We start from the raw sequence: 113,779 nt of genomic DNA on the forward strand, positions 1-113,779 counted from the left end.
ACCTAGCCAGTACCCACCGCAACTCCCCCACAATTCGAAGGCCGGCTTCACTGTCCTGCGCGACGGGCCGCGCCCGGCTGTCGTCTCGGGTCCTGTCCGTCGTACTCACCGTGCCAGGAGGTCCACAGACTGGCATAGTGGCCGCCCGCACCAACGAGTTGGTCGTGGGTGCCCAGCTCGACCAGTTCGCCCGCCTCCAGCACCGCCACTCGGTTGGCGTCGTGCGCGGTCTGCAGCCGGTGGGCAATTGCGATGACCGTGCGCCCGCGCAGGACCGCCGCCAGCGACTGCTCCGTCTCCCGGGCGGTCGTCGGGTCGAGCAACGCCGTTGCCTCGTCCAGGATCAGCGTGTGCGGGTCGGCAAGCACGACTCGCGCCAGCGACAACTGCTGGGCACGCGCGCCATCGAGGCTGATGACGGCGCCGACCTCCGTGTTCAGGCCTTGCGGCAAGTCGTTGATCCAGCGCGCGCCCAGAGCCTCCAGCGCGCCGCGCAGTTCCTCGTCGGTGGCGTTCGGTTTCACCACCCGTAGGTTGTCGCGCACCGTGTCGTGAAAGACGTGGTGGTCCTGGGTTATCAGCACTACCTGTTCGCGTAGCCGGTCCGCCGGGAGGTCCGCCACCGGCGTCCCTCCCACGGTCACCGACCCGGTGCGGGGTCGGTCGAGGCCCGCCAGCAGCCGGGCCAGCGTGGACTTCCCCGCCCCTGAGGTGCCAATGATGGCCAGCCGCTCGCCGGGCCGCACCACCAGGTCGATTCCACGCAGTACGTCCCGGCCGCCGTCGTAGGCGTAGCGGACGCCGGACACCTCGATGCGGTCGTCTGTCGGGGACGCAGCAGTCCTGAGCTCCTCGCGCGGTACCTCCGCAAGTCCCTCGATCCGCGCATAGGACGCGATCGCGCCCTGCAACTGCTCCACCCACACCGTCAGCGTGTCCAATGGACCCACCAGCTGCCGCATGTACACCGTCGCGGCCACGACCACGCCGACGCTGACCAGACCGTTCGCGTGCAGCGCCCCACCCACCAGCAGAACACCGACGGCCGGCAGCGCGCACGAGACATCGAACGACGGGAACAGCACCGTCCGCAGCCGCAGTGTCCGCAGCCGGGCGGCCCTTGCGTCGGCGACTGCTCTGTCTGCGGCCTCTGCGCGTCGGCCTTCCAGTGCGAGCGCCTCAATCGTGCGGGCGCCCTTCGCGGTGCTCGTGACGACGTCGGCGAGCCGCGCGCCGGTGGCCGCCTCGGTCAGGTAGGCCGGACGGGCACGCCGCAGGTACCAGCGCAGCGCGGCGCCCACGCCGAGGAAGCACACCAGCCCGCACAGCCCGAGCAGCGGGTTCAGCACAAGCACTGCGGCGATGAGGAACACAGCCTGGACGAGGGCCACGAGGACCTCGGGCACCGCCCGCCGCAGCGTCAACGCCACCACGGAGGCGTCCGTAGTACCGCGGGCGATCAGGTCGCCGGCGGGCACATGCTCCGCGACAGACGGCGGCAGCGCGAGCGTACGCGCCAGGAACCGCTCGCGAACCCGACCCGCCGTGCGCTCGCCGAACCGGTAGCCCACTGCAAGCGCCCACCGCCCTAGCAGCATCTGCACGACGGTGAACACCAGCGCACCGAGCGCCAGGCGATCCACGGTGCCGAGTACGTCGCCGGAGCCCGCCCGGACTGCGTCGACGATCCGGCCGAGCAACCACGGCCCGACCAGGCCCGCCGCAGAGGCCATGCCGTTGAGCAGCAGGAGGCCGGCTACGGCGCCGCGGTCCGCGCGTAGGTCGCCCCACGCCGCGGCCCGAACCAGCTTTGCCCCTGCCACAGGCAGCGTCGCAGTCACGAGCCCACCTGCCCGTCCTGCACGCGGGACACCAGGTCCCGGTAGGCGGCGTTGTCGCGCAGCAGCTCCTCATGCGTGCCGGACGCCGCGGCGCGGTTGTGGACCAGGAAGATGACCTCGTCGGCTTGGTCGAGTACGAGCGGCGACGTCGTAGTGACCACTGTCGTGAGGCCGCGCCTGGCCACGCGTACCCGGTCGACTACGGCGGCCTCGGTGAGCGCGTCGACTGCGGAGGTCGGCTCGACAGCCAGCAACACGTCCGGTGCGGCGTAGAGGGCGCGCGCCAGGCGGAGCCGCTGCCGCTGCCCGCCTGACAATGTGCTGCCGCCCCACGTGACGGGCGCGTCCAGACCGCCGGGCAGCGCCTCCACGACGTCCTCTGCCACGGCGGTCCGCACTGCCGCATCGATCCGCTTGTCGTCGGGCTCGAACCGACCCGCGACGGCGGCGCGTACCGTACCTGCGAACAGGTCGGCGTTGTTGTCGGCGACAACCAACCTGTCCCGCAACTGGTCGGCCGCTACCGCGTCGACCCGCACCCCTGCCCACGTCGCGTCGGTGCAGGTGAACCGGCCCAACCTCTCCACCACGGCGATTGCTTCATCGGGACGCGCGCTCACCAGCGCCGTCAAGAGACCGGGCCGCACCAGGACGCCGGACTCCGGGTCGGCCAGCGGCCCGCAGCCAGCCGGGAGGTCGATCACGTCATGGAGGCTGTCGTGTTCGGGCCGCAGATTGAGCAGGTCGACGATGCGCCGGGCGGCTACCCGCGCGCGGGCGATCTCGCCACCGCTCTCAATGAAGGACGACACCGGTACAACAAGTACGGCGACGTAGCCGTAGACCGCGACGAGGTCTCCGATGGTGATTTCGCCTTGCGCGGTCATTCGCGCCGCCAGCCACACCACTGCCGCCAGAAACAGTGCGGGCAGCCCGCTCGCCAGAGCGGTCACCCAGCTCGCCGGGCTGCCGACGCGGTAGCCACGCTCCACCAGTTCCCGCGACTGGCGCGTGTAGCGCTCGGCCGCAAACTCCTTGCCTCCGAGGCCGTTGAGCACATGCAGCCCGCCCAGGATGTCCACCAGCCGCGTGGTCAGCATGCCCTGGTCTACCCGGTAGTCGCCGCCGGTGCGCTCGATGCGTCGCAGTAGCGGCCCGACGGTGGCAGCCAGCAGCGGTACCCCGGCAAGCACGACCAAGGCCAGGAGCGGCGACATGGTAAACAGCACCACAGCGACCACCGCGTACGCCACGACCGCGCCGAACCCCGGACCCGTCACGGTCATCGCCTGCGCGACGATCTGTACGTCGGAGATACCGATCGTCACCACCTCACCCGTGCCGATCCGCCGGGACAGCGCAGAGCCCAAGCGGGCGGTGTGCCGCACGACCGTGCGCACTGTGCGGAACGATGCGTCCATGCGGATCTTCGTCATGGTTCGGTGCCGGGAGATCGCCAGTACGGCGATGAGCAGGCTCACCACGACCAGCACCACACACCATGTGACCAGGGCTGCAGTGTCTCCAGCGACGAGACCATCATCGACCGCGCGGGACAGCACCCACGGCGACACGGCCAGGCCGACCATCCAGGAACTCCCCAGCGCCGCGCCTGCCGCGACGCGGCGCGCCTGCGACCAGGCGAGCCAGAACAGGAAGCGGAATGGGCCACTCGTGTCGCGGGGCGCGGGAGGGATCCAGTCCTCGGCCAACCGATCCGCCGACCCGCGGCTGTTCGACATCAGCCAACCCTAGCCGTGCCCCATGCGCGGCGAGCGAGACGCATTCCTCACAGTTGCCCTTGAAGACCGCTGGCAGTGGGTGCTGCCAGCAACGACCGTCATGCGTCGCTCCGAGCCCGCGGGAGTCGAGCGGGCAGGATGCAGGCCCAACATCAAGATACTCGGCGAGCGGATCGGCCACGCCGACATCACGGTCACCGGCACGACGTCCAGCACGGATGCCTTGGGTACTGATCTGGGTACAGATCGCGAAATGTCCGCCGAAGACCCGACCGACGAACCGGTGTGAAGCAGCTCACTCCCGCCATCAGGACGAGATCTCCAGTTGGACAACCTGCAGGTCAGACCCCATAGGACAAAACGAAGGCCCGGACCTGTTGGTCCGGGCCTTCTTTCGTAGCGGGGGCAGGATTTGAACCTGCGACCTCTGGGTTATGAGCCCAGCGAGCTACCGAGCTGCTCCACCCCGCGCCGTTGTGGTTTTAGTTTAGTGGATCGGCGCTGAGCAACCAAATCGGCTCCCGGTGTGGCTCGGGGTGAGCGAAAACCCGTGCCACAGGCGGGCGGTGCGGCGTACCGTCCGGGTATGTCCCGACACGTCATTCGCCCGTTCGCGGAGGCGGACCTGCCTGCGGCCGCCGGCCTGCTCGCGGAGCGGCACAGGGAGCACCGGAAGCGACACCCTCTGCTGCCAGCCGAGTACGAGGACGAGCAGGTCGCCGTGGTCGAGGTCACGGCCCTCTGGGAGAGCGAGAGCGCGTCCGGCGCCGTACTGCTGGAGGGAGACGAGCTGACCGGCTACGTGCTGGGTGCGCCCAAGCCGTCGCCTGTCTGGGGTCCCAACGTCTGGATCGAGGCCGCAGGCCAGGCCGTGCGTGAGCCAGAACACATCCGCGACCTCTACGGCGCTGCCGCCGCCAAGTGGGTGGACGACGGCCGGACGGCTCAGTACGTGCTAGTGCCGGACGACGCGGAGCTGGTCGACGCCTGGTTCAGGCTGGGCTTCGGCTCGCAACACGCGCACGCGGTTCGTCCGGCGCCGACCACGCGGCTGGAGGCACCGCCTGGTCTGACCGTACGACGTGGCACGCGCGACGACATCGCCGTACTGGCCGAGCTGGACCTGGTACTGCCACAGCACCAAGGACAGTCGCCGGTGTTCTCGGCCGGGGAGCTACCCACGCTGGAGGAGGCACTGGCCGACTGGGAGGAATCGATCGACGACCTGGACTACGCGACATTTGTTGCCGAGTACGACGGTCGCGTGATCGGCTCGTCCGTCGGGTGCTCGGTGGACAAGTCCAGTGCGCACAGCGGGCTGGCTCGGCCGGACAACGCGGGATTCCTGGGCTATGCCGCCGTACTGCCGGAGGCACGTGGTCGCGGGGCCGGCCGCGCGTTGGGTGAGGCCGTGCTGCAGTGGTCCGCCGACACCGGCTACACAGCCGTGGTCACCGACTGGCGGGTTACCAACCTCCTGTCGTCGCGGACTTGGCCGAAGCTCGGTTTTCAGCAGACGTTCCACCGGCTGCATCGGCTGATCGGGTACTGAGGAGCTTTTCCACAGGTTCGAATTCGCGCGCCGGGAAGGGCGCCGATCGGTGCAACTTCTAGGGCAAGAAGACGCCTTGCAGCAGGCAGGGCGTCGGCGTCCTCAGGAGGCAGCCATGTCGCGTTCTTCCCTTGGTTCCCGAGCCGTTCCGACGACCCGTCGTATCGTGATCGGGAGCGCGGTCGTCCTCGCCTCACTCGGTATCTGGACGACCGCCTCGGCTGCGGCGACCGGTATCGAGCCGCGATCCGGGTACGCCGTGGCTCCCCCATCGACCGAGCAGAGGGCATGCACCTTGGACGGCTTCGTGATCGAGCATCTTCCCGACGGGATCGGTACGCCGACCGACTTCGAGTACGAGTGGGAGGACGTCAGCTTCCACAGCCGGGTCTGGGAGACCGCGCCGGATCCCGAGGGTGCGTACAAAGTCGACCTGACGATGAAGACCATGCGCGGCGAGAAGCTGTCGGATCTCGAGGCGCTCAAGGACTTCCTGGCCGAGTACGAGGAGAAGGATCCGGAGACCTGGGAGCTGCGCCCGGTCAAGGTCGGCGCGTACGACGGCCTGGTCGCGGGCGACGAGGTGTTCTACTTCGTCTCGCCCGGGGTCGCTGCCGAGGTGTCTCTCGATCGCGGACGTTTCTCCGAGCAGGATCTGCTCGACACGGCGACCGGCTTCCATCCGGAGACCACCAGCTGATCGTGTGAAGCCGGCGCTGCCTCTCCGGCGCTCTCGGCAGCCGATGCTGTGGGCAACGAACCGGGGCGGCGACATCGACGGTGGTCGATGTCGCCGCCTCGGGTGAGCAGCCGCTCGGTCAGCCTGTCGGCGAGGGGGTCGGTGGACCCGATGGTGCCGGCGTGGATGGCGTCGTTGTCGGCGTACCACTGGGAGGCGGCGTGCTCGGCGTGACCGCGGCTCCCGCCGTGACGGCTCGGTCGATAGCCGCCTTCATCAGGTTGACCTGTTTCTGGTATTCCGCGAGGTTGCCGGCCCTCAGCGCAGTCTGGGCCGCCTCATAGGCTGTCTGCGCCTGCGCCAGCGCCTGTTTGACCGTCTGGTTGGTCGACGGTGTGTTCGGCGTCGTCGGCTGGTTGGGCGTCGGTTCACCGGTGCTGACGGTGGTGTTGAACACCCTGGTCAGCGCCTCCTGCAGCGTGCTGCCGAAGGCGACCCGCTCGCCGAACGAGACCAGGACGTAGCGCAGCACCGGATAACTACCGGGTCCACTCGTCCGCACCGAGTACACGGGTTGGACGTAGAGCAGGCCACCGCCGAGTGGCAGCGTCAGCAGGTTGCCGAACTGTGCTCTAGCGCCGCTGGTCGGCTGGTTGATCGGGAGCAGCGCGGTTCTGATCCCGTCGTCGGTCTGGAACTTGTTGAAGACTTGTCCGGGACCCGGGATCTGCACGTTGCCGGGCAATCGGAGGATCCGGAACTTGCCGTAGTCCGGCGATGTCGCCTCGGCATCGACGGCCATGAACGCGGTCAGGTTCTCCCGTTCTGCGTTCGGCACGTACACCGAGGTGAGCGAGAACTTCGGCTCGGTCTGATCGGGCATCCGCAGCGAAAGGTAGAAGGGAGGCTGGTTGTTCTGAACCGACGAGTCGGCGCCGGCGGTCACCGCGGTCGGGTCCGCCGGGACGCGCCACAGGTCGCTGTTCTGGTACCAGGTGGTCGAGTCCTGGACGTGGTACTTGGCCAGCAGGTCACGCTGAACCTTGAACATGTCCTCCGGGTACCGCAGGTGGGACATCAGCGCGGGCGAGATGTCCGAGCGCGGCTTGACCGTGTCCGGGAATGCCTTCATCCACGTCTTCAGCACCGGGTCACTCTCGTCCCAGGCGTACAGCTCGACCGAACCGTCGAACGCATTGACGACGGCCTTGACCGAGTTGCGGATGTAGTTGATCTCCTCGCTCGGCTGCTGCGCGATGGTGCCGCGGCCGGTCGTGGTGTCCCGGGTGCTGTCGTCCAGGGCGACCTTCTCGGAGTACGGGTAGTTCGCCGAGGTGGTGTAGCCGTCGACGATCCAGACGACCTGGCCGTCGACGATGGCCGGGTACGGGTCGCCGTCCGGGGTCAGCCACGGCGCGGCCTTCTCGACTCGCTCGCGCGGGCTGCGGTCGTAGAGGATCTTCGAATCGGGGTTCACCCGGCTGGACAGCAGGATGTTCGCGTCGCGGAACTTGGTGGCGTAGAGCAGCCGGTTGAAGAACGTGCCGACCGGGACGCCGCCCTTGCCGGCGTAGGTGTTCAGCGTCGGGTCGCCGCCGTTCGTACCCTCCGGCGTGTCGAGCTCGACCGCCTGACCACCCTCCGGCCCGCCGACGATCGAGTAGTCCGGGGACTGCTCGCCGAAGTAGATCCGCGGTTCGTACTTACCGAGCTGACCGGTCGGCGGCAGGTCCTTCTCCGACCACACCGGCGTTCCGTCGGCGGCCCGCTGGTTGCCGTTCGCGGCGACGACGCCGTAGCCGTGGGTGTAAACGGTGTGGTCGTTGTTCCAGTTGCGCTGGCCGGCCGGCAACCGGTCGACCTGCACCTCGCGGACCGCGATCACCGTGTCGTTGACCTTGTTGCCGACCTTGTACCGGTCGACGTCGAGGTCGGTGGGGAACGAGTAGAAGCCACGCACCTGCTGCAACTGCTCGAACGTCGGCCCGACCACACTCGGGTCGATCAGCCGAATACCCGGCAAGACCTCGGCGTCTCCGGCCAGATCGCTCGGGGTCGCCGTCGCCTTCGCCTGGTAGTTGATGACCTCGGTGCCCTCCAGGCCATACGCCTGGCGCGTCGCCTCGATGTTCTTGCTGATGTACGGCGCCTCACGCACCGGCTCGCTCGGCCGGACGCGCAACTGCTGCAAAGCCGCCGGCCACAATGCGCCGAGCAGGATCGCCGAGAGGATCAGTACGACAGTGCCCACACCCGGCAGCAGCCACGTCCGGCGTACGACATTGGCGAAGAACAACCCGGCACACAGCACCGCGATGACCGCCAGGATTTCCTTGCTGGGCAGGACCGCGTTGTCACCTGTATAGGAGATACCGGTGAACAGCCGACTGTCCGAGGTCGTCAGTCCGTAGCGATCCAGCCAGTAGCTGAACGCCTTCAGCAGGACCAGCAGGCCGAGCAGCACGGAGAACTGCACCTGCGCCGCGCCGGAAGCCTTCTGCCCCTTCGCGGACGGGCGGAAGCCGCCGTACAGATAGTGGGTGATGATCGCCGCGACCAGCGACAGCAGCACGATCGAGTAGCCGAAGCCGAGCAGGACGCGCAGCCACGGGTAGTCGAAGACGAAGAACGCGATGTCCTTGTTGAAGTGCTTGTCGGTGACGCCGAACGGGGTCCGGTTCCGCCAGGCGAGGAAGACCTTCCACTCCCCCGACGCGGCCGAGCCGCCGAACACCAGCATCAGAGTCGCGATCACGCCGACGGCGATCTTCCCGCGCTGCTGCAGCAGGTCGCCGTACCGCTCGAAGCCTGGGCTCGGCGACGGCGCGAGGGCGACCCGCGGCCGGGTCCGGAAGGCGATGACGATGTTCGCGACCACGGCCGCCGCCATCAGCAGGCCGACCACGAAGAACAGCAGTACCCGGGTCCCGAGCACCGTGCTGAACACGGAACCGAGGTCGACCGAGCGGTACCACAGCCGCTGCGTCCAGACGTCGGTGAAGACACTGAACAGGATGAGCAGGACGATCAGCGTGGCGATCGTGGGCAGCAGTGCCCGGGGCCGTCCTCCAGACGTTCGCCGCGTCCTCCGCGGCTCCTCCGGCATGTCGTAGACGCCGTCGCTCATGATCGGTTCTCCTCGTCGTCATTCATGCCGTCGACCCCAGGACCTTCGCCTGGCCGGCTGCCGACCGAAGGTTCGAATGTCAAAGACAGTACTTCGCACAGCGTGGGGACCAAGTCTGCGCCGGTCAGCACGGCGCTGTCCTGGTCGTGCGACCGCAGCCGGACGGCACCGAACCGGTCGCCTTCCCGCAGGACCGCGGCGACCATCCGGACCTCGTGGCGGCGTGGATCGCTGCCGGCCATCCGGGCCAGCTCGGCGTCGGACTCGGCGCTGGACAGGCCCGCTTCGGCCGAGGCCGGCAGGACGACTCGCTCGATCGCGAGTGCACAGCCGCTGACGCCGTCCGGCCACTCGATCCGGCCCAGTGCATCGGCCAGGTGCTCGTCCTCGAGAGCGCCCGGCAGTTCACCCTGGGCGACCGGAGTCAGCGGCTGGGACGCGTCCTCGGCGCCGAGCTCGGCGGCCAGTTGCGGTTCGGCGCGGAGCAGTTCTTCGGTGGGGACCAGCGCGAACAGCTGCGCGGGCTGGTCCCAGCCCGCGCTGCTCACGTGCTTCTCGATCTCGACCACCGCGCGACTGAGCGCGTCGGGAGGCAGAGTGCCTACGGAATCCATGCCGTCAGCTCTCCCCTTCGGCCGGCCGATACGTTCAGGTTGCTCATCGCGTACATGTCGGGACAGCTCCGGTTCCGCTGGCGATCGCGCTGAGAGCGCTGATCGCCTCGCTCAGGGTGGTGATCTTCACCAGTTGGATGTCCTTCACGCCCGCGTGCAGTGCAGCCTCGCAGTTCGGTCCGGGAACCAGGAAGACGGTGGCGCCGTCCTCCTTGGCGCCCGCGATCTTCTGCTGGATCCCGCCGATCGCGCCGACCTGGCCGAGTGCGTCGATCGTCCCGGTGCCGGCAACATGCTTGCCCTCAAGCAACGCGCCCGGTGTCAGCTTGTCGTAGATGGCCAGCGCGAACGCCGTACCGGCACTCGGGCCGCCGATGTCCTGGCCGAGGTTGACCGTCACTTTCACCGGCGACTCGATCCCGATGGTGATACCGACCATCGGGCGGGTGGCCTCGCCCGGCGTGGCCGCGGTCTTCAGCTGCACGGTCTGCTCGGCGCCGTCGCGGCGGATCAGGAAGATCACGTCCTCGCCCACCTTGTGCTTGCGGACGAGGTCGCCGACCTGCGGGACCTGCGACACCGTCACACCGTCGACCGCGAGGACGACGTCACCCGGCTTGAGCTTGCCGTCGGCCGGGGTGTCCTTCCCCACCGTCGAGACCTTCGCGTGGAACGGCACCTTCGCCGCCTGCAGAGCGGCCGCGATCGCGCTGTCCTGCGAGCCGGTCATCTCCGCCGTGTTCTGCTCCTCGACCTCATCAGCGCTCTGCTCCGGCGGATAGATGATGTCGCGCGGGAACAGATCGTGGTGCGGGTCGAGCCAGTTGCGCATCGCCTGCGGCAGGGTGAGTTCACGCTCCGGCGAGGTGACCGACACGGTGGTCAGGTCGAGCCGGCCGGAGGTCTGGAACGTCTCGTGCCCGGAGATCTCGATGACCGGCTTGCCCTTCGTCTCGCCGAGGGTGTCCTTCACCGGCCCCGGGCTGAACGAGACGAACGGCACCGGGAAGGCGGTGACCAGCCCGAGCGAGATGACGAGCACGACGATCGAAGCGACCAGCGTGGCGGTACGACGTGTCACGAACCCTGCCCTGCGATCTTGGTGGAACCGAACGTCTCGGCCGGACCGAGCTTCCTGGTAACGGCGAGCGTCCCCGCTGACTCCAACGCTCCAGCGCCCCAAACCGTCCCGCCGTCACCGAAACCGGCCCTCCCCGCACCACTCACCACACCGGTACGCCCGGCATTTCTCGCCGTACCGGTCCCGGCATCGGTCGCCGTACCAGTGGAACGGGGCTTGGCGGCGGAGTTCGGGTTACGGATGGAGCCCTGGGGGTCGGGTGAGGTGGGGTTCGTGGCCGACTCGGATCTGCCGGCGGACTCGCCGGTGCTGGGATTGTCGGCTGCTGAGTTCTTGGGGGTACGGCGGCGGAGACTACGGCGTCGTTCCGGGGTTGCCCGTGGTCCCGGCGCGGCGAGTGCCTCGTTGAACCGGCGGAAGTCCTCGACCGATGCGAAGGCACCACCGGACCGGCGCGGACCACGGCTCCGCCCGCGCCACGCCGCCCAGCACATCGCCAGCAGCGTCGCGACCAGCGGGAACGCCAGCCACGCCAAAACCTTCATCCGGCCACCTTCATGCGCCCAGAGTACGTGTCAGTGAGCGCCGACCCACTCGCTAGGACCGTCGGTGAAGTGCTGGTGTTTCCAAATCGGAACCTCGGCCTTGAGATCGTCGATCAGCCTCCGGCAGGCGGCGAACGCGACATCGCGGTGCGACGCGGCCACGGCCACGATCACGGCGGCGTCGCCGATCTTGAGGTCCCCGGTGCGGTGTACGGCGGCCAGCGCGGTCACAGCGGGGTCGTCACAGACACGCAGCGCAACCTTCCGCAGGTGCTCCAGCGCATCCGGGTGAGCCTCGTAGCTCAGCCGATCGACCGGCTTCTCGTGGTCGTGGTTGCGCACAGTACCGATGAAGACAGCGGTCCCACCGGCGCTCGCGTCGGCAACAGCGGCCAGCACCTCGTCACTGGACAGCACACCCTCACGGATGTCCAGCAGCCTGATCGCGTCGCTCATCGTCCCTCACTCCCGCCGGGAATCCACCCCACACACCTACCACGAACCAACCCTCACCCCCTCAATTCTCCCTCACCAGCCCTCACCACCCCCTCCCACCCCGTCCTCCCAACGCTCCGCCGTCACAGCTCCTCTGCCCGCAACTGCCAGCGCCGCCCAGCTCTTCACCTGCTGCTCCCGCCACCGCCTCACCCCGCAGAACCCGTCCGTCGCTCCCGGCTCCGGCGTACCCAGCACAATCCCCTGACCTGTTGCTCCCGCACGCCCTACCGCTTCACAACTCCCACCCGCCAGGCCCCGCAGCTCCTCGCCCGCGACTCCAGGGTTGGCGGGCTGTGGTGATGGGGTTGTCGGGGGAAAGTCAGGGGTCTGCCAGGGGCGAAGTGGAGGGGTAATGCGTTCGCCGGGGGAGGAACTGGAGGGTGGAACCAGTACGTTGGAGTTGTACGCCCCACCCGCACAGGAAGGCCCACTCCGATGAGCGACGAACCGGACAACCCGTTCAAGGGAACTCCGTTCGAGGCCATGTTCCAGCAGTTCTCCGGTGCGGCCGGCGCGGGCGGCGCTCCCGACCTGAACGCGATCTTCGCCCAGGTCCAGCAGCTGCTCAGCGGTTCCGGCGACGGTAAGCCGGTGAACTGGGATCTGGCCAAGGACATCGCCCGCAAGACCGTCTCCGCGGGCGGGGACCGGTCCATCACGCCGACCGACTCGGACCGGGTGGCGGACGCGGTCCGGCTGGCCGAGCACTGGTTGGACGAGGCAACCACGCTGCCGGAGGCTTCCACCTCGTCCGCGGCCTGGAGCCGTGCGGAGTGGGTGGAGAACACGCTGCCGGTCTGGCAGACGATCGTAGACCCGGTCGCCGAGCACGTCGCTGGCGCGATGGGCAACGCGCTGCCGGCCGAGGCTCAGCAGTTGGCGGGGCCGATGGCGGGCATGCTGCGGCAGCTGGGTGGTTCCATCTTCGGTGCACAGGTCGGTCAAGGGCTGGGTGAGCTGGCCGGCGAGGTCGTGAGCTCGTCCGACATCGGACTGCCGCTCGGACCGACCGGGCAGGCGGTGCTACTTCCGGACAATGTCGCGAAGTTCGCCGAAGGGCTGGGGCTGGCCGACGAAGACGTGCGGCTGTATCTCGCGCTGCGCGAAGTCGCTCACCAGCGGCTGTACGCCGGGGTCCCATGGCTCCGGCAGCACGTGCTCGCCGCAGTGGCGGACTATGCCGCGGGCATCGAGGTCGACACCGGCAAGATCGAGGAGGCGATGGCGGGCATCGATCCGCAGAACCCGGAGGCCATGCAGGAGGCGCTCGCGGGCGGACTCTTCGAGCCGGAGGACTCCGAGCAGCAGAAGGCGGCTCTGGTCCGGCTGGAGACCGCGCTCGCGTTGGTCGAGGGATGGGTGGACGACGTCGTACGGCAGGCGACGAAGGACCGGATGCCGGCGGCGGTTCAGCTGGCGGAGACGGTACGACGGCGTCGGGCCGCGGGTGGTCCGGCGGAGCAGACGTTCGCCACGCTGGTCGGGCTGCAGCTCCGGCCGCGGCGACTGCGTGACGCTGCCAATCTGTGGGCCGCCGTACGTGACGCACGTGGTGTGGATGGCCGCGACGAACTCTGGTCGCACCCGGATCTCCTGCCGAGCACGTCCGACCTGGACGACCCCATCGGCTTCGCCCAGCACGCCGGCGAACTGGCCGACATCGACATCACCGACTTCCTGCCCGACGAAGGCACCCAGGAAGGCGACCAGGGCAACAACCCGGACACCCCCAAGTAGTCGTCGCCGCACACCCGTACGGCGCTCCAACCTGCGTCTTGCCGCGGAACGCCGTACGGTCCCGGACGCACTCCTGCGCACGAACGTCGTACGGTCCCGGACGCACTCCTGAGCACGGACGTCGGACGGTGCCGGACGCACTCCTGAGCACGGACGTCGTACGGCGCCGGACGGTCTCTTGAGGTGGTGGGAGAGACTGGCGGGATGCTTCTTGGGGATGCGGTAGGCACGTTGGAAGGCTGGACTGCGCCTGATGGGGCGCAGGGGGAGTTGCGGGCGCACTATCTGCGGCATCTGGCTGAGCGGCCGGATGGGATGTGGCGCAGTTGCCGGCCGGAGCATGTGACGTCCAGCGCTCTGGTGGTGGATGCGCCCGGGAACCAGGTGCTGTTGACGCTGCACAAGGTTGTCGGGCAGTGGCTGCAGCTCGGCGGGCACTGCGAGGCCGGTGACACGACGCTGGCCGATGCGGCTCTGCGGGAAGCTACGGAGGAGTCCGGGCTGACTGGGCTGTCGATCGATCCCAGTCCGTTGCAGCTCTCGCGGCATCAACTGTTGGCCGGTGGGTGTGCTGGTGCGTTCCATCTGGATGTTCAGTTCCTGGTCACTGCCACGGAGACGACTGACTTCGTCGTCAGCGAGGAGTCGCACGATCTCGCATGGTTCGCAATCGACGCACTTCCGGAAGGCGTGGACCACACGGTCGAGGATCTGGTGAGCAGGGCCCGCCAGCGCCTTGCGCTCGTCCCGGGTAGAGACACCCGAGGGTGATCGACGGCTAGCAACTGATCGCGGCCATCCGGTCGCCTTTGTGTGCCGAAGGATCTCCGTGAGCTTCGACATCGATCACTACGCCCAGACTTCGACCCGCATCCGCTGGGACGACCTCGACATGTCCTCGTTCGAGACCCGGCCGCTGTCCGACGACGCGCTCCGCTGCCTCAGCTACATGAGCGACGTGGAGACCCACACGGTCTGTTACCTGCGCGACCTGCTTGTCACGCCCTCGCACGCCGATCCTGAGGTCACCGTGTTCCTGACGATGTGGAACCTCGAGGAGTACTGGCACGGTGAGGTGCTGGACGAGGTACTCGAGCGGCACAGCATTCCGACCGGGCCCGAGCACACCCGCGCGGTGCGTTCCCGGCTCGGCTGGCGCGACCGGCTGGCGCCGATCCGGCAGTCGCTGCTGGCGAACATCATCGGCGAGGACTTCATCGCCACGCACATGGCGTGGGGCGCGATCAACGAGTGGTGCGCGCATTCGGCGTACACGCGGCTGATCCAGGCCGAGAGCAATCCAGTACTCACGGAGATCCTGAAGCGGATCGCCAAGCAGGAGACGCGGCACGTCGCGTTCTACAACAGCCAGGCGCGGGACCGGATGCTGCGCAGCAAGAAGGCGCAGAAGATCGCCCGGTTCGCGCTGTCGAAGGCGTGGGGCATCGTCGGCTCGACGATCATGCCGCCGGACGAGGTGAAGCACATGCTCACCTATTTGTACGGCGGCGAGCAGGGCCTGGCCGAAGCCCGCAGAATCGATGCCAAGATCGATGCGCTCCCCGGCCAGCAAGGCCTCCACCTCGTCGAGAAAGAACTCGTCAAGTACGGCGTCATCCCCGCCTGAACGCCGTCACGCGCGCCACGCTCCAGCCGACCGAGACCACTCGACGGAGTGTCTCTGGAGCACCATGCGAGATGGCCTCCGCGGTGAGGAGTTGAGGCAGGTGGCTGCGGGCCGGCCGGCTAGACCGACCCGCACGCCACCAAACGGGCCTCCTTGGAGCCCCTTCTCACTGCAATCCCCGCTAGTTGCCTCGCACTGCAATCCCCCGTGAATCCCCCGCCGTGCTGCTGCGATCCCCCCGTGGTTCCCCGCTGTACTGCGATCCCCCGTGATTCCCCGTGCTGCTGTCCCGCTGCTCCCCTCGCACCGCGATCCGGTGGAACCCTCGTCGCCCTGTGCCCCCCGGAGAGCCCCCGCAGTACTGCAATCCCCGTGATTCCCCGTGCTGCTGTCCCGCTACTTCCCCGTTGTCCTGCAATCCCCGTGCTGCTTCCCCGTTGCACTGCGATCCCGGTGAATCCCCGTTGTGCTGCTCCCCGGTGAATCCCCCCGTTGCACTGCGATCCCCGTTGCACTGCGATCCCCGTTGTACTGCGATTCCGGCGGTTCCCCGTTGTACGACTGTCCTCGTGTACCCGTGCTGTCCCTCGTCGCACTGCCGTCCCCCGTCGACGGCAGCGGGTTGTTGCAATCCCCGTGTGCCCTCCGGCTGTCCCCGTGAATCCCTCACTCACTGCTTATTACTGTCACCGCTGCCCCGTGATCCCCGCGTCCCCGCTGGTGTCGGGTACCGCCCCTGAACGGCATCGACCCCAGTACGGAGACGGCGTGAACCTCCCCCAGAAGTTCCCCGCTGCCTGATTGAACGAGCGACTGGGAAGAAGGTGACGGCTCAGGAGTGACGAAGTATGGATCTGGTCGCGTCCCAGCCTTCGAGCCCGGGATCCAGTCGCGCTATGTCAGCGGCCGATCGCAGACGGTGCCAACCAGGGCCGACGGCAACGGCATGCCGGCGGGGCTTGAGCGATTCGAGCTCGGACAAAAGAGTGTCAAAGGTCGGGCCCGCAGCAACAACCCACTCGGCCGTGGGGATGTTGACGCCGATCGCCGCGAAAGTGCCGTCCTCGGCCGGGGTCACCGCGACGTCCGCGCTGCTGAGTGCACGGAAGAGCTTGCCGATCAGAAGTCCCGGCAGGTCGGGTACGTCGTGGCTGACGGCCACCACCGCTGCCGCCGGCCCAGCCAGAGCCACCGCGTCCAGCACCGGCCTTGCGGCGTCGACGGCGTACACAGGTGTCCCGGGCCAGGTGAGAGCGCCCACCTCGGCCACAGCCGCGTCGTCCCCACCTGCAACGGCCACGGCCACGTCGACTCGGTCCAGCGCGGCCAGTACTTCGTAGGTGTCCTCAGCGAGCGCCAGACGCCAGGCGTCGGATGAGCGACCCGGCGGTGCCCAGGTTCCGGCAGACGGCACGACCAGTACGACGACCCGCCGATCCTCAGCGCTGGAAGAACCCACCTCGGAGCTCACCGGGAGGAATCCGAGTCGTAGTCGTCGCGGGCGGCGGAGACCTCGTCCATGTGGGTCTCGGCCCAGGATTTGATGGACGCGATCAGTGGCATCAGGCTCAATCCGAGCGGGGTCAGTTCGTAGTCCACCCGGACCGGTACCGACGGGGTGACGTGGCGGGTCAGCAGCCCGTCGCGCTCAAGCGTCCGCAGCGTCTGCGTCAGCATCTTCTGGCTCACTCCGTCGATCCGGCGGGCAAGATCCGAGTAGCGCTGCGGACCGTCGGCAAGGGCGGGCAGTACCAGCGTCACCCACTTGTCGCTGATCCGGTCGACCAGCTGCCGGGCCGGACAGGTCGACAGATAGGCGTCGTACGTCGGGGCGGGGTTCTGCCCCAGCTGAGCTGCATCACGGGTCGGCACGCTGTCTCTCCCAGAGCGGGGAACTTCCCCGCAGAGACTAGCTCTCCAGCAGGCGAACCTCAGCTTTTCGGCGCGATGAGACCGCGTTGGAGTGCCGTCATGATCGCTTGAGCCCGGTTCGACACCTCGAGCCGGCGCTTGTGCGCTAGGCCATGACGCTGAGCTCCGGCTTGATCAGGCCCAGTCGCATCGCGGTCATGATCGCGCTGGCCCGGTTGGCGGCGCCCAGCTTCTCGTACACCCGGGAGACGTAGGTCTTGGCCGTCGAGAGGCTGACGAACATGGTGCCCGCGATGGCCGGGACGGACAGTCCGGTGGCCAGCAGGGACAGCACCTCGAACTCGCGCGGGCTGAGCAGCATGCCCCCGGCGGGAAATCCGACCGGCTCCGCAGCGACCTGGGCGCGGCGCGCCAGTGCGTGCGCGAGACCAGTCGCGGTGAAGGAGGCTGCCGCCACCGCGGCATGACGGATCGCGCCGAGTACTTCGGTGTTCGGGGCGGTCTTGTGGACGAAGGCGGAGACGCCGGTCTCGAGAGCCCGGAACAGTACGTCGTCCTCGGCCTGGGCCGTGAGTACGACGATGCCGAGCTCGGCGTGGCGATCGCGGAGCTCCCGGGCCAACTGGAGTCCGTCGGCGTCCGGAAGCGCGACGTCCAGCACCACGACGTCGGGACGGCTGGACGCGACGAGGGCCGGTGCCTCGGACGCCAGCCCGCACTCACCGACGACGGTGATGCCGGTGTCGGCGCTGACCAGCCGGAACAGTCCGTACCTGGTCAGGGTGTGACCGTCGATGACAACGACGGTGATCGGGCTTTGCATGGGTTGGCCCCCGTGAATTCCGTAGTGCGTCTCCCCAGATGCCGCGTGACCGATGTCACCTGCCGTAACTGTGATCGCGACACGCCTACAGTGTGTTACGGAATTCGAATGGGTGCTTTATTTCGACTTACTGGAACGCGTGGTGACGAAATTCCGTCAGGAACTGACGAGGACCGCGAGCAGTGCGCCGCCGAGCATGAAGGGCCCGAAGCTGATGGCGTGCTGGAGCGTGATCCGGCGGGCGATCAACAGCACGAGACTGACCACCGCCATCAGCACGAAGCCCAGGGCCGCACCGGTGAGCAGTGTCGGCCAGCCCAGCCAGCCGAGCGCGATGCCCAGTCCGCCGGCGAGCTTGACGTCGCCGCCGCCGAGCTGCCCACGGCTCGCGATCGCCAGGACCAGGTAACCGCCACCGAGCGCCACTCCGCCCAGCAGGGCGCGGAGGAAGTTCTCCGGGTGACCGTTCACCACCGTGGCGAGCCCGAACAGAGCGATCAGCCCCGGGTACAGCAGCAGTGTCAGTCGATCAGGCAACCGTTGGACGGCGATGTCGATCGCCGCGAGGGCCACGCCCAGCGCACCGACGAAGGCGAACGCCGCCGCGTCCGCGTGGCCGGCGAACCGCCACAGCAGCAGGGCGAGCACCGCCGCGGTGACGAGCTCGAGCAGGAGCGGCACCCCGAACCAGCCACGACAGTGCGTGCACCGGATCCGGAGGTGTGCACGGCCACTGATCGGCGTCACGCACCGCGCGCAGTCGGTCCGCTCGGGCTCGCCGGAGGCCACCGACAGCCGGAACACCGTGCCGCGAAGCGCCATCCCTGCGCCGAAACCGATCGCACCCCCGGCCACTGCCCATGCGATGTCCATGCCGGCCAAGCTAACCGCGCCCTGAGCGGCGGCGGAACCGCACTACCGCAGAACTGACCGACCGGCGGCGGACGCCGACTGTTCGGCCGACGGTGTCGGCCGGTCGACCGGCAGCCACGTCGCCTGGTGTCGGCCGATCGGTGTGCTGTCGGCCGGTCGTCCGCCGCGTTCCGGCCGGTTGACCGATGCCAGGCCGGCGCGCCGATGCCGCACGGTTTCGGTACCGATCGGCAGGTCGCCGTTCGATCCATCCGGCGGGGTTCCACACCTCACCGACACCTTGAGGAGTTCGCAATGCTCAACAACCTGCTTGCCAACGTACAGAGCTTCATCAAGCAGACGCGTCGCGACGAGCGTGGCGCGACCATGGTCGAGTACGGCCTGCTGGTCGCCCTCATCGCCGTCGTCGTGGTTCCCGCCCTGGTGATCCTCGGCCCGGCCATCTTCAACCTGTTCAACGGCGTCGCCGGCAACCTCTGATCGCTGAGAGCGGTCTGCCGATCCACTCAGTTCGATCGCGAGGGTGGTGCGGCCCGGCCGGATCGGCCGGGCCGCCACCGCTCCTGCCGAGGGGGTTCCGATGCTCGAGCTCGTGCGGCTCGTCAAAGCCGTTGCCGCGTCGCTGCGTCACGACGACCGCGGCGCCAACCTGATCGAGTACGGCCTGCTGGCGACGCTGATCGCGATCGTCGTCGCTCCCGCCGTCATCCTCCTCGGCCCCCTGGTCGCCGCCTTGTACACGGGCGTCATCGGTGGCTTCTGACCCTTTCTGAACCGGGAGAACTCATGTATCCGATCCGAGGGAAACGCGGCGGGGAAACTCACCACGGCCAGGCACCTCGCATGCGGCCCGCGGCACGGGTACGCCGCATGTTTCCCTCGTCGGTGCATGGGAGCAGCAGCGCGGACCACGGCGCCGCAGCCGTCGAGTTCGCGCTTCTGCTTCCCCTGCTGCTGCTGATCGTGCTGGGCATCGTCGACTTCGGCCGGATGCTCAACGCGCAGGTGACTCTCACCCAAGCCGCACGCGAAGGTTCCCGGCTCGTCGCCCTGGGGCAGCCGAACGTGCCGAGTCGCACGCAGGCCGCCGCGACCGGGCTGAGCCCAGTCGGAGTGGCGATCCTGTCGGCCTGTCCGACCGGCGCCGGCCCGGCCAGCAACGGCGTTGTCCAAGCCAGCTACACCTTCCAGTTCACGCCCGGGCTCGGGTACGTCGTCAGCCTGTTCGGCGGCGCCGGCCTGAGCGGCCAGATGACGTTGTCCGCCCAGGGAGTCATGCCATGCGAGACCTAGTCCCGCCGTTCGTCCGGCCCATGATGCGGCTGCTCGGCCGCGACGACCGAGGTGCCTTCGGCGTCCTGATCGGCATGCTGCTCGGGAGCGGCGTGCTGCTCGGCATGGCCGCGCTGACCATCGACGTCGGCACGTTGTACCAGGAGCGCGCCGAGTTGCAGAACGGCGCCGATTCCGGCTCGATCGCGGTCGCCAAGTCCTGCGTCATCACCAGCTGCACGCCCGGTACGGCAGCCACCTACGCCAATCTCAACGCCAAGGACGGTGTGTCCGCGGTGACCCTGGTGTGCGGCCACGACCTCAAGGGAGGTCTGCCGGGCTGCCCAGGGTCCTCGGGCGCGATCTACGACTGCCCGAGCGCACCGGCGTCCGGCACGAACTACGTCGACGTACACACCGCCACCCTGACCACGGGCGGCTCCTCGCTGTTGCCCCCGGTGTTCGCCCGCGCGCTGGCCGGCAACGCGGGCTACGCGGGCAGCACCGTGCTCGCCTGCGCCCGGGCGATGTGGGGCCCGGCCCTCCAGACCTCGAACTCGCTCGCGATGACGCTGTCGCTGTGCGCCTGGACCCAGGCCACCGGCGGCACTCCCCCGACGTTCGGTACCGATGTCAGGATCTTCGTCCGGGACGCGCCGAACGCACCGACGTGTGCGGGCCTGAGCCGGCCCGGTGAGTTCGGCTGGCTCAGCGACGTCGGCGGATGTACGGCGCAGGTCGACCTGACGAACAGCGGTTACATCACCGGAAGCGACCCCGGCAAGAATATCTCCGCGGAGTGCCAGGCCGCGTTGACGTCGTACGTCGCGAACCAGACGCCGATCTTCATCCCGATCTTCGACACGACGACGGGATCCGGCAGCGGAGCGTCGTACCACCTGGTCGGACTGGCCGCCTTCATCCTCACCGGCTACGTGAACATGAACCCGCTCAAGGACGAGATCCCCGCCCCGTTCACCAAGGCCGACTGCCCGAACGGGAAGACGACTCCGTCCTGCATCTTCGGACATTTCACCCAGGCCCTGGTGCCGATGACCACCACTGTCGGTGGCGGCACCTATTTCGGTGCCACCGCCATCAAGCTCGCCGGCTAGTACTGCCTGCAGAAGAGAGAGAGCAATGAAACGTCGGGTCTTCACCATCGTGCTGGCGGTGACGCTGGCAGTGCTCGGAACGCTGGCCGTGCTGGTCTACGTCAATCGCGCGGACGCCCGCGCGGTGGCAGGGCAGCAGGCGGTGACCGTTCTCGTGGTCGACAAGGCGATCCCGTCCGGAACCACGGCCGGCGAGGCCAAATCGTCGCTGCGCAAGGAAACGCTGCCGGCCTCCTCGGTGGCCTCCGATGCCATCACGGAGATCACCGCGGACCAGGACGGCCTGATCACCTCAGCCGATCTCAGGCCCGGCCAGCTCCTGCTGCAGTCGATGCTGGTGTCCGCGGAGCAGGCCACCGGCGGGCTGACGATTCCCGAGGGGAAGGTCGCGGTCACCATCACGCTCTGCAGCCCGGAGGCGGTGGCCGGCAACGTGCGGGCCGGGTCCGAGGTCGCGGTGTTCGGCACCCTCGTTGCCGGCGGCAACGCTGATGTCACCGCACAGCCGAACTGCACCGGTCAGCACAAGCAACAGATCGGCAAAGGAATCGGCAACACCCGCGTCGTGATCCCCAAGGTGCGAGTGCTCGCGATCGGCCCGGCCGCGCCGGCCACGCCGCAGGACGATGCCAAGACCACCAACACCTCGTTGTCGCAGGGAGCTGCCTCCGCCCAGAACGACCTGACGTTGGTGACCTTCGCCGTCAACCAGGACGACGCCGAGCGGCTGATCCTGCTGACACACACCGGCTTGCCGTACCTGGCACTGCTCGGCCCGTCCGCCCAGGTCAAGCCCGACGACCACGTCGTTCCCCAGTTCCCACCACCGGCAAAGACGAAGTAAGGACACCGCGATGACCATCCTTTGCCAGCCGGCCCCGTGGCCGGGTGAACTGACCTCGAGCCTCGGCGACGACGTGCGTACCGCCGACGACCTCGGCGCCGCGCTCCGCGCCCTGACCGACGACCCCACCGAGGACCTGGTCGTGGTCGGCCCGGAGGCCGACACCGAGGAGGCGCTCCGATTCACCGAGCAGCTGCGCCTGGAGCGGCCGACCGCCGGCGTCATCCTCGTGCGCGAGTACGTCGACGTCGTAATGCTCACGGATGCGCTGCGAGCCGGCGTACGGGAAGTGGTCACCGCCGGCGACCACGCGGCGTTGGCCGCCGCATGCGAGCGCTCACGTGCGCTGTCCGGACATGTGCGGGCCGATGTCCGTGCCTACGAGGATCCGGAGCCGGCCCATCAGGGCAAGGTGATCACGGTGTTCGCCGCCAAGGGCGGCTGCGGCAAGACCACCATCGCGATCAACCTCGCCGCGGCGTTGGCCGCGGACGGTGCTCACCGGGTGTGCGTCCTGGACCTTGATCTCTCCTTCGGCGACGTGGCGATCTGCGTCCAGCTGGAACCGGTGCGCACCATCAGCGACGCGTTGCCGATGGCCGGTCACCTCGACACGACCGGCGCAGCCTCGCTGCTGACGTCGTACGGGCCTGGACTGGACATGTTGCTGGCGCCGGTCACGCCGGGCGACGCGGAGAAGATTCCGCCCGCGCTCGTCGGCGAGCTGCTCACCGTACTGCGCGGGATGTACGACTTCGTCGTGGTCGACACCCCGGCCCAGTTCAGCGAGCACGTGCTCACCGCGATGGATGCCTCCGACCATCACGTGCTGCTGACCACGCCGGACACGCCGGCGATCAAGAACCTGCGGATCGCTCTCGACATGCTCGACCTCCTGTCCTACGCGCGGGACATCCGCTCGGTGGTGGTCAACCGCTCCGACTCGAAGGTCGGGCTCTCCTCGAACGACGTCGACCGGGTGGTGCGCAGCCCGATCACCGCCCAGGTGCCGTCCAGCCGGAACGTCCCGATCTCCATCAACAAAGGGACTCCGATCGTGATCGCGACGCCGACGCATCCGGTCAGCCAGGCGATCATCCGGTTCGCCCACGAACGGCTGCTGAGCCAGCCCGCTCCGGCGCGGCACAAGGCCTTCGCCGGTCGCCGTGGTGCGGGGAGGCGATGATGAACCTGTCCGAACGGCTGGCCCAGCGGCAGGCACTCGGGGACCAGCAACCCCAGACGGTCCGGCCCGCCGGCGCAGCCGGCCCGCGGCCGGCCGCTGACGTGCCGCGCCGCGCGGCGCGGAACGCCGACCCCTTCGCAGGCGTGAAGCGCAGCGTGCACCAGGGCCTGCTGGAGGCCTTGGGCCCCAAGCTCTACGACGCCCATCTCGACCAGAGCGAACTCGAACAGCGGGTCACCCAGACTCTGCAGTCAGTGCTGCAACGCGACGACACCCCGATGACCGCTGCCGACCGGACGCGGGTCGCCCAGGAGGTCGCGGACGAGATCCTCGGGCACGGCCCGCTCGAGCCCTACCTTCGTGACCCCGGTGTCTCCGAGATCATGGTCAACGGCCACGACCAGATCTACATCGAACGCGACGGGCGGCTGGTCGGGGTCGATGCGGCGTTCACGGACGAGAGTCACCTGCGCCGGACCATCGACAAGATCGTTTCCCGGGTCGGGCGACGGGTCGACGACGCGAGCCCGATGGTGGACGCGCGTCTGCCCGACGGTAGCCGCGTGAACGCCGTCGTCCCGCCGATCGCGCTGGACGGGTCGATGCTGACGATCCGGAAGTTCGCCGCCGACCCGTTCACCACCGCCGACCTGATCTCCTTCGGGACGTTCACCTCGCCGGTGGCCGAACTGCTGCGCGCGTGCGTCCGTGGCCGGCTGAACATCCTGATCGGCGGCGGGACCGGCTCCGGCAAGACGACGACGCTGAACGTGCTGTCCTCGTTCCTGCCCGACGACGAGCGCATCGTCACGATCGAGGACGCCGCCGAGTTGCAGTTGCGGCAGGACCACGTACTGCGCCTGGAGTCCCGGCCGTCCAACGTGGAGGCGCGCGGCGAGATCGCGATCCGCGACCTGGTCCGCAACGCGTTGCGGATGCGTCCCGACCGCATCATCATCGGCGAGGTCCGCGACGGCGCCGCGCTGGACATGTTGCAGGCGATGAACACCGGCCACGACGGCTCCATCACGACGGTGCACTCCAACGCGCCGCGCGACTCACTGTCCCGCCTCGAGACGATGGTGCTGATGGGCGGCGTCGACCTGCCACAGCGGGCGATCCGCGAGCAGATGGCCTCGGCGATCGACCTCATCGTGCACCAGACCAGGCTCAAGGACGGCACCCGCCGGATCACCCACATCACCGAGGTGAGCGGCATGGAGGGCGAGGTCATCACCCTCCAGGACCTGTTCCTCTTCGACTTCCATGCCGGCGTCGACGAGCACGGCCGGTTCCTCGGCACGCTGCGGTCCACCGGCTTGCGGCCAGGCTTCCTCGACCGGCTCGCCGACCGGGGCATCCTCCTGCCGCCGCGGATGTTCGGGATGGAGGAGGTGGCCCGATGACGGTCTCTCGACGCAGCCGACTGCTCGCCGTCCTGGGTGCCGTGTTCGTGGGCTTGGCGGTGATCCTGCCAAACGTCGCCCACGCGGACAGCCCCCCGTCGGCCCGGATCGACTCGGTGCGCGTCAGCCCGGGTCATGCCGGCTTCGTGCTCACCACCTCCAACGTCCCGGGACAGCTGGACTCGAAGACTGTGCGCGTCCACGCCGGCACGACCGCACTCCCCGCGCGCGTCACGCCGGTCGGCAACACGACGACCACGGCGGCCCCGCCGCGCGCGGTGATCATCGTGCTGGACACCAGCGGCTCGATGGCCGGCTCGGGGATCGCGGCCGCTCGTCAGGCCGCGCTGAGCTACCTGGCCAGCCTGCCGAGCGACGTACAGGCAGGCTTGCTCACGTTCTCCGACCAACCTCGACTGGCCGTCAGGCCCACGACGAACCGTGCAGCAGTGCGCACTGCGCTGGCTCGCGTGCAAGCCACCGGGGAGACGGCGTTGTACGACGCTGTCCGCGCAGCCGTTGCGGCGCTCGATGCCGCGCGGCTCGGCGCCTCGGCCCAGCGGAGGTTGGTCGTGCTGTCCGACGGCGTGGACACGTCCAGCCGGGCTGCCCTCACGTCGGTCACCGGCCAACTCGCGGCCGAGCGGATCGCGGCCGATGTGGTCGCCTTCCGGTATGGCAGCGGTGACGCGTCAGCCGCACAGAAGATCGCGTCGGCCGCCGGCGGCCGGGTGCTGGCTGCCGGGAACGCCGGCGAGTTGACGGCGGCCTTCGCTGCGGTGGCGCGCAACTTCACCGCACGCGCGAACATCGAACTCACCGTGCCCGACGCCCTGGCCGGCCGTAACGTCACGCTGCGCGTCACGGTCGGTTCGGTCAGCACCAAGACCGCGGTGACCTTCGCCGCGGTGACGGCGCCTGCCACGGCTTCGCCGGCACCGCCGAACACTGCACAGCAAGCCGGCGCTGACCGGAAATTCTGGTCCTGGCAGCTCCTCGCGCTGCTCGGCGGTGTCTTCCTTGTGGTGTTGCTCGCAGTGGTTCTCCTGCGTTGGCAGGGTGTCCGCGAAGATTCGGCGCGCCGGCTGGTCCAGCAGATCAGTCACTACGGACCTCGTCGGGAGGTTGACCAGACGAGTGAGACCGAGGGCGCTGCCGCACGGACGGCTGTCGGATTCGTCGGCCAAGCCCTGCGCTCCAGCGGCGCCGAACAAGGTCTTGCCCGCCGGCTCGATCTCGCTGCCGTCCACCGGAAGCCCGCCGAATGGGCGTTGCTGACCGCGTGCGGCGGCGCGGCGCTGGTGGCCGCATTGATCCTCCTCGGCCTCAGCCCGCTGCTGAGTCTGCCGATCGGGCTCGTCGGAAGTTGGATCGTCCAGCACGTGTACCTCAGCTTCCGCATCGGGCGGCGTCGCGCGGCCTTCAGTGAGCAACTCCCGGATGTGCTGCAGCTGATCGTCGGATCGCTCCGCTCAGGGTTCTCGCTGGCGCAGTCCATCGACGCCGTCGTCCGCGACGGCACCCAACCCGCCGCCGGTGAGTTCTCTCGTGCGCTGGCGGAAACCAGGATCGGAGTCGACCTCGGGGACGGGCTCAACCGCGTCGCGGACCGGATGGACTGCCAGGACCTGCGCTGGGTGGTGATGGCCACCAGGATCCAGCGGGAGGTCGGCGGCAACCTGGCCGAGGTTCTGAAGAACACGGTCGACACCATGCGCGAACGCGCGCAGACCCGCCGCCACGTCCGTGCCATCAGCGCTGAAGGGCGGTTGTCCGGCGTCATCATCGTCAGTCTGCCGATCGTGCTCGGTGCCTGGCTGACGTTCAGCAAACCGCAGTACATGAGCCCGCTGTTCACCACATCGGTCGGCCTGATGCTGATCGCCGGCGGTGCCGCGCTGATCATCGCCGGCGCTTTCTGGATCCGAGCCCTGGTCAACGTGGAGGCGTGAGATGACCCCAACCGTGCTCTTGATCGGCGGACTCGCCGCCCTCGGTCTCGCCGTGGTGCTCGCAGTGCTCAGCGTTGCCGCGCGGCCTGCCGAGGACGGCGTGGCCAGGGCACTCGCCACGATCGACAGTCACTACACCCGGCATGCACCGATCGATGCCGAGCCGAAGCGTGATGCGTTCGCGGCACTGCCTGGGTGGTTACGAGTCCTGGCGATGCGATTGTCGCCGGCGGGCATCGGTGCGACGCTGCAGCGCCGGCTCGACCTGGCCGGCAACCCCTCGGGGTGGACCCCGGACCGGATCTTGGCCGCGAAGGGTCTCGGTCTGTTCATCCTCGGCGGCCTCGGCGCACTGTACGGGCTGCGCACGATCGGCCTGCTCATCGTCGGCGGCGCGGTGGCCGCGACCGCCGGGTTCTTCCTCCCCGACCTCCTGCTCTACAACGCCGGTCTCAAGCGCCAGGACAAGATCCAGAGGGCCTTGCCCGACGCGCTCGACCTGCTCACGGTCTGCGTCGAGGCCGGGCTCGGGTTCGACGCGGCGCTGGCACAGGTCGCCCGCAACACCCGCGGCCCGCTGGCCGCGGAGTTCTCCAGGGTGCTGCAGGAGATCCAGATCGGAAAGTCACGGTCTCAGGCGCTGCGCGCGATGACCGACCGGACGACGGTGCCCGAGTTGCGATCGTTCGTGTCAGCCCTCGTCCAGGCGGGCGAGCTGGGCATCACGATTGCCGACGTACTGCGCGAACAGGCCAAGGAGATGCGGTTGCGGCGCCGGCAGCGCGCCGAGGAGAAGGCCCAGAAGGTGCCGGTCAAGATCCTCTTCCCGCTCGTGTTCTGCCTGTTCCCGTCCATGTTCATCGTCATCCTCGGACCAGCGGCGCTCAGCATCGTCCAGGTCCTGTTCGGAAAGTAGCCCGCCATGACCCTGCTCAAGCCCGACCACCGCCGGCTCGACGCCGGCCGCCTCATCATGGTGCCCGCGGCAACGATGATGCTGGTCGTCGACGCCATCGTCCTGACGCAGTCCAACGGCAACGGACTCGCGGGCACGCTGCGTTGGATCGGCACCGCCCTGGTCGCAGCCTTCTACGCGGTGATCATCTGGGCCTATCTGCGCCGCGGACCCGCCCGAGCTACCAGCCCCTCGCTCACTGCACACGTCGCCGCGATCACCGCGACCCTGATCCCGTTCGCCTTCCCTTTGCTCAACAGCGCAACGGTCACCACCGGGCGAATGCTGGTCGCCAACGTCCTTCTGGTCACCGGCACGTCCTGGGCGGTCTGGTCGCTCCTCAGCCTGGGCAGGAACCTGTCGGTCCTCGCCCAGGCCCGCGAAGTCGTCGAGCACGGCCCTTACCGCTGGGTCCGGCACCCGCTGTACACCGGCGAAATCGTCTCGTCCCTCGGGCTCGCCATCACCGCCGGCACCACGACGGCCTTCGCCGTCTGGATCACCCTCGTCGCCCTCCAGGTCTACCGCGCGCGCAGCGAGGAGCACGTCCTGCTCGGGGCATTGCCGACGTACGCCGCCTATCGCACCAGGACTGCCGCCTTGTTGCCTGGCGTCTTCTGACTGACCCCCTCAGCCGAGGGCGGTGCGGAGGCGGAGTGCTACCTGGAGGTCCAGGGCCTGGTCGGGGTGTTGCCAGCCGTCGCCGAGGAGGGCGGTGATCCGGTCCAGGCGTTGCTGGACGGTGTTGGGGTGGATGTGCAAGGTAGTCGCCGCGCGCGTCGGGCTCTGTCCGGCAGCGAAGTACGCCTGGAGTGTGCCGACCAGATCGGTGCCGCGTTGCTCGTCGTACTCGATGACAGCGCCGAGGACGTGCTGCACATGAGCCCGTACGTCGACCTCTGCTGCACCGACCAGACCGGCGACACCGAGGTCGTCCGGCGTCGCGGACCCACCACTGCGGCCGAGTCGGCGCATGGTGGCGACCAGGTGGACCGCCCGTCGGTGTGACTCGACCAATGGGTCGCCCCACGCTGCCGGGCCGGTGACACCGATGGTGACACCGGTGCGCTTGGCTACTTCGGCCAACTCGCGTGCAGCGGTTGGAGCGTCGGTCCGACTGATCAGGAGCACTAGGTCGCCGCCGTACGGGCCAGACAGGACCAGCTTGTCCTCCAGCGGTGCGGAGAGCCGAGCTCGTACGGCGGAGTGGTCGCCACGGCAGACGGCTACGACCAGGCGGTCGTGGTGACGGTTCGGAGCGAGTAGACGGAGTCGGTCGGCCAGGGTCCTGGCGTCAGCGCTGCCACTCAGTACGTCGGACAGGAGGTCTGCCTGAGCGCGCTGGGACTGCTCGGCGGCCTGACGGCGGAAGAGGAGCACCAGAGCGGTGACCACGGCGGCACGTTCGACGATGCGCTGGTCCGCGTCGGTGAGGTCGTCGACACCGCCGATCATCAGTGCGCCGAGGCGCTCGCCTTTCGCGGTCGCGGCAACGACCCAGCAATCTCCGATCTTCGTCAACCGGCCGGACTCGGACTCCTGCCACGGTACGGCGGCCTCGTCGGGCGATCCGGCGACTGCCAATTCGTTGCCGACTGCATCGACCAGGACGACCCACACGTCCAGGAGCTCGGCCAGTGCAGCGGCGATGGCGTCGACGTCACCACCGGACAGGACGATGTCGGCGAAGCGGTCGTGCGCTGCGGCCGCGTGCTCGGTCCCGGCGTGGGCTTCGGACAGCTGGTCGAGCGCGGCCTCGGTCTCGGCGGCCGCTCGCACCTGGACGATCGTCACGGCCGCGAGAGCAGCGAGTGATCCGAGTAGCGACACCTCTTCGCGGCTGAACGGCCGGCGCGTCCGGTTGGAGGCGAACAGTACGCCGACGAAGGCTCCGTCGACGATGAGCGGCGTACCGCAGATAGCGACCAGGCCTTCCTCGCCGACCGCGTGGTCGATCGGCGAGGTGTGCCGGAAGCGGCTGTCGGACGGGTAGTCGGCGGTCCAGTACGGCTTGTACGTCTCGGCGACCAGTCCACCGAGGCCTGCACCGAGCGGGAGCCGCAACTGCTGGAAGGCCGCCGATACCGAGCCGTCGGTCGCCCGCATGTAGGTGTCACCGCGGGCGGGGTCGTACAAGGTCAGGTAGGAGACATCAGTGCCGATCAGGGTGCGGGCGCGGTGGACGATGGTGTCGAGTACGCCGCCCGGGTCGCGGGCCGACGCGAGTTCCCGGGCGACGTCGACCAGGGCGGACAGCTCGGCCTCACGCTTCTTGCTGGCGTCGATACCGGCCCGGATCCGCAGGGCGAGGTCGCGCGCGACCGCGTCCTCGCCCGCCGCCCGGGCCAGCTCGCTCCCGGGCGCGTCCTCGGCCAGTAGCCGCAGCAGCTCCTCCACGGTGGCGATGATGCCACCTACACGCTGGTCAGGTCCCGACGGTGCGTTTCGGAGTACGACGTCACCGCGATGATGGAGATGACTGCACACACTGCGACGTACACGGCGATCGCATAGCCGGAGTCGTACGCCTTGAGCAGTGCAACTGCGATGAACGGCGCCAGACCGCCCGCGATGATCGACGCGAGCTGGTAGCCCACCGAGACACCGGAGTAGCGGACCCGGGTGCCGAACAGCTCGGTGAAGAACGATGCCTGCGGCCCGTACATCGCACCGTGCAGCACCAGTCCGACAGTCACAGCCAGGGTGGCGAGGAGGAAGTTCTTCGTGTCGACCAGTGCGATGAAGACGAACGCCCACACGCCGACACCGATCGCACCGATCAGGTACACCGGCCGCCGGCCGATCCGGTCGGACAGCGCACCCCACAGCGGGATGGCGCAGAAGTGGATGGCTGCACCGATCAGTACGGCGTTCAGCGCGAACGACTTGCCCAGACCCAGTTGTTCCTTGGCGTACGTCGCGATGACGATGGTGAAGATGTAGTAGCTGACGTTCTCCGCCATCCGCGCGCCCATAGCCGTCAGCACCTCACGCGGGTACTTGGTGATCACCTCGAGCAGCGGGAGCTTGTCCGTCGGCTCCTGCTTGGCCCGGGCCTCCTTGAACACCGGCGACTCCTCGATCCGCAGCCGCACCCACAGCCCGACCAGCACCAGTACGGCGGACAGCAGGAACGGAATCCGCCAGCCCCACGAGTTGAACGCGGCGTCCGACTGGAACGCGGCCAGGCCGGCCAGTACGCCGTTGGCGATCAGCTGACCCGCCGGAGCACCGGCCTGCGGCCAGGACGCCCAGAAGCCACGCCGTGCCGGATCACCATGCTCCGACACGATCAGTACAGCGCCACCCCACTCACCACCGAGTGCGAAGCCCTGAATGAGCCGCAGCACGGTCAGCAGGATCGGAGCGAGCGCACCGACCTGTGCGTACGTCGGCAGCAGGCCGATGGCGAAGGTGGCGACACCCATCATCAGCAGGGACAGCACCAGCAGGTTCTTGCGGCCGAGACGGTCACCGAAGTGGCCGAACACCACTCCCCCGATCGGACGGGCGAAGAACCCGACCGCGAAGGTGGCGAAGCTCAGCAGGGTACCTGTGAGCTCCTCGCCCTTGGGGAAGAACAGCTCGCCGAACACCACCGACGCGGCCACGCCGTACAGGAAGAAGTCGTACCACTCGACGGTCGTGCCGACGAGACTCGCGCCGACCACCCGGACAATCGGCGTACGGGTTTGGACCGGTTGTGTTGCTGTCATTGACGGGCTCTCCTGAGCTAGTGGGCGGTCCAGCCGCCGTCGAGTACGAACGAGCTCCCCGTGATGGAGGCGGAGGCCGGACCGCACAGTAGTGCGACCAGCTCCGCTACTTCATCCGGCTCGATCAGGCGCTTCACCGCGACTGGCTCGAGCATGACCTTCTCCAGCACCTCTGACTCGGTCAGACCGTGGGTGGCCGCTTGATCCGCGAGCTGGGCGGTGACGAGCGGCGTACGGACATAGGCCGGGTTCACGCAGTTGCTGGTCACTCCGTGGGGCGCACCCTCCAGTGCGACCACCTTGCTGAGTCCCTCCAGTCCGTGCTTGGCAGCGACGTACGCCGCCTTGAAGGGACTGGCCCGGAGACCGTGTACCGAGCTGATGTTGATCACTCGGCCCCAGCCTGCGCCGTACATGTGGGGAAGGGTCTGACGGATCAACCGGAACGGCGACTCGAGCATGAGCCGGACGATGTAGCTGAACCGCTCCGGCGGGAACTGCTCGAGTGGTGCGACCTGCTGGACCCCTGCGTTGTTCACCAGGATGTCCACGTCCTTCGGCAGGTCGCTGAGGCTCTCCAGGTCTGCCAGGTCCGCTACCACGGTCTGCACGCCCTCGAGCGCCTCGAGACCGGCAGCGTCGTAGTCGACTGCGACCACCTGTACACCGTCAGCCGCCAGGCGGCGGGCACACGCGGCGCCGATGCCGGACGCAGCTCCGGTGACGAGGGCTCGACGGGTCTCCATGGCCGACGACTGTAGGAATCAAGCGCGCTCCCGCACTATGGGACGCCGTCACACATCCAGGCCTGGTTCAGTGGTCCTGAGCCCTACTTATCCACAGTCGCGTCTATCGAAGCAGCGGGTCACGATAGGTGGACCTATCGTGGAGACATGGTCGATATCGAACAGCCGAAGAAGAAGGCCGCCGGCGTGCCCGCGGTGCTGTCGTCGTTCACGTTCGGTTTCCGCGAGATGGGCCCAGTCCGGACCGGCAAGGTCTTCCAGAAGATGAACCAGGACGGCGGCTTCGACTGCCCGTCCTGCGCCTGGCCGGACCCTGACCACAAGCGCAAGCACGCCGCCGAGTTCTGCGAGAACGGCGCCAAGGCAGTCGCCTGGGAGGCGACCCGCAAGCGGGTGCCGCGCGACTTCTTCGCCAACCACTCGATCGACCAGCTGAACCAGATCTCCGAGTTCGAGCTCGGCAAGCTCGGCCGGATCACCGAGCCGCTGCTGCTCCGGGCCGGCGCCACGCACTACGAGCCGGTCGGCTGGGACGAGGCGTTCCAGGTCGTCGCGCGGCACCTGAAGGCCCTCGTCGACCCGAACGACGCCGTCTTCTACACCTCGGGCCGGACCAGCAACGAGGCTGCGTTCCTCTACCAGCTGTTCGTCCGCGCCTACGGCACCAACAACCTGCCCGACTGCTCGAACATGTGCCACGAGTCCTCCGGTACGGCGCTGTCCCGGGTGATCGGCAGTGGCAAGGGCGCGGTCACCCTGGAGATGCTGGAGGAGTCCGAGCTGATCGTGGTCGTCGGCCAGAACCCAGGCACCAACGCGCCCCGGATGCTCAGCCACCTCGAGATCGCGAAACGCAACGGAGCCGACATCGTCTCGGTGAACCCGCTGCCTGAGCCTGGCCTGATGAACTTCAAGAACCCGCAACGCCCGAGCGGCTGGGTCGGCAAGGGTACAACGCTCGCCGACCAGCATCTGCAGATCCGGATCGGCGGCGACCAGGCGCTGTTCCTTGCCGTCGGCCACCTTCTGCTCAAGGCCGAGGCGGACAATCCGGGCACCGTGCTGGACAAGGCTTTCGTGGACTCGCACACCAGCGGCTTCGAGCTCTACGCGAAACACAACGCCGAGCTCGACTGGGACGCCGTCGAGCTGGCCACCGGACTACGTCGTACCGAGATCGAGGAGTTCACCCAGCGGTTCATCAAGTCCAAGGCGACGGTGATCTGCTGGGCGATGGGGCTGACCCAGCACCGCGAGGCGGTTGCGACGATCAGCGAGATCGTCAACGTCCTCCTCCTGCAGGGAAACATCGGCAAGCCCGGCGCCGGTCCGTGCCCGGTGCGCGGTCACTCGAACGTCCAGGGCGACCGCAGCATGGGGATCTGGGAGCAGATGCCGGACGCGTTCCTGGACCGGCTCGACCACGAGTTCGCGTTCAGGTCACCGCGGGAGCACGGTATCGACGCCGCCGCGACGGTGAGGCGGTTGCGCGACGGGTCCGTCCGGGTGTTCGTCGCGATGGGCGGGAACTTCGCGTCCGCGACGCCGGACACCGAGGTCGTGCATCGCGGGCTGCGGCAGTGCGATCTGACCGTGCACGTGTCGACGAAGCTGAACCGATCGCACACCATCACCGGCCGCGAGGCGCTGATTCTGCCGACGCTCGGGCGGACCGATCACGACCACACCGCGGCGGGTCCACAGTCGGTCACGGTCGAGGACTCGCAGGGTGCCGTCCATCTGTCCACCGGCAATCTGATTCCGCCCGGTCCGGAGATGAAGTCCGAGATCGGGATCATCTGCGGGCTGGCGCAGGCCGTCGTACCGTCGGTGGGAGAGATTCCGTGGGCGGATTTCGCCGATGACTACAGCCTGATCCGGCAGCGGATCGGGCGGGTGGCCGACGGGTATGAGGACTTCGAGGAGCGGCTGCGGGCGAACGAGGGCGGGTTCCTGCTGGCGCATGCGGCGCGGGACCGGCGGGAGTTCAAGACGTCCGACGCGAAGGCGCAGTTCACCGCGAACGACTTGAGTTGGTTGCCGACGGCACCTGGTCGGTTGCTGTTGCAGACGATGCGCAGCCACGACCAGTTCAACACGACGATCTACGGGCTGGAGGATCGCTACCGCGGCGTGCACGGGACGCGCGAGGTGGTCTTCGTGAACCCCGACGACCTGGCCGAGCTGGGGTTGAAGGACGGGGCGTACGTCGACATCGTCAGCGAGTTCGAGGGGGTCGAGCGGCGGGCCTCCGGGTTCCGGTTGGTCTCGTACCCGACTGCACGCGGCTGCGTGGCGGCGTACTACCCGGAGACCAACGTGCTCATGTCGGCCGACGACGTGGCGAAGGGCAGCAATACCCCGGTTGCCAAAGGCCTGACGGTCAGGCTGGAGCCAGTCTCGTCCTGAACCACGGCTGACTTGCCGCCAGCGCGACGGCCACCGCGGCACTGGAGAGCCAGAGTCCTTCGGGTCCGAACGACTCGAGCAACCAGGTCACGGTCAGCGGCGCAATCGCGGTCGCGATACCCCAGCTGAGTCCGAAGACGGCGAGGTAGCGGCCGCGTGCGTGGTCGGGCGCGAGGCCCGAGGCCAGCGTGAGGTAGCGGGTCAGGAGGAACAGTTCGCCGAGGCTCCACAGGACTGTGGCCAGCAGGTAGACGGTCAGAGTCTCCGCGAACGCGCTCACGATGAGGCCGATGGCGAGCAGGGCGTAGCCGATGGTCAACGAGGTGAAGTCATCCAGTCGCTGCACGCGGAGCAGGCGCTGGGCGAGGATCAGGGTGACCGCGGAGACGGCGAGGATGAAACCGGTGCCTGACGTTGGCAGGCCTTGTTCCAGCAGGGAGAGCGGTAGGCCGATCACCAGCTGCATGTACATGGTGGCGAAGACTGTGCCGCCGGCGAGCAGGATGAGCAGTCGGCGGTCTCGCCATACCGTGGTTGTGGTCGTCGGTTCGCTGGTGGGCCGCACGTCGGCTGGGAGCGCACGGGCGACGAGGACGGCACAGGCGAGGCAGGTGAGCGCGTCGGCGATGAATAACCAGCGCAGGCCCCAGTGGCTGAGGGCTGCCGCGAGGAGGCCGGCCAGTACGCCGGCGGCGGCCATCGCGGCACCGAGCAGGCCGTACGCCGCTGGTCGGTCGACTGGCTCGGTGACGTCGGCGATCGTTGCCTGGCTGGGCGGTTCGTAGATCTCGAACACCAGACCGAGCAACAGGGCGGCGAGCACCGCGGACCAGAGCTGGTCGGAGACGGCGATCCAGGTCTGAGCGACGGCACACCCGGCCAGCCCGAGCACGATCGTCCGGCGGCGACCTATCCGGTCTGCCAACTGCCCACCAAGCAACCGAGACGGAATCGTCGCCGCCCCGAACAGAGCCAGGATCAGCCCGGTCTGACTCAGCGATGCCCCGAACTCCACAGTCAGCACGACCCCAAGGAACGGCAACGTAAACGCCCCGATCCGATTAACAGCCCGAGCCACCACCAAAACCCAAACCACCGACGAAACCCCACCCCACGACGCCCCCACCCCCCGCAACCCACCAACCGACGCCACCGAAGACCCGGCGGGCGGTGAGGCTTGGGATGCGGCCGAAGACGTCGGTAGTGCAGCCGAGGATGCGGCCAGCGATGGAGCTGCGGGCGGTGCGGGCGAAGATCTGGGTGGGGATGTGGGGCGGGGTGGGGTGGTCACCGGGGCCTCCTCTGCGTGACTGGCTAAAGGGGTATGGTTAGTCACGCGGATCGACTGTACGGAGTGATGGAGTGACTGGTCAAGTATCGTTTGATAGTCACACGCGAAGCGTGCTGGCTGCTGCTGTGGAGTACGTGAACCGGTTGACGCCCGGGTACTCCGGCGGGTCGCCCGTCACCACGCCGGCCGACGAGGCGCAAGCGGTCGCGGAGGCGTTGGCAGCCATCGGGTACCCGCAGTCCGCCGTACGCCGAGCTGATGCGAAACGGCTCGCGGAGCTCGCGGGCCGGATGCGGATCGTGTTCGAGGCGGCTCACACGGGAGATCTCGACCGGGCCGCGACGGAGGTCAACGCGCTCCTGCTCGACACCAACGCGCGACCGCAGCTGGACCGAGGCAAGGACCGGCCCTGGAGCCTGCACTTCCACGGACCGAACGACGAACTAGCCAACGGCTGGGCCGCCGGTTGCTCGGCCGGTCTCGCCATCGCACTGGGCAGTGACCTCGCCGGACGCCTGGGGGTCTGCGCAGCCCCACAGTGCGACCGCGTCTTCGTCGACGTCTCCCGCAACGCCCAGCGCCGCTTCTGCTCCCCCCAATGCCAAAGCCGGGTCAAGGCAGCCACCCACCGAGCCCGCCAACACCCACCCACCCCCTGACCTCCAGGGCCGGGCGGATCGGGGCGGGTCAGCGGCGACGGATGGTGAGGGTCGGGGTGGTTGGGTTCTGGTTGTTCAGGACGATCTGGGCGCGGAGGTGCGGTTGGATCTGGTCGACGTAGAGGCGTTCGCCGGGGATGTACTTGGTGCGATAGCGATGTTCGGCAGCTTCAGGGGACGTCATCCAGTGCTGGTCGCGGGCGATGCCGCGGCGGAGTACTTCGTCGAAGGTGATGTCGACGTAGACGCGTAGGTCCCAGTAGGCATCTAGCTCTGGCCGTTGGAGGAACGCGCCGTCGGCGAGCAGGACGGCATCCTCGGCCGCCACCGCGGTTGGTGTCTTCAGGGCATTCTGAGCCGATGGGTCCATGAGGCCGGCGGTGTAGCGGCGATCGCCGTCTGGTCCGAGCGGAATCAGCAACCGATCGCGGATGGCCTGGTTGTCCCAGGTGTCGAGGTAGTAGCCCTCGGGTGAGTCCACCGGGTACGCCGTACGTAGCACGACCGCACGCTTGAAGTAGTCGATCCCCACCCGGATCACCTCGCGCTCGGTGCGATCCCGCAGTACCTGCGCCAACTCGTCCGCCAGCGTGGTCTTCCCCGCCGCCGAACACCCGTCGATCGCGACCCGCACCGGATGCGGACGATCAACCGCCAGCACCAACTCCGCCAACTCGGCCAACGTCTCGGCTCGCTGCTCCACACCGCCTCCTCGCCCCAGGGCGAAGGACGCTACCCGTCGTCGTCACCAGCCCACCACCGAAATACAGGCGAGCGCCTCACCCGACGACGGCCGGGTGAGGCGCTCGAATCGCAATAACTGTCAACCGACGGGGGTCAGCTCGCGCTCCTCCTCGCGCGGGGCAGGCGGGGCCGCGTGCTTGGCCTGCTTGCCACGGAGCCACTTCGGCGCCCACCAGTTGGCATCACCCAGCAGGGTCATGATGCTCGGCAGGACGACCGCCCGGATGATCGTCGCGTCGATCAGGATCGCGACCGCCAGGCCGACACCCAACTGCTTCATGTCCAGGGTGCTCAGCGTGGCGAAGACCGCGAAGACACCGATCATGACCGCGGCCGCGCTGGTGACCACACCCGCCGAGCCGGTGATGCCTTCGGCAACGGCCTGCTTGGTCGGTACGCCGCGGAGCACCGCCTCGCGGATCCGGCTGACGACGAACACGTGGTAGTCCATCGACAGACCGAACAGCACCACGAAGAGGAACAGCGGCAACCAGGAGACCACCGCACCGTTCGATCGGAAGTCGAGAATCCCCTCGGCCCAGGTGTTCTGGAAGACCGCCGTGACCACTCCGTACGCCGCTCCCGCGCTCAGCATGTTCAGGAAGATCGCGGTGAGCGCGACCACCACGGACCGGAACGTCACCATCATCACGATCATCGTCAGCAGCAGCACGAACCCGATCACCAGCGGCAGCTTCGCCTTCGTGTGAGCCGCGTAGTCGACGTCCGCGGCCACGAAGCCACCGACGGCGTACTCGGCTCCCGGCACCTTGCCCACGGTCTCCGGCATCAGTTCCGAGCGAAGCTTGGTCAGTGAATCGCGTGCCTCCTGGCTTCCACCCTCGTACGGCGTGGCGACCTCGAGCACCGTCACCGTGCCGTCCTGGGAGATGCGCGGCTCCTCCAGCCCGTCCTGCGCGAACAGCTTGTCGCTCTGCGTCCGCTTGACCAGGTCGGCCAAAGCGGCCTTGACCGCCGGCTGCTCGTTGGCCGGGGCGCGTACGGCGACCTCGTGGCTGGTGCCCGTGCTCGGGAACGCTGCGGTGAGCCGGTCGTACGCCTTCATCACCGCGGTGTCGCGCGGCAGGTCCTCGGTGCCCGGGAACTTCAGCGTCATCCCCAGCGCCGGCGACGCGACCGCGAGCAGCGCGGTGACCGAGACCAGCAGCGTGGCAACCGGGTGCTTCAGCGCCGGCTTCAGCATGGCCGGCCAGAACCGCGGCTTCGCCTTGCTCGCAGTCAGCCGCCAGAGGAACGGGATCCGCGGACGGTCCACCCAGCGACCGAGCTTCGCGAGTACGGCGGGGAGCACGGTCAGCGAGCCGATGACGGCCACCGCGACGACCAGGATCGAGCCGACCGCGAAGGACGAGAACACCGCGTCACGGGCCAGGAACAACCCGGCCATCGAGATGATCACCGCAACACCGGAGACGACGACGGCGTGACCTGAGGTGGCCGCGGCGATCTCGACCGCGTCGACGTGACCGCGGCCCTTGGCGCGTTCCTCCCGTTCGCGGCGGAGGTAGAAGAGCGAGTAGTCGACGCCGACCGCCATACCGATCAGCAGGATCACGCTGTTCACCGCGTCGACCGCGGGAACCAACTGCGAGGCCGCTGCGGAGAGACCGATCGCGGCGGCGACCGCGGACAGCGCGAGCACCAACGGCACCGAGGCCGCGATGAGTGCGCCGAATGCGACTAAGAGGATCGCCAGTGTCACCGGCAGGCTGAACATCTCCGCGCGCTTGAAGTCCTTGCCGAGCGTCTCGTCCAGAGCCTTGCCGATGGACAGGCCGCCGACCTCCTCGATCCGGAGGTCCGGATACTGCTGCTGGACCTGGGCGGTGGTGTCGAGCAGCGGCTGTACGCGATTGTCATCGGTGCCGTCCTTCAGGGTGACCCTGACGATCAGGGCGTCTTTGTTCGGCGAGGGCATCGGCTGAGCGACCTCCGCGACCCCACCGAGGGCGCGCATCCGCTCGATCACCACGCCGGCCGCCTTGGCCGCCTCGGCCTGGTCGAGTGACCCGGACGGTGCGGTGATCAGCACGCTCTCCACATCCGGGTCGGCGAAGTTGCCGGACTTGACGATGTCGTCCGCCCGGGTCACCTCGCCGATGTCGCCTTCTCCGTCGGACTCCTTGGTGCCGGTCGCGGAGCCGAGTGCGAAGCAGGCGATCACGAGGACCACCCACATCGCGATCGCCCGCCACGGATGGGTGGCACTCCAGCGCGCCGCCCGAACCGTGATCTGTCCCCTGGCCATATCGTTCCTGCCCCTCTGCGCCCCTCCGGCGCCCCACCCAGCGCTGCCTGGCACGGCACTGGCTACGGCTCAAAAGCCTCGTCGCTGGAGGGTGGTCGCCACCATGCAGGAAGCCACCGACTTCACCCTGAGGAGAACCCCACCCCTCCCCTGCGGCTTTCCTCACCCGGCTGAGGGTGAGGCCGGGGCTTGCTGCCACAGCGTGAGCGAACGGGTGCGGGTAGCGCCCATACACGGGGCGCGCAGGCGGCGCGGCAGGTGCGGGAGGTGCCGGTGCGGAGGGTGCGGGCGCCGGGGTACGGGCCGGGGTTAGAAGTCCTCGAGGTTGAGGGAGGAGGCGGCGGAGATGCCCTCCAGATAGCCCTCTGCGCGTTCGGCTTTGGGGTAGCGGTGGACCAGGGCCCAGAAGGCGGCGTTGTGGGCCGGCTCGACCAGGTGGGCCAGCTCGTGGATGAGCACATAGTCGACCACCCAGGCGGGCATCGACTGCAAACGAGTCGACAACCGGATCGATCGGTCCGCCGGAGTGCACGATCCCCACCGTCTGTTTTGGTTCGAAACCCACCTGACTGACGCAGGTTCGGGCACTTCGGGGAGGTGGCGACACGCGAGTTCGTGTGCTCTGGCCAACAATTTTTCGTCCGACACGCGGGATCGGCTGCGCTGCTTCTCCAGTCGCGCCAGCATTGTCTCGACCCAGCGCGCCTCCTCCGTGGCAGACAGCCGGTCGGGCATCAGCACGACCACCCGCTCGCCGTCCCGGTAGGCGCTGACGGTCCGCTTGCGCCGCTTGCTGCGACGGATATCCACATACGGAGGGATCGGGCGCGGTGGGGAGTCGGCCATGGGTCAAAAATGTACCCCCCGAATCCGACAACTTTCTTCCGTCCACATCCTGTGCATCGACGTTTCCGCAGGTCAGACGCCAGATCTTGGGTCGCTGGATTCCGGTTGTTCACATCATGTTCCCCCGCCTGTCCACAGTGACCGGCGGCGCGCCCCACAGGTTGCACACAGGGTTATCCACAGGGGTGGACAACGGGCCCTTGCCTGCGCCGCCCGCGCCTCTTAGCGTCGACGTCAGCAGGCTCCCGGATCGCCTCCGGGGCCGTTCGGAGGGGAAGCCGAGCGGTTCCGAAGGCGGATACCCGGGAGCCTGCTCTGTGTGACCAGACAGTGCGGAAAGGGCTTTCCTCGGGGAGACCCAGCGGCGCGCTGGCCGGGCGGTGCGCTTGAGCGTGCGCCTGGCTGCCGTAGGGTGAATCCCGACTGGGCCGAACGGCCTACGGCAGGACGGTCTGCCGTTAGCATCCACGACAACCTGGGGCGAGAACCCGGGCTGGTATTCAGAGCAAGGAGAGGGCCCTCATGGCAGAGACCTGGAGCGGCGAGTTCTACTGCGTCAAGTGCAAGGCCAAGCGCACCGCCGACGGCGAGGTCAAGGTCAACGACAAGGGCACGCGCATGGCCAAGGCCAAGTGCCCCGAGTGCGGTACGAACCTGAACCGGATCCTCGGCAAGGCCTGACGCACCAAGTCGTGGGGCGGTGTTCGGCACACGTGTGCCGGACACCGCCCTTCGTCGTTCCGCACCCTCCGTGAGCCGGCCTGACGGCCGGGCTCGGAGCAACGGACGTGCGGGCGAGTCAGGGGCCGGGAGACGCGAGGGATCCCCCGGCGAGGACGCAAAGGCTGGCCGGCTGCCGTCCACAGCCGGTGGTACGGCGTACGCCGTACACGACATGCCGGTGCCCCGACGGGGCTCCGGCTTGGGCGACCCGACAGAATGGGGGGGTGTCGGACCTTCCCCGTAAAGCGCTGAGCCGGACCGCGAAGCTCGCCAGCCTGCCGCTCGGTGCCGCCGGCCGGGCGACGGTCGGGCTCGGCAAGCGGATCGGCGGTGCGCCGGCCGAGACCGTGATGGCGGAGTTCCAGCGCCGGACCGCCGACCAGTTGTTCGCCGTCCTGGGTGAGCTCAAGGGCGGCGCGATGAAGTTCGGGCAGATGCTCAGCCTGATGGAGTCCGCGATGCCGGAGGAGCTCGCGGCGCCGTACCGGGCGACCCTGACCAAGCTGCAGGACTCCGCCCCGCCGATGCCGGCCTCGACCGTGCACACGATCCTGTCGCGGGAGCTGGGCAGGCGCTGGCGGGACCGGTTCGAGGAGTTCGACGACCTGCCCGCGGCCGCCGCCTCGATCGGCCAGGTGCATCGCGGCACGCTGAAGGACGGCCGCGAGGTCGCGATCAAGCTGCAGTATCCGGGCGCCGCCGAGGCGCTGCGCGCGGACCTGCGCCAGCTCGGCCGGTTCGCCCGGACCTTCGGCACGCTGGTCCCCGGGCTCGACATGAAGCCACTCGTCACCGAGTTGCAGGAGCGGATCGGCGAGGAGCTCGACTACGACCGCGAGGCACAGGCGCAGCAGCAGTACGCCGACGCCTTCAAGGGCCACCCGGAGTTCGTCGTCCCCCGGGTCATCAAGCACTCCCCGAGCGTCATCGTGTCGGAGTGGATCGAGGGCCGGCCGCTGTCGTCGTTCATCACCGACGGCACCAAGCAGGAGCGGGACGAGATCGGGCTGAAGTACGTCCGGTTCATGTTCAGCGGGCCGAGGCTGGCCGGGCTGCTGCACTCCGACCCGCATCCGGGGAACTTCCGGGTGATGCCGGACGGACGCCTCGGCGTGGTCGACTTCGGGCTCTGCGCGCGGCTGCCGGACGGGCTGCCGCCCGCGATCGGGCGGCTGCTGACCATCTCGCTCGAGGGCGACGGGATCGCGGTCCGCGACGGGCTCCGGGACGAAGGGTTCATCAAGCCGCGGATGGAGATCGACCCGGAGCAACTGATGGACTACCTGGCGCCGTTCGCGGAGCCGGCCCGGGCGGAGATGTTCCAGTTCAGCCGCGCCTGGATGCGGGCCCAGGCGAACCGCACCGGTGACTTCCGCTCGCCGCACGCGTCGCTGGCGCTGAAGCTCAATCTGCCACCGTCGTACCTGCTCATCCACCGCGTCTGGATCGGCGGCATCGCCGTACTCTCCCAGCTCGAGGCGGAGGCACCGTTCAGCTCCGTCCTGGACGAGTTCCTACCCGGCTTCACCCGCGTCTGAGCCCGCGTCTGGGCCCGAGCCGAAGCCCGCGCCTGAGTCCAAGGCCGGCTCAGAGCGGAGCGTGCGGGCCAGCAGGATGCTGCTCACCGTCAGAGCGACCACGGTGATCCCTGCAGCCACGTGAAGCCCGTCAGTGAATGCGTCGCGAGCTGCGTCCAGTACGGCGGCCGGCACCGCACCGCTGATGGCCTCCCCCAGTGAACTACCGCCCTGCCCGCCCATCTGGCTGCGGTACGTCGCGGTGACCACACTGCCCAGTACGGCGATGCCCAATGAGTACCCGAACTCGTTACCCGTCTGAGTCAGCGCACCGGCCGCGCCGGCCTTCTCCGGCGGCACAGACCCGATCACCAGGTTGGTGCCCAGCGTGATCAGCGGCGCCGCGCCCAGGCACTGCACAGCGAAGGCGACCACCAGTACGGCGGTAGACGTCGCCTGAGTCATCACAGCCATCCCGACGATCGTGAACGCCATGCCACCCGGGATCAGCACACCAGGACGGATCCGGCGGGCCAGCCGCGGTGCCAGCTGGAAGGCCACGGTCGAGGTGACCATGCCGGGCACCAGCGCGATGCCGGCGGTCAGCGGGGTCATCCCCTGCACGAGCTGGAAGTACTGCGCGACGAACACCATCACACCGCCCGACAGCATCGAGTACGTCATCATGCTGCCCAACATCACGCTGAAGGTCCGCCGGGAGAACAGCCGTACGTCGACCAATGGGTCCGCGAGCCGACGCTGCCGACGTACGAAGACCCACCCGAACACCGCACCCACGGTCAGACCGCCGATGGCCGTCGTACTCACGCCATGCGACGCCAACTGTTTGAGCCCGTGGATCGCCGGCAGGATCGCGACCAGCGACAGCACCACACTCGGTACGTCGAGCCGGCCCGCCTTCTCGTCGCGGTACTCCGGCAGCAGGAACGGCCCGACCGCCAGCAGCACAGCCATCGCCGGTACGCCGATCAGGAACGCCGAGCCCCACCAGAAGTGGTCCAGCAGCACGCCACCGGCGATCGGGCCGACAATCGCACCGACGGTGAAGCAGCCCGCCCACACGCCCAGCGCGGTCGCCCGCTGCCGTGCGTCCGGGAACAGCGTGGAGATCAGGGACAGCGTGCACGGCGCGATCGCCGCACCCGCGAGACCGAGCACAGCCCGGGCGCCGATCAGCATCTCGGGACTGGTCGAGTACGCCGCCACGACCGAAGCCACCCCGAAGACCGCAGCCGCGGCCAGCAGCAGGCGTCGCCGGCCGATCCGGTCACCCAGGTTGCCCATGGTGATCATCAGCCCGGCCACCATGAACCCGTACACGTCCAGGATCCACAGCTGCTGGCTGCCGGTCGCACCGAGGGCCTCGGTCACCGCCGGGACCGCGAGCAGCATCACGAACAGGTCCAGCGACACCAGCAGCGTGGCGAGTGACAACACGGCCAGCCCGATCCACTGCCGCCGGCTGGTGGTCACGGCGGCGCTCTCGGTGACGGTCATTGCTCCGGTCCTTCCGCTGGAGTATCTGCCTTCACTCCTGCGTCGGACGGATCACCGCCGGATCGACATCCGGTTCAGCTGTTTCTCACCAGTAGACGGGGTCCAGCCTCCCCTCGATGGCGCGGACGTTCTCCCGGGTGCAGCGGTCGCAGTACAGCAACTTCCGGCCGTTCTCCACCGAGGTCAGCCAGGTCAGCGGCACCTCTTCGGTCTCCGCCTGCTGACCACACAGCGAACAAGTAGCTCTGATCACGCGCATCAGTGTGCACCTCCCCCCAAGCCGGTACCCCCGCGGCCCCGGCCCTAGGCTCCCACCATGCGCTGGGTGATCCACGGTGAGGAAGAGGCTTGGTCCAGTCCGTGGCTGAGCGTACGACGGCTGGACGTGGAGCAACCGGACGGCGACCGAGTCGACTACCACGCGGTCCGGTTGAGCGACGTGGCCGCGGCCGTGGTGACCGACGCCTCGGCGTGGCCGACGTACCGGGGATGATCGCCCGGCACGAGATCCTCAGCGGCATCACCCTGCTCGGCCTCCAACAGACCCTGCTCACCTGGCCGCCCGCTCCCGGGAGCATATGAAGGGTTCTCCCCTGAAGTAGCCCCTTCTCCCTCGGTATTTCGAGGGGAGAAGGGGCCATTTGAGGGGTTCTCCCCTCAAATGCGCCCGGGGCTGGGGCGCGCGGTTGAAGCCGGGGGCGGGGCGCGCGGTTGAGCGTGCCCGGCGGGGCGGGACCGGGCGTGGACGAGGGGCGGCCTCCTGGTGGGGGCCGCCCCTCGGTGATTCAGCTGGTCAGGCTGTGAGCCCTGCCTGGCCGGTCCTCCTTGTCGGACCGGCCGGGCGGGGCTTGACTACTGGTGGATCAGACCAGGCGGGCAAGCGCGAGGCGCGCGCGTGCGCTGGCCCTCTCCGCTCGCCTGCTGGCCCGCTCGGCCTGCTTCTGCGCACGCTCCATCTGGCGAGCGAGGCGGAAGCGCCGGTTCTGCTCTGCGTCGTTCAGTGTGGAACGACAATGAGCACGAGCAAGATCTTCGTGAAGTAAATGCATCTCAATTCTCCTGTGTGAAGTCTGGTTTCTCATGGTGTGCAGTCTCGTTTCGGATCTGGGTCGTCAGGCGGCAGTTACGGTGTCGCTCTTGCGGGGACGCCCACGGGGCCGCTTGCGCGGAACCACCACTCCTTGGACGAACAGCTCGCCGCCCCACACTCCCCACGGCTCGGAACGCTCGAGCGCTCCGGCCAGGCACTCGGCCTTGAGCGGGCAGGTGGTGCAAAGAGACTTGGCATACTCGACGTCCGCCGGCGATTCGGCGAAGAAGAGTTCTGGCGCGTAGGACCGACAGGGCAGGTCCTGCGACGAGGCCACCTCGGTGAAGACATCGAGGAAGCTCACGCTCATTCCGGTCACCTCCCAGTGACTTTTAGGTGCTGATCTCTTGTCGTCGGTGACGGTCAACGGTTGATGACCGCCAAAATCAGGGACAAACAAAAGGGCCGCGGGACCCTTTTCGGGTTCCGCGGCCTTGGAGGTGCCGGCTCTGACGTCTGTCAGACCGGTGGACTCCATGCTCGAGAACCCGAACCGCCGTACTTCGCATCGCCGACAGCTCCGCCCTTGAACTGGGCAGCGCCGGAAGCCATGAGCACAACGGTCGCGCCGTGCAGGCGCGGCGAGGCACCCTGAATCGGGGCGCACGGCAGCGCGACTACCTTGCTGAACGGCTTCTTGACCGTGTTGATGTTCATCCAGGGCACCTCCTCTCGTTGTGGCGAAGCGGGCGGTTAGCTCGATCGCTATGGTGGTTTGAAGTTTTCGGCCAGGCTTCGACCGCAGAAAGAACAGTACGCCGTCCCCAGCGGAGCCCGCAAACTATTTAACGCCAGTTCGCGAAGTTGGCCGGAAGTTGCCGCGGCGGTGGCCGAAACTGGCTGCCACCACAGACTTCCAGCACGCTCCGGGACGTCATCCGCACGCTCCGGGATCGTTGCCTCTGTCACCTAAATGCCACGTCTGCCGTCAGCAGAATGCGGCACGTCTTCCACCATGCGCCTCCGCACGCCTGCCTGGCAACACATTTCTCACCCGCCGCCGAAGACTGCCCCATAGGGCAGGTCGATCAGCGCGTGCAGAGATTGAGGATGGGCTCCGCGTACTTGGTGATCTTGGTGTGGCCGATGCCGGGGATCCGGCGCAGGGACTGCTCGTCGGTCGGGCGGGTTTCGGCGATCGCGGTCAGGGTGGCGTCGGTGAGGATGACGAAGGCGGGCATGCTTTCGGACGCTGCCTGCTCGGTGCGCCAGGCGACCAAGGCGTCGTACAGCTCCTGGTCGATGGAGGACGGGCAGTCCTCGCAGCGGCCCAGCTTGCGGGCGCCGGGATCGAGCAGGCCGCGGCCGCAGACCCGGCACTTGGGGATCGGCCGGCCGGCCCGAGGCGAACGCTCCGACCGCTCGGCCGTCGGCTCCCATGCGGTCGGCCGCGACGACGTACGCACGTTCAGAGGGTCGAGGAAGCGGGTCGGACCGCGCTGACCGCGCCCGCCCGGGGAGCGTGAGGTCGACCAGCTGACGTGGAGCTGCTGCTTTGCCCGCGTCACGCCGACATAGAACAGCCGCCGCTCCTCCTCCACCTGCGCCGGCGTCTGGGCGTAGCTGATCGGCAGCGTCCCCTCGTGCGCGCCCGCGATGAAGACACAGCCCCACTCGAGCCCCTTGGCCGCGTGCAGCGTCGCCAGCGTGACCCCCTCGGCCAGCGGCGCGTGCTGGATCGACGCCCGCCGATCCAGCTCAGCCATCAGGTCGGCCAACCGAGCCGTCGGGTTGGCCGCAGCGAAGTCCGACGTCATCGTCACCAGCGCGCTCAGCGACTCCCACCGATCCCGCACCGCGCCCGTCCCGGCCGGCGACTCCGGCGTCCACCCGGCCCCACCCAGTACGCCGGTGACCACCTCGACCAGATCGTCGGACACGTCCCCGGCCTTCGCCTGCCCCCGCAGCAGTACAGCGGCCTGCCGGATCTCGGCCCGTTCGAAGAACCGCTCGGCGCCCTTCAGCACGGCCGGGATCTTCCGCTCGGCGAGCGCCTGCTCGTAGTTCTCCGACTGCGCGTTCGTCCGGAACAGTACGGCGATTTCCCGCAGCGGCGTCCCCTCGTCCCGCAGCCGGGCGATCGCCCGCGCCACCGCATCGGCTTCGGCGACCTCATCCGGGTACTCCCGGTAGACCGGCACCGGACCAGCCGGGAGCTGCGACCGCAGCGTCACCCGCCCCGGCAGCCCGGACGGACCGGCCGCGTCGAGGACCTTGTTCGCAACGTCCACGATCTGCGGCGTCGACCGGTAGTCGCGGACCAGCTTGACCACCGTCGCGGACGGATGCCGGGACGCGAAGCGCACCAGGTTCTCCGGCTCGGCGCCGGCCCAGGAGTAGATGGTCTGCGCCGGGTCGCCGACCACACAGACGTCCTCACGGCCGCCGAGCCACAGGTCGAGCAGGCTCTGCTGCAGCGGACTGACGTCCTGGTACTCGTCCACGACGAACGTCCGGTACTGCCGCCGGATCTCCGCCGCCACCCGCTCATCCTCCGCGAGCAGCGCGGCCGCACACAGCAGCACGTCTTCCAGATCGATCCGCCCGCGCTCCAGCTTCACGTCCTCGTACGCCGCGAAGACCCGCGCGATCGTGGCCGGGTCGAAAGCGGCCAGGGTGCGGCCTGAGCGCGGCGCCAGTCGCGCGTAGTCGTCGGGCCGGACGTTGCTCACCTTCGACCACTCGACCTCACCGGCCAGGTCGCGTAGCGCGGGTGTGTCCACCCGGACCCGGCAGCGTGACGCCGCCTCGGTCAGCAGCGGGAACTTGCGATCCACGATCGGCGGCAGCTCCCCGCCGTACACCTTGGGCCAGAACCACTTCGCCTGCCGCAGCGCGGCCGAGTGGAACGTGCGCGCCTGGACGCCCTCGACGCCGAGCTGGGCGAGCCGGCCGCGCATCTCCCCCGCGGCCCGCTGGGTGAACGTCACCGCGAGGACGCGGAGCGGGTCGAACGTCGCGGTGCGGACGCCGTACGCGATCCGGTGGGTGATCGCTCGCGTCTTCCCCGTGCCCGCGCCGGCCATCACCACGACGGGTCCGTTCAGCGAGGTCGCGACCGCCCGCTGCTCCGGATCGAGCGCCTCGAGGAGGTCATCCGCGGATGCGGAGTGTGTGAGATCGCTCACGGACGGGGACATTCGGGAACAGCACCACCTGCGACTGGGTTCGGATACGTCGAGAGCAACCCTAGACGGGCTACCGGACAGAATCCGATCGCCCGGGAGACGGAGTCAGCCGATGGCGGCATTCACGATGTACTCGACACCCTGGTGCGGCTACTGCCACCGGCTGAAAGGTCAGCTGAAGCGCGCCGGGATCGAGTTTGCCGAGGTCGACATCGAGCAGGTGCCGGATGCCGCGAAGCTGGTCGAGAAGATCAACAACGGCAACCAGACGGTGCCGACGGTGGTCTTCCCGGACGGGACCGCGATGACGAACCCGTCGCTGGCCCAGGTCGCCGAGAAGCTGGCCGCCTAGATCCCCCACAGTACGGCGCCGCGCCTCGACAGGGCCGGCGCCGTTTTTGTGCTGCCCACACTCATAGATCGCGAGTTATGGACATTACGGTCATGACCGTTATACCTTCCTCGGAACAACGCCGCAGGGAGCCCGCCCATGATTCCGCGCCGTCCCGTTCGCCATGTATTCAGTCGTCACGTCTTCATCCGCACCGCCTTGGTCCTGGCTCTGATGCTGGGCCTGCTCGCCACCGGCGGCCTCACCGCCGCGGCCGACCCGGATCCGAAGCGGCCTGATCCCTTCCCGTCGGAGACCGGTCCCATCCGGCCGGACGCCACCCGGATGGGCCCCGCAGCCGAGGACCCGATCCGCGATCTCGGTCCGCCGATCAGTTCGCTCACCGTGATGGAGGGCGCCATCGGCCGTACGCCGGACGGCCGCGACGTCGTGTACGCCGTACCTGCCGGTGAGAACGCCCAACTCAACGTCGTCGACCTGCACACCCGCCAGTTGATCCACGCCCTGCCGCTCACCGGGGCCGCGGGTGCGTGGGCGATCGTGGTCGCGCCCGACGGCAGCTTGTACGTCGGCACCTACCCGAACGCGCATCTGTACCGCTACGACCCGGGCACAGGCACTGTCACCGACCTCGGCCAGCCGATCCCCGGCGAGTCCGTCATCTACGGCCTCACCGCGGACCCGAACGGCAACGTGTACGCGGGGACGTACCCGACCGCCCACGCCTTCAAGTACGACCCGTCGAACGGTCAGGTGACCGACTACGGCTCACTCGACCCGGTGCAGCAGTACGCCCGCTCGACCGTGTACGACCCGGACCACAACAAGCTGTTCGTCGGCATCTCCACACCCAACGCGAGGCTGCTGCGCATCGACGTGGAGACGCGTCAGGTCGACGACATCACTCCACCCGGCACAACCGCCAAGGACTTCATCGACCTCGACTACGCCGGCGGTCGCATCTTCGCCAACGCCAGTAGCCGCCTGGTCGTGGTCGACGCCGTCACCGGTGAGCAGATCAAGTTCACCGATGCCGCGACGGGCACCCAGGTCATGGACTACTCGCTCGCAGCCCGCGGTGTGTCCGCAGCCGGTCCAGGTGGCGTGTACTTCACCACCAGCACGCTCGCACTCACCCACTACGACCTCGACACCAACACGGTCGGCCCGGTATCACCGCCGTACACGCTGACCCGTGGTGCCTCGATCGGCTACGGCTGGGTCACCGAGAACGGCCAGCAGGTGCTGTACGGCTTGGCCGGCAACTACTCCGGCGGAACGTTCCGGTACGACCCACAGGCCGGCACGCTCGCGCAGTGGAGCTCACCGTTCCAGTACGTCCCGGTGGCGCTCATGCACGCGCTCGCGGACCCCTCGACCGGGAAGGTCTTCGTCAACGCCTACCTGAACGGCTCCACCTCGGTCTATGACCCTGCGACCGGCAAGTCCACCGTCACCACGCGGCAGGGCCAGGTCGAGGACTGGGCCTGGGACAACACCGGCAAGATGTACGTCGGCATCTACCCGTACGGCCGGTTGTCGCTCTGGGATCCGAATGCTCCCGCGAGCCCGACGAATCCGAAGGAGATATTCAGCCTCGTCGACAGCCACCACCAGAACAGGCCCGTCTCGGTCAAGCCTGCGGGCAACCGCGTTTACGTAGGCACCACACCGGCGTACGGCGAGTACGGCGGAGCACTCACGGTGTACGACGTCCCGACCGGCGCCTTCACCGTGTACCGCAACCTGGTGGCCGACCAGACCATCTCGTCACTGCTGCCAGTCGGCGCTGGGCTGTGGGCAGGCTCCAGCATTGAGGGCGGTCAGGGCACTGAGCCCGTCGCAACCGAGGCCCACCTGATCAAGGTCGACCCGTCGACCGGTGCGGTGCTCACCGACGTCGTACCCGTGCCTGGTGCGGCCAGCATCAACGAGCTGATCATCGGACCCGACGGCAACCTGTGGGGCCTGGCGGACGGCATCGTGTTCGTCGTCAACCCAACGACCGGTGCGCTACTGCGTCAGATCCCGATCTTCAGCGGCAGGGCCGGCGCGAACGACGGAGCGCTCCAGTGGCGCGACGGCTACCTGTACGGCGTCACAGCAGGACGACTGTTCGTCGTGGACAGCCTCGGCGGTACGTCGACCGTGCTGCGCGACCACGGTCTCAACCGGCTCACCCAGACCCCGGACGGCACGTATTACACGTTGCTGCGACCGGACGGCTGGACGAACCCGACCAACCTGGCCTCGTACACCGCACCGGTCGACGGCTGTCCGCAGTCGGATCTCCGGGCGACGGTGTGGACCGGGAACATCGACAGCCACGTGGTCAACCGGCATGTGACCTACGGCTGCACGTTGACCGACGTACTGCCGGATGCCTCAGCGGACTGGCCGAGCCACAGCGCCTATGTCCGTGCGGTCGACAAGAAGGCCAGGGAGCTGGAGAGCGCCGGGACGTTGCAACGCTGGGAGGGCGTCCTCATCCGCATCGCCGCCGCACGCTCCAATGTAGGCCAGTGATCACCAGCTGCCGGTGAGCTTTTCGCCGTACCAGCCTTCGATCAGGCGACGGGAGATGGAGATGTTGCCGGGGAGGGCCATCGTGCCGGCTTCGACCAGCGCACGAAGGTCCTCCCTGGTGAACCACCGGGCCTCGGCGATCTCGTCGGCGTCCACCTCGATGTCGGTGCTCGCCGCCTTGGCGTAGAAGCCGAGCATCAAGCTGGACGGCAGCGGCCATGGCTGGCTGCCGGCGTACTCGACCTCGGGCCCCACGACCACTCCGGTCTCCTCGAGGACCTCACGTCGCACGGCGGCCTCCAGCGACTCACCCGGCTCGACGAAGCCGGCCAGGGTCGAGTAGCGACCCTCAGGCCAGGCCTCGTTGCGACCGAGCAGAGCCCGGTCCTGGTCGTCGGTGACGAGCACGATGATCGCCGGGTCGCTGCGCGGGAAGTGCGACAGACCGCACTCAGGACACTGCCGCACGTGCCCTTCCTCGATCACCACCGTGTGCTCGCCGCAGTTCGCGCAGTGCGTGTGGACGCCGTGCCAGTTGGACAGCCCGACCACGTGGACCGCCATACCGGCCTCACGGTCGTTCAGTACGGCGCCCAGCTCGCGGAGTCCGGCGTACGACTCGTCCGCCTCGGTGGCGACCAGTACGGCGAACACAGCGCGACCGTCTGCCGTCTGACCCGCACCGGCCTCGCGGTCGATGCCCAGGAAGACTCGTACGCCGTCCGGCGCTTCGGACGGAGGCACCAGCTTCAGCGCGGTGCGCTCGGGGTTCACCTGCAGCTTGTCACCGGCCACTACCGCCACCTGGGTGTCAGGGTCGCCCCACGCCTTCTCCAGCCACTCCTCGTCACGCCTGCGATCGGCAGCGCGATCCAGTACGGCGCGGGACAGGGCTAAGGAACCAGGAGCGATGGAGTAGGCCACGTGCCTCAACATATCCCGGCAGCGTGAGAGCATCCCCGCATGAGTATTCACATCGCCGCCGAGAAGGGGCAGATCGCGCCGCGCGTGCTGTTCCCCGGTGACCCACTGCGGGCCAAGTGGATCGCGGAGACCTATCTGTCCGACGTGACCTGCTACACCGAGATCCGGAACATGTTCGGGTTCACCGGCACCTACAAGGGTGAGCAGATCTCCGTCCAGGGCTCCGGCATGGGCCAGGCGTCCGCCTCGATCTACGCGCACGAGCTGTTCGCGGAGTACGACGTACAGACGCTGATCCGGGTCGGTACGTGTGGTGCGCTGACCGAGGCCGTGCGGGTCCGCGACGTCATCGTGGCGATGTCCGCGAGCACCGACTCGCAGATGAACCGGCTGCGCTTCCACGGCATCGACTACGCGCCGACGGCCGACTACCAGCTGCTGCGCGCCGCGGTGGACGCTGCCGAGGCGGGCGGCCTGAACGTGCACGTCGGCCAGGTGTTCTCCGGCGACCTGTTCTACAACGACCGCCCCGACCTGGTGTCGCGGACGGCGGAGTACGGCGTACTGGGGATCGAGATGGAGGCCGCCGCGCTCTACACGCTGGCGGCGAAGTTCGGCCGCCGGGCGCTCGGCATCATGACGGTGTCGGACCACCTGATCACCAAGGAGGAGACGACCGCCGAGGAGCGGCAGACGACGTTCTCCGAGATGATCACCATCGCCCTCGATGCTGCGATCGAGGTGCCGGTCTGAAGCGGGTCGCCACCGCCCTGGCCGCCCTGACCCTCCTCACCGCCTGCTCCGGTAACTCCGAGCCGACGGCAACCGAGCCGTCGGCTACCGAGCCGTCGAAAACCGAGCCGTCGAAAACCGAGCCGTCGAAAACCGAGCCGTCGAAAACCGAGACAACGTCCAGTCCGGCACCGGCCACGCTGCCGGCCATCAACGCCACACAGGTGGTCAGCGCGCTGACCGGCGCCGGCTACAAGTGCACTACGGACGCTGCCTACGCCATCTGTACGTCGGGAGCCGCATCGGTCTGGGTGCTCACCGGATCGCATCCCCGCCCACCGGTGGTGTCGCTGCACGCTCCCGGACCGGTCGCTACCGCGTCGGCCGAGATCGCCAAGGTGCTGCCGAAGACGCTGGAGCTCGCTCACATCAACCAGGGCGCGGAGATCGCTACCTGGTTCAGCGAGCAGAAGAGCACGACAACAGCACAGGCGACCTTCGGCGACTGGCAGGCCGACTACTCGGCCGAAGTGGACAGCGAGGAGCCCGGTGCACACCTGACGCTGACCGACAAACTCTGCAAGGCCAACTGCCAGGCGGAGTAGGTACGTCTGGCTACGCCGCGATCAGTTTCGACAGGACCTGGCTGACCCGATCGGCCAGCAGGTCCGGCACGCGATCCGGATCCGCGGCGTAGCCGACCACCGCTTGCTCGAAGAGACCGTCGATCAACGCGTACGCCGTGGGCGCGTCGACGGTCGGAGTGCCACCGACCAGGTCGGCGTACCGGGTCAGGATGCGCCAGATCATCTGCTCCAGCAGCTGGTCGATCGCGACCACGTCGTCGCGCAACTGCTCCTCGAACATGCTCTGCGCGCGCAGGTCGTACCAGAGCCGGTGCATCGGGGTCTCTTCGACCAGCGTCTGGGTCAGCTTGGCGAGGAAGCCGACGGCCAGTTCGTCGGCCGAGGACGCCGTCTCGACCACTTCGTCGTACCGCTGGGCGCACTTCGTCTTGTAGTGCCGCACGCAGTAGCCGATCAGGTCGATCTTGTCGCGGAAGTAGTAGTGCACGACGCCGTGGGTGAACTCGGAGTTGTTCGCGATCTCGCGCAGGCTGGTCCGCGCGTACCCCAGCTCGCCGAGCGTCTTCAGCGCCGACTCGGCCAGCGCGACCCGGCGGCGCTCGATCTTGTCGATCCCCGACACTCGGGCGGGCCGGGCCGGCCCAGAGTCCGGAGCAGGCTCCGGACCGGCAGCATCCGAGGTCAAGCTCATCGCCGTTCCCCTCTCTCCGGCCGGATTCATCGGCGTCAATCTACCCGCCGCGGACCCAGGCGGGATCCACGGCGGGAGATTTCTTGACAAGTGTCAAACAAAGTCTTGACGACTGTCAAAAGAATCTCCAAAGTGTGAAGCGCAGCGGTCCTTCGAGCAAAGGAGCTTCAGATGGGCGGACTCGACCTCTCCGGCCGGAAGGCACTCGTCACCGGCGGAGCCCAGGGGCTCGGCGAAGGGATGGCGAGAGCACTCGCGGCGGCCGGGGCCAAAGTGGTGATCAGCGACATCCAGAAGGACACCGGCGAGGCGGTCGCCGACGCGCTGGACAGCGAGTTCGGCGCCGGCAACGGCTTCGTCGCCCACGACATCACCGACGAGGGCAGCTGGGAGAACGCGGTCGTCGCGGCCAACGACATCCTCGGCGGCCTGGACATCCTGGTGAACAACGCGGGGATCGAGATCACCAGCCTGCTCACCGAGGTCACCGCCGAGGACATCCGCAAGATGCTCGAGGTCAACGTGCTCGGCACCACGCTCGGGCTCAAGTGGGGCCTGCGGACGATGCGGCCGGACGGACTGGCCGGTCAGGGCGGCGCGATCATCAACGTCGCGTCGGTAGCCGCCACCATCGCGTTCCCCGGGATCGCGGTCTACTCCGCGACCAAGTCGGCGGTCGACCGGCTCACCCGGGTCGCCGCGATGGAGTCCGGCAAGCTCGGGTACGGCGTCCGCGTCAACTGCATCTACCCCGGCCTGGTGCCGACCGCGATGGGCGCCGGCCTGGCCAACGACGTCGCCCAGCTCGGGCTGTTCGAGTCCCCCGAGGCAGCAGTCGCCGCGGTGATCGGGCTCACCCCGGCCGGCCGGCTCGGTGAGGTCACCGACATGGCCGACGCCGTCGTCTTCCTCGCGTCGGACGAGGCGAGGTTCATCACCGGCATCGGCCTGCCCGTCGACGGCGGAATGGGGATGTAATGACTGTGCTGAATGCCGGGCCTCCGGCGCCGGCAGGGTCATGGGGCTTTGACTCCCGGCCTTCCCTCGTCACTCCAGTCGCTTCGCTCCTTCCACTCCTCAGTCCAGGCCGGGAGGCCCCATGACCAACAAACCCGTTGTCGTGTACGGCGCCTCCGGCTACACCGGCCGGCTGGTGTGTGAGTACCTCCGTCAGTACCACGTCCCGTTCGTGGCCGCCGGCCGCAGCGAGGACAAGCTGAAGGAGTCGATGGAGTCCCACGTGGCGGGGATCGAGACCGCCAACTACGAGGTCGCCACGGTCGAGCATGACGTCGCCGCACTGACCGATCTGTTCAAGGGCGCGTCAGTGGTGCTCAACATGGTCGGACCGTTCAGTGAACTCGGCCCGGCCGCAGTCGAGGCGGCACTCGCGGCGGGTGCGCACTACACCGATACCACCGGCGAGCAGAACTGGCTGATCACCTGCGACGAGCAGTTCGGCGCCCAGTTCGCGGAGGCAGGCCTGTTGCTGGCGCCCGGTGTCGCGCAGATGTACACCACCGGCGAGATCGCCGCCCAGCTGTGCTTGGAACAGCCTGGCCTGGACACTCTGGACATCGCGGTGTTCTGGGGTGGCAGTCCGACCATCGCTTCGACTCGAAGCATCCTGGTCAACGCGGCCACGTCCAAAGCGCACTTCCTGGAGCAGAACCAGTACGTCGAGTTTCCCGAGCAGGGCCTCGTACCTCTGGTGGTGCCCGGGCAACACGAACTCGCGCTGTCCCTGCCCTGGGGCGGTACGTCGCATCCAGTCTGGTTCAAACGCGATCCGCGCGTGGCCAACTGCAAGGCGCAGGGTGGTGTCTTCAATGCAGCACTGATGAACGGCGTGCCGCAGATTGTTGCCGCAGCGCTGGAAGCCACCAAGGACATGGCAGCGGACGAACGCAGTGCGGCTCTGGCCGAGACCGCCCGCCAGGTGATGAACCAGATGCCGCCGCGGGAGAACCCGCGCGTCAACAAGTCGCTGGACTCCGTGCATGCCTCTGGTCCACTCGGCCGGGCGCACTGTGTCATCCACGGCAACAGCAACTACCAGCAGACCGGTCTGCTGCAGGCCTACGCGGCGTACTCACTGCTGCAGACCCCACCGAAGCGCGTCGGCTTCGCCAGTGGCTGTCAGGCATTCGGCCACCGCGAGCTGCTCGGCGTACTGCGGTCCTTCGGGCTGGTCTCCGAACCTCAACTGACCGTGCTGCAGTGAAGGAGTAGCAGTGCGACTGGTCGACTACCTCGACAAGGGCGCCTCGCTCGGTCCGGACGCACCGTGCCTGACCACCGACGGCGAGACGCTCTCGTACGCTGACGTCCAGGAACTGTCGTACCGGATCGCGGCCGGTCTCGCGGCGGCCGGCGTACGGCCGGGTGGCAAGGTGGCGATCCTTTCGGCGAACGACCCGATCGCGTTCAGCTGCGTGTTCGGGATCAGCCGGGCCGGTGCGGTCTGGTGCCCGATCAACCCACGCAACGAGGCGGCGGAGAACCGCGAGTTGCTCGACCAGTTCGACTGTGAAGTGCTGATCTACCAGGCGGCGTTCGCGCCCCTGGTGGATCGGATCCGGGTCGCGGTGCCGAAGGTCCACACCTTCGTCTGCCTGGATGCCGATCCAAACTCCGGCCAGGCCCCCCACCTTATTGGCCGGAGCGTCGGCTGGGACGCGTTCTGCGGGGGCGTGTCCCAGCCGGCACCCGATCTCACCGGTCCCGACGAGCTGGCCTTGATCGTCGGTACCGGTGGGACCACGGGTCGCCCGAAGGGGGTGATGCTCAGCAACGGCAACCTGGAGACGATGACGGCGCTGACGCTGATGGGCTATCCGTTCGGCGAGCGGCCCGTCTACCTCGCCCTGGCGCCGCTGACCCACGCGGCCGGCGTGCTGTGCTTCCCCGTCCTGGCCTCCGGCGGCGAGATCGTCATCATGCGGACGCCGGATGTGCACGCGTTCCTGGAGCTGATCCCGCGGCACCGCGTCACGCACACGTTCCTGCCGCCGACACTGATCTACATGGTGCTCGCGGCCGAGGAGCTCGACAGCACCGACCTGTCGTCCCTGCGCTGCTTCTGGTACGGCGCCGCACCGATGTCGGTCGCCCGACTCGAGGAAGCGCTGCAACGGATCGGCCCGGTGATGGCCCAGTTGTTCGGCCAGACCGAGGCGCCGATGATGATCTCGATCCTGCCGCCGGCCGACCACTTCGATGCTGACGGCAACATTGCCCGGGCCCGGCTGTCGTCGGCCGGCCGGCCGTCGCCACTCGTCACCACCGCGATCATGGCGCCGGACGGATCGCTGCTCCCGCACGGCGAGCGCGGTGAGATCGTAGTCCGCGGATCGCTGGTGATGCAGGGGTACTACCGCAACCCCGAGGCCACCGCGGACGCCTCCCGGCATGGCTGGCACCACACCGGCGACATCGGCTATCTGGACGAGGACAACTACCTCTACATCGTCGACCGGGCCAAGGACATGATCATCACCGGCGGCTTCAACGTGTACTCCACCGAGGTGGAGCAGGCGCTGATGGCCCATCCGGCGGTCCGGGACTGCGCGGTGATCGGCCGGCCCGACGACAAGTGGGGCGAGCGGGTGGTGGCCGTCGTACAGCAACAGGCGGAGACCGAGATCGATCCTGACGAGCTCATCGCCTTCGTCAAAGCCCGGATCGGCAGCGTGAAGGCACCCAAGGAAGTGCTGGTGTGGCCGGATCTACCGCGGTCCAAGGTCGGCAAGGTGCTCAAGTCCGACATCAAGGCCCAACTCGCTCTGGACCTGTCAGCCTCCAGTTGAAGCCGCGGTGGCCGATACGACGATGGCCGTGGTGACCGCGGCCTGCATCTCGGCGACGGCCTTCTTCACCGCGTCCGCCGCCCAGTCCGACTCGGCGATCTCCTTGGCCCGCTGCTTGAGCGCCTTCTTGTCGACCGCGTCGGTGACGATCTTCGGTACGACGTTCAGCGCGCTGAGCAACGCGATCAGGGCACCGGTCCGCTGGTCCGGCGACGTGCCGACCTTCAGCACGCTCTCCAGCGCCGAACGCACCTCCGCCTCGTGCCGCGCGTCCTTTGCCGTCCAGCGGGTCACCGGGAAGATGCCGAGCACCTTGCCCTCGTCCGCCGTCAGCACACCACGCTCGGCCAGCCTGGCGAGCAGCTGATCCCGCAGCTTCTTCGACAGCCGGCCGATCTGGTCCTTCGGACGCTTGCCGGGCTTGTCGGCCACGTATGCCAGCCGCTCGTCCAAGATGGCGTCACCCGTCGGACTGGCGTCCAGCACCTTCAGGCGACCGCGCTTGACCTCCTCACCTTCACCGGCGACGTCCAGCTTCCCGAGCATGGTCAGCTCGATCAGCACGGCTCCGGCCAGCGCGTAGTCCAGCCCGGGCGCTCCGGTGATCGGCTTCCCACTCTCGTCGTCGTACAACAGCAACAAGAGATCTTCGGCAATCAACATGCGTCCAACGTAGGCAAACACGCGTTTACCGCACATCAGCCGCGCGGACTACCTCCGATATCCGACTTCAGTAGTGGTAGCCATTGAGTTCCACCGGCTCCCCCAGCGCGGCTGCCGCCTCAGCGAGGAAGTCCGGCGAGAAGTAGTACCACCGGATCGTCCGGACCTTGCCGTCCTCGGTGGTGAGGCGCATGAGGTCGTTCACCGCGGTCTTGCCGTCACGCACGATGCGTACGACGAGCACCGTCTCGTCCCACAGTTCGACGACCTCTGCGGTGTACCGGTACGGCTTGGAGTGGTCGAGCGTGTGCTCGATGGACCCGTTGCGCATCTGGTCGGCGCCCCACTCGGTGAGTACGCCGAGGATCTCGCTGTCCGCGTCAGCCAGTAGAAGGGCAGTCAACCGCGGTACGTCGTAGGCCGTGAAGGCCTCGGCGACAGCGTCGAGAAGACGGCGGTCCGGCGCCTGTCTGGCTTTGAGAGATCGGTCGCGCTCTGGCGAGTCCAGTCGGCCGCGACCACGGTGCAGGGCAGCTTTGACTGCGCCGACGGAGGTGCGCAGTACGTCGGCGACCTCGGCGAGGGTGAACCCGAACAGGTCCTTGAGAGCGAGTGCGGCGCGTTCCTGTGGCGGCAGCAGGGTCACGAGCTCAGCCCAGGCGTCACGGACCTCGGCGGGGTCTGCTGTGGCCGGTGCGACCTGCTCGAGCGCGTCCACGAGGACGGGCGCTTGCCGGCGGTAGTTGTCGACGTACGCGTTGGTTGCCACGCGAAAGAGCCAGGCACGCGGGTTCGCAATCGGGCTGTGCGCCTGCGCGGCCTGGGTGAAGGCGCGTGCGAGCGATTCCTGGACCAGGTCCTCGGCGTCGAAGGCGTTGCCGGTCAGACGGCGGCAGTAGGCGTACAGGTCGGAGCGCAGCGGCTCCAGGCGGTCCAGGAACTCCCTGCGCGCCTGCCGGGCGGCCCGCAACTCCGGCAGGTCGAGTGCATCGGTCACATCTTGGATTGTCATACCTGGCAGGACGGATGAGGTGGCCACCGGGATACGGGACCCCTGTCGTTGCCTTGCTGACTATCTAGTAAGGTAAGCCTTAGCTAACAGGTTCGCCCACCTCGAAAGCAGACCGCCATGACCAGAGCACTGCCCGAGCCGTCCTACCGGCGCTTCGTCGCCGGTATCGGCACCCTCAGCCTCCGGCCGTTCGACCTGACCGAGGATGTGACCACCCTGCACAGCTGGGTCACCCAGCCCTACGCGCAGTACTGGGGCCTGCTGAACGCCTCGGTCGAAGACGTGCACGCGGAGTACCTCCGGATCGAGAGAACCGGCCACCACCGCGCCTTCCTCGGCGAGCACGACGGCCGGCCGGCGTTCCTGATGGAGCGCTACGAACCGGCGTACGACGCGGTCGGCACGCTGTACGACGTGGCGCCGGGCGACATCGGCATGCACGTCCTGGTCGCCCCGCCGGAGTTCCGGATCCCGGGCTTCACCGGCGCGATCTTCGAGACGATTCTCGACAGCCTGTTCATTGACCCGCTGGTCGACCGGATTGTGGTCGAGCCGGATGTCCGCAACACCAAGATCCAGGCGCTGAACAAGCGGATGGGATTCCGCAAGCACAGCATCGTGGACCTGCCGGACAAGCAGGCCTGGCTGAGTTTCTGCACCCGCGACCAGTACGCCGAGGCGACCCGGATGAACGAGGCAGGCTGATCCATGACGACCGAACATCTCACCCCCGACGCCTGGGCGGTCGCCAACCGCGCACTGGTCCGCAAGGCACTGGCCGAGTTCATCCACGAACGGATCCTCGAGCCGGTTGCCACCGACAACGGTTACGAGCTCAGCTCCGGCACCAGCCGCTACACCTTCACTGCCCGGCTGTATCCACTGAACCACTGGGACGTCGACGCCGACAGCATCCAGCGCGACGGTGACCGGCCTGTCGATGCGCTCGACTTCATCACCGAGTTCCACCAGCAGCTCGGTATCGGCGCCGCGATGCTGCCGGTGTACCTCGAGGAGATCTGCAGCACGCTCGCGAGTGCGGCGTACAAGCTCTCCAAACCTGATCTGACCGCGGCCGACCTCGTCACCGCCGACTTCCAGACGATCGAGTCCGCGATGACCGAGGGCCACCCGTGCTTCGTCGCGAACAACGGGCGACTCGGGTTCGGCGTCACCGACTACCGCGCCTTCGCACCGGAGACCGGGCAACCGGTCCGGCTGACCTGGATCGCCGTACGCAAGGACCGCGCGACGGTCTCGCACAGTACGACCATCACGTACGACGACCTGCTGCAGACCGAGCTGGGTGACGACGTACTGCGCCGGTTCGCCGCGGAGATCGTTGCCGTGGGCGCCGATCCGGACCAGTACGTCTACCTGCCGGTGCATCCTTGGCAGTGGGAGAACAAGACGTCGATCACGTTCGCGGCGGATATCGCGCAGCGGCACATCATCCACGTCGGGTCGAGTGACGACGACTACCAGCCGCAGCAGTCGATCCGGACGTTCTTCAACCGGTCGCAGCCGTCGCGCAACTACGTGAAGACGGCGTTGTCCGTGCTGAACATGGGTTTCATGCGCGGGCTCTCCCCGACGTACATGGCCGCAACGCCGGCGATCAACGACTGGGTGTACGGACTGGTCGAGAACGATGTCGTGCTGAAGCGGTACGGCTTCTCGGTACTGCGGGAGATCGCGGCGGCCGGCTATCACAACCGGTACTACGAGGCCGCCACGGAGAAGACGTCGCCGTACCGGAAGATGCTGTCGGCATTGTGGCGGGAGAGCCCAGTGCCGACGCTGGAGCCTGGTGAGCGGCTCGCGACGATGGCGAGTTTGCTGCACGTCGACCGGCATGGCTCATCGCTGGCGGCGGCACTGGTCCGCGAGTCGGGGCTGGCGCCGGCGGACTGGCTGCGGGCGTACATCGACGCCTACCTGATCCCGTTGCTGCACAGCTTCTACGCGTACGAGCTGGTGTACATGCCGCACGGCGAGAACCTGATCCTGGTACTGCGGGACGCCATCCCGATCCGGGTGATCATGAAGGACATCGCCGAGGAGATCGCGGTGATGAGCCCGGCGACGCCGCTGCCGGCGGAGGCCGAGCGGGTGCGGGCCGAGGTACCGGACGACGAGAAACTGCTGTGCATCTTCACGGACATCTTCGACTGCATCTTCCGGTTCCTCTCACCGCTGCTGGATCAGGAGGAGCTGCTGACGCCGGCGGAGTTCTGGTCGGTGGTCGCTTCGTCGGTGCGGGACTATCAGGCGGCGACGCCGGAGTTGGCCGAGGCGTTCGCGAAGTACGAGGTGTTCGCGCCGTCGTTCGCGTTGTCGTGCCTGAACCGGCTGCAACTGAAGAACAACCAGCAGATGGTGGACCTGACGGATATCGCCGGGTCGCTGCAGTTCGTGGGATCGCTGGTCAACCCGCTCGTCACTGAAGCAGCAACTGACTGACCAGGGTGTCACCTAGCCAGGTTTCGTAGTCCTCGATCGGCCAGTGCCTCGCGCGCGCCCCAGATGCATTGGCGCCGTCGTTTCCGCAACGCTGTCGTTGGAGGACGGGTTGGAGATCTGGGACGCCTTGGAGATCCTGACCACGGAACCATCCTTCGTCGGCCTGTCCACCACTCCCCTGCCGATGCCGACCTTCGCTGTGGATAACTCGCGCGGCGATTTCGAGAAATCAGCCAAGCTGGTGGGGTGACCAGCGAACAAGTTATCGAGGCTCCGCAGCGGGGCATTCTCGCGGGAGATGGCGGTCGTCGCGAGGCGGTCCCGCGGGACGGCCGGCGCTACGAGGTCGTGGACGGGCGGTTGCTGGTGACAGGTGCCCAGCCGCCCGCCCACCACGCAGCCGTCGTCGCCCTGATGATCCAACTCAAACAAGCCTGCCCACCCGACCTCCTGGTCGCCGTGAGCTCCCTCGACTTCCGCCCCACCCGCAACGTCTCCCTCCGCCCCGACCTCCTGGTCTGCCGCCGATCCGACGCAGGCCCCCAACTCCTCCAAGCCCCGCCCCTACTCACCGTAGAAGTCCTCTCCCCCTCCACCCGAACCACCGACGTAGTCCTCAAACGCGCCCTCTACGAACAGCACCGAGTCCCCTCCTACTGGCTCCTAGACCCCACCCACCACGAACTAACAGTCCTGGAACTAACAGACTCGGGCTACGCCTGCCGCGCCGTAGTCCAAGCCAAAGAGACCTTCCAAGCCACCACCCCGTTCCCCATCACCCTCACCCCCGCGGCATTGACCGGATGACGCCCGGCCCGGGGCATGCCGGGGCAGATTCCGGGGCAACCAGGGGCAGATCGCCGAAATGGCACCAACCACGCAGCGGACACCACCATGCTGGTCGGATGACCTGGAAGGAGGCACCATTGTGTCCGTGGAACCCATTGAGTCAGGGCCCTACACAGTGGCCTATCTCGACACCGCGCCGGACGACGGGAGACGGCGCGAGATCATCGACGGCGGTTTGTACGTGACGCCGGCACCCTCGAGGCTCCACCAGCGGGCGGTCGGCGAGCTCTATTTCAGGCTCAGGTCCGCCTGCCCCGTCGGCCTTGAGGTCTTCGTAGCGCCGTTCGACTATCGACCGACACCTGAACGTTCGCTTCAGCCGGACGTGCTTGTGTGCAGCCCGGACGATCACGACCCGAAGCATGCAATAGAGCCTCTGCTCCTCGCGGCTGAGGTGGTTTCACACAGTTCCCGGATGCACGACCTGCTCCTGAAGCGTGGACTGTACGAACAGGCCGGTGTGCGCTCCTACTGGATCCTGGATCCGGACAAAGAGACGCTGACCGTACTTGAACTGGTCGACGGGGTGTACGTCGAGCGTGATGTCGTCAGCGGAGAGAAGGTCTTCGACGCGACACTCCCGTTCCCGGTGCAGATCGTCCCGGTTGAGCTGCTCCGGGAGCGATAGTCGCCGGCGCCGACCTCAGCGGCCAGTTCGGGGCTGCCGACGGCAGACCTGCATCTCCTGCCTGACGACGACATGCGGAACAAACTTGTCGACGGGCGCTAAATGCAGCGCGCTGGTCACCGGCAAGGCGGTCTTCGACGCCAAGCTCACGTTCCCAGTACGGATCGCGCCAGCCGAACTCGCGGACTAGCCGTTGAGGAGGGTGGTGAGTTCTTGCTTTTCTGGTAGGAGGTTTGGGCGGATGATGTCGCCGGTGCGGACGTAGTAGAAGGCGGCGGTTACTTGAGTTGTCGGGATTCCTTGGAGTTCGGCCCAGGCGACTCGGTAGATAGCTAGTTGGAGGGGGTCGGCGGATTCGGAGCGGCTGGTTTTCCAGTCGATGACTTCGTAACCGCGGGAGCCGTCGGGGCGGACGACCTGGTAGACGGCGTCGATGCGGCCGCGGACGACGCGGCCGGCGATGGCCAGGGCGAACGGGGCTTCGATCTCGTACGGGGTGGTTTCGCCGTAGGGGCCGGTGCGGAAGGCGTCCATCAGGTCGGTCAGGTCGGTGTCGTCGACGATGTCCTCGTCCGCGGCGCCCGGCAGGTCGTCGGGGTCGAGCAGCAGTTGCTGGCCGAAGTAGCTCTCGACCCAGGCGTGGAAGCGGGTGCCGAATCGCGCCGCCCGGTTGGGTTTGCGCGGCATCGGCCGGGCCAGGTCCGACGCGAGACCGTCCGGGTCCTTCGCCAGTCGCATCACCTGGGTCGCCGACAACGCGGCCGGCAGCGCCACGTCGTACGCCTTCCGGCTCCGGCTTTCCCTTGCCTCGGACAACAATCTCTCGAGCTCGGAGTCCCACCGCGCGACCGTCGCCTGCTCGTCCAGCAGCAGCGACTCCTCCGCCTCCTGCGACGGCCCTTCGGCACGTGCCTGCTGGACCAGCGCCACTGCGTCCAGCCGCCGCTGGTACGACGTGACATCGTACGGCGTCGGCCACGGCGCCTGCGTCTGCTCGGCGAGCTCCGGGTTCTCCTCGGACAGCTCCGGCTGCTCGGCCCACGCGATGACACGCTCGCCAGCGTGCTTCTTCAGCGTCGAAAGGTACGACGACGGGCCGCGCGGACGTTTCTGCGTCGGACCCCACCAGTGCCCGGTCGCGACCAGGATCTCCTTTGCACGGGTGAAGGCGACGTACCCGAGCCGCCGTTCCTCCAGCGCGTTCACGTCCTTGCACTCGTCCGCGAACGCCTTCAGCCCGGCGTTGGACAGGTCGTGGAAGTCGGGCAGCGTGTCGGCGTCACCGCGCAACGGCCACGGCAGCACCTTCGCGTTCGTCGTCCACTTGTCCCGGCCGCGATCCGACGGGAACACCTTGTTCACCAGCGTCGGCACGAACACAATCGGCCACTCCAGGCCCTTCGACCGGTGCGTGGTCAGCAGCTTGACCGAGTCCGCTTCACTCGGTACGGCGAGGTCGAGACCGGCGGCGTACTCCTCTTCGGCGGCCAGATACGCCAGCAGGCCGTCGAGCGATCCGTCCGACTCGGTGGAGACAAAGTTGCCGACGGCATCCAAGAATGCGGCCAAGTGATCGCGGCGGCCGGAGTCGACGTGATCCGGGGTCGCAGTCAGCTCGACGTCCAAGCCGATCGTGCTGATCACCCGCCGGACCAGGTCGAGCAGCGGCTCCCCCGCGTGCGCGCGCAGCTCACGGAGCTCGACCGACAGTTCCTTGAAGCGGACCAGCGCCTCGGGCGAGTAACCCCACGTGTCCGGCGAACCTGGGTCGTCGACCGCCTCGGCGAGCGAGATCACCTCGGTCGAGTCCATCCCGGCGACCGCCGCATCCAGCGCGGCGACCAGGTCGTCGGCCGCCGGACGGTCGCCCGCGTCGGCGAGCGCCCGGGAGCGGTTGGCCAGGAGCGCCAGGTCTCGATGGCCGATCCGGTAGCGGGGACCGGTGAGGATCCGCAGCATCGCGGCGTTGGCGGTCAGGTCGTTCACGGCTTGCAGAGTGGCGACGACGTCGACGACCTCGGGCAGCGCGAGGAGTCCACCGAGGCCGACCACCTCGACCGGGACCTTGCGGGCGATCAGCGCTTCGTGGACCGCGCTCAGGTCGACGTTCGTCCGCATCAGGATGCCGATGTCCTTCCATCGGCGGTTCGGCGTCCGGTGCGCGGCGACGATCGCGTCGGCGACCCACTCGATCTCCTGCGAGCGCGTCTCGAACAGGCCGACGGTGATCGCACCTTCGGGCGCATCGGCAGGCGCTTCGAGCGGGATCACGCCCGGGTGCTGCTCGTAGAGCTCGGCCGCGTGCTGGTTGGCTGCGGCGAGGATCCGGCTGCCGCAGCGCCGGTTGACGCTGAGCACATAACGCTGAGCCGGCGTGCCATCAGACTGAGGGAAGTGTTCCGGGAACTCATCCAGGTTCGCGACGGATGCGCCGCGCCAACCATAGATCGCCTGGCATGGATCACCGACCGCGGTCACCGGGTGCCCACGACCATCAGGCCCGGCGAACAACGCGGTCAGCATCCGTCGCTGCGACACGGACGTGTCCTGATACTCGTCGAGCAGGACGACTTTGTACCGCGAACGCTCGACGACCGCGACCTCCGGGCACTCCTCCGCCAGTCGCGCACCGAGCGCCATCTGGTCCGCGAAGTCCACGACACCACGCTCGGCCTTGTACGCCTGGTACTCCTCGACCAGTTGCAGGATCTCATCACGCTTCAGCGCGGTCTCCGCGAGTTTGCGGACCTCGACCGTCTGCTTCCGCGCCGCCGCGACTTCCCGCCGTACCGCTTCGTCATGGTCCCGTACGTCGTCCGCCCGCAGCAGGTGGTCCGCGAGCTCACCGTCCAACGCGAGCAGGCTGTTGACCAGCGTGGGCACGTGATGCGAGGCGTGCCGGATCGGACCGGCGGATCGCCGTACGACGCGACCGGCCAACTGGAACCTGGTCGCGTCGGCGAGCACCCGGACGTCCGGCTCGAGGCCGAGACGCAGCCCGTGCTCGGCGATCAACGTCCCGGCGAACGCGTGGTACGTCGAGACGACCGGCTCGCCGGGCTCCTCCGGCTCCCAGTTCGGGATGTTGCTGCGCAGGTGGGCGGCGAGGATCGGATGCTGGTCCGTCGGCAGCGTCGACCCGAGTACGCCGGCCTTCGTCAGGTCGTCCCGGATCCGCACATCCAGCTCGTTGGCGGCCTTCTTGGTGAACGTCAGCCCGAGCACTTCCTCCGGCTTCACCTGCCCGGTGCAGATCAACCACACCACTCGGGCCGCCATCGCCGTCGTCTTCCCCGACCCGGCCCCCGCCACGATCACCCCAGGCGCCAACGGAGCCGTGATCGCCGCCAACTGCTGATCGCTGAACGGAATCCCCAGCAACTCCACCAGGTCAGCGGTCGAGGTCAGCTGCGCCCCCCGCATCAGCGGCACCCCGCACCGACGCGCTCGCCACCGGGGCCTTGAACAGGAACTCGGTGGTTGAGACAGGTTATTTCCTGTCTCAGGCCACCGGAAGGTGTTCCCACCTCCGGCAGAGGCATCACGTTCTCCCTGGGCATGCGCATCAGACGATCTCTCGGCCTTCGGGTTGGATGGGGCACAGCGGGCGGGCGTCGCAGCGGGCGCAGCCGTCGTTGCGTTTGGCAACGAACTCTTCGGAGCGCACCATCGCCTCGGCGTCCTCGACGGCTTCGTCGAGCCAGGTGCGACCTTCCTCGTCGGACTGCAGCGGTCCTTGGTGCTGGACCTTGGGGAAACCGCTGTCGTCGTGGCGGAGCTGGACCAGCTCGGCGCCGCCGGCTACCGGGTCTTCGCCCAGCTTCTCCAGCTGGCGCGAGGCGATCGCTCGTTGGTAGATCGCGAGCTGCACGTGCCGCTCCAGCGCCGGCTTGGTCGGCATCGTGCGTCCAGTCTTGAGGTCGACCACTCGGACCGTGCCCTCGGAGTCCTCCTCGATCCGGTCCATCCGGCCCTTCACACGGACGGCGGGCTTGTCCGTATCCGGCAGCAGTACGTCGAAGTCGACCTCGGTCCCGATCAGCCGCCGATCCGGCCGGCCCTGATGCCACGCGACGAACCGTCGCAACGCCTGCTCGGCTTCGACCCGCTCCCGATCCGAGATCCAGGTCGACTCGAACTCCAGCTGCGTCCACACCTTGTCGAGCCAGCCGTTCAACTCGTCCACGTCCGGCGGCAACGTCCCCGTCGCCACCGCATCCGCCAGCGTGTGCAACACCATGCCGAACCCGATCGCCGACGTACTGGGCGTCTCGCCACCCGCCCGCCGCTGCAGGAACCACCGCAGCGGACAGTCCACGATCGTCGTCAGCGCACTCCCGGACAACGGCACCGGCAGATCCGGATCCGCGATCGGCTTCAGAGACCGGGTCCGCTCCCGCACACCCCACCAGCGCTCGGGATTCGCCGTCGGCACCAGGACCTGATCGCGATCGTCCACAGCATCCGCCAACTGAGCCAACCGATCAGCCGCAGCCCGCTTCAACGCGGGCGACGACGCCGGATCCGCCAGCACACAACGCAGATCAGCGACCAGACCGTGCAACGACAACGGCCGTCGCGGCCGCCCTGCCACCAACTTCAAAGGAATGTCCAGCTCGGCCAGTAACCGCGACGGTTGATCCCCGTCCGCCTCCGGCGCCTGCACCGCGGTCACGATCAATCGCTCCCGCGCCCGCGTGATCGCGACGTAGAACAGCCGTCTCTCCTCCGCCAGCAGCGCGCCCGCGGACAACGGCTCCACCAGACCATCCGGACCAAGCCGGTCCGGCTCCAGCAACGACCCGCGCCGCCGCAGATCCGGCCACTGCCCTTCCTGCACACTCGCCACGACGACGAGCCGCCACTGCAGCCCCTTCGACCGGTGCGCGGTCATCAGCTGTACGCCGGCCTCGCGATACGTCCCGTCGAACCGGTGGTCCGAGGCGATGTCCAGCGATTCGAGCTCCGAAAGGAACGCGGACACCCCCTTGAACCCGACCTGCTCCTCAGCCCGGCTGGCCGCGTCGAACAGCGCACACAACGAGTCCAGATCCCGGTTCGCCGTCCGGGCCTGCTCACCGCCGGAGTTCGCCTGACCGCGGAGCCGCCGCAACCAGGGCGACTCCGACCACAGCGACCACATCACCTCGTCCGGCGCCGCACCCGCGGTCACGATGTTCCTTGCCTTCAGCAACCGTTCGCCGAGGGCCGCGAACCGCGCCTCCGCCGGCGACGCCTGCTCGTCCAGCAGCAGCGGGTTCATCAACGCGTCCCGCAACAGCTCGTCGGACGAATGCGGCAACCGCTGACCACCTGCGGCTTCACGGTCCCGGCGCCGCAGCACCCGCGCGAGCCGCCGCAACTGCCCCGCATCCATCGCCCCCAACGGCGACAATGCCAGAGCCCGTACGACGTCGACTGTCAGCGTCGACGGATCCGCGACAGCCCGCAATGCCAGCAGCATCGGCCGTACGGCGGGCTCCCGGGACAACGGCAGCTCGTCGCCGGCCACATCGACCGGGATCCCCGCAGCGGCCAGCGCCCGACGCAACGGCGGGATCGAACGACTGCCCGACCGCACCAGCACCGCCATCTCGTGCCAGCCGACGCCGTCCTGCACATGCGCCCGTCTGAGCAGATCCGCGATGTGCTCGAGCTCAGCCCCGCTGGTCGAATAGAGATTCGCCTCGACCTTGCCGGAGCCGTAGACACAGCCGCTCGCATCCGGATTCCGGAACCGCTCGAACGTGTCGCGGTCCAGGGTCCCCGGGACACCCAGTCGGCTGACGACATTGCGGGACACGCGTTGGAGCGTCGTACCGAAACGTCGGGTCGTGCCGAGGGCGATCTGGGCCGCTTCGGCGCCGTCCGCCGTACGGAACTCGTCGGTGAAGCGCAGCAGACCGCGGACGTCGGCGCCACGGAAGGTGTAGATCGACTGATCCGGATCGCCGACCACAACCAGGTCGCCGCCGTCGCCCGCGATCGCCTGGAGCAACTGGGTCTGGCCGGGATCGGTGTCCTGGTACTCGTCGACGAAGACGGCCTTGAACTCGGTCCGCAGCTTGTCCTGCACCTGCGGCTGCTGGGCCAGGATCACCGCACGGTGGATGAGCTCGGAGTAGTCCAGCACCTGCTCGTGGTCGAGGATCTGCAGGTACTCCTCGAAGAAGTCGCCGACCGCGATCCACTCAGCCCGGTCCGCGGACCGACCGATCGCCGACAGATCCTCGGGATCCAGCCCGAGCTGCCGCGCCTTGCCGATCACCGCCTGCACCTCGTCGGTGAAACCGCGCGTCTTCAACGCCGGATGCAAACTGCCCGGCCAGTGCACCGCGCCGACCTCGCGACTGCCGGACAACGCCTCGCTCAACCGCAACGACTGCTCAGGCCCGGACGGAAGACGCAGTGGTACGTCGAACGCGTCGGCCGGCGTGAAGCGGCGCAGCAACGCATAGCAGAAGGAGTGGAACGTCATCGACGGCATCACCCGAGTGGTCCGCCCGAGCCGACCGGTGATGCGGTCCCGCAACTCGGTCGCCGCCTTGCGCCCGAACGTCAGCACCAGCACCTCGTCGGGACTCAGCCTGCGATTGCGCACCCGGTCGACAACAGCCTCGACGAGAGTCGTCGTCTTCCCGGTCCCGGGACCGGCCAGCACCAACAGAGGTCCGCCCGGATGATCCACCACCGCCTGCTGATCCGCATCCAGAACAGGAGCATCCGCACTGCGCCCCTCCGCCCGGACCAACCGGTACCGGGACCCCTGTCTGCTGACCACCGCCTCATCCCACCAGACCCCACCGACAATCCCCGTCGGCACACACCGCGTACCCCGAACCTCACCGGACTGCGGACAACTTCCCACAGGTTTCGTGCATCAAGACGTTCGAAGCCGGCTCCCTCAACTGCCGGCGCGCATCGGCGGTGCGGAGGTCCGGGGCGGGGCCGCCGCATCGCTGATGTCTACTGCGGATCCCAGCGGACCTCGCGCAGGTTGACCCGACCGTTCGTGACACGGACACCGTCGGAGCGAAGGTTGTGGAGTTGCTCGTCGCCGACCTCGTCCGCCGGCACACCGCTGGCCCGGATCACCCGCCACCACGGCACGCTGGCGCCGTACTCGCGCATTATGGCGCCGACCTGGCGCGGGCCACCTTGACCGACGAACTCGGCGATGTCGCCGTACGTCGCGACGCTGCCCGGCGGGATCGACTCCACGGCACGCAGCACCGCCTCGACGTACTCCTCCCTGTCCACAAGCCCAAACCTAGCGGGGACCGCTGACAGTTCAGGCCAGTGGTGCCAGCGCCTTCGCGAGCGGCTCGACGACGGACGGCGGTGCGTCGAGCGGGAGGTTCATCACGACCAGGTCGACACCTGCTTCGCCGTACGCCGCCGCCTGCGCGACCGCGGTGTCGAGGGGCTGGTCGGGATCGATCCGGACGTTGACCGAGCAGGTGATCTCGTCGACGTTGCGACCGACCTCCTCGCAGCGCTGGACCAGCACGTCCTTGAGCTCCTTCCACTCCTCGGGGCTCTGGACGATGACGTTCCACTGCTGCGCCCACTTGGCGACCGCGCGCAGCGTCCGCTTCGGGCCCTTGCCGCCGATCGTGATCGGCGGATGCGGGGTCTGCACAGCCTTCGGCTCGCAGTACGCGTCGGTGAGCTTGATGTACTTGCCGTCGAAATTCGCGACCTTCTCGGTGAGCAGCGCGATCATCGCCTCCGTGCCCTCGTCGAACCGGTCGAAGCGTTCCTTCAACGGGTACAGGTCGATGCCGTAGGCGGCGGTCTCCATCTCGTTCCAGCCCGCGCCGATCCCGAGCTCGAGCCGGCCGTCGGAGATGATGTCGGTGGTCGCGGCCATGTTCGCCAGCACGGCGGGATGCCGGTAGATCATCCCGGTCACCTGGCACCCGACCCGGATCCGCTGGGTCGCCTGGGCCAGCGCGGCCAATGTGGTCCAGGCCTCGAGGTTCGGGCCGGCCATGTCGCCGCTCAACGGGTAGAAGTGGTCCCAGTGCCACGCGGACTCGAAGATCTCGAAGTCGTCCGCGGCGATCCACACGTCCCGCAGTTGCTGCCAGGTGGTGTGCTCGGGCCTGGTCTTGATCGCGAACCGCATCCCGGCCTCCTCGTAGTGGTAACCGTTTCCCGATTGCGACCCTACCCGGTCAGCCGCCACACATGGGGTGGACCGGGCGACCTTCTTGGAAGGCGGTCACGAGGGCGAAGAGCTCGAAGATGACAGCAGCGGTCGCGGTCGCGAACAGGATGAGCTCGATCGGCTGCCGGCTGTGACCGAACCAGCGAATCAGGAGGATGAGCGCAACCGCGCCGACCACCAGACCGACGAAGCCCAGCACGTACGCCGTCGTCGGCAAGGCGAGCGAACCGTCGCAGCTTGCCTGACGCCGGCGGATCAGCTCGGCCTGGGCGTTGGCGTTGATCGTCGCCAGCAGCACGCCGGCGACCACCAGCCCGAGCACCAGCCCCTGATGGCGGCGGCTGGTGCGCGACTCCCCCATTGGTTCGGCCTCAGTCGAGACCGAGTCGGGCCCGCACCTCGGGACGCCGCAGCGGCGGCACGGTCTGCGGCGGGTTCCGGCGCTCCGGCATCTCTGCCAGCAACTGCTCGGTGATCCGCGCGACCTCGGCCGCGGCCCGCTCGATCGGCTCCCGGGTGGTCGAGCTCAACGAGCCGACGCCGGTCACCTTGCGCACGTACTGCAATGCGGCCGCGTAGATCTCCTCAGAGGTCGCGGCCGGCTCGAGTCCCCGGAGGACGGTGATGTTTCTGCACATGCCAAGACACTACGTGCCGGAGCGGACAATCCAACCGAAACCTACGAGGTATTGACTTCCCTAATACCTTTAGGTTTTCCTCAGTGCATGAGCGCCACTGGGCTGGACCGCCGGACTCGTCGCCGCCAGGAGACCATCGAGGAGATCCTGGAGGTCGCCATCGAACTGATGGAGACCGAAGGCGTCGCGGCGCTCAGCCTGTCCGCGGTGGCCCGGCGGCTCGGTATGCAGCCACCGTCGCTGTACCAGTACTTCCCGTCCAAGATGGCGATCTTCGACGCGCTCTTCCAGCGCGGCGCCGAGCTCGTCCTGGCCGTGCAACTGGAGGCCGTCGCCACGGCAGCCGAGGACGAGGACGCACTGGAGCGCGGCATCAACGCGTTCTGCCGGTGGTGCCTGCAGCACCCGGTCTACTCACAACTGTTGTTCTGGCGGACGATTCCCGGCTTCGAGCCGAGTCCAGCCGCGTTCGCGCCCGCGAACCAGGCGATCGAGGAGCTCCGCAAGCGCCTGCAGGCGGCAGTGGACGAGGGCCGGTTACATCCGGACGCTACCGGCGACGAAGCCATCGCGCTCTTCACCTCGATGACGGCCGGCGTGCTGACACAGCAGATCGCCAACCAGCCGGACGCGTCGTTCGAGGAAGGACGGTTCAGCCGGCTGCTGCCCGTCGTACTCGAGATGTTCTATCAGCGATACGCACCAACCAGGGGGTAATGATGACCGCAGTACTCGCGGGGGAGATCGGCCGCGCCGGCCGGGAACGGTGCCGGGTCCATCGGGACGCGGAGATCCAGGCGTGGCACGAGTTGCTGGCGTCACTCGAGGGGACCGAGTGGCAACGCCGTACGGTCTGCGACGCGTGGGACGTCGCGGACATCGCCGGGCACCTGATCGGCCAGGCGGAGGACGTGATCAAGCCGTGGTCGTTCCCGCGCCGGTTCCGCAAGGGCAAGCGGGTCTACCCCGGCGTACCGCGCTTCGACGCGCACATGATGGTGCAGGCCGACGAGCACCGCGGTACGCCGCCGGCCGAACTGCGGGCGTTGTTCGACCGGACCTGGGGCAAGGCGACGCGGAGCATCTCGCGCAATCCCGAGCTGATCCGGCGGGTGACGATGAAGGTCGATGACATCCCCGGGTTCGACCGATTGGCCCTCGGCTATGTGTGGGACATCCTGCTGGCCCGGGATCTGTGGATGCACCGCGACGATGTGTGCCAGGCGGTCGGGCGGTCGTTCGACGCCGGGCCGTACGCCGAGGAGATCGTCGCGCAGGTGGTGTACGACGTGGATGACGGGCCGTTCTGGGGTGAGCGACCGGCCGTCGTACTGGAGCTCACCGGACAGGGCGGCGGGACCTACCGGCTGGGGAGGGGCGAGCCGGTCGGTTCCGCCGCCGTGGATGCCGTGAGCTACATGCGGACCATCTCGGGCCGCGACGACGAACCGGTCGTCTCCGGAGATCCGGTCGCCGCCGAAGCGGTCGCCACCTGCCGGATGCCGTTCTAGACATGACTGAGGGCTGGAGCACCTGCTCCAGCCCTCAAGTCTGTCTGTTCTAGTACGCCGGCTGGCTCGGGTCGATCTGGTCGACCCAGGCGACCACACCGCCACCGACGTGGACGGCGTCGCCGAAGCCCGCGCCCTTGGCGATCGCGAGCACCTCGGCGGAGCGGACACCGGACTTGCAGTGGAAGACCAACTGCTTGTCCTGCGGCAGCTTCTCCAGTGCGACACCGGTCTGGAAGTCGGCCTTCGGGATCAGCACCGAGCCCGGGATCCGGTTGATCTCGTACTCGTTCGGCTCGCGGACGTCGATCAGCACGAAGTCCTTCTCGCCGTTGTCCTTCAGCTTGATCCACTCGCTCAGCTGCTTCACCGAGATGGTCGAGCCGACGGCCGCGTCGGCCGCCTCCTCGGTCAGCGCGCCGCAGAAGCTCTCGTAGTCGATCAGCTCGGTGACGGTCGGGTTCTCGCCGCAGATGGCGCAGTTCGGGTCCTTGCGGACCTTCAGGGTGCGCCAGTTCAGGTCGAGCGCCTCGTAGATGTTCAGCCGGCCCAGCGACGGGTCGCCGATCCCCGTCAGCAGCTTGATCGCCTCGGTCACCTGCGCGGCGCCGACGGACGCGCACAGCACGCCCAGGACGCCGCCCTCGGCGCAGGACGGGACCATGCCCGGCGGCGGCGGCTCGGGGTAGAGGCAGCGGTAGCACGGGCCGTGCTCGGCCCAGAAGACGCTGATCTGGCCGTCGAAGCGGAAGATCGAGCCCCAGACGTACGGCTTGCCGAGCAGCACCGCGGCGTCGTTCACCAGGTACCGGGTGGCGAAGTTGTCGGTGCCGTCGACGATCAGGTCGTACTGCTCGAAGATCTGGAACACGTTGTCGTTGTCGAGGCGTTCCTCGTGCAGGACGACGTTCGTGTACGGGTTCGCCTCGAGGATCGACTCCTTGGCCGACTGGGCCTTGGACTTCCCGACGTCGGACTGGCCGTGGATGATCTGGCGCTGCAGGTTCGACTCGTCGACGGTGTCGAACTCGACGATGCCGAGGGTGCCGACACCGGCCGCGGCCAGGTAGAGCAGCGCCGGGCTGCCCAGGCCGCCGGCGCCGATCACCAGCACCTTGGAGTTCTTCAGCCGCTTCTGCCCGGCCATCCCGACCTCGGGGATGATCAGGTGCCGCGAATACCGGCGCACCTCGTCGATGGTCAGCTCGTCGGCCGGTTCGACCAGCGGTGGCAATGACACGTGTCGGCTCCTCGTGAACGATGTCGGTCGGGTTCTCCGGATTTCAACCGTTCTTCCCTCCCCCATGTTCCCGCACAACCCCAACCGCCCCCGCCGGGGTCCGCATCCCGGGATCGGAGTCTCACGAGGATGCGGACCTCCAGGCCACCACAAATGGGGGTCGTGTGAGCGGCGCCATGCTCAGCGCCGCTCCCGCCCTCGATTGATGTGGCCTGGAGGTCCGCCCTCCCTCAGTCGTCGTCGGTGACGGTGGCCTTGAGCATGAGCGGCAGCTTGATCTCCGCCCCGTCCACCGCCTGGATGTCGACGGTGAACGTCTCCGTCGGCTCCTTCACCTTGTCGTCGACCAGCCGGACGGGCAGGTCACCGGTGGTCTTTCCCGGCTCGACGTACCCGTCGACCGAGCGGTTCGGCGGGTTGGTCCCGTCGTCGTACTCGCTCAGGTAGTCCTTCCGGATCACCGCGGTTCCGTCCTTCAGCTGACCGGAGATGTTGACGATCTTGTCGCTCGGCGCCGACAACTTCACCGGGAACCGCAGCGCGCCCGCCTTCTCGCCCGCCTGTCCATTCCCGATCGTCAGCGTCGGCGTGGCATCGTCGTCGATCACCAGACCGTGCCCGAACGATTGGTTCAGCAACCCGTTCCGAGGCGCTGAGAGCACCAGACTGAACGGCAGGTCGTAGCTGTCCCGAGTGTTCCCGGCCACCGGCACGCTGACCTTCTGCCGCACCTGCCCCGGCTTGAACACGAGCTGCCGAGTGACATCGCCCACGGCAGTCCCCAGGTCGCCGTTCGTCTCGACGTACACACTGACCGGGCGGATGCTCGGCCGCGACAACGTGACCCAGAAGTCCATCGACTTCGTGCCCTTGTCGCCTTCCTTCACCGTCACGCTCGACGCGGACAACTGCGGCAGCAACCGGGCAGGAGCCGACAGCCCGACCCCCGGCGACGAGAACGCGACATCACTCACGTACGCCGACCCACGCGCCACCCGGTCGGTCCGCAGCTCGACAGCACGCACGTCACGCAGGTCGACGCCCTTCAACGACCCCACAGGGATCCGCACGGTCCGCAGCAGGTTCTTCGGTAGCCCACTGTCGTCACGTCCCGGCATCCGCACGAGCGCGTCGCTGACAGCAGACACCGGTACGACGGCCGCACGGCCGCGCCCATCCACTACACGCACCGTCAGATCAGTCTTCGGCGTGCCAGCCGGGTCAGGCGCTGCACGGAACGACAGCGTGGCAAAGCGTCGTACGTCTCGCTGCCAAGCGGGCAGGTTGAGTCGCAGTACGCCGTCAGTCCCGGTCCAGCTCAGCTTGGTCACCGCAGTGGTTGGTGTGCGAGCGGCGTACCAGGCAGCGCCCCAGTGCGGAGCGTTGGCCCAGTCGTTAGTCGTCATGCACGTCGGTGTCGCGGCCGTCCGACCGGACGGCTCGCTCACACCCGCACACACCGTCGCTGACGCCTTGCCCGTGACGGACCCCGCTGGCAGTACCGTGTCCAGGGAATTCACGTCCCGCCGCGACGCCAGCGGCGCCTGCGAGACCACGCGTACGACGGCCCGCCCAGCCGAGGCTGGCCGTCCGTCGGACCCGTCGAACTGTGGCAGGAACTTCGATTCGTGGCCGAGCTGCAGCCGGAAGAAGCCCGCGATGTACGCCGTACCGACAGCCTGCTGCTCCTTGGCCGTCAGCCGGCCCGCGTACTTCGCACCGCAGGGCGACTCCTTCTCCTCACCGAACCAGTCGTCACCCGACGGCGCCTCCGACTGCCCCGGGGTCCACTCGGTGTTGAAGAAGTTGTGGTTGGTACCGAGCACGGTCACGGTCGACCGTGGTGCGGCGTCGCCGGTGACGGAGTAGCGAGTGTCGTCGTAGAACTTCTGGCCCTGCAGATCGGAGACGTCACCGTCGCAGTACGGCAGCAAGACACTCATCGCAACGCCCGGCACAGTTGCACGGGCGAAGTCGGTCGGCGCGAGCGGCAGGACGGCGCGGATTCCGTCCTGCCCACCGCGGTCGGCGTTGAGCACCGCGGCCCGGGCGACGCCCTCGCCACCACGAGAGTGGCCCATCAGACCGATGTTCTGCAGGTTCACCTTGCCGACAAAGGTGCGGCCGAACGGCCCGCCGCCGATCGTCGACCACGTCCTCCACAGCGCCAGGTGATCAAGGATCAACTCGGCCCGCGCCTGCGCGCCCGAGTCGTAGACATCACCGTCGTACGCGTTGACCGCGTTGGCGCTGATCGACACGACCTGGTAGCCGTTGCTGGCCAGCGCTTCGGCCGGGCCGTCGTACCCGCGGAAGCTCGGCACCGGCTTCGAACCAGTCGGGCACGGCCACGGCTTGTCCGATGGCGTGACGTCGTCGCCGTAGCAGTACTGGTGCCGGCCGTGCAGGAAGAGCACCAGCGGCCGCGGCCCGACCGCACCGCGCGGCGTGTAGACCTTCCCGCGCAGCTCGGACCGTTGCCCGAGGCCCGGCAGGTAGACGGCCTCGTCACCGAGGTTGTACTCCGACGTGTCGACCTGATACTTGCCCAGCGCGCCGGGATCGTCCTTCAGCAGCGGCCCCTGCTTCGCCTTCAGCCAGTCCGCATCGGTCGGCCCGGCAGCCTGACTCCGGTTCCGGCCGGTGCTCTTGCCGACGTCACCCGACCAGATCAGTCGTACGTCGCGCGCCTTCAGTACGGCCGGATCGGTAGTGATCAGGGTCAGCGTCCGCTGGTCCGGCGACTGCCGGGCCACCCCGATCGGTACGCCGTCCACGGCCAGCAGCGGCAGCGACGCGCGCATCGGCGCCGGCGCGGCGAGGCGCAAGGTCAGCTGGTAGCCCGAGGCCACCGGTTTCACGTCCCAGTTGTTGCCCTTAGCAACCGATGATGGCGGAAGTGTCGGTGGTGCGGCGTTCGCGTGCAACGCCCCCACACCCAGTAGTGCGACCATCCCCAGCGACAGGCTTCTGATGAGTCTGCCCATTACCCGCACAGTGGTCCTCTCGTTCGACGAACACAGTGTTCGTCCGACTCCATGAGCGAGAGGAAAGTTGATCCGACGAGCTGCTCAACCGTGTCTCAGTCCGACCACAGCTGTGACTCGATCAACCGATCAGCTGACGGAACGCGCGCTCGACGTGTTCGGGGTGTTCCATTTGGGCGACGTGTCCCGACTGCGGCAGATAGAGCAGCCGCGCGTCCCGGAAGTGGCGCTGGGCCTTGGTCCGGATCCGGGCGTCGACCAGCCGGTCCTTCCCGCCGTAGATCAGCAGCACCGGGCACTCGACCTTGGCCGCGTCGGCCCACAGCGACCGGCGCGGCGGCGCCAGTGACGACCGCAGGATGCTCCGGGCACCTTGTACCGTCGCCAGCATCCCCCACGGGTCCGTGTCGCGGCGGCGCAACTCCGCCTCGTACGCTGCCGTGACCTCAGCCGGGAGCGACCGCGGATCGCCGAACACCATCGCCAGTGACGCCTGGAACCGCCGGTCGAACGGCAACTGCCGGGTCCGCGTCAGCACAACCTGCCCCAGCCGCGGCGTGGCAACCGCGGCGAACCACAGGGCGCTCGCGGAGGCCCGCGGATGCGGCAGCGCGGGAGAGATCAGTGTGAGTGACGCGACCAGGTCCGGCCGACGCGCGGCCAGCGCAACCGACGTGGCCCCGCCCATCGAGTTCCCGAACAGGTGCACCGGCTGGTCGGTCTCACGCTCCAGCAGTTCGATCAGTACGTCGACCTGCTCGTTGATCCCGGCCGCACCGGACAGCGGCGTACGCCCGAAGCCCGGGAGGTCCGGGGCGATACCGCGGACCGTGTCGTTGAGCAGCAGGCCCAGGGCGGCCCAGTTCAGCGACGACCCGCCGAGGCCGTGCACGAACAGGGCAGGCGGAAGGTCCGCCGCCGCGCCTGGTGCGTCCCTGACATGGAGATCCACTCCGGCGACCGGCACGCGCCGCGCCGGCCATTCCTGCGCCCCCAACGGCGCGTGGCCACCGGTTACTGCCGCGTAACTATCCACGGAACCCATGGTAGGACCCGATCGCCCGGAACACTCCACCCATGACGGAGTACCGCTCACCATCAAGGGCACCCGGACGATTCGTACATCGCGCATTGCATGCATGTCCCGTCCTGACGGTGGAGACTGGGAGGCATGGCAGCCGCATCGCAGCAACTGACCACCGAGGTCGACGGGCAGACGATGAAGCTCACCAACCTCGGAAAGGTGCTGTATCCCCACACCGGCTTCACCAAAGCCGAGGTGATCGACTACTACCACCAGGTCGCCACACTGCTGCTGCCACACCTGTCCGACCGGCCCCTGACGCGTAAGCGGTGGCCTGACGGCACAGAGGCGCCGTACTTCTTCGAGAAGAACGCTCCCCGCGGTACGCCGGCCTGGGTGCGTACCGTGACACTGCCGACCCCCGGGAGCTCGACCGGGCGGGACGAGGCCGACTTCGTGGTGGCAGACGACGTCCAGACCGTGGTGTGGCTGGCCAACCTGGCCGCACTCGAGCTGCACGTGCCGCAGTGGCGGATCGGTCTGTCCGACACTGGCAAGGACCCGCAGGCCGACCTGATCGTCTTCGACCTCGATCCGGGGCCGGGAGCCACCATCGTCGAGTGCTGCGACGTGGCCCTCGCACTGCGGGAGCTGCTGAGCCACTTCGGGCTGGAGGGCTGGCCGAAGACCTCAGGCAACAAGGGCATGCACATGTACGTGCCGATCGAGCCGGCGTCGTCGCGGAAGACCAGTGCGTTCGCCAAGCAGCTCGCGGAGCAGCTGGCCGAGGCCCTGCCGGAGAACGTGACCGCCAACATGACCAAGGCGCTCCGGCCTGGCAAGGTGTTCATCGACTGGAGTCAAAACGCGAGCGCCAAGACCACGCTGGCGCCGTACTCGCTGCGTGGCGCCGAGGAGCCGCGAGTGTCCACCCCGATCGACTGGGACGAGGTGGCGTCGGCGACCACGCCGGAGGAGCTCCGGTTCCTGCCCCACGAGGTGCTGGCCCGGATCGAGGAGTACGGCGACGTCCTGGAAGGCATGTACGACGACCCGAAGCCACTACCGTCGTAACCGTCGGTGATCGAGAGGAGAGCAGTCGCATGAGCAGTGAGCCCGATTACGAGGGTCCCGGCTTCGACAGCGTGCCCGACGACGCCCCCGAGGCCGACGTACTGGAACAACGCCAGAGTTCGGCCGTGGACGGCCGGGTCGACGACTCCGGCGTACCGATCGAGGCCGACCCGGCCGATGTGGACGAGCAGCGCCGCGAGGTCGGCGACGCGGACGAGGACGACTACCGCTGAAGCAGTACGCCGGAACGGCGGGCAGTACCACGATGGAACACCGATCGGCGGGGAAGCTACTGGCGGGGAGGACTGCTGGGTAGGATTCGGGCAACGACCCGGCGGTCGAGCCCGTGCCGCCGGTGCCGCACCATCGAAGGAGCCGACTGTGTCGACGACACCCGAGACCGCGCCGAAACGCGGCAGCCGCCTGCCGCGGCTGGCTCGCCGCGCGCAACTGCTCGAGGCGGCCCAGGAGGTCTTCGTCGCCAACGGCTACCACGCCGCCGCGATGGACGACATCGCCGACCGCGCCGGAGTCTCGAAGCCGGTCCTCTACCAGCACTTCCCCGGCAAGCTGGAGCTGTACCTGGCGCTGCTGGACACCTCCTGCGACGCGATCGTCGCCTCGGTCCGGGACGCGCTGAAGTCGACCGATGACAACAAGCAGCGGGTCACGGCCACGATGCACGCGTTCTACGACTATGTGGCGAATGCCCAGGGCGCGTTCCGGCTGGTGTTCGAGTCGGACCTGACCAACGAGCCGGCCGTGCGGGAGCGGGTCGACCGGGTCACCCACGCGTGCGCCGAGGCGGTGTCCGAGGTGATCAGCGCGGACGCCGGGCTGAACCGCGAGCAGTCGATGGTGCTGGCCGTCAGCCTGGTCGGCATGGCGCAGGTCAGCGCCCGCTACTGGCTGGCCGCCGACAACCCGTCGCTGCCCCAGGAGCACGCCGCCGACATGGTCGCCTCGCTGGCCTGGCGCGGTATCGGCGGATTCCCCCGCACCGACGCCTGACTTGGTACGTCGTACCGCCTGATCAAGGGTTCTGCTCTGGGCGGACGGGTGAGAGCTGAGGGTCGGCAGCGGATAGGCTCGAACAGTCACCGGCGAGAGCCGCCGGTCGGAACGTGCCCGGAGGGTTTCGTGGAGGTCAAGATCGGCGTGCAGCACGCCAATCGTGAATTGGTGCTGGAGAGCGAGCAGACCCCGGAAGAGGTCCAGGAGGCGGTCGCCGCGGCGCTCAGCGGCAAGTCCAACCTGCTGCAGCTCACCGATGACAAAGGCCGCCGGGTGATCATTCCGGCCGACCGGCTCGCGTACGTCGAGATCGGTGAGGTGTCGATCCGCAAGGTCGGATTCGGCGCGATCTGATCCCGGTCGGGACACAGTCGAGCGTGTCCCGGTTGCGGAGTGCCATCCAGCGGGCACGATGGCGATAGACCTGCGTTGAGGTGGTCTGGTCAGTCAACGGGGCACCGGACCAGGCGCAGGTCAGCCATCCCTCAAAGGAGGAACCGTGGGATTCTGGGTCTGGATGATCATCGTCAGCCTGCTCGCGGGCATCATCTTCGGGCCGCTGGCCCGGCTGGTGCTCCCCGGTAAGCAGAACATCAGCCTCGTGTGGACCATTCTCGGCGGCGGTATCGGCGCCTTCCTGGGTGGTCTGATCGCCTACTTCCTCGGTGTCAAGGACACCACCGGCCCGGACTGGATCCAGTATCTGATCCAGATCATCTGCGCCGCGATCGTCGTCGCCTTCATCTCGTCCCGCAACAGCAAGACGTCGGCCGCCTGACAACAGGCTGCAGGCACCACCAAACGGCCGCCACCCCACCAGGGGCAGGCGGCCGTTGCCGTCCCCTCTGGTGGGCTGAGGGGAGGGTCAGGCCTGGAGACCGAGGGCGGTCATGCGGGCGGTGTGGGCCTCGGTGAGGCGGGTGAGCATGCGGCCGATCGCGGCCAGGTCGAGGCCCGGGCGGTCGACGCTGCCGGCCAGCAGCGCGGCCAGCGAGTCGCGGTCGGCGGCGATCCGTTGCGCCTGGCTCAGCGCCTCGCCCACCAGCCGGCGTCCCCACAGTGCCAGCCGGCCACCCAGCTTCGGGTCCTCCTCGATCGCGGCCCGGACCCGGTCGACCACGAACTCGGCCTGCCCGGAGTCGGCGAACACCTCGAGCACCAGGGCCCGGGTCTCCGCGTCCACGAACGACGCGATCTCGCGGTAGAAGTCGTTCGCCAGGCCGTCCCCGACGTACGCCTTGACCAGGCCTTCCAGCCAGTCCGACGGCGCGGTGTGGTCGTGGAACGCGGTCAGCGGGGTGACGAACGGCCGCATCGCCTCCATCCGGGTCCACGCCGAGCGCGACCAGCCGGTCCCGCAGTTGCTGGAAGTGCTGGAACTCGGTCGTCGCCAGCGCGGCCAGCTCCGCCTTGTCGTTCAGGGTCGGCGCCAGTTTGGCGTCCTCGGCCATCCGTTCGAAAGCGGTCAGCTCGCCGTACGCGAGGACTCCCAGCAGATCCACCGCCGCGGCCCGGTAGGCGGGATCATCAAAGGCCGTCTGCTCCATGCCCGGCACCCTATCTGGACCGGACCGCGAGTGGCGCAAACCACACGAAGCGGCGTTGACAGGTCTTGCGGTTACACTGGTGGGCGATTCGCCGGTGACGCGCCCAGATGGGCAAGCTGGTGCGAGGTGCTTGCACAGTGTCCCCGCGCCTCACGACGGAGCTGGAATGCTCCTGGCGCCCGGCCACTGATGCAACTGTCCGTACAAGCATGTGAGAGGCGATCAGCCTGACCACCTTCAGAGAGCTCGGCGTGCTGCCCGAGATCTGCGACGCGCTCGACCGCGTCAACATTGTAGAGCCGTTTCCGATCCAGGAAATGACGCTCCCGGTCGCCCTGATGGGCACCGACCTGATCGGCCAAGCCCGGACCGGTACCGGTAAGACGCTCGGCTTCGGTATTCCGCTGCTGCAGCGCACCATCTCCCCCGGCGAGGCCGACTACGAGGAACTCGCCGCGCCCGGCAAGCCGCAGGCGCTGGTCGTCACCCCGACCCGCGAGCTGACCATCCAGGTCGCCAAGGACCTGACCACCGCGTCCACCGTCCGTACCGTCCGGGTTCTGACCGTGTACGGCGGCGTCGCGTACGAGCCGCAGCTGGACGCGCTGAAGACGGGCGTCGACGTCGTCGTCGGTACGCCGGGACGCCTGCTGGACCTGGCAAACCGCGGTGTCCTCGACCTCAGCCACATCAAGGTGCTGGTGCTGGACGAGGCCGACGAGATGCTCGACCTCGGCTTCCTGCCCGACGTGGAACGCATTCTGCGCAAGACACCTGAGCTGCGTCAGACGATGTTGTTCTCGGCAACGATGCCGTCGGCCGTGATCGCGCTGGCCCGCACCCACATGCGGCACCCGCTGAACATCCGGGCGGAGTCGCACGAGGACACCCAGATGGTGCCGACCACGGCACAGTTCGTCTACCGCGCGCACGACCTGGACAAGCCCGAAGTGGTGGCCCGGATCCTGCAGGCCGAGGACCGCGGCCGGGTGATGATCTTCTGCAAGACCAAGCGCGAGGCGTCCCGGCTGACCGACGATCTGCAGGACCGCGGTTTCAAGGCGGCCGCGATCCACGGTGACCTGAACCAGCAGGCCCGCGAGCGGGCGCTGATGCGGTTCCGCGGTGACAAGATCGACGTACTGATCTGCACCGACGTCGCAGCCCGCGGCATCGACGTCGAGGGCGTGACGCACGTCATCAACAACACCTGTCCCGAGGACGAGAAGGCCTACATCCACCGGATCGGCCGGACCGGCCGGGCGGGTGCGAGCGGGATCGCGGTGACCTTCGTCGACTGGGCGGACGTGACCCGGTGGAAGACGATCAACAAGGCGCTCGATCTGCCGTACGACGAGCCGCAGGAGATCTACTCGACGTCGCCGGAGCTGTACCACGACCTGGGTATCCCGACCGACGCTAAGGGCCGGATCAAGCCGTCTCGGGAGCCGCGGGACGAGAAGCCCACCCGGGACAAGCGCCGGACCGACGAGCGTTCCGAACGCCCCGAGCGCTCTGAGCGTTCTGAGCGTTCCGAGGGTGGCGAGCGGCCGGCCAGAAAGCGGAACCGGGTCCGCAAGCGCACCCGCAGCGGCCAGACGGTCGACGGGGTGGCGACTGAGCCGAAGTCCGAGGCGGACGTGACCTCGAAGACGCAGGTCCCGCCGACGGCCGAGTCGTCCACCGAGGCCGCGGAGGCGCCGGTGCGTACGCCGCGCAAGCGCGCCCGCACCCGGAAGACCGCCGAGTCTGCTGCTGTTGAGTCCGCTGCTGTGGAGCCGGCTGCCGAGGTTGAAGCCACGGTGGCCGAGGTTGAGTCCGCGGTGGCCGAGCCGGCCGAGAAGAAGCCGGCCAAGCGCACCCGGACCCGCAAGACGGCTGAAGCGCCGGCCGAAGCGGCTGCGTCTGCCGAGCCGGCTGCGTCCGCCGAGTCGGCCGAGCCGGTGAAGCGCACGCGGACCCGGACCCGGAAGGCCGCCGAGCCGAAGACCGAGGAGTCGAAGACCGAGGAGCCGAAAGCCTCCGAGGCCCCGGCGCCTCGGAAGTCGAAGGCTGCCGAGGCGCCTGAGCCGGGGACCAGCCCGACGACCCCGTTGTTCACCGCCCCGGAGTGACCTCCTCGTCGCCTGACCGTGGCTGAAAGGTGATCTGAACCTGCAACACCCTGCCCCTCGGTTGCCGTCCAAGCGGTAACCACGAGAGAGGGGCATGGGTGATGAGGCGGATCAAGACTGCCGCGGCCGGGGTGGCGTTGCTGGGGATGGTGCTGCTGGCAGGGTGCTCCGGTGAGAGCGGCGACAACGCCGGCGAATCCACCAGCGGAGCGGCCGCACCGGCCGACCGGCAGGCCACGGGCTCCGGTGAGGCGGCCGATGGCAAGTCCAGCGGGAGTGCACCGCAGGGGCAGGACAAGCAGGCAGAACAGCCGACGATCACACGCGCGATCATCAAGACCGGATCGCTGACGATCGAGGCCGACGACGTGGACGCCCAACGACAGAAGGCGATCACGGTCATCACCGGTCTCAAGGGACAGGTGTCCTCCGAGGACACCGGTAGCGACGACGACGGCAAGATCACCCGGGCGAACCTGGTCCTGAAGGTGCCGACCTCGTCGTACGAGACCGCGATCCAGCGGCTGTCCGAGCTCGGCAAGCGGATGCAGATCCACCAGGAGTCCAGCGACGTCACCGAGCAGGTGGTCGACGTGGAGAGCCGGATCTCCTCCCAGCGCGCCAGCCTGGAGCGGATGCGCACCCTGCTGGCCAAGGCGAACACGATTGGCGAGATCGTCTCGGTGGAGACCGAGCTGACCCGGCGTGAGGCCGACCTGGAATCCCTGCTGGCCAAGCAGAAGAACCTCGCTCTGCAGACCGAACTCGCCACGCTCGCGCTCACGTTGACCGCGAAGGGCGAGGAGCCGGTGGTCGAGGAGGACCCGGACCGTGGGTTCCTGGCCGGGCTGAAGGGCGGCTGGGACGCGTTCACCACGACGTTCAGCGCGCTGGCGACTGCGTTCGGGGCGGTCCTGCCGTTCCTGGTGCTGCTGGCGCTGATCGGCGTACCGCTGTGGAGGTTCCGGAACCGGCTGCGTCGGCAGCCGGCGCTCGCGCCAAGTCAGGCCCCGGACAGCGGGCAGTAGGTCAGAGCAACGCGTCGGCCAGCGCCCGGTATGCCTTCGCACCGGGCGAGGCCGGCGACGTGCGCAGGATGGTCTCGCCGAACGCCGGCGCTTCCGCGAACCGGATCGACTTCGGGATCGCCGGCGCCAGCACGTCCAGCGAGTACGTGTCAGCGATCGTCTCCAGCACCGCCCGGGCATGCGTCGTACGCCCGTCGTACAAGGTCGGCAGGACGCCGAGCACGTTCAGGCTCGGGTTCGTCAGCCGCTGAACGTCGTGGATCGTGTCAAGTAGTTGCCCTACGCCACGATGTGCCAACGTCTCGCACTGCAAGGGAATCAGTACGTCGGACGCCGCCGACAATCCGCTGACCGTCAGCAGTCCGAGCGTCGGCGGGCAGTCGACGATGATCCAGTCGTACGACGACCGCAGTGGACGCAACGCGGTGCGCAGTACCTGCTCCGGACCGCTCTCGCGGGCGAGTTGCACCTCGGCAGTGGCCAGCTCGATCGTGGCCGGCAGCAGGTCCGGCCCGTCCTCGAACTCCACCAGGACGTCGCGTGCCTTCACACCGCCGAGCAGGACGTGGTGGATCGACTTGGCCAGGTCCTCGGGGTCGATCCCGACCGAGAACGTCAGGCACGCCTGCGGGTCCAGGTCGACCAGCAACACCCGTTGACCGCGCTCGGCCAGGGCAGCACCGAGCGTCGCGACAGTGGTCGTCTTGGCCACGCCGCCTTTCTGGTTGGCTACCGCCATGGTGCGAGGCACCCGGCCATTGTGCCGCACCCCGGAACGCCCGGCCTCACCCCGGGGGGTTGACCTCAATCACCCTTTAACTTTCAGCATTGGCGCATGACCGGAACCACAGTGTGCCCCGATCCCCCGACCCCCGACTGCGACGAGCCCACGGTTGCTGCGCCGGCACGGGCTGGGCGGCGGGAGTGGCTCGGGCTCGCGGTGCTCGCCTTGCCGACCATCCTGATCGGCCTGGACGGGACCGTACTGCACCTGGCGGCCCCCATCCTGAGCGCCGACTTGGCGCCGAGCTCCTCCCAGCTGCTCTGGATCATCGATATCTACGGCTTCGTGGTGGCCGGTCTGCTCGTCACGATGGGCACGGTCGGCGACCGGATCGGCCGCCGCCGGCTGCTGATGATCGGTGCCGCCGGGTTCCTGGCCGCGTCCGTCCTGGCCGCGTTCGCCACCAGTCCCGAACTGCTGATCGCCGCCCGCGCGTTGCTCGGCCTGGCCGGCGCGACGCTGATGCCGTCGACGCTGTCGCTGCTGAGCAACATGTTCCGTGATCCCGGTCAGCGGCAGCTGGCGATCGCGATCTGGATGACGAACTTCATGATCGGCGGCATGGCCGGTCCGCTCATCGGCGGCGTACTGCTCGAACACTTCTGGTGGGGTTCGGTGTTCCTGATCGGCGTACCGCCGCTGATCGTGCTGCTGGTGGCGGCTCCGATCCTGCTGCCGGAGTTCCGGAGCGCGCATGCCGGCCGGATCGACCTGGTCAGCGTCGTGCTCTCCACCGGGGCGATCATCCTGGTCGTCTACGCCATCAAGGAGACGGCGAAGGACGGGTTCAACCTGAGCGGCCTGGGTATCGCGCTGGTCGGTGTGGTCCTGGGCTGGGTGTTCGCGCGGCGGCAGCTGGGGCTCGCGGAGTCGTTGATCGATCTGCGGCTGTTCCGGCAGGCCGCGTTCAGCGCTTCGCTCGGGGCGCAGATGTTCGGGTTGTACGTGCTCGCGGCGATGCAGTTCCTGGCGGTGCAGTATTTCCAGCTCGTTCTCGGCATGTCGCCACTCGAGGCCGGACTGTGGATGGTGCCGATGATGGTCGCGGGGATCATCGGCACGCTCGGTGCACCGTGGGTGGTCCGGCACTTGCGGGCCGGTACGGCGATGACGCTCGGTTTCGCGGTCGCCGTACCAGGACTGACTCTGATGGCGATGACAGGACGGCTGCCGGTGGTGATCGGGGTGGCCGTCGTCAGCCTGGGCATCCAGGTGGTGCTGGCGCTCACGTACGACGTGGTGGTCAGCAGTGCACCGCCGGAGCGGGCCGGTGTGGCGTCCGGCATGGGCGAGACCGGTACAGAGCTCGGCATAGCTCTGGGAATCGCCATCGCCGGAAGCCTCGTCACGGCGGTCTACCGCGCCGCCATCCCGCTTGGGGCGCCAGAGGCGGCTCGCGACACGCTGGGCGGTGCGGTAGCGGTTGCCGAGCGTCAGCCCGGACCGGGTGCACAGGAGCTGCTGGAACTCGCCCGCGACGCCTACACCAACGGCGTGCAGCTGGCAGTCGTCATGGGCGCGGTCATCGTGGTTCTGCTCGGCGTGGCCACGGCCACACTGGTTCGGACGGACTAGCGGATACCCTCTTTACTTGTGAGTACGCCACGTTCGCTGACCTTGCCCGATGGGGTGCGCCCTGCGACCCTCGAGACCGACCGTGGGTCCTTCGCCACCCTGATGGCCGTGCCGGACATCGGTACACCGCTGGGCACGGTGCTGCTCGTGCCGGGATGGACCGGCAGCAAGGAGGACTTCACTCCGCTGGTGGACCACCTGTGCCGCTACGGCTGGCGTACGGTCGCGGTGGACCAGCGGGGTCAGTACGAGACACCTGGTCCTGCCGACCCATCGGCGTACACGCTGGCAGAGCTCGGCGCCGACGTGGTCGCGATGAGCAAGGCACTCGGCGGCTACAGTCAGCTGGTCGGGCACTCGTTCGGCGGTCTGGTCGCTCGGGAGGCGGTGCTCACCGATCCGTCGGTGTTCTCGACGATCAGTCTGATGTGCTCCGGTCCGGCGGCGTTCACCGACGAGGTGACGCTGCAGGGCCTGCAGATGCTGGCTTACGGTCTGGACAACCTGCCGATCGAGCAGGTGTACGACCTGAAACTGCAGCACGACAGCTCGGGCCCGGCGTACATCGCACCGCCCGAGGAGATCGCTGCTTTCCTGAGGAAGCGGTTCACCGGCAACGTCCCGGTCGGCCTCGCGGAGGTCACCCGGCGGCTGATCGACACGCAGGACAAGACGGATCAGCTGGCGAAGTCCGGCGTACGGGCGCAGGTCCTGTACGGCGAGGGCGACGACGGCTGGCCGATCCCGGTCCAGCGAGGGATGGCCGAGGCTCTGGGTGTGGAGCCTCAGGTGATTCCCGAGGCTTTCCACTCCCCTGCCATCGAGCAGCCGGCTGCGACCGCCCGCCTCCTGGTCAAGTTCTTCCACGACCGCGACGGGTTCACGGGCTGACTTCGCGGCTCAGCGCAGTGGCTTCACCACGACGTCGAGCTTGATGTTCTCCAGGCCGATCGGCGTCAGCGCGGTCTTCAGGGCCTCGTCGTACACCAGGGCCGAGATGCCCAGTTTGTCGACGCCGTCGGGGCCGAAGCCGTACATGCCGAGATCTTTGTCCATCAGCGCGTCGGCCGCCGTACCGATCTTGGCCAGGTCGGCCTTGCTCAGCTTCACCTGGTGCACACACAGGTTGCCGTCGTACACCTTCTCGAACGCAGTCCGGAAGGCCGCCAGATCACCGTGCGCCACCCCGATCGTGTACACCTCCGGCGCACCCGGCACACGGCCCTTCGGGTACAGCAGGCGCGGGTCGGTGGCCTGCGCCTGGCGGGCATCGAGGAACGCCGCGACGCCCGGCTTGTTGATGTCATTCGGCCCGGCCTTCCAGCCGCCCGCGGGCTCCGGGCACGGCACCTGATCCGGCGGGATGTGCAACTCCGCCGTGGTCGACAACGTCTTCGGCACCGTCTGTTCCTGGACCTCGATCGTCCGGCCGGACCAGATGCCGGTCACGATCGCGGAACCGGTCCGCACCCCTTGGATCGTCTTGGCGTAGCCAAGCTTGTTCAGGTCGAAGCCCTTCAGCGTCACGGCATACTCCGCCGGGCAGGACGGCACCAGCTCCGCGCCCTTCGGCCGGCCGATCGCGGGTTGCGGCAGCGGCGGGCAGAACACCGGCTCCTTGCCCGGAGCGGCGATCACGTGACCGCCCACCTCGACCCGGTCACCGTCGCGGACGAGCAGGTCGTCGTTGGGCGCTTGATTGCCTTGAGCAAAGGATTGCGGCGTGCCGCCGGTCGTTGACGGTCCGGCGGCCGGCTCCTTGTCACCACCCGGCAGGACGGTGAGCGCCGCGGCGGCGATCGCGGCGACGCTGGCGGCGGCCAGAGCCGGGACCCAGCCTCGCGGGCGGCGGCGACCGCCGAGCATCTGTTCCAGGTCGGGTTCTGGGGCTGACGGCTGGTCCGCGCGCCACCGCGCGCCGGCCCGCGTCAGCAGGTCGTCGACCTCGTCGGTCGGGTTCATTCGCTGACCTCCAGCAGGGTACGCAGGCGGGCCCGCGCATCGGACAGGGTGGACTTGACGGTGCCTTCGGAGCAGCCCATCACCGCAGCCGTGTCGGCAACCGACAGGTCGGCGAAGTAGTAACAGTCCACCGCGAGGCGTTGCCGTGCCGACAAGGTGGCGAGCGCGTGGTCCACGTCCATCCGGGCATCCAGATCAGGCCGCGACACCGGGGCGTCGTGGTCGTCCAGCTCCCCGACCGGACGCAAGCGCCGGGCTGCCTTCCGGGCCTGGTCCGCGGTGATCGCCAGCAGCCAGGCCGAGGCGGTCCCCCGGCCGGCGTCGTACTGACTCCGCTTGGACCACGCCCGCGCGAGCGCCTCCTGGACGATGTCGTCCCGGTCCGCGCCCACCGCAAGCCGTGCCGCCAGACGAGCCATCACCGGCAGATGCGGCCGCACCCACTCCGCGAACCCGGCCCCGTCCGAAGGCGGCCCCACAACCACCGCCGGCTCATCCGTCATCGTCGGCATACCCTGTCTACCCCCGAATCCCACTTCCGGTTGGGTCCTACCCGATTTCCAACGACCCCACCCACCTCAAGTCACACCCCACCCCCCGTTCGTAACCTCCCCGAGTTATCCACAGATCCCAAAACCCACCCCACAGCTCCTCCCCCAGTAACTACGGTCGAAGCACGAACCGACCTGGGGAGACCACATGCCACCCGCCCCGGCCCACCCGCCCGACCCATCCACCCTCCACCACGCCTTCGAACGCAACGGCCCCCTCGACTGGGGCGACAACTCACTCTCAACAGCAGACATCGCCGGGCTGTACAGCACCCAGGCCGCGCGGAAGAGCCTGCGCATGCTGGAGGAGGCCGTCGCCGTCGAGCCGCGGATCACCGCCCAGTTCCTCGCTGCGCTGCCGCCTACGGCCTCGCCGTACCAGCTCACCCGGCGGGTCAAGTCCCCGGACTCTCTCGCCCGCAAGATTCACAACGCGGCCGTCAAGCGGAAGCGGGTGCCTCTGGATGACGTGCTGCGCTACACGGCGCTGACCACATCACCGTCCGAGCTGGTCAAGACCACACGTCACACGATTGACCAGCTGACGGACCAGGGCTGGCGAGTGGCGTACGCCATGCAGTCGTATACCGATGGCTCCCGCTACAAGGGAATCCACGCCTATCTGGCCGTTGCCGGGGTCGATCGCGTCGAACTGCAGTTCCACTCGCCTGCCTCGGCAAAGGTCAAAGAATTGACCACTCGGTGGTACGAGATCGAGCGCAGCGCCCGGGCATCGGATGAAGAACGGACCGCCGCACGGCAGCATTGCGCCGATTTGTCGGCAACTCTGTGGCCACCTCCAGGCATCGAGAACCTCACCATGCTGGGCGGTCGGCCCGTCGCGGTCAACAACTACAGTGACTCCAGGCAACAGCTGCCGCCTGCGGACCGACTACAGGCGAGCGCGCGACCAGCGGCTGAACACCCTTCGGTGAATAAGAGGAACGACGGGATGATGCGATGAAGCTCTACCTGGTGAAAGAAGAGGGTGAGCCGCTCTGGGTGGCTGCGCTGGCACATGAGCGGATGTACGGCTATGTCGCCAACACCGGCAAGTTCCATGACAACAATGCCTTGCGCAACGACTACTACATGGAGCGGGACTTCACCTACGAGGAGATCGGGCCGGCCGAGGCGCGTCGGCTGATCGACGGCGGTGTCGGCCGACTCGACGAGGTCGAGGAAGCCGAGATCCTCGCCATCTGGCAAGCCGACCCCAAACCACTCGACCCAACCGACGTCCTGTCGATCGCAGCCGGCTACAACCGCTGAGATCGTCGTGACGCGCCTCTTTCTGGTCAGTCAGGGTGAACGGCGGCTGTGGGTGGCGGCGTTGGTGGATGAGGATGTTTGGACTTTTGTGGTGAACACGGGGCAGTTTCACCGCAACGAGGGGGCTCGGCACGACTTCTACTTCTTGAATGAGTTGGAGTACGTCGAGATCGGGATCGCGGAGGCGCAGCGGTTCATCCGCGCCGGGGTGGGGACGGTGGACGAGCAGGAGTTCCCGGACTCGGTGCGACGGTGGCGGGAGGACGAACGGGCGATGGATGCCGAGGTGGTGTTCGCGTCGATGGTTGCTGATCTCGCCTGATCGCGAGGGTGGTCGAGTTCGGAACGGCGGGATCGCGCGATGAAGCTCTATCTGATGAGGGAAGAGGAGCGGTTGGTGTGGGTTGCTGCGTTGGCGTTCTGGCGGGCAGGTGCCAAGCCGCTTGACGCCGGTGCTGGCGGGTTCAGCCCGTGAGTCTCGGCGTGTAGAGCTGGGTTATGACTGACTCGATGGTGGGTTCGGCGATGGTGAGGTCGACCAGGGGGTAGTTGGCGGCGATGTGGGACAGGAGGGGGGCGGCTTTGGTGGTGGTGGGAAAGGTCAGGTGTTGGCGGGGGCCGTCTACTTTCACCACGCTGGCGCCGGGGATCTCGATGGGTGGGAGGGGGGTGGCCAGGTCTACTACCAGGGTGCGGGGGGCGGATTGGCTGGCGCGGAGGCCGTCGAGGGTGCCGTCGAAGATCTGGCGGCCGTGGTCGATGACCATGACGCGGGTGCAGAGGGCTTCGATGTCGTCGAGGTCGTGCGTGGTGAGGATGACGGTGGTACGGCGTTCCGCGTTGACCTGGGCCAGGAACTCGCGCAGCCGGGACTTGCTGATCACGTCCAGCCCGATCGTCGGCTCGTCCAGATAGACGATCTCGGGATCGTGCAGCAGTGCGGCCGCGATGTCGCCGCGCATCCGCTGGCCCAAGGACAGTTGGCGGACCGGTACGTCGAGCAGATCGCCGAGGTCCAGCAGTTCGACGAAGGTGGCCAGGTTCTCCGCGTGCCGGGCCCGCGGGACGTCGTACATCTTCTGCAGTACGGCGAACGAGTCCTTCAACGGCAGGTCCCACCACAGCGTCGTACGCTGACCGAAGACCACGCCGATCCGCTTGGCCAGCTTGAGCCGGTGCCGCGATGGGTCCACGCCCGCGACCCGGATCGAGCCGCCGCTCGGGACCAGGATGCCGGTCAGCATCTTGATCGTGGTCGACTTGCCGGCGCCGTTCGGCCCGATGTACCCCATCACCTCCCCCGGCTCGACGGTGAACGACAGGCCGTCCACCGCACGGACCTCGCGGCGGGTACGGCGGAACCCGGTCCGCGACGAAATGGTGAAGGCGCGGGACACGTCGGACAATTCGATGACTGGCACGGCTCAGCTCCCTGTACTGCGATAACGACGGAGACCGCCCCGCCAGGCCAGTGACGCCAGCGCGACCATCAACGCGGCGACCACCGGGGACAGCAGGCCGATCCAGGACGGCAGGCCCAACGGGGCCGCTTTGCCCAGTACGAACAGCACCGGGTAGTAGTTGACGAAGGCAAGCGGTACGACGAACGTGACGGCCCGGACGATGTCCTTGCCGAAGACGTTCAGCGGGTACTGCGTCAGTGTCTGACCGCCGTAGGTGAACGCGCTGGCCAGCTCGGCCGAGTCGATCGAGACGAACTGGAACGCCGCCCCGAGCACGAAGATCGCGGCGAAGATGATCGACCCGGTGATGATCGACAGCCCCAGCATGGTGCCCTTGGCAACGGTCCAGTCGACGTCGAGGTTGCCGAGCGCGAACACCAGGACGAGGCCGGCCTGGAGTGGCCGGCCGATCCGGCGCAAGGCGAACCCGTCCGCGGCGGTCTGGATGAAGGCGGGCATCGGCCTGATCAGGTAGACATCGAGCGAACCGTCGCGGATGCGCTGCCCGACCCGCTCGATCGATCCGGTGATCAGGTCGGCCAGCCCCAGCGTCATCGAGGCCGTTGCGTAAAGCAACGCCATCTCCCCGAGCGTGAACCCGCCGAACGCGTCGATGTGGCTGAACATCAGCACGATCGCGGCGAAGTCCGTCAGCGTGATCATCATCCCGGTGAACAGCATCAGCACGAACGACAGCGGGTAGGCCAGCGCCGACCGGATCCACATCACGACCAGCATCCAGTACTGCGCCGGTGCCCGGCGGAGTTGCTCAACCACCTTGGATCACCACCTTCCGGGTCGCGAACGACGTGGTGAGCTGACAGATCAGCAGCAGGACCAGGAGCCAGCCGAGCTGGAAGGCCAGTGCGGACCCGATCCCGCCGGGATTGCGGCCGAGCCAGATGTCGATCGGCACCTGCAAGGTCGCAGCCCACGGGGTCGCCCGGGCGAACTCGCCGATCCAGCCGGGGAACACCACCAGCGGCAGGATCGTCCCGGAGAAGAACAGCGACAGCATCAGCCCGAGGGCCTCCATACCGCGCGAGTCAATGATCCAGAAGCCGGACAACGCGATCAGATACCGGATGCAGAAACTCACCAGAATGCCGAGCATCAGCCCGACCGCGACCGCGAGCCAGGTGATCGCGCCGGAAGGGAACTTGAGGTCGAACACCAGCGAACCGACGAGCAGCGGCGCGCCACCACGGACGATCAGCTGGAACATCGCCCGCCCGAAGTCGACCGACAGCCACCACAACAGCAGGTGCGTCGGCCGGTACAGGTCGACCGCGATCTCGCCGCTGCGGACCCGCTCGCCGAGCTCGACCGTGGTGGTGGCGCCGAAGATCCCGATCGGCATCAGTAGCCCCTGCTGCAACCACACGAACGTCAGCGCGTCGGCTTCGTCGTACCCGCCGAGACCTGGCCGCTCGTGCCAGAGGGTCAGGTAGACACCGCACAGGATGAACCCGAACACGGTGTTGGTGAACGCGCCGGACGCGGTGGCGATCCGGTACGTCGAGAACCGGCGGAACGACCGGACGCCGATCGCCCAGTAGACGCCCACGGAAACCTCCTCTCATCGCTCGAGGTGGTGTCCGATCGGTCCAGCGGCACGCAGAACTGCCCCGGATCTGGAAAAGACCCGGGGGTTCGGACACCACTGTGACAGGCATGGATGACCCACGCCGTTGTCAAGGAAAGATTCGCGACAGTACGCCGCGGATCGGCCGACCGTCAACGCAATTTCCCCCGCGCGCCATCCGCGGGCCGCCGCCCGACCTTTCGGATCTAGGAGACGGTCAGTCGTCGGGGAGGCCGTTGCGGAGTGTGGTGACAACGGGCCGCGGCGCGGTGTCGACGGCGAGCCGGAAGACGTCGGGGCGGTGGTAGTGGCCGACCGGGTCGAACATTCGCCGCGCCGACCGCACCTTGGCGAGATCCAGTTCGGCGACCAGGACGGTCTCGGCGTGCCGGACAGGTCCGGCAAGGATCTCTCCGTTCGGGCCCACGATCACCGTATTGCCGGGCTCGACCCAGTCAGGGTCGTCCGGATCGGTCCGCCAGACTCGGTCCCGGTCGGGGAATTCCGCCGGGATCTGGTCGACATGCAGGCACGGATTCGCACCGATCACGTAGCAGCGGCCTTCTCGGGCGATATGTCGCATGGTCGCGATCCACCCGTCGCCTCTCGCCAGCGTCGGTGCCACCCAGATGTCGACGCCCTGCGAGTAGAGGTAGAACCGGGCCAGCGGCATGTAGTTCTCCCAGCAGATCAGCCCACCGATGCGGCCGAAGGGGGTCGGGTAGGTCTCGAGCATCGAGCCGTCGCCCATTCCCCACACGGTGCGCTCCGAGCCGGTCGGCATCAGCTTGCGATGCTTGCCGAGGAGATTGCCTCCTGCATCGAAGTACAACAACGTGTTGTAGATCGTGCTCCCCGTGGCCTCGCGTTCGTTGATCCCGATCACCAGATAGACCCCCGCTTGGCGAGCTGCTGCCCCGAGCCGGTCGGTGGCCTCGCTCGGTACCACCACGGCCTGGTCGGCCAGCATCGCGAACCACTGCTCGTCACCGTCCCAGATCGGCGGTCCGTCGATCCAGATCGGCGTACCAGGCACGAACGCCTCGGGAAACACGACCAGGTCGGCCGCCTGTACTGCGGGGTCGGCCAGCAACTCCTCCACCTTGGCAAGCGTCGCCTCGCGATCCATCAGCACGTAGGCCGCTTGCACAGCTGCAACCGTCAATGTCGTCATCTCGCCCCCCTGGCTCGACGATACGCCACACGGCGCGTACGAAGCGGGCGGAGAACCTCGACCGGCCCGGGCTCAGGACCCCTCAGACCTGAGCCCGGGCCGGTGGATCAGGGGAGTTCGGCTTCCAGGACGCGGGCCAGCAGGGTGGCGAAGGGGGCCGGGTGGCTTGCGTAGCCTCCATGGCCGCCGGGGAAGGTGACGACGGGCCAGCCGAGGTGCTCGGCGATGACCTGGATCGGGCGGCCGGGGAGGTATTCGGCGGAGTCCAGTCCGGCGGCCGGGACGATCTTGTCGGCAACGACCTTCAGCGCGTCAAGGTCCGGTTCATAGCGGGTGAACGGCAACAGCTTGTGCTGGTAGAAGTCCCCCGCGTTGGCGCGCATCCGCTCGAAGAGTTCCACGTACTCGGGCAGCAGATCCTCCGGCGGTGGCAGCTCGTCCTGGTCCATCCCGGTGCCGATGCTGAACAGCAGATCCGCGGCCTCGAGACCGTCCCGGCGATACGTGTCGTACACGTCCTGGAAGAACGCCCGCGCATCGACCACGTCCGGCAGCACCTCGACGGCCGGCGGCTCGTGGGCGACCAGCATCCGCACCCGGTCAGGATGCCGGGTGATCAGCTCGAGCCCGGTGATCGCGCCCGAACTGCTGCCCAGCACGTACGCCGGTTCGTCACCGGCGACCGCGTCGGTCACCGCCAGCGCGTCCTCGGCCGCTTGCTCCACACTCTCGTTCACGGGCTCGCCGTCGTACCGGCTCCTGGAGTTGCCGCGCGGGTCGTACGCCACCACCGTGTAGTCCGCCGAGAGCTGACCGACGATCCCGCCGAAGATCCCCGCGTCCGTGCCGCCACCCGCGATCAGCACCAGCACCGGCCCGGACCCCGACACCTCGTAGTGCAGCGTCGCACCCGGCACCGTCAGCTTGTTCACAGTCTTCGCGCCCATCAGGCAACCCCTCTCTCCGTTGCCTTCAGCTTCCAGCCACCCGCTGGCATCCCACGCACACAGCGCTGGCACGCCTCGCCAACAGAACTCAGTCGGCGTCCTCGATCGGGATGGGAGCGGCGTCGTCGAGGCCGGCCCAGGAATCTCGAGGTGGGGCGACTCGGCGGCCTTGGGGGCAGATGCGGGCGAAATCGCACCAGCCGCACAGCGCCGACGGCTCCGGTGGGAACGCCTCGTCGGCTTCGGCCGGCGTCAGACCTTCGCGCCAGCGAGCTTCAGCGGCGGCCGCGTCGTCCGCGATCGACTCGGCTCGACGCTGATGCCGAGCCAGCGAGGCGTCGTCGTGATCCGCGCCCGCGACGGTGTTGGTCGGAAGGTGGTGCAGCTCGACCCGGGTGCACGGCTTGTGCAGAACCCGCCGGGCACCCAGCACGTACAGCGCCATCGCCAGCGACGACCGCGCATCCGTCGAGGTCAGCGGGCGACGGCCGGTCTTGTAGTCGACGATCGCCAACTCGGTCGTACCGCTCCCGTCGCGAGCCGGCCGTTCGTCGATCCGGTCCACCCGGCCGCGCAGGGACGCCCGTTCGGTGGTGAAGGCGACGGTGCGTTCCACGCCGCGAGGCTCGTAGTACGGATCGGAATCCCGCAGGTACCCCAGGACCATGGAAGTCGACCGGTCCCGCCAGTCCAGCGATTGCACCTCGTCCCGGAAGCCCTCACTCCGCCAGCTCGACCGCATCTTGGCGACCACCTCGTCCGGCGTACGGCGGGCAGCCGGCCAGCGACCGAAGAAGTCGGCGAGCACCTCGTGGACGATCGCCCCGACCGTGTTGTGCGCCCAGGGCGGACCCTTCGGCGGTCGCGGCGTCTCGAGGTAGGTGTAGCGGTACTTCCGCTTGCAGTCGGCGAAGGTGAGCAGTTTGGTCGGGGTCGCGACGAACAGCCGCGTCGGCATCCCGGGCAGCATGTCGTCCATCAGCCCGCCTTGATGAAGTCGGTCACCGCGTCCGCGACCAGCTGGACGGCGATGGCACTCAGCAGCAAACCGGCGATCCGGGTGACCAGGAGTACGCCGTTCTCCCCCAGGATCCGCATGATCACGCCGGAGAACCGCAGCGTCAGCCACATCACCAGGTGGATCACGATGATGCCGACCGAGATCGCGACCACGTCCGGCACCGACCCGTCCGCGCGCTGCACGAACACCATCGTGGCGACGATCGCACCCGGCCCGGCGAGCAACGGCGTACCGAGTGGGACGAAGGCGATGTTCACGTTCTTGGTCTGGACCGGGTCCTCGGCGGTGTCGGTCAGCAACTGCAAGGCGATCAGCAGGAGCAGCAGACCGCCCGCAGCCTGGAGCGCCGGCAGCGTGATGCCGAGGTTGTTCAGGATCTGCTGGCCGAACGCCGCGAACACGACGATCACGCCGAACGCGACCAGCACCGCCTGCCAGGCGGCCTTCTTCCGGACCGCGCGGGACTGGCCGGCGGTCAGCGAGATGAACACCGGCACCGTGCCGGGCGGGTCCATGATCACGAACAGCGTGACGACGACCTCACTGAGCAGCCCCAGGTTGATGACGCTGTTCACGGCAGGTAGGCCTCGGGCACCTTGGCCTCGGAGGCGGCGGCCGCGTTGACCTTGGCGACCTCGAGAAGCCGCTCGAACTGTTCCGGCTCGGTGGAGTTCACCCCCAGGTCATGATCGATCTTGCCGTCGCCGTGGTGGTCGCTCGAGCCGGTGTAGATGATGCCGAGCTCCTGGGCGATCCCGCGGAGCGCCGTGCGGGACTCGGCCGAGTGGTCTTGGTGGTCGACCTCGATGCCGGCCAACCCGTGGTCCTCGACCAGCCGGGCGATGGTGTCCGCGGTCATCACCTTGTAGCTGGACCGGCCCCAGGGGTGGGCGATGATCGGTACGCCGCCGGCCTCGCGGACCAGGTCGATCGCGCGGCCCGGCTCGATCGCGTAGTGCGACACGTGCCCAGGTCTGCCGTCGGCGAGGAACCGGTCGAAGGCCTCGCTCCGGTTGGCGACCGTGCCCTTCGCGACCAACGCGTCGGCCACGTGCGGCCGCCCGACGGACGGCGTACCGGTCGCTTGGGCGAGCACTTCGTCGACGGTCAGGTCGACGCCGACGCTGTTCAGCCGGGCGACGATCGACGGGATCCGGTCGGTGCGGCCGTCGCGGACGATCCGCAGCTCCTCGGCCAGCCCCGGGTACGACGGATCGGGCAGGTATCCGAGCAAGTGGACGCTGATGTAGTTGAGCTTGCAGGAGATCTCGATCCCGGGGACGAATCCGAGGCCGAGGTCCTCCGCGGCGCGCCGGCCGTCAGCCCACCCGTCGGCCGTGTCGTGATCCGTGAGCGCGATCACGTCCAGGCCGGCCCGCTTGGCGTGCGCCATCAGGACGTCCACCGGGTCGGTGCCGTCCGAGCGGTTCGAATGGGTGTGCAGGTCGATACGCACGAGCGGGGCCGGATCCCTTCCATGGACACTGTCAGGCCTGATGCTATCTGCGCCCGACCCCATACCCGGTCGTTATCCACAGTCGGGCTCTATATGGTGCTGGCATGGATGCGCACCGTGTCGACTGCGTCGGGGCTCTCGTGTACGACGACCGGCACCGATTGCTCCTGGTCCGCCGGGCCAACGAACCCAGTCGCGGCCTGTGGTCACTGCCGGGCGGCCGGGTCGAGCCCGGTGAGGACGATCCGACCGCAGTGGCCCGCGAGGTCGCCGAGGAGACCGGTCTCACAGTCACGGTCGGCCCCCTGGTCGGCGAGGTCGAGCGTGAGGGCCCGAACGGCCAGCTCTACGTCATCCGCGACTACGAGGCATCGGCGGTCGGCGGCACGCTCACCCCTGGCGACGACGCGAGCGACGCGAGGTTCGTCAGCCGCGACGAGTTCGACAACCTCGCCACCGCCACGCTCCTCGCCTCCACCCTCGCCCAGTGGAATGCCCTCCCGGGCTGAATGATGCGCGCGATCGAGGAGAACGCCGCTGAACTGCTGATGGCGATGGGTGCTGCCGGAGGTGGGGTTCAGCGAGACGACGGCACAGTGCGTTGGACGATCGGCGGTTCACCGATCGACTACCACAACGCGGTGGTCGCGGCCGATCTGCCGGCGGCGGAGGTCGATCGCACCATCGCCACATCACTGGAGTTGATGCAGCAGTACGCCGTACCAGGATGCTGGCATGTGGGGCCGTCGATGCGGCCGACGGATCTTGGGGACCGATTGGTGTCGGCCGGGTTCACGCATGGTGGGAGTGAGCCCGGGATGGCGGTGAAGGTGGCGGACCTGCGCCCGCCGGCTGTCGTACCGGGGCTGCACGTCAGCCGGGTGGACAGCGAGGACGACTTGGCCGTGTGGGAGACCACGCTGGGGCGCGGGTTCGGGGAGGGTGTGAAGGAAGCCCGGTGGGTCGCGGAGACGTACCGCCGGCTGGGGTTCGCGGATCCTTGGCGGCACTACCTCGGCCGGCTGGACGGCGAGCCGGTCGCGACGACCACCATCTATCTCGGCGCGGGCGCGGCCGGGGTGTACTTCGTGATGACCGTGCCTGAGGTGCGGCGGCGTGGGATCGGGGCGGCGATCACGTACGCCGCGCTGCGCGAAGCCGAGGCGGTGGCGGAGTACGGCGTACTGGGGTCGTCGCCGGCGGGACGGTCCGTGTACGCCGGGCTCGGGTTCCGCGAGTACTGCACGATCGACCTCTACGAGTGGGCTCCGACCGGCACCGGCTGAGTGGCGGCGGTCGAACGCTCGCGCAGCAGCAGGAAGGCGTCGACCAGGACGACGACGCCGGTGAGGGCGTGGACGCCGAGGGCCGTTGCGACGGTGCCGTCGTGGGTCAGGACGACGATCGCGTCGACGAAGGGGATGAGCGCGGCGACGGCCAGCACGACGCCGGTGGCGCGACGCTCGCCGAGCGCGAACAGGACCAGGATGATGAGACCGCAGACGATGTCGCGGATGCCCTTGACGGCCAAGTAGCCGGCCGCGGTGCCGGTGGGCCAGGGATCGATCCCGAAGCCCGCCGCGGCGCCGTGCGGATCCAGCAGGAGGAACTGCAGCCCGAACGAGATCGGGAACAGGCCGAGCAGGACAGTGAGGACGGTGGTGAAGCGACGCATGGCGGACTCCTGTATCTAGCAGTGCTAAATTTTCTAGCGACGTTAACACTGTCATCGCTAGATTGTCTAGCAGTGCTAGAGTCGCCCTATGCCGAGTCAGTCACGCAGGGAGCGGGCGCGGGTGGAGCGCCGGGAGCTGATCGTCCGGACCGCCCGGGAGCTCGCCGAGGCGGAGGGGTGGGAGGCGGTCACCACCCGGCGCCTCGCGGAGCAGGTCGACTACAGCCAGCCGGTCCTCTACGGCCATTTCGCGAACATGGATGCGATCGCCGCGGCCGTCGCCCTGGAGGGGTTCGAGGAGTTGGCCGGCGTACTCCGCGAGGCACGCGTCGCCGATGGATTGCGAGGGCTGGCGACGGCCTATCTCGGGTACGCCGACGAACATCCGGCGGTGTACGAGGCGATGTTCGTCCGGCGGACGGACCTGGTGTTCGGCACCGCGGAAACTCCGGCGGCACTCCGGAACGCGTACGCCGAGTTCCTGGCCGGCGTCGAACCTTACGCGCAGCGGGATGCCGAGACGCTGACTGAGGTGTTCTGGAGTGCGCTGCACGGGCAGGCAACGCTCAATCGGGGGGCGCGGCTGCGCCCGGATCACCTGCAGGCCCGGGCGGACCTGCTCGTCGACCTACTCGTTGTTCCAGCGGTGGATAGCCGCTGATCCGCGCTCCCACCCCAGGACCGAGATGGTGGCGGTGTTCAGGACGAAGTGGCGGCCTTCGGTGACGTCGAGCCCGAGCCAGCGGGCGGTCAGCGCGCGCAGCGCGTGGGAGTGACCGAAGACAAGGACATCACCGGGTACGGCGGCGATGCGGGCGTTGACGCGGTCGAGCCGGGCGGCGACCTGGGCTGGGGTTTCGCCGTTGGGTACCGGATCCGCCCAGACCGTCCAGCCCGGCACGGTCTTGCGGATCTCCGCGGTGGTGATGCCCTCGTAGTCGCCGTAGTCCCATTCGACCAGGTCGTCGTCCACCTCGGCATCCCCGAAGCCCGCGAGTTCCGCCGTCCGGCGGGCGCGCTGCCGCGGTGATGTGAGCACCAGCTCGAATGTCTCCCCTGCCAGTTTCTCCTTCAGCGAGGCGGCCACGCGTTCACCTTCCGCGGTCAGCGGGAGGTCTGTGGTCGACGTGTGCCGGCCGGACTTGCTCCACTCGGTCTCGCCGTGCCGGATCAGGAACAGCTGGTCCTGGCGCTCAGGTGTGGTCACGCCCTCATCCTCGCAAATGTGAACCCGTATCGGCCCAGATGGCACCCGAGGTCTTGACCAACCCACCCCGGACAGGGCAGGGTCGAAAACTGTAAGCGCTTCCACTCCGACCCCCAGGAGCGAGCAGTGGCCTCCGGACCCACCGGCCGGCCGGCGACGATCTACGACGTCGCGGCCCGGGCGAAGCTGTCGATCGCGACGGTTTCGCGTGTCCTGCAAGGGACTGGACCGGTGTCGGAGAAGGCGCGGACCAGGGTCGACCAGGCGGCACGCGAGCTCAACTACGTACCGCTGCGCGCCGCCCGAAGCCTGGCGGTACAACGGCATGAGGCGCATGGACTCGTGCTGCCCGACCTGGCCGGCCCGTTCTACGGCGACCTGCTGATGGGGTACGAGCGCTGGGCCGGCGAACACGGCCAGAGCGTCATCATCACGGTCACTCACGGCAACCCCGACCCGCGCCGCACGGTCCGTGACCTGGCCGGCCGGGTCGACGGGATCGTTGTCCACGGCAACGCTTTGGACCTACCCACGATCCAGAGCCTGCGCAAGGCCGACGTACCGATCGTGCTGATCGCCCATCCGCCGGTCACCGGCTGCGACTCGATCCGCAGCGAGAGCGCGGCCAGTGCCGAGCAGCTGACCACCCGGCTGCTCGACCACGGCCGCACCAATCTCCTCTTCGTCGGCGACCCGGCCAGCGGGTACGACGTGTCCGAGCGGTACGCCGGATTCGCCAACGCCCTCGAGGCACGCGGACTGCGGGTACCCAAACCCGAGTGCGTCCCGATGACCGAGCAAGCCGGCACCGCCGTCGCCACGAAGTTGCTGACGGCAAGGAAGCGGCCGGACGGGCTGCTCTGTGCGAACGACGAGCTCGCACTGGCCGCGCTGAAGACCTTGCTCGCGGCCGATGTCGCCGTACCGAAGGACATCGTCGTGACCGGGTGGGACGACGTGATGGCGGCGCGGTACGTGTCGCCGGGGTTGACCACGGTGCGGCAGCCGATGACCGAGCTGGGCCGGCTGGCGGCCCAACGACTTCACGAGCGGGTGACCGGCGAACGGGCCCGCGCGCGGAACGACGTACTGGCAACACAACTCGTGCTGCGGGACAGCTGCGGCACGGGACCGGGGGATGCAGCAGTAACCGAGTGAGGAGACACAGATGATCACCCACAGCATCCGCCGCCGGCTGGTGATCGGCAGCGCTGCGATCACCGCCACCGCCCTTGCCTTGGCAGGGTGTGGCCGGTCGGAGGACGCCCCCACCGGGGGTTCGCAGGCGACCACCACGGTCAGCGAAGGGCCGGCCACCGGCAATCTGACCGTCTGGGCGATGGGCACCGAGGGCGAGAACCTGCCCAAGCTGATGGAGCAGTTCCAGCAGGCCAACCCGGACGTGAAGGTCACCGTCACGCCGATCCCGTGGGACGCCGCGCACAACAAGTTCACCACCGCGATCACCGCGCAGACGCTGCCGGACGCCGCGATGGTCGGCACCACCTGGATGGGCGAGTTCGCCGACCTCGGCGCCCTCGACCCGACCCCGGCAGGCTTCGACAACGCCGCCTTCTACCCCGGCGCGCTTGACACCACCAAGGTCGGCGGCACGCAGTACGGGGTTCCCTGGTACGTCGAGACGCGGCTGGTGTACTACCGCAAGGACCTGGCCGCGAAGGCCGGCGTCAGTACGCCGCCGACCGACTGGGACGGTCTGAAGGCGATGGCCAAGGCGATGAAGGAGAAGGCCGGCGCGAAGTACGGGATCAACCTGCAGCCGGGCGGCAGCGGGTCCTGGCAGACGGTGATGCCGTTCGCCTGGTCCGCCGGCGCGAACCTCACCACCGACGACCAGAAGGAGTTCACCTTCGACACGCCGGAGATGCAGGAGGGGCTGAAGTACTACCAGAGCTTCTTCACCGAGAAGCTGGCCGGTACCGACCTGCCGCCGAACCAGACCGAGGCGCAGTTCGTCAACGGCCAGGTGCCGATGTTCATCTCCGGGCCGTGGATGGCGGGTTCGGTGGCGAAACTCGGCGGTGACGCGATCAAGCCGAACATCGGTGTCTTCGAGATCCCGAAGAACAAGACCTCCACGTCGTTCGTCGGCGGCTCCAACTTCGTCGTGTTCAAGAACTCGAAGAACAAGGACAGTGCCTGGAAGCTGGTCAAGTTCCTGTCGGATGCGAAGACGCAGGCCGCCTGGTTCAAGATGTCGTCCGACCTGCCCGCGGTGAAGAGCGCGTGGGAGGACCCGAGCATCGCCTCCGACCCGCTGCTGCCGGTGTTCGGCAAGCAGCTCGAGTCCGCCAAGGCCCCGCCGGCGATCGTGAACTGGGAGCAGGTCGCGACCGCGTTCGACACCGAGATCGAGAAGATGGCGAAGGCGGGCCAGTCCCCCGCCGACACCGCCAAGGCCACCCAGACCAAGGCCACGGCGATCGGCACGGGTAGCTGACCTGATGTCCACCGCCACGGAGCCGCGCGCCCGGGTGGCAACCGCCACCCCGCCACCCGGGCGTCGGCGGCGACGCCTCGACCACCAGACCGCGACCGCGTGGATCCTGGTGCTGCCGTTCGCCGTGCTGTTCCTCGCGTTCACCGCCGGGCCGGTGATCGGGTCGCTGCTGATGAGCTTCACCGACATGCGCCAGCGCGATCTCCGGACGCCGTTCGCGGTGAACGGGGTGGGGTTCGACAACTACATCAAGGCCTTTCAGGACGAAACGTTCCGGAAGGCCGCGTTCAACACCGCGTACTTCGTCGTCATCGGCGTACCGCTGACACTGGTGGTCGCGCTGGCCGCCGCGGTGTTGCTGGACCGCGGGCTGAAGAAGGTCCAGGGTCTGTTCAAGGTCGGCTACTACCTGCCGGTGGTGACGTCGATCGTCGCGATCGCGGTGATCTGGCGGTTCGTGCTGGCCCCGGAGTCCGGCCTGGTCAACACGGTGCTCGGCTGGGTCGGTATCGACGGACCGAACTGGCTGGCGTCGAAGACGTGGGCGATGCCGTCGCTGATCGCGATGGCCGTCTGGCGGAACTTCGGGTCCGCGATGATCATCTTCCTGGCTGGGCTGCAGGGCATCCCGCAGTCGGTCGAGGAGGCCGGCCAGATCGACGGTGCGGGCCCGTGGCAACGGTTCCGGTACCTGATCCTGCCGTTGCTGCGACTGACCATCCTGTTCAACTGCGTGACGACCGGGATCGGTTACCTGCAGTTCTTCGAGGAACCGTTCGTGATGACCGAGGGCGGTCCGCTGAACAGCACCATCTCGGTGTCGATGTACACGTACCAGCAGTTCGGGTTCGGCAACTACGGCCTGGCCACGGCGATGGCCTACCTGCTGTTCGTCGTGATCGCGGTCGTCACGTTCATCCAGTTCCGGCTGCTGAGGGAGAAATGATGCGCCGTACCTGGTGGATCTACCTGATCGGGGTGCTCGGCCTGGTCGCCGTCGCGGCGCCGTTCGTCTGGATGCTGCTCGGCAGTTTCAAGACCCAGGGCGAACTGCTCCGGGTCCCGCCGACCTGGTGGCCGGAGCAGCCGACCGGGCAGAACTACGTGGATCTGTTGAACAAGGAGAGCTTCCCGCGCTACTTCCTCAACTCGACGGTCGTCGCGCTGGCGGTGACGGCCGGGAACCTGGCCTTCTGCTCGATGATCGGCTACGCGCTGGCCAAGCTGCGGTTCAAGGGCCGCAACGCGCTGTTCGTGCTGGTGATGGCCACCTTGATGATCCCCGGCATGGTCACGTTCGTGCCGCTGTTCGTGCTCGTCACCAACGCCGGGATGGCGAACAGCTACCCCGGCCTGATCCTGCCGTTCCTGGTCTCGCCGTTCGGTGTGTTCCTGATGCGGCAGTTCTTCCTCGGGCTGCCGGACGACCTGATGGACGCCGGCCGGGTGGACGGCAGCAGTGAACTGGGCATCTTCGCCCGGATCATGCTGCCGCTGACCAGGCCGGCCCTGGCCACGCTCGGCATCCTCACCTTCCTCGGTTCCTGGAACAACTTCCTCTGGCCGCTGGTGATCGCCCAGACCCAGGACAAGTACACCCTTCCCGTCGCCCTGGCGCTGTACTCGAAAGGCCAGAACGCGCAGAACTACGGCCTGTTGATGGCCGGCGCGGTCGTGGTCGTCATACCCGTGCTGGTGATGTTCCTGATCTTCCAGCGCCACGTCACCAAGGGCATCGCCGTCACCGGCCTCAAATAGACCTTCTCTGGAGACAAGATGACCGCCAACATCAGTCGCCGCACCCTGCTCACCGCCACCGGCTCCGTCGCTCTCATCGGCGCCACCAGTGGTACGACGTACGCCGGAACACCTGATCCGGGCGCCCTGCTCAAGGGCAACTGGCGCCCGACGCAGGCCGATCGTGCCCTCGTCGGCCGCTGGGCCCGCGACACCTGGCGCAGCCTGGTCGCGATGACCGACGAGAAGACCGGCCTGCCCGCCGACAACATCGGCGACTCGGTGACGAACCCGGTCCGCAGCCGCTACACCTCACCGACCAACATCGGCGGCTACCTGTGGAGCACGGTCGTCGCCCGCCACCTCGGCATCATCTCGCCGCAGGAGTCGTACCGCCGGATCACCCAGACCTTGACCACGATGACCAAGGTCGATCACCACGACCCGAGCGGCATGTACTTCAACTGGTACGACGAGTCGACCGGCGAGGTGCTGTACACGGACCCGGACGGGACCAAGCCGATCACGCCGTTCGTGTCGAGTGTCGACAACGGCTGGTTCGCGGCCGCGCTGATGGTGGTGCGCAACGCCGAGCCGGGCGCCCGCGCCCTCGCGGACTCCCTGCTGAAGAAGATGAACTTCGCCTTCTACTACAACCCCGCGGCCAGGCCGGGCGGGCTGATGCGCGGCGGCTTCTTCGAGACCTCGCCGCCGGACGAGGAGACGGACAAGGGCAACCACGCGGGTGTCGGCCCGGACGTGTACTACCGGAAGTTCCACTACGACACGTGCAACACCGAGGCTCGCATCGCGCCGTACATCGGGTTCGCCCTCGGACAGGTCCCGCACACGCAGTACTTCGCCACTTACCGCACCTTCCCGGACTCGTGCGACTGGTCCTGGGTGGAGCAGCGGCCCAAGGGCGTGCACCGGACGTACCTCGGCCTCGACGTGTTCGAGGGCACGTACTCGTACCGCGGCATGCGCCTCGTGCCGTCGTGGGGCGGCGACATGTTCGAGTCGCTGATGCCCGACCTGTTCATCCCCGAATCCAAGTGGGCGCCGCGGAGCTGGGGTATCAACCACCCGCTCACCGTCCGCGCGCACATCGAGCACGGCATGGACGACGCCAAGTACGGCTACTGGGGCTTCTCGCCCGCCTCGAACCCTCGCGGCGGGTACTCCGTGTACGGCGTCGACGCGATCGGGATGGACCCGGGCGGCTACCCGTCCGACCTGGAGGCGACCAACTTCGACGCCGGCTTCGAGGGCTGCCGTGAAGGCGTGAACCCGAACCCGACCTTCGGCGACGGCGTGGTCACGCCGCACGCGGCGTTCCTCGCCATGCAGTACGCACCCCGGCAGGCGATCGACAACCTGTCCCGGATCGAGAAGAACCTCAAGGCGTACGCCGGTGGTGGCTTCTACGACTCGGTCGCGGTCCGGTCCGGCCTGATCGCCAAGCGATACCTGGCCCTCGACCAGGCCATGGTGCTGGGTGCCATCGGCAACGTCTTCGCCGGCGACGTGATCCGGCGCAACTTCAGCAGCCGGCAGGTCGAACAGCGGATCCGCCCACTGATCGCGATGGAGCAGTTCGAGTCCGGTCTCGAGTAACACCAACGGGAGAGAGTTCAGCTGATGCAGCACGACGAAGCCCCAGGGACCGCACGGGCCGACTGGGACGCACGGATCGCGGTCCGCAGCGACGAGGAACGGGCCTTCGCGTTCCCGGATCTCGATCCGCCCAAGGAGGTCACCGCGGTCGGCGGGGCCGGACAGGTCACCATCGACTGGTCACCGGTGGACGGCGCAGTGGGTTACCTGATCCTGCGCGGGACAGGTGACCACGGCCCGCTCGAGCCGGTCGACCACCACAGCGGTGACGTCCTGTCGGTCCCGGCGCCGCCGTACGTCGACACCACGTGCACCCCGGGGACGACGTACCGGTACGCCGTCGCGAGCGTTCCCGAGGTGACCGTGGCCGGCCGAGCGAGTGCTGCTGTCACCGCGGTGCCGCTCGTTGCCGATGGCACGCTTCCGGTGGTATCGGTGACCGTCGATGCGGTTGCCGAGGGCACCGAGCTGCCGACGCCGTGGGTGCCGATGGTCGGCAGCGAACGGCTCAGTCAACTGCTCTGCACCGATCGCAGCGGCGGCCGGGAGATCGGTGCCGAGCTGGAGCAGGCGCTGCGGCGGATGCACGACGAGATCGGGGTCCGGACGGTCCGGGCGCACGCGATCTTCCACGACGACACCCGGGTCTACACCGAGATCGACGGCGAACCGACGTACGACTTCTCCGTCGTCGACACGATCTACGACAAGCTGCTCGCGATCGGGCTGCGGCCGGTGGTCGAGCTCGGGTTCATGCCGCGCGATCTGGCCAGTGACCCGTCGAAGACCGTGTTCGCGTACGGCGCGATCATCTCGCCACCCAAGTCGTACGAGCGGTGGCACGACCTGGTCCGCGCACTGGTGCGGCATCTCGTCGAGAAGTACGGCCTCGACGAGGTGCTCACCTGGGACTTCGAGGTCTGGAACGAGGCCAACCTGGAGGTGTTCTGGTCCGGCACCAAGGCCGAGTGGCTCCACCTGTACGACGCGACCGCGGCGGCAGTGAAGTCGGTCGACGCACGACTCGCGATCGGCGGACCGTCATCGGCCGCGGCCGGCTGGGTCGACGACCTGCTGGCGCACGCGGCCTCGAACGGGACACCGGTGGACTTCGTCACGACCCACACGTACGGAAGTCCGCCGCTGGACGTCCGCGCCTCGCTGGATCGGCATGGGTTCAGTGATGCGCGGATCCTGTGGACCGAGTGGGGTGTGACGCCGACGCACTTCAACCCGATCAACGACTCGGTGTTCTCCGGCGTGTTCCTGCTCCGCGGGATGCGGTCGGCGGCCGGTCGGGTGGACGCACTTGCCTACTGGGTCGCGTCGGACCACTTCGAGGAGCTGGGCCGCCCGCCGCGGTTCCTGCACGGCGGTTTCGGCCTGCAGACCGTGGGTGGGCTGGCTAAACCGCGGTACCACGCGATGAGTCTGCTGAGCCGGCTCGGTCCGGTCGAGCTGCCGGTGACGCTGACCGGTGACGGTGGCGGGAGTCTGGTGGAGGCATGGGCGTCCCGTGATCGCGACCGGATCGCCGTATTGCTGTGGAATCTGACCCTCGACCAGACCAAGTCCGACGGTGCACCGGAACTGTCCAGGACGGTCCACGTCGAGCTGCCCGGTGTGGATCCGTCCTGGCAGGCCACAGCCACCACTCTCGGCATCGGAGTCGGGGATGTCTCGGCGGCCGCCGCCGAGCTCGGGATCGGCGACTGGCCGACCGATGAGCAGCTGAGCGAGTTGGCCGAACGCAGCCGGATGGTCAGTACTCCGCTGGAGTGGAACGGGTCAGCACTCGACCTGACTTTGCCGATGCCTTCCGCGGTCTTGGTCGAGCTTCGACCGCCTCGAGATTGACCGCTTCCTGGATCCAGCGTTCGACGCCGGCGATGTGCACCGTCGCCCAGGACCTGGCCACCTCCGGCTCGCGCCCCTCGATCGCGTCGAGGATCGCCCGGTGTTCGGCCAGCGTCCGGGCGACGGCGTCGTTCTGGGTCAGGCCGCGCCAGATCCGGGCCCGGTAGGTCGGCTGGCGCAGGCTGTCGATGATCGAGGCGAGTGCGCGGTTGCCGCTGCCGATCGCGAGCAGCCGGTGGAACTCCACGTCACTGGCGAGCAGGTCCTCCACCGACGGCTCCGGGCCGAGCTCGTCGAGCAGCTTGCGCAAGGTGGCGATGTCCGCGTCCGCCATCCGCAGTGCGGCCCGGGCAGCCGCGGCCGGCTCGAGGATCCGCCGTACCTCGAAGAACTCCAGCACGGACGCGTCCTGGTGCAGGTCGAGGACGAACCCCATCGTCTCCATCAGCAGCGCCGGATCGAGACTCGTCACGAACGTGCCGTCACCCTGGCGGACCTCGAGCACCCGGATCAGCGCGAGCGCCTTGACCGCCTCGCGCAGCGAGCTCCGGGACAGGCCGAGGCGCGCGGCCAGATCCGGCTCACGCGGCAGCCGATCGCCGGGCCGCAGCTCGCCGGTCACGATCATCTGCTTGATACGGTCGATCGCCTCGTCGGTGACCCGCACGCACACCTCCTGACCTGACGGTGGAAACATCCGACGTCAGCGTCGCACACATCGGATGTCTGGGCGAGTTCTCCACGCTCAGCATTGGGTTTCGACCCTGAAATAAGGACATGAACTGTTGACTCATGTCAAGTGTTCATCATATAGATCGGATGAATCACTTCGAACTCGAGGTACCAGTTCCCCTGGAGGTCAGGATGTACCGAACACCAGCGCGAGCCCGCCGCTGGGCGATCGCCACTTTGTCGGCCCTCGCGCTGACGGCCGTGGCCGCGTGTGGGGGCAACGACGGCAGCGGTGGCGCCGACAGCTCAGGATCCGCCGACAAGGCCGACCTGACCTGGTCGTTCTGGGTCGGCGGCACCGAGGACCAGGCTGCCTGGCAGAAGGTCGCCGACCAGGCGACCACCGATCACCCCGGCATCACCGTCAAGCTCCAGGGCACCGACTGGAACAACTACTGGGCCAAGATCGGCACCCTGCTGGCCGGCGGCAAGGCGCCCTGCATCATCGGCATGCAGAGCCTGCGGACCGCGTCGTACGCGAGCGCGATGCTGCCGCTGGACGACCTGATGAGCAAGTACGGCCTGAAGGCCGAGGACTTCGACAAGCCGATCATGGACGGCCTCAAGGTGGACGGGAAGCAGATCGCGATCCCATACGACTCCGGCCCGATGGTGATCTTCTACAACCGCGACCTGTTCAAGGCCGCCGGTGTGGCCGAGCCGAAGCCGGGCTGGACGATGGACGAGTTCCAGGCGGCCGCGAAGAAGCTCACCGCCGCCGGGCGCAGCGGCCTGGTGACGACACCCGGCGACCTGGGTGTCACGTCCTGGGTGCGGACACTGACCGGCGCGGAACCGCTCGCCGACGGCAAGCTGAACCTCACCGACCAGAAGTTCGTCGACGGATTCTCCGAGTACGCCGACTTCGTCAAGACCGACAAGATCGCGCCGCCGGTGCCGGGTGGCAACCCCGACTTCGAGACCCAGCAGTTCGTCGCCGGCAAGGCGGCGATGCAGCTGAACGGGCCGTGGTCGCTGATCGACACCAAGGGCAAGGTCAAGTTCAAGCTCGGTATCGCGCCGATCCCGGCCGGTCCCGACGGCTCCAAGACGTACACCGCCGGTTCGGGCTTCGGCATCTCCCGGTCCTGCAAGACGCCGGACGCCGCCTTCCAGGCGATCATGTCGATGACCGGTGAGAAGCCGCTGACCACGCTGGCCGCTGCCGGCCGGGCCTACCCGGCCCGGATCGCCGCGCACCCGGCCTGGTTCACCGCGGCGGGGATCGACGGTGCGAAGGAGACGATCGACTACGCCTCGGAGAACTCGATCCCGCTGGTCACCTCGAAGAACTGGGTCCAGGTGGCTGACCTGCTCAACCGGTTCGGGACCCAGGCGATGAACGGTGAGATCCCACCGGAGCAGGCGCTGAAGACCATCCAGGACCAGGCGGGCGCTGGGTCCTGATGGCTGTGCTTTTGGCCGGGCCTTCGGCGCCGGCAGGGTCATGGGGCCTTGGCTCCCGGCCTTCCCTCGTCACTCCAGTCGCTCCGCTCCCTGCGCTCCTCAGTCCAGGCCGGGAGGCCCCATGACCATCAACACCACTACCGTCGCCCCTCCAGGGCGCGTCCCGCCGGGTAGCAGCCCGGCGGGGCGGCGGCCCGCGCTGCGACGGGACGGCCGGTACGCCGGGCTCTTCCTGGCCCCGAGCCTGGTCGGGCTGGCCTTGTTCACGCTGTTCCCGACCGCGATGGCCCTCGGGATCAGCCTGTTCGACTGGCCGGTGTTCGGCGAACGCACGTTCCTCGGCATCGACAACTACACGCAGCTGCTGAACGACCCGGTGTTCCGCCGGGTGGTGTTCAACACCGCGCTGTTCGTGGTGCTGTACGTACCGCTGAACGTGGTCATCTCGCTCGGGCTCGCGGTCTGGCTGGGACCGAAGATCAAGGGCCGGCAGGCGTTCCGGGTGCTGTTCTTCATCCCGGTGATGACGCCGATGGTGGCCAACGTGATGGTCTGGCGCCTGCTGTTCCAGCCCGGCGGCCTGATCGACACCACGATGCAGAGCTGGTTCGGCGTGACCGCGCCGAACTTCCTCGGGTCGTCGAACTGGGCGATGCTGTCGATCGTGGCGATGTCGGTCTGGCAGGGCTTCGGCTACAACTTCCTGGTCTTCTCCGCCGCCCTCGACCAGGTGCCGCAGTCGCAACTGGAGTCGGCGCAGATCGACGGCGCCGGACCGCTCCAGCGGTTCCGGTACGTCACCTGGCCGATGATCACCCCGTCGATCTTCTTCGCCACCACGATGACGCTGATCACCTCGTTCCAGGTGTTCGCCCAGCCGTTCATCCTGACCCAGGGCGGTCCGGGGGTGTCCACCCAGACCATCGTCATGTTCGTCTACAACCAGGGCTGGCAGTTCCTCACCATGGGACTCGCGTCGGCCGCGGGCTGGGTGCTGTTCGTGATCATCATGGGCATCACCGCGATCCAGTTCCTCGGCCAGAAGCGGTGGGTGCACTATGACGTCTGATACCAGCAGCGCCGTCCGCAAGGTCCGCAGCGGCGTCTCGCACATCTTGCTGATCGTGGTCGGGATCGCCTTCCTCGTGCCCTTGCTGTACGCCGTCTCGACCTCGCTGAAACCGGCCGACGAGGTGTTCACGCCGACACCGGAGTGGATCGGCTCCGAGATCCGCTGGCAGAACTACGCCGACGCGTTCACCTTCGCGCCGTTCGGCCGCTACTTCCTCAACAGCCTGTTCGTCGCGATCGCCGGGACCCTGGTCGTCGTGGTCGCGTCCAGCTTGTCGGCGTACGCGTTCGCCCGGCTGAAGTTCAGGGGCCGTGAGCAACTGTTCGTGCTGTTCCTGGGCACGTTGATGGTGCCGCAGGAAGTGCTGATCGTGCCGATGTACTGGCTGATGCAGTCACTCGGCTGGGTGGACAGCTACTGGGCGCTGATCCTGCCCTGGGCGTTCACCGCCTTCGGCACCTTCCTGCTCCGGCAGTTCTTCCTGACGGTGCCGGTCGAACTGGAGGAAGCGGCCCGGGTGGACGGGTGCGGGCCGATCGGCTCGTTCCTGCGGATCATGCTGCCGCTGGCCCGGCCGGCCATCGCCGTACTGACCGTGTTCACCTTCATCGCCTTCTGGGGCAGCTTCCTGTGGCCGCTGA

Annotated in this window: 111 protein-coding genes, 1 tRNA gene and 1 pseudogene (1 of these 113 running past the window's edge); 59 read left to right on the forward strand and 54 right to left on the reverse strand. The window is 68.1% G+C overall.

Translation table 11 applies throughout. The annotated features are described in order from the left end of the window. Positions 1–47 precede the first annotated feature (47 nt). Positions 48–1,841, reverse strand: coding sequence for an ABC transporter ATP-binding protein (locus EV652_RS06170; RefSeq protein ID WP_132208015.1), 1,794 nt, complete (start codon positions 1,839–1,841; stop codon positions 48–50). Next, entirely contained in the window at positions 1,838–3,583 is a 1,746-nt protein-coding gene (locus EV652_RS06175) for an ABC transporter transmembrane domain-containing protein (RefSeq protein WP_132208016.1), read from the reverse strand. The genes EV652_RS06170 and EV652_RS06175 overlap by 4 nt, the downstream gene beginning before the upstream one ends. A gap of 22 nt (positions 3,584–3,605) precedes the next feature. Between EV652_RS06175 and EV652_RS06180 the strand changes: the two genes are divergently transcribed. Further along, positions 3,606–3,872, forward strand: a complete 267-nt coding sequence (locus EV652_RS06180; RefSeq protein ID WP_132208017.1) for a hypothetical protein — start codon at positions 3,606–3,608, stop codon at positions 3,870–3,872. Positions 3,873–3,980: 108 nt separating this feature from the next. On the opposite strand, the gene EV652_RS06185 is transcribed toward EV652_RS06180, so the two are convergent. Next, positions 3,981–4,054 (reverse strand) — tRNA-Met (locus tag EV652_RS06185). 115 nt (positions 4,055–4,169) lie between these two features. Between EV652_RS06185 and EV652_RS06190 the strand changes: the two genes are divergently transcribed. Both EV652_RS06190 and EV652_RS06195 read left to right on the forward strand, forming a co-directional pair. Next, positions 4,170–5,135 carry a GNAT family N-acetyltransferase gene (locus tag EV652_RS06190; protein WP_242001594.1) on the forward strand — a complete coding sequence of 322 codons (966 nt, stop codon included), beginning with the start codon at positions 4,170–4,172 and terminating at the stop codon, positions 5,133–5,135. Between the two features lie 115 nt (positions 5,136–5,250). Next, positions 5,251–5,835: a hypothetical protein gene (locus EV652_RS06195; RefSeq protein WP_132208018.1), complete on the forward strand. Its 585-nt coding sequence runs from the start codon at positions 5,251–5,253 to the stop codon at positions 5,833–5,835. Between the two features lie 118 nt (positions 5,836–5,953). Here the strand turns inward: EV652_RS06195 and EV652_RS06200 are convergent, their stop codons facing one another. Genes EV652_RS06200 through EV652_RS06220 form a run of 5 tightly spaced genes read right to left on the reverse strand, consistent with a single transcriptional unit; the run spans position 5,954 to position 11,637 of the window. Continuing rightward, positions 5,954–8,941, reverse strand: a complete 2,988-nt coding sequence (locus EV652_RS06200) for a UPF0182 family membrane protein (protein WP_132208019.1) — start codon at positions 8,939–8,941, stop codon at positions 5,954–5,956. Then, positions 8,938–9,555: a PPA1309 family protein gene (locus EV652_RS06205; RefSeq protein WP_199238044.1), complete on the reverse strand. Its 618-nt coding sequence runs from the start codon at positions 9,553–9,555 to the stop codon at positions 8,938–8,940. The genes EV652_RS06200 and EV652_RS06205 overlap by 4 nt, the downstream gene beginning before the upstream one ends. A 43-nt stretch (positions 9,556–9,598) precedes the next feature. Beyond that, positions 9,599–10,636, reverse strand: coding sequence for a YlbL family protein (locus EV652_RS06210; protein ID WP_132208020.1), 1,038 nt, complete (start codon positions 10,634–10,636; stop codon positions 9,599–9,601). Continuing rightward, entirely contained in the window at positions 10,633–11,181 is a 549-nt protein-coding gene (locus EV652_RS45115) for a hypothetical protein (RefSeq protein ID WP_242001595.1), read from the reverse strand. The genes EV652_RS06210 and EV652_RS45115 overlap by 4 nt, the downstream gene beginning before the upstream one ends. A 30-nt stretch (positions 11,182–11,211) precedes the next feature. After that, a complete protein-coding gene (locus tag EV652_RS06220; RefSeq protein WP_132208021.1) occupies positions 11,212–11,637 on the reverse strand; it encodes a molybdenum cofactor biosynthesis protein MoaE in 426 nt (141 codons plus the stop codon). Between the two features lie 477 nt (positions 11,638–12,114). Here EV652_RS06220 and EV652_RS06225 point away from each other — a divergent pair, with 477 nt between their 5' ends. From EV652_RS06225 to EV652_RS06235, 3 genes are all read left to right on the forward strand, one after another. Then, positions 12,115–13,416: a zinc-dependent metalloprotease gene (locus EV652_RS06225; protein ID WP_132208022.1), complete on the forward strand. Its 1,302-nt coding sequence runs from the start codon at positions 12,115–12,117 to the stop codon at positions 13,414–13,416. A gap of 204 nt (positions 13,417–13,620) precedes the next feature. Beyond that, entirely contained in the window at positions 13,621–14,187 is a 567-nt protein-coding gene (locus EV652_RS06230) for an NUDIX hydrolase (protein ID WP_132208023.1), read from the forward strand. Between the two features lie 58 nt (positions 14,188–14,245). Further along, a complete protein-coding gene (locus EV652_RS06235; RefSeq protein WP_132208024.1) occupies positions 14,246–15,043 on the forward strand; it encodes a ferritin family protein in 798 nt (265 codons plus the stop codon). Between the two features lie 832 nt (positions 15,044–15,875). Here the strand turns inward: EV652_RS06235 and EV652_RS06240 are convergent. The 4 genes from EV652_RS06240 to EV652_RS06255 all read right to left on the reverse strand — a co-directional run bounded on the left by EV652_RS06240 (position 15,876) and on the right by EV652_RS06255 (position 18,611). Further along, positions 15,876–16,502, reverse strand: a complete 627-nt coding sequence (locus EV652_RS06240; RefSeq protein ID WP_132208025.1) for a DUF2064 domain-containing protein — start codon at positions 16,500–16,502, stop codon at positions 15,876–15,878. Between the two features lie 8 nt (positions 16,503–16,510). Further along, on the reverse strand, positions 16,511–16,915 hold the full coding sequence (locus EV652_RS06245; protein WP_132208026.1) for a winged helix-turn-helix transcriptional regulator: 405 nt from the start codon (positions 16,913–16,915) through the stop codon (positions 16,511–16,513). 145 nt (positions 16,916–17,060) lie between these two features. After that, positions 17,061–17,738 (reverse strand): response regulator transcription factor, encoded by a 678-nt coding sequence (locus EV652_RS06250; protein WP_132208027.1) that lies wholly within the window; start codon positions 17,736–17,738, stop codon positions 17,061–17,063. Between the two features lie 156 nt (positions 17,739–17,894). Next, entirely contained in the window at positions 17,895–18,611 is a 717-nt protein-coding gene (locus tag EV652_RS06255) for a prepilin peptidase (RefSeq protein WP_132208028.1), read from the reverse strand. 294 nt (positions 18,612–18,905) lie between these two features. Here EV652_RS06255 and EV652_RS06260 point away from each other — a divergent pair, with 294 nt between their 5' ends. The 10 genes from EV652_RS06260 to EV652_RS06305 all read left to right on the forward strand — a co-directional run bounded on the left by EV652_RS06260 (position 18,906) and on the right by EV652_RS06305 (position 27,962). Further along, a complete protein-coding gene (locus tag EV652_RS06260) occupies positions 18,906–19,091 on the forward strand; it encodes a Flp family type IVb pilin (RefSeq protein ID WP_132208029.1) in 186 nt (61 codons plus the stop codon). Positions 19,092–19,191: 100 nt separating this feature from the next. Continuing rightward, positions 19,192–19,374, forward strand: a complete 183-nt coding sequence (locus tag EV652_RS06265; protein WP_132208030.1) for a Flp family type IVb pilin — start codon at positions 19,192–19,194, stop codon at positions 19,372–19,374. A gap of 107 nt (positions 19,375–19,481) precedes the next feature. After that, positions 19,482–19,904, forward strand: a complete 423-nt coding sequence (locus EV652_RS06270; RefSeq protein WP_158441098.1) for a TadE/TadG family type IV pilus assembly protein — start codon at positions 19,482–19,484, stop codon at positions 19,902–19,904. After that, positions 19,892–20,998, forward strand: coding sequence for a pilus assembly protein TadG-related protein (locus tag EV652_RS06275; protein ID WP_132208032.1), 1,107 nt, complete (start codon positions 19,892–19,894; stop codon positions 20,996–20,998). The genes EV652_RS06270 and EV652_RS06275 overlap by 13 nt, the downstream gene beginning before the upstream one ends. A 25-nt stretch (positions 20,999–21,023) precedes the next feature. Next, positions 21,024–21,842 carry a Flp pilus assembly protein CpaB gene (cpaB, locus tag EV652_RS06280; RefSeq protein WP_132208033.1) on the forward strand — a complete coding sequence of 273 codons (819 nt, stop codon included), beginning with the start codon at positions 21,024–21,026 and terminating at the stop codon, positions 21,840–21,842. A gap of 10 nt (positions 21,843–21,852) precedes the next feature. After that, on the forward strand, positions 21,853–23,028 hold the full coding sequence (locus tag EV652_RS06285) for a CpaE/TadZ family protein (RefSeq protein WP_132208034.1): 1,176 nt from the start codon (positions 21,853–21,855) through the stop codon (positions 23,026–23,028). Continuing rightward, positions 23,028–24,434, forward strand: coding sequence for a TadA family conjugal transfer-associated ATPase (locus tag EV652_RS06290; RefSeq protein ID WP_199238046.1), 1,407 nt, complete (start codon positions 23,028–23,030; stop codon positions 24,432–24,434). Before EV652_RS06285 ends, EV652_RS06290 begins: the two co-directional genes overlap by 1 nt. After that, entirely contained in the window at positions 24,431–26,386 is a 1,956-nt protein-coding gene (locus tag EV652_RS06295; RefSeq protein ID WP_132208036.1) for a VWA domain-containing protein, read from the forward strand. The genes EV652_RS06290 and EV652_RS06295 overlap by 4 nt, the downstream gene beginning before the upstream one ends. A 1-nt stretch (position 26,387) precedes the next feature. Next, the gene (locus tag EV652_RS06300; RefSeq protein ID WP_132208037.1) at positions 26,388–27,302 is read left to right on the forward strand and encodes a type II secretion system F family protein; all 915 of its coding nucleotides are present in this window, start codon (positions 26,388–26,390) and stop codon (positions 27,300–27,302) included. Positions 27,303–27,308: 6 nt separating this feature from the next. Continuing rightward, the gene (locus tag EV652_RS06305; protein ID WP_132208038.1) at positions 27,309–27,962 is read left to right on the forward strand and encodes a methyltransferase family protein; all 654 of its coding nucleotides are present in this window, start codon (positions 27,309–27,311) and stop codon (positions 27,960–27,962) included. A 9-nt stretch (positions 27,963–27,971) separates the two neighbouring features. Here EV652_RS06305 and EV652_RS06310 read toward each other — a convergent pair whose 3' ends face one another. The 3 genes from EV652_RS06310 to EV652_RS06320 are packed head-to-tail and all read right to left on the reverse strand — an operon-like array spanning position 27,972 to position 31,803. Beyond that, positions 27,972–29,738, reverse strand: a complete 1,767-nt coding sequence (locus EV652_RS06310) for a helix-turn-helix domain-containing protein (RefSeq protein ID WP_132208039.1) — start codon at positions 29,736–29,738, stop codon at positions 27,972–27,974. A gap of 17 nt (positions 29,739–29,755) precedes the next feature. Continuing rightward, positions 29,756–31,057 (reverse strand): MFS transporter, encoded by a 1,302-nt coding sequence (locus tag EV652_RS06315; RefSeq protein WP_132208040.1) that lies wholly within the window; start codon positions 31,055–31,057, stop codon positions 29,756–29,758. Between the two features lie 17 nt (positions 31,058–31,074). Continuing rightward, positions 31,075–31,803, reverse strand: a complete 729-nt coding sequence (locus EV652_RS06320; RefSeq protein ID WP_132208041.1) for a 3-hydroxybutyrate dehydrogenase — start codon at positions 31,801–31,803, stop codon at positions 31,075–31,077. A gap of 147 nt (positions 31,804–31,950) precedes the next feature. Between EV652_RS06320 and EV652_RS06325 the strand changes: the two genes are divergently transcribed. After that, positions 31,951–34,212: an FdhF/YdeP family oxidoreductase gene (locus tag EV652_RS06325; RefSeq protein WP_132208042.1), complete on the forward strand. Its 2,262-nt coding sequence runs from the start codon at positions 31,951–31,953 to the stop codon at positions 34,210–34,212. Here EV652_RS06325 and EV652_RS06330 read toward each other — a convergent pair. After that, a complete protein-coding gene (locus EV652_RS06330; protein WP_369409997.1) occupies positions 34,187–35,365 on the reverse strand; it encodes an MFS transporter in 1,179 nt (392 codons plus the stop codon). The two genes, EV652_RS06325 and EV652_RS06330, sit on opposite strands and share 26 nt — an antisense overlap. 248 nt (positions 35,366–35,613) lie before the next feature. On the opposite strand from EV652_RS06330, the gene EV652_RS06335 reads away from it, so the two are divergent. Then, a complete protein-coding gene (locus EV652_RS06335; RefSeq protein WP_242001597.1) occupies positions 35,614–36,162 on the forward strand; it encodes a CGNR zinc finger domain-containing protein in 549 nt (182 codons plus the stop codon). A 28-nt stretch (positions 36,163–36,190) separates the two neighbouring features. On the opposite strand, the gene EV652_RS06340 is transcribed toward EV652_RS06335, so the two are convergent. The 3 genes from EV652_RS06340 to EV652_RS06350 all read right to left on the reverse strand — a co-directional run bounded on the left by EV652_RS06340 (position 36,191) and on the right by EV652_RS06350 (position 40,021). Beyond that, positions 36,191–36,865 (reverse strand): nucleoside/nucleotide kinase family protein, encoded by a 675-nt coding sequence (locus EV652_RS06340; RefSeq protein WP_132208044.1) that lies wholly within the window; start codon positions 36,863–36,865, stop codon positions 36,191–36,193. Positions 36,866–36,985: 120 nt separating this feature from the next. Continuing rightward, the gene (locus EV652_RS06345; RefSeq protein WP_132208045.1) at positions 36,986–39,175 is read right to left on the reverse strand and encodes an MMPL family transporter; all 2,190 of its coding nucleotides are present in this window, start codon (positions 39,173–39,175) and stop codon (positions 36,986–36,988) included. A gap of 309 nt (positions 39,176–39,484) precedes the next feature. Beyond that, the gene (locus tag EV652_RS06350; RefSeq protein WP_132208046.1) at positions 39,485–40,021 is read right to left on the reverse strand and encodes a M48 family metallopeptidase; all 537 of its coding nucleotides are present in this window, start codon (positions 40,019–40,021) and stop codon (positions 39,485–39,487) included. 522 nt (positions 40,022–40,543) lie between these two features. Here EV652_RS06350 and EV652_RS44500 point away from each other — a divergent pair. Together EV652_RS44500 and EV652_RS06355 are read left to right on the forward strand one after the other, a co-directional pair. Beyond that, the gene (locus tag EV652_RS44500) at positions 40,544–40,702 is read left to right on the forward strand and encodes a DUF5679 domain-containing protein (protein ID WP_012922897.1); all 159 of its coding nucleotides are present in this window, start codon (positions 40,544–40,546) and stop codon (positions 40,700–40,702) included. A gap of 266 nt (positions 40,703–40,968) precedes the next feature. Continuing rightward, on the forward strand, positions 40,969–42,282 hold the full coding sequence (locus tag EV652_RS06355; protein ID WP_132208047.1) for an ABC1 kinase family protein: 1,314 nt from the start codon (positions 40,969–40,971) through the stop codon (positions 42,280–42,282). Here EV652_RS06355 and EV652_RS06360 read toward each other — a convergent pair. Both EV652_RS06360 and EV652_RS44505 read right to left on the reverse strand, forming a co-directional pair. Continuing rightward, on the reverse strand, positions 42,259–43,779 hold the full coding sequence (locus EV652_RS06360) for an MFS transporter (protein WP_132208048.1): 1,521 nt from the start codon (positions 43,777–43,779) through the stop codon (positions 42,259–42,261). The two genes, EV652_RS06355 and EV652_RS06360, sit on opposite strands and share 24 nt — an antisense overlap. An 85-nt stretch (positions 43,780–43,864) precedes the next feature. Continuing rightward, a complete protein-coding gene (locus EV652_RS44505) occupies positions 43,865–44,032 on the reverse strand; it encodes a hypothetical protein (RefSeq protein ID WP_199238080.1) in 168 nt (55 codons plus the stop codon). Positions 44,033–44,095: 63 nt separating this feature from the next. On the opposite strand from EV652_RS44505, the gene EV652_RS06365 reads away from it, so the two are divergent. Beyond that, positions 44,096–44,272, forward strand: coding sequence for a hypothetical protein (locus EV652_RS06365; RefSeq protein ID WP_199238047.1), 177 nt, complete (start codon positions 44,096–44,098; stop codon positions 44,270–44,272). A gap of 370 nt (positions 44,273–44,642) precedes the next feature. Here the strand turns inward: EV652_RS06365 and EV652_RS46465 are convergent, their stop codons facing one another. The 4 genes from EV652_RS46465 to EV652_RS06385 all read right to left on the reverse strand — a co-directional run bounded on the left by EV652_RS46465 (position 44,643) and on the right by EV652_RS06385 (position 48,009). Then, positions 44,643–44,861 (reverse strand): putative WhiB-interacting protein, encoded by a 219-nt coding sequence (locus tag EV652_RS46465; RefSeq protein ID WP_500784487.1) that lies wholly within the window; start codon positions 44,859–44,861, stop codon positions 44,643–44,645. A 30-nt stretch (positions 44,862–44,891) separates the two neighbouring features. Beyond that, on the reverse strand, positions 44,892–45,347 hold the full coding sequence (locus tag EV652_RS46365) for a WhiB family transcriptional regulator (RefSeq protein ID WP_439649042.1): 456 nt from the start codon (positions 45,345–45,347) through the stop codon (positions 44,892–44,894). Next, positions 45,329–45,526, reverse strand: a complete 198-nt coding sequence (locus EV652_RS06380; protein WP_132208049.1) for a hypothetical protein — start codon at positions 45,524–45,526, stop codon at positions 45,329–45,331. Before EV652_RS06380 ends, EV652_RS46365 begins: the two co-directional genes overlap by 19 nt. A gap of 371 nt (positions 45,527–45,897) precedes the next feature. Further along, a complete protein-coding gene (locus EV652_RS06385) occupies positions 45,898–48,009 on the reverse strand; it encodes an ATP-dependent DNA helicase UvrD2 (protein ID WP_132208050.1) in 2,112 nt (703 codons plus the stop codon). Positions 48,010–48,109: 100 nt separating this feature from the next. On the opposite strand from EV652_RS06385, the gene EV652_RS06390 reads away from it, so the two are divergent. Both EV652_RS06390 and EV652_RS06395 read left to right on the forward strand, forming a co-directional pair. Beyond that, positions 48,110–48,349 carry a mycoredoxin gene (locus tag EV652_RS06390; RefSeq protein WP_132208051.1) on the forward strand — a complete coding sequence of 80 codons (240 nt, stop codon included), beginning with the start codon at positions 48,110–48,112 and terminating at the stop codon, positions 48,347–48,349. A 138-nt stretch (positions 48,350–48,487) separates the two neighbouring features. Next, positions 48,488–50,875, forward strand: a complete 2,388-nt coding sequence (locus EV652_RS06395) for a ligand-binding sensor domain-containing protein (protein WP_132208052.1) — start codon at positions 48,488–48,490, stop codon at positions 50,873–50,875. Here EV652_RS06395 and nudC read toward each other — a convergent pair whose 3' ends face one another. After that, positions 50,876–51,799, reverse strand: a complete 924-nt coding sequence (gene nudC, locus EV652_RS06400) for an NAD(+) diphosphatase (protein ID WP_242001598.1) — start codon at positions 51,797–51,799, stop codon at positions 50,876–50,878. A 39-nt stretch (positions 51,800–51,838) separates the two neighbouring features. On the opposite strand from nudC, the gene deoD reads away from it, so the two are divergent. Both deoD and EV652_RS45120 read left to right on the forward strand, forming a co-directional pair. Then, on the forward strand, positions 51,839–52,552 hold the full coding sequence (gene deoD / locus EV652_RS06405; RefSeq protein ID WP_132208054.1) for a purine-nucleoside phosphorylase: 714 nt from the start codon (positions 51,839–51,841) through the stop codon (positions 52,550–52,552). Positions 52,553–52,755: 203 nt separating this feature from the next. Beyond that, positions 52,756–53,136 carry a hypothetical protein gene (locus EV652_RS45120; protein WP_242001599.1) on the forward strand — a complete coding sequence of 127 codons (381 nt, stop codon included), beginning with the start codon at positions 52,756–52,758 and terminating at the stop codon, positions 53,134–53,136. A 10-nt stretch (positions 53,137–53,146) separates the two neighbouring features. On the opposite strand, the gene EV652_RS06415 is transcribed toward EV652_RS45120, so the two are convergent. Beyond that, positions 53,147–53,809, reverse strand: coding sequence for a TetR/AcrR family transcriptional regulator (locus EV652_RS06415; RefSeq protein WP_199238048.1), 663 nt, complete (start codon positions 53,807–53,809; stop codon positions 53,147–53,149). Between the two features lie 171 nt (positions 53,810–53,980). Here EV652_RS06415 and EV652_RS06420 point away from each other — a divergent pair, with 171 nt between their 5' ends. The 3 genes from EV652_RS06420 (at position 53,981) to EV652_RS06430 (ending at position 57,618) form a co-directional block, all read left to right on the forward strand. Then, positions 53,981–54,787, forward strand: coding sequence for an SDR family NAD(P)-dependent oxidoreductase (locus EV652_RS06420; RefSeq protein ID WP_132208056.1), 807 nt, complete (start codon positions 53,981–53,983; stop codon positions 54,785–54,787). A gap of 121 nt (positions 54,788–54,908) precedes the next feature. Then, positions 54,909–56,033, forward strand: coding sequence for a DUF5938 domain-containing protein (locus tag EV652_RS06425; protein WP_132208057.1), 1,125 nt, complete (start codon positions 54,909–54,911; stop codon positions 56,031–56,033). Positions 56,034–56,043: 10 nt separating this feature from the next. Beyond that, positions 56,044–57,618, forward strand: a complete 1,575-nt coding sequence (locus tag EV652_RS06430) for an acyl-CoA synthetase (protein WP_132208058.1) — start codon at positions 56,044–56,046, stop codon at positions 57,616–57,618. Here the strand turns inward: EV652_RS06430 and EV652_RS06435 are convergent. Beyond that, on the reverse strand, positions 57,604–58,281 hold the full coding sequence (locus tag EV652_RS06435; RefSeq protein ID WP_132208059.1) for a GOLPH3/VPS74 family protein: 678 nt from the start codon (positions 58,279–58,281) through the stop codon (positions 57,604–57,606). The two genes, EV652_RS06430 and EV652_RS06435, sit on opposite strands and share 15 nt — an antisense overlap. Before the next feature lie 67 nt (positions 58,282–58,348). Next, positions 58,349–59,278 (reverse strand): sigma-70 family RNA polymerase sigma factor, encoded by a 930-nt coding sequence (locus EV652_RS06440; RefSeq protein ID WP_158441099.1) that lies wholly within the window; start codon positions 59,276–59,278, stop codon positions 58,349–58,351. Between the two features lie 132 nt (positions 59,279–59,410). Here EV652_RS06440 and EV652_RS06445 point away from each other — a divergent pair, with 132 nt between their 5' ends. From EV652_RS06445 to EV652_RS06460, 5 genes are all read left to right on the forward strand, one after another. Further along, positions 59,411–59,998 carry a GNAT family N-acetyltransferase gene (locus EV652_RS06445; protein WP_132208061.1) on the forward strand — a complete coding sequence of 196 codons (588 nt, stop codon included), beginning with the start codon at positions 59,411–59,413 and terminating at the stop codon, positions 59,996–59,998. Between the two features lie 3 nt (positions 59,999–60,001). After that, entirely contained in the window at positions 60,002–61,756 is a 1,755-nt protein-coding gene (locus EV652_RS06450) for an IucA/IucC family protein (RefSeq protein WP_132208062.1), read from the forward strand. Between the two features lie 109 nt (positions 61,757–61,865). Then, entirely contained in the window at positions 61,866–62,006 is a 141-nt protein-coding gene (locus tag EV652_RS43945; protein ID WP_158441100.1) for a hypothetical protein, read from the forward strand. Next, on the forward strand, positions 62,003–62,563 hold the full coding sequence (locus EV652_RS06455) for a Uma2 family endonuclease (RefSeq protein ID WP_242001600.1): 561 nt from the start codon (positions 62,003–62,005) through the stop codon (positions 62,561–62,563). Before EV652_RS43945 ends, EV652_RS06455 begins: the two co-directional genes overlap by 4 nt. A 127-nt stretch (positions 62,564–62,690) precedes the next feature. Next, positions 62,691–63,233, forward strand: coding sequence for a Uma2 family endonuclease (locus EV652_RS06460; protein ID WP_242001601.1), 543 nt, complete (start codon positions 62,691–62,693; stop codon positions 63,231–63,233). 186 nt (positions 63,234–63,419) lie between these two features. Here the strand turns inward: EV652_RS06460 and EV652_RS06465 are convergent, their stop codons facing one another. The 6 genes from EV652_RS06465 to EV652_RS06490 form a co-directional block, all read right to left on the reverse strand. Next, positions 63,420–66,656, reverse strand: a complete 3,237-nt coding sequence (locus tag EV652_RS06465) for an ATP-dependent helicase (RefSeq protein WP_132208064.1) — start codon at positions 66,654–66,656, stop codon at positions 63,420–63,422. Between the two features lie 142 nt (positions 66,657–66,798). Further along, on the reverse strand, positions 66,799–70,014 hold the full coding sequence (locus EV652_RS06470) for an ATP-dependent helicase (protein ID WP_132208065.1): 3,216 nt from the start codon (positions 70,012–70,014) through the stop codon (positions 66,799–66,801). Positions 70,015–70,199: 185 nt separating this feature from the next. Beyond that, a complete protein-coding gene (locus tag EV652_RS06475; protein ID WP_132208066.1) occupies positions 70,200–70,493 on the reverse strand; it encodes an MGMT family protein in 294 nt (97 codons plus the stop codon). A 31-nt stretch (positions 70,494–70,524) separates the two neighbouring features. Next, entirely contained in the window at positions 70,525–71,364 is an 840-nt protein-coding gene (locus EV652_RS06480) for a TIGR03560 family F420-dependent LLM class oxidoreductase (protein WP_132208067.1), read from the reverse strand. A gap of 49 nt (positions 71,365–71,413) precedes the next feature. Next, a complete protein-coding gene (locus EV652_RS06485; protein WP_132208068.1) occupies positions 71,414–71,767 on the reverse strand; it encodes a hypothetical protein in 354 nt (117 codons plus the stop codon). Between the two features lie 10 nt (positions 71,768–71,777). Then, entirely contained in the window at positions 71,778–72,044 is a 267-nt protein-coding gene (locus EV652_RS06490) for a DUF2277 domain-containing protein (RefSeq protein WP_132208069.1), read from the reverse strand. 87 nt (positions 72,045–72,131) lie between these two features. Here EV652_RS06490 and EV652_RS06495 point away from each other — a divergent pair, with 87 nt between their 5' ends. After that, on the forward strand, positions 72,132–72,761 hold the full coding sequence (locus EV652_RS06495) for a TetR/AcrR family transcriptional regulator (protein ID WP_132208070.1): 630 nt from the start codon (positions 72,132–72,134) through the stop codon (positions 72,759–72,761). A 2-nt stretch (positions 72,762–72,763) separates the two neighbouring features. Continuing rightward, positions 72,764–73,555 (forward strand): maleylpyruvate isomerase family mycothiol-dependent enzyme, encoded by a 792-nt coding sequence (locus EV652_RS06500; protein ID WP_158441101.1) that lies wholly within the window; start codon positions 72,764–72,766, stop codon positions 73,553–73,555. 49 nt (positions 73,556–73,604) lie between these two features. Here EV652_RS06500 and moeZ read toward each other — a convergent pair whose 3' ends face one another. From moeZ to EV652_RS06515, 3 genes are all read right to left on the reverse strand, one after another. Next, on the reverse strand, positions 73,605–74,795 hold the full coding sequence (gene moeZ, locus EV652_RS06505; protein WP_132208072.1) for an adenylyltransferase/sulfurtransferase MoeZ: 1,191 nt from the start codon (positions 74,793–74,795) through the stop codon (positions 73,605–73,607). A gap of 230 nt (positions 74,796–75,025) precedes the next feature. Continuing rightward, a complete protein-coding gene (locus tag EV652_RS06510) occupies positions 75,026–77,782 on the reverse strand; it encodes a Calx-beta domain-containing protein (RefSeq protein WP_132208073.1) in 2,757 nt (918 codons plus the stop codon). Between the two features lie 121 nt (positions 77,783–77,903). Beyond that, positions 77,904–78,818 (reverse strand): alpha/beta fold hydrolase, encoded by a 915-nt coding sequence (locus tag EV652_RS06515; RefSeq protein WP_132208074.1) that lies wholly within the window; start codon positions 78,816–78,818, stop codon positions 77,904–77,906. Positions 78,819–78,953: 135 nt separating this feature from the next. Between EV652_RS06515 and ligD the strand changes: the two genes are divergently transcribed. The 5 genes from ligD to EV652_RS06540 all read left to right on the forward strand — a co-directional run bounded on the left by ligD (position 78,954) and on the right by EV652_RS06540 (position 81,672). Further along, positions 78,954–79,880, forward strand: coding sequence for a non-homologous end-joining DNA ligase (gene ligD / locus EV652_RS06520; protein ID WP_132208075.1), 927 nt, complete (start codon positions 78,954–78,956; stop codon positions 79,878–79,880). Positions 79,881–79,909: 29 nt separating this feature from the next. Next, positions 79,910–80,113 (forward strand): hypothetical protein, encoded by a 204-nt coding sequence (locus EV652_RS06525; RefSeq protein ID WP_132208076.1) that lies wholly within the window; start codon positions 79,910–79,912, stop codon positions 80,111–80,113. Positions 80,114–80,261: 148 nt separating this feature from the next. After that, positions 80,262–80,891, forward strand: a complete 630-nt coding sequence (locus EV652_RS06530; protein WP_132208077.1) for a TetR/AcrR family transcriptional regulator — start codon at positions 80,262–80,264, stop codon at positions 80,889–80,891. A 129-nt stretch (positions 80,892–81,020) separates the two neighbouring features. Then, positions 81,021–81,248, forward strand: coding sequence for a DUF3107 domain-containing protein (locus tag EV652_RS06535; protein WP_132208078.1), 228 nt, complete (start codon positions 81,021–81,023; stop codon positions 81,246–81,248). Between the two features lie 145 nt (positions 81,249–81,393). Next, positions 81,394–81,672, forward strand: coding sequence for a GlsB/YeaQ/YmgE family stress response membrane protein (locus EV652_RS06540; protein WP_242001602.1), 279 nt, complete (start codon positions 81,394–81,396; stop codon positions 81,670–81,672). 87 nt (positions 81,673–81,759) lie between these two features. Here EV652_RS06540 and EV652_RS06545 read toward each other — a convergent pair whose 3' ends face one another. Then, positions 81,760–82,218, reverse strand: a complete 459-nt coding sequence (locus tag EV652_RS06545; protein WP_369409998.1) for a ferritin-like fold-containing protein — start codon at positions 82,216–82,218, stop codon at positions 81,760–81,762. A 55-nt stretch (positions 82,219–82,273) separates the two neighbouring features. Then, positions 82,274–82,441: pseudogene (locus tag EV652_RS46120) on the reverse strand (ferritin-like fold-containing protein); the annotation flags it as partial. Between the two features lie 317 nt (positions 82,442–82,758). Here EV652_RS46120 and EV652_RS06555 point away from each other — a divergent pair. Further along, entirely contained in the window at positions 82,759–84,555 is a 1,797-nt protein-coding gene (locus tag EV652_RS06555; RefSeq protein ID WP_132208079.1) for a DEAD/DEAH box helicase, read from the forward strand. Between the two features lie 101 nt (positions 84,556–84,656). Next, positions 84,657–85,583, forward strand: coding sequence for a DUF4349 domain-containing protein (locus EV652_RS06560; RefSeq protein WP_132208080.1), 927 nt, complete (start codon positions 84,657–84,659; stop codon positions 85,581–85,583). Position 85,584: 1 nt separating this feature from the next. Here EV652_RS06560 and EV652_RS06565 read toward each other — a convergent pair whose 3' ends face one another. Beyond that, complete coding sequence (locus EV652_RS06565) at positions 85,585–86,334, reverse strand: ParA family protein (RefSeq protein WP_132208081.1); 750 nt, start codon at positions 86,332–86,334, stop codon at positions 85,585–85,587. Between the two features lie 84 nt (positions 86,335–86,418). Here EV652_RS06565 and EV652_RS06570 point away from each other — a divergent pair, with 84 nt between their 5' ends. Both EV652_RS06570 and EV652_RS06575 read left to right on the forward strand, forming a co-directional pair. Further along, positions 86,419–87,942 (forward strand): MFS transporter, encoded by a 1,524-nt coding sequence (locus tag EV652_RS06570; RefSeq protein ID WP_132208082.1) that lies wholly within the window; start codon positions 86,419–86,421, stop codon positions 87,940–87,942. Positions 87,943–87,960: 18 nt separating this feature from the next. Further along, positions 87,961–88,833: an alpha/beta fold hydrolase gene (locus tag EV652_RS06575; RefSeq protein ID WP_132208083.1), complete on the forward strand. Its 873-nt coding sequence runs from the start codon at positions 87,961–87,963 to the stop codon at positions 88,831–88,833. Between the two features lie 9 nt (positions 88,834–88,842). On the opposite strand, the gene EV652_RS06580 is transcribed toward EV652_RS06575, so the two are convergent. Further along, positions 88,843–89,904 carry a hypothetical protein gene (locus tag EV652_RS06580; RefSeq protein WP_132208084.1) on the reverse strand — a complete coding sequence of 354 codons (1,062 nt, stop codon included), beginning with the start codon at positions 89,902–89,904 and terminating at the stop codon, positions 88,843–88,845. After that, positions 89,901–90,407, reverse strand: a complete 507-nt coding sequence (locus EV652_RS06585; RefSeq protein ID WP_242001603.1) for an RNA polymerase sigma factor — start codon at positions 90,405–90,407, stop codon at positions 89,901–89,903. Before EV652_RS06585 ends, EV652_RS06580 begins: the two co-directional genes overlap by 4 nt. Positions 90,408–90,753: 346 nt before the next feature. Here EV652_RS06585 and EV652_RS06590 point away from each other — a divergent pair, with 346 nt between their 5' ends. From EV652_RS06590 to EV652_RS06600, 3 genes are read left to right on the forward strand one after another with little or no spacing between them, the layout of a single operon-like run. Continuing rightward, complete coding sequence (locus tag EV652_RS06590; RefSeq protein ID WP_132208086.1) at positions 90,754–91,419, forward strand: hypothetical protein; 666 nt, start codon at positions 90,754–90,756, stop codon at positions 91,417–91,419. Next, positions 91,416–91,727: a hypothetical protein gene (locus tag EV652_RS06595; protein WP_132208087.1), complete on the forward strand. Its 312-nt coding sequence runs from the start codon at positions 91,416–91,418 to the stop codon at positions 91,725–91,727. Before EV652_RS06590 ends, EV652_RS06595 begins: the two co-directional genes overlap by 4 nt. A 7-nt stretch (positions 91,728–91,734) precedes the next feature. Further along, on the forward strand, positions 91,735–92,049 hold the full coding sequence (locus EV652_RS06600; RefSeq protein WP_132208088.1) for a hypothetical protein: 315 nt from the start codon (positions 91,735–91,737) through the stop codon (positions 92,047–92,049). Between the two features lie 142 nt (positions 92,050–92,191). Here EV652_RS06600 and EV652_RS06605 read toward each other — a convergent pair whose 3' ends face one another. The 8 genes from EV652_RS06605 to EV652_RS06640 form a co-directional block, all read right to left on the reverse strand. Continuing rightward, complete coding sequence (locus tag EV652_RS06605; RefSeq protein WP_132208089.1) at positions 92,192–93,148, reverse strand: ABC transporter ATP-binding protein; 957 nt, start codon at positions 93,146–93,148, stop codon at positions 92,192–92,194. Positions 93,149–93,151: 3 nt separating this feature from the next. Then, complete coding sequence (locus EV652_RS06610) at positions 93,152–93,967, reverse strand: ABC transporter permease (RefSeq protein ID WP_242001604.1); 816 nt, start codon at positions 93,965–93,967, stop codon at positions 93,152–93,154. Continuing rightward, on the reverse strand, positions 93,960–94,757 hold the full coding sequence (locus tag EV652_RS06615; RefSeq protein ID WP_132208090.1) for an ABC transporter permease: 798 nt from the start codon (positions 94,755–94,757) through the stop codon (positions 93,960–93,962). Before EV652_RS06615 ends, EV652_RS06610 begins: the two co-directional genes overlap by 8 nt. 235 nt (positions 94,758–94,992) lie before the next feature. Then, positions 94,993–95,949: a carbon-nitrogen hydrolase family protein gene (locus tag EV652_RS06620; protein WP_132208091.1), complete on the reverse strand. Its 957-nt coding sequence runs from the start codon at positions 95,947–95,949 to the stop codon at positions 94,993–94,995. Between the two features lie 107 nt (positions 95,950–96,056). Beyond that, positions 96,057–96,896, reverse strand: a complete 840-nt coding sequence (locus EV652_RS06625; protein ID WP_132208092.1) for an alpha/beta hydrolase — start codon at positions 96,894–96,896, stop codon at positions 96,057–96,059. Positions 96,897–96,984: 88 nt separating this feature from the next. Beyond that, the gene (locus EV652_RS06630; protein WP_132208093.1) at positions 96,985–97,875 is read right to left on the reverse strand and encodes a RecB family exonuclease; all 891 of its coding nucleotides are present in this window, start codon (positions 97,873–97,875) and stop codon (positions 96,985–96,987) included. After that, positions 97,875–98,492, reverse strand: coding sequence for a MarC family protein (locus EV652_RS06635; protein ID WP_132208094.1), 618 nt, complete (start codon positions 98,490–98,492; stop codon positions 97,875–97,877). Before EV652_RS06635 ends, EV652_RS06630 begins: the two co-directional genes overlap by 1 nt. Beyond that, positions 98,489–99,373 carry a PHP domain-containing protein gene (locus tag EV652_RS06640; RefSeq protein WP_132208095.1) on the reverse strand — a complete coding sequence of 295 codons (885 nt, stop codon included), beginning with the start codon at positions 99,371–99,373 and terminating at the stop codon, positions 98,489–98,491. Before EV652_RS06640 ends, EV652_RS06635 begins: the two co-directional genes overlap by 4 nt. A 104-nt stretch (positions 99,374–99,477) precedes the next feature. On the opposite strand from EV652_RS06640, the gene EV652_RS06645 reads away from it, so the two are divergent. Together EV652_RS06645 and EV652_RS06650 are read left to right on the forward strand one after the other, a co-directional pair. Continuing rightward, on the forward strand, positions 99,478–99,882 hold the full coding sequence (locus EV652_RS06645; protein ID WP_132208096.1) for an NUDIX hydrolase: 405 nt from the start codon (positions 99,478–99,480) through the stop codon (positions 99,880–99,882). Between the two features lie 3 nt (positions 99,883–99,885). Next, on the forward strand, positions 99,886–100,659 hold the full coding sequence (locus EV652_RS06650; RefSeq protein WP_242001605.1) for a GNAT family N-acetyltransferase: 774 nt from the start codon (positions 99,886–99,888) through the stop codon (positions 100,657–100,659). On the opposite strand, the gene EV652_RS06655 is transcribed toward EV652_RS06650, so the two are convergent. Further along, entirely contained in the window at positions 100,629–101,048 is a 420-nt protein-coding gene (locus EV652_RS06655) for a DUF4267 domain-containing protein (protein WP_132208098.1), read from the reverse strand. The genes EV652_RS06650 and EV652_RS06655 overlap by 31 nt on opposite strands. An 88-nt stretch (positions 101,049–101,136) precedes the next feature. Between EV652_RS06655 and EV652_RS06660 the strand changes: the two genes are divergently transcribed. Next, positions 101,137–101,709 (forward strand): TetR/AcrR family transcriptional regulator, encoded by a 573-nt coding sequence (locus tag EV652_RS06660; RefSeq protein WP_132208099.1) that lies wholly within the window; start codon positions 101,137–101,139, stop codon positions 101,707–101,709. Here the strand turns inward: EV652_RS06660 and EV652_RS06665 are convergent. Further along, positions 101,677–102,255, reverse strand: a complete 579-nt coding sequence (locus tag EV652_RS06665; RefSeq protein WP_132208100.1) for a histidine phosphatase family protein — start codon at positions 102,253–102,255, stop codon at positions 101,677–101,679. The two genes, EV652_RS06660 and EV652_RS06665, sit on opposite strands and share 33 nt — an antisense overlap. Positions 102,256–102,381: 126 nt before the next feature. On the opposite strand from EV652_RS06665, the gene EV652_RS06670 reads away from it, so the two are divergent. The 6 genes from EV652_RS06670 to EV652_RS06695 are packed head-to-tail and all read left to right on the forward strand — an operon-like array spanning position 102,382 to position 109,927. Then, on the forward strand, positions 102,382–103,413 hold the full coding sequence (locus EV652_RS06670; RefSeq protein ID WP_132208101.1) for a LacI family DNA-binding transcriptional regulator: 1,032 nt from the start codon (positions 102,382–102,384) through the stop codon (positions 103,411–103,413). A gap of 10 nt (positions 103,414–103,423) precedes the next feature. After that, positions 103,424–104,716: a sugar ABC transporter substrate-binding protein gene (locus tag EV652_RS06675; protein WP_132208102.1), complete on the forward strand. Its 1,293-nt coding sequence runs from the start codon at positions 103,424–103,426 to the stop codon at positions 104,714–104,716. A 4-nt stretch (positions 104,717–104,720) separates the two neighbouring features. Beyond that, positions 104,721–105,662, forward strand: coding sequence for a carbohydrate ABC transporter permease (locus tag EV652_RS06680; RefSeq protein WP_132208103.1), 942 nt, complete (start codon positions 104,721–104,723; stop codon positions 105,660–105,662). Beyond that, a complete protein-coding gene (locus tag EV652_RS06685) occupies positions 105,659–106,474 on the forward strand; it encodes a carbohydrate ABC transporter permease (RefSeq protein WP_242001606.1) in 816 nt (271 codons plus the stop codon). Before EV652_RS06680 ends, EV652_RS06685 begins: the two co-directional genes overlap by 4 nt. Positions 106,475–106,492: 18 nt before the next feature. Further along, complete coding sequence (locus EV652_RS06690; RefSeq protein WP_132208104.1) at positions 106,493–108,070, forward strand: glucoamylase family protein; 1,578 nt, start codon at positions 106,493–106,495, stop codon at positions 108,068–108,070. Between the two features lie 24 nt (positions 108,071–108,094). Continuing rightward, complete coding sequence (locus EV652_RS06695) at positions 108,095–109,927, forward strand: GH39 family glycosyl hydrolase (protein ID WP_132208105.1); 1,833 nt, start codon at positions 108,095–108,097, stop codon at positions 109,925–109,927. Here EV652_RS06695 and EV652_RS06700 read toward each other — a convergent pair. Continuing rightward, complete coding sequence (locus EV652_RS06700) at positions 109,833–110,594, reverse strand: FadR/GntR family transcriptional regulator (RefSeq protein WP_132208106.1); 762 nt, start codon at positions 110,592–110,594, stop codon at positions 109,833–109,835. The genes EV652_RS06695 and EV652_RS06700 overlap by 95 nt on opposite strands. Positions 110,595–110,791: 197 nt before the next feature. Here EV652_RS06700 and EV652_RS06705 point away from each other — a divergent pair, with 197 nt between their 5' ends. The 3 genes from EV652_RS06705 to EV652_RS06715 form a co-directional block, all read left to right on the forward strand. Then, positions 110,792–112,066, forward strand: coding sequence for an ABC transporter substrate-binding protein (locus EV652_RS06705; RefSeq protein WP_158441102.1), 1,275 nt, complete (start codon positions 110,792–110,794; stop codon positions 112,064–112,066). Between the two features lie 121 nt (positions 112,067–112,187). Continuing rightward, positions 112,188–113,135, forward strand: coding sequence for a carbohydrate ABC transporter permease (locus tag EV652_RS06710; protein WP_242001607.1), 948 nt, complete (start codon positions 112,188–112,190; stop codon positions 113,133–113,135). Continuing rightward, positions 113,125–113,779, forward strand: partial view of a carbohydrate ABC transporter permease gene (locus EV652_RS06715; RefSeq protein ID WP_132208108.1) — the 5' portion only. It continues 194 nt past the right edge of the window; the window shows 655 of its 849 coding nt (coding positions 1–655); its start codon is at positions 113,125–113,127; its stop codon lies beyond the right edge, outside the window. The genes EV652_RS06710 and EV652_RS06715 overlap by 11 nt, the downstream gene beginning before the upstream one ends.

This window comes from Kribbella steppae, from assembly GCF_004342025.1.
GTDB lineage: Bacteria > Actinomycetota > Actinomycetes > Propionibacteriales > Kribbellaceae > Kribbella > Kribbella steppae.

Coding starts and splice junctions, on each gene's coding strand:
- EV652_RS06360 (WP_132208048.1), bottom strand. CDS start 43,779: ATGACCGTCACCGAGAGCGCCGCCGTGACCACCAGCCGGCGGCAGTGG.
- EV652_RS06560 (WP_132208080.1), top strand. CDS start 84,657: ATGAGGCGGATCAAGACTGCCGCGGCCGGGGTGGCGTTGCTGGGGATG.
- ligD (WP_132208075.1), top strand. CDS start 78,954: ATGGCAGCCGCATCGCAGCAACTGACCACCGAGGTCGACGGGCAGACG.
- EV652_RS06690 (WP_132208104.1), top strand. CDS start 106,493: ATGACCGCCAACATCAGTCGCCGCACCCTGCTCACCGCCACCGGCTCC.
- EV652_RS06675 (WP_132208102.1), top strand. CDS start 103,424: ATGATCACCCACAGCATCCGCCGCCGGCTGGTGATCGGCAGCGCTGCG.
- EV652_RS06300 (WP_132208037.1), top strand. CDS start 26,388: ATGACCCCAACCGTGCTCTTGATCGGCGGACTCGCCGCCCTCGGTCTC.
- EV652_RS06345 (WP_132208045.1), bottom strand. CDS start 39,175: ATGGCCAGGGGACAGATCACGGTTCGGGCGGCGCGCTGGAGTGCCACC.
- EV652_RS06285 (WP_132208034.1), top strand. CDS start 21,853: ATGACCATCCTTTGCCAGCCGGCCCCGTGGCCGGGTGAACTGACCTCG.
- EV652_RS06525 (WP_132208076.1), top strand. CDS start 79,910: ATGAGCAGTGAGCCCGATTACGAGGGTCCCGGCTTCGACAGCGTGCCC.
- EV652_RS06250 (WP_132208027.1), bottom strand. CDS start 17,738: ATGCAAAGCCCGATCACCGTCGTTGTCATCGACGGTCACACCCTGACC.
- EV652_RS06255 (WP_132208028.1), bottom strand. CDS start 18,611: ATGGACATCGCATGGGCAGTGGCCGGGGGTGCGATCGGTTTCGGCGCA.
- EV652_RS06450 (WP_132208062.1), top strand. CDS start 60,002: ATGACGACCGAACATCTCACCCCCGACGCCTGGGCGGTCGCCAACCGC.
- EV652_RS06350 (WP_132208046.1), bottom strand. CDS start 40,021: ATGGCCGACTCCCCACCGCGCCCGATCCCTCCGTATGTGGATATCCGT.
- EV652_RS06390 (WP_132208051.1), top strand. CDS start 48,110: ATGGCGGCATTCACGATGTACTCGACACCCTGGTGCGGCTACTGCCAC.
- EV652_RS06495 (WP_132208070.1), top strand. CDS start 72,132: ATGAGCGCCACTGGGCTGGACCGCCGGACTCGTCGCCGCCAGGAGACC.
- EV652_RS06435 (WP_132208059.1), bottom strand. CDS start 58,281: ATGTTGATTGCCGAAGATCTCTTGTTGCTGTTGTACGACGACGAGAGT.
- EV652_RS06485 (WP_132208068.1), bottom strand. CDS start 71,767: ATGGGGGAGTCGCGCACCAGCCGCCGCCATCAGGGGCTGGTGCTCGGG.
- EV652_RS06650 (WP_242001605.1), top strand. CDS start 99,886: ATGCGCGCGATCGAGGAGAACGCCGCTGAACTGCTGATGGCGATGGGT.
- EV652_RS06395 (WP_132208052.1), top strand. CDS start 48,488: ATGATTCCGCGCCGTCCCGTTCGCCATGTATTCAGTCGTCACGTCTTC.
- EV652_RS06510 (WP_132208073.1), bottom strand. CDS start 77,782: ATGGGCAGACTCATCAGAAGCCTGTCGCTGGGGATGGTCGCACTACTG.
- EV652_RS06260 (WP_132208029.1), top strand. CDS start 18,906: ATGCTCAACAACCTGCTTGCCAACGTACAGAGCTTCATCAAGCAGACG.
- EV652_RS06710 (WP_242001607.1), top strand. CDS start 112,188: ATGACCATCAACACCACTACCGTCGCCCCTCCAGGGCGCGTCCCGCCG.
- EV652_RS44500 (WP_012922897.1), top strand. CDS start 40,544: ATGGCAGAGACCTGGAGCGGCGAGTTCTACTGCGTCAAGTGCAAGGCC.
- EV652_RS06175 (WP_132208016.1), bottom strand. CDS start 3,583: ATGTCGAACAGCCGCGGGTCGGCGGATCGGTTGGCCGAGGACTGGATC.
- EV652_RS06625 (WP_132208092.1), bottom strand. CDS start 96,896: ATGGGCGCGAAGACTGTGAACAAGCTGACGGTGCCGGGTGCGACGCTG.
- EV652_RS06205 (WP_199238044.1), bottom strand. CDS start 9,555: ATGGATTCCGTAGGCACTCTGCCTCCCGACGCGCTCAGTCGCGCGGTG.
- EV652_RS06220 (WP_132208021.1), bottom strand. CDS start 11,637: ATGAGCGACGCGATCAGGCTGCTGGACATCCGTGAGGGTGTGCTGTCC.
- EV652_RS06265 (WP_132208030.1), top strand. CDS start 19,192: ATGCTCGAGCTCGTGCGGCTCGTCAAAGCCGTTGCCGCGTCGCTGCGT.
- EV652_RS06655 (WP_132208098.1), bottom strand. CDS start 101,048: ATGCGTCGCTTCACCACCGTCCTCACTGTCCTGCTCGGCCTGTTCCCG.
- EV652_RS06545 (WP_369409998.1), bottom strand. CDS start 82,218: ATGGAGGCGATGCGGCCGTTCGTCACCCCGCTGACCGCGTTCCACGAC.
- EV652_RS06705 (WP_158441102.1), top strand. CDS start 110,792: ATGTACCGAACACCAGCGCGAGCCCGCCGCTGGGCGATCGCCACTTTG.
- EV652_RS06465 (WP_132208064.1), bottom strand. CDS start 66,656: ATGCGGGGGGCGCAGCTGACCTCGACCGCTGACCTGGTGGAGTTGCTG.
- EV652_RS06695 (WP_132208105.1), top strand. CDS start 108,095: ATGCAGCACGACGAAGCCCCAGGGACCGCACGGGCCGACTGGGACGCA.
- EV652_RS06585 (WP_242001603.1), bottom strand. CDS start 90,407: ATGACGGATGAGCCGGCGGTGGTTGTGGGGCCGCCTTCGGACGGGGCC.
- EV652_RS06500 (WP_158441101.1), top strand. CDS start 72,764: ATGACCGCAGTACTCGCGGGGGAGATCGGCCGCGCCGGCCGGGAACGG.
- EV652_RS06480 (WP_132208067.1), bottom strand. CDS start 71,364: ATGCGGTTCGCGATCAAGACCAGGCCCGAGCACACCACCTGGCAGCAA.
- EV652_RS06295 (WP_132208036.1), top strand. CDS start 24,431: ATGACGGTCTCTCGACGCAGCCGACTGCTCGCCGTCCTGGGTGCCGTG.
- cpaB (WP_132208033.1), top strand. CDS start 21,024: ATGAAACGTCGGGTCTTCACCATCGTGCTGGCGGTGACGCTGGCAGTG.
- EV652_RS06195 (WP_132208018.1), top strand. CDS start 5,251: ATGTCGCGTTCTTCCCTTGGTTCCCGAGCCGTTCCGACGACCCGTCGT.
- EV652_RS06685 (WP_242001606.1), top strand. CDS start 105,659: ATGATGCGCCGTACCTGGTGGATCTACCTGATCGGGGTGCTCGGCCTG.
- EV652_RS06580 (WP_132208084.1), bottom strand. CDS start 89,904: ATGAACCCGACCGACGAGGTCGACGACCTGCTGACGCGGGCCGGCGCG.
- EV652_RS46465 (WP_500784487.1), bottom strand. CDS start 44,861: ATGAGAAACCAGACTTCACACAGGAGAATTGAGATGCATTTACTTCAC.
- EV652_RS06490 (WP_132208069.1), bottom strand. CDS start 72,044: ATGTGCAGAAACATCACCGTCCTCCGGGGACTCGAGCCGGCCGCGACC.
- EV652_RS06320 (WP_132208041.1), bottom strand. CDS start 31,803: ATGGAGACCCGTCGAGCCCTCGTCACCGGAGCTGCGTCCGGCATCGGC.
- EV652_RS06365 (WP_199238047.1), top strand. CDS start 44,096: ATGCGCTGGGTGATCCACGGTGAGGAAGAGGCTTGGTCCAGTCCGTGG.
- EV652_RS06645 (WP_132208096.1), top strand. CDS start 99,478: ATGGATGCGCACCGTGTCGACTGCGTCGGGGCTCTCGTGTACGACGAC.
- EV652_RS06425 (WP_132208057.1), top strand. CDS start 54,909: ATGACCAACAAACCCGTTGTCGTGTACGGCGCCTCCGGCTACACCGGC.
- EV652_RS06275 (WP_132208032.1), top strand. CDS start 19,892: ATGCGAGACCTAGTCCCGCCGTTCGTCCGGCCCATGATGCGGCTGCTC.
- EV652_RS06230 (WP_132208023.1), top strand. CDS start 13,621: ATGCTTCTTGGGGATGCGGTAGGCACGTTGGAAGGCTGGACTGCGCCT.
- EV652_RS06305 (WP_132208038.1), top strand. CDS start 27,309: ATGACCCTGCTCAAGCCCGACCACCGCCGGCTCGACGCCGGCCGCCTC.
- EV652_RS06385 (WP_132208050.1), bottom strand. CDS start 48,009: ATGTCCCCGTCCGTGAGCGATCTCACACACTCCGCATCCGCGGATGAC.
- EV652_RS06630 (WP_132208093.1), bottom strand. CDS start 97,875: ATGGACGACATGCTGCCCGGGATGCCGACGCGGCTGTTCGTCGCGACC.
- EV652_RS06325 (WP_132208042.1), top strand. CDS start 31,951: ATGGTCGATATCGAACAGCCGAAGAAGAAGGCCGCCGGCGTGCCCGCG.
- deoD (WP_132208054.1), top strand. CDS start 51,839: ATGAGTATTCACATCGCCGCCGAGAAGGGGCAGATCGCGCCGCGCGTG.
- EV652_RS06190 (WP_242001594.1), top strand. CDS start 4,170: ATGTCCCGACACGTCATTCGCCCGTTCGCGGAGGCGGACCTGCCTGCG.
- EV652_RS06315 (WP_132208040.1), bottom strand. CDS start 31,057: ATGACAGCAACACAACCGGTCCAAACCCGTACGCCGATTGTCCGGGTG.
- EV652_RS06290 (WP_199238046.1), top strand. CDS start 23,028: ATGAACCTGTCCGAACGGCTGGCCCAGCGGCAGGCACTCGGGGACCAG.
- EV652_RS45115 (WP_242001595.1), bottom strand. CDS start 11,181: ATGAAGGTTTTGGCGTGGCTGGCGTTCCCGCTGGTCGCGACGCTGCTG.
- EV652_RS06555 (WP_132208079.1), top strand. CDS start 82,759: ATGACGCTCCCGGTCGCCCTGATGGGCACCGACCTGATCGGCCAAGCC.
- EV652_RS46365 (WP_439649042.1), bottom strand. CDS start 45,347: ATGGAGTCCACCGGTCTGACAGACGTCAGAGCCGGCACCTCCAAGGCC.
- EV652_RS06200 (WP_132208019.1), bottom strand. CDS start 8,941: ATGAGCGACGGCGTCTACGACATGCCGGAGGAGCCGCGGAGGACGCGG.
- EV652_RS06660 (WP_132208099.1), top strand. CDS start 101,137: ATGCCGAGTCAGTCACGCAGGGAGCGGGCGCGGGTGGAGCGCCGGGAG.
- EV652_RS06595 (WP_132208087.1), top strand. CDS start 91,416: ATGAAGCTCTACCTGGTGAAAGAAGAGGGTGAGCCGCTCTGGGTGGCT.
- EV652_RS06620 (WP_132208091.1), bottom strand. CDS start 95,949: ATGACGACATTGACGGTTGCAGCTGTGCAAGCGGCCTACGTGCTGATG.
- EV652_RS06420 (WP_132208056.1), top strand. CDS start 53,981: ATGGGCGGACTCGACCTCTCCGGCCGGAAGGCACTCGTCACCGGCGGA.
- EV652_RS06270 (WP_158441098.1), top strand. CDS start 19,482: ATGTTTCCCTCGTCGGTGCATGGGAGCAGCAGCGCGGACCACGGCGCC.
- EV652_RS06590 (WP_132208086.1), top strand. CDS start 90,754: ATGCTGGAGGAGGCCGTCGCCGTCGAGCCGCGGATCACCGCCCAGTTC.
- EV652_RS06570 (WP_132208082.1), top strand. CDS start 86,419: ATGACCGGAACCACAGTGTGCCCCGATCCCCCGACCCCCGACTGCGAC.
- EV652_RS06225 (WP_132208022.1), top strand. CDS start 12,115: ATGAGCGACGAACCGGACAACCCGTTCAAGGGAACTCCGTTCGAGGCC.
- EV652_RS06680 (WP_132208103.1), top strand. CDS start 104,721: ATGTCCACCGCCACGGAGCCGCGCGCCCGGGTGGCAACCGCCACCCCG.
- EV652_RS06180 (WP_132208017.1), top strand. CDS start 3,606: ATGCGCGGCGAGCGAGACGCATTCCTCACAGTTGCCCTTGAAGACCGC.
- EV652_RS06380 (WP_132208049.1), bottom strand. CDS start 45,526: ATGAACATCAACACGGTCAAGAAGCCGTTCAGCAAGGTAGTCGCGCTG.
- EV652_RS06415 (WP_199238048.1), bottom strand. CDS start 53,809: ATGAGCTTGACCTCGGATGCTGCCGGTCCGGAGCCTGCTCCGGACTCT.
- EV652_RS06445 (WP_132208061.1), top strand. CDS start 59,411: ATGACCAGAGCACTGCCCGAGCCGTCCTACCGGCGCTTCGTCGCCGGT.